Source organism: Sneathiella limimaris (assembly GCF_012932565.1).
GTDB classification, from domain to species: domain Bacteria; phylum Pseudomonadota; class Alphaproteobacteria; order Sneathiellales; family Sneathiellaceae; genus Sneathiella; species Sneathiella limimaris.
The window spans coordinates 1727707-1843049 of the sequence record NZ_JABBYJ010000001.1 but is presented as its reverse complement, the minus strand read 5'-3'; the positions used below and the strand labels follow the sequence as shown (position 1 = coordinate 1843049).

Here is a 115343-nt window from a genome sequence, read left to right as displayed (position 1 = left end):
TAATTTCAGTCATGGTTCTACTCACATTCAATGAAGCATTCTCAGCTGAGCGCACTCTCTCCCCAATTTCCGATATGGTTTGAGCTTGGGTTCCAACAGCGCTCTCAATTGTTTCCGTCGCTGCGTTGATTTTCTCAATGGTGCGAGTGATCTCTGATGCTTTGTCCACTGTGATTGATGTAGCCCCTTGAATGTCAGAAATCTGTTTCGAAATTTCTTCAGTCGCCTTTTCTGTTTGGCTAGCCAGGTTTTTGACTTCACTGGCTACAATTGCAAAGCCTTTACCAGCTTCCCCAGCTCGGGCCGCTTCAATCGTCGCATTCAGCGCCAATAAGTTTGTCTGACTTGCAATATCTTCAATCAAGGCAACAACTTCACCAATTTTATTCGCGGTTTCAGCCAAACCATTAATCGTTTCAGAGGTTGAGGCGGCATGTGTTACCGCTTCCTTACTGATTTCAGCCGAGGTTGAAACCTGTTTCCGAATTTCTTCAACAGATGTGTTTAAAGTAACGGTTGCTTCAGTCACCATCTGAACATTGGAAGCCGTATCCTTGGATATTTGGTCCATTTCTTTGGATTTATGAAGAGTTTGCTCAATCATAGAAGCAACAGTGTTTGCCGTCAGACGCACTTTATCAGACGCTGTATTCACAGCATCCATTGTGTCTGTCATATCCCGATCAAAGGCTTGGATAAGCGCTGCAACCCTCTCGGCTTCCGCTTCATCTGCCATTTTTTGCGCCGCAATCTGATCTGCTCTGGCTTCGGCCTGCTGTTTCTGCTCTGCAACTTCAGCGGCCATATTTTCGCGCTCCGTCACATCTTCCCAAGTGAACATAGTGCGATTGTGCTGCCCGTCCGCATTTAGTACCGCTGCTAGCGAGACTTCATACTTTTGTGGTCCAACAGAAATGACATCTTTAAAGGGCAGTAAATTTGCATCAGAAATCTCACTTACCCGTTCCTGCGAAATGCCGATCACATCCCAAATCTTGGTCTTAGAATCCAATGCATCGCCGGTTCGACCTTTCATATCATTGCGACCAGCTTCATTCACAAAATAAACTGTACCTTGCAAGCCAACCAAGGCAGTTGGGATATGACTGCATTCTATCATGTTCCGAAGCTGGAAACTGTCCTCAACGCTGCTGCGAAGACTGGCAAGAGCCCGAACCATATGAAGGAACTCATCACGGCCGACTTTAGGCAAATCGATGTCTGTATGACCTCTACTGATTTCCGTTAGCCTGTCTGAAAAGCGGCTAATTTTCCGAAACAGTGTGAAGTTCAACAGGATCCAACCCGCGATCCAGGCGATCAGAATTCCCCCAGCTATCCCAAGCAATGCAGAGTTCCTAAGTCCTGTTGTCTCACCGGTAAAAGAGCCCACATCCCGGGTCAGCTCGGCGACCATCCAAGTGTCACCAGTTGTACTGGGGATTTCAATATCGATTGTATTCAGCTGATGAAAGCCAGGCTCTTCTGAACTTGAAATATGGCTACCATCTTCAGAAACCGATTGAGTTCCTTCTGATTGGCCCTCAGCAGGAGCACTCTCCTGTCCGGTAAAATGCCGGAAATCATCTTCAAGCAGAGTATTTCCGTTAACGTCCAGATAGACCAGATCCCCATCCATATATTCGCCCAACCCCAGCAGATGAGGAAGCGGGTTCGTTACAACTTCAATAAACCCAGCGAGCCGAAATCCACCAATTGGTGCGATAACACTATGGACAGGTGCCCCTTTTTCAGTTCTCCAATAGTATGAAGCGGTTACACGGCTTTGCTTCTTATCCCGTGCCAGCAATACCTCTTGAATCTGGGGAATAGACGTAACCGACTCCCCTTCGCCTTTTTCCGAGGTTGCAACTCTCTTCATATCTTTATCAAAAATATTCACGGTAACCAGAAAGAACTCCTGGCGCGTAATGATTGCATCATTGTGAAATGCTGTTGCCTGAATGGTCATATTAGCCGGATTTTCATCCTTTACCGCCTTCACAAGCGGTTCGTGACGCGACCAGTTTTTAACGTGAGGTGTAAATTTGTCCGTATATTGAAGTTTGATACGGTCATTTACCAGAAACCGAAGGGTATCGGAGGCGTTATCTTCAAAGACCTGAAGTGAAAACTGCGTAAACTTTTCCGCGATCTTGACCTGACCCGCCAGGAGAGCAACCGACAATAGGACTGCCAATGCGACAAGCACCCGACGCGGCGTCCAAAACAGTGAGGCAACAATCTCCTGATCCGCAGTTTCTTGCTCTTTTTTAAATAAATTAGATGTAAAAAATTTTTTAAACATAAAAACCAAAACCCGCTCCTGTGAATGGGTTCATGTTTAATCGATAAAAATGTATATATTGTTACCTATGCCAAAATACATAGAAATATGATCTAACTATTTGATTTTTATAATTATATTTCCAAGTGGTTGGGCAACAAAAAACCCCTCCTGTTCCCAGGAGGGGTTTTTGGTGCGGTCGAGAAGACTCGAACTTCCACCCGTGTTACCGGACAGCGACCTCAACGCTGCGCGTCTACCAATTCCGCCACGACCGCTTGAGGTAGAGGGGAAATATCAAATACTTGCCAGCATAGCAAGTGCAGATTTGATTATTTTTTGAAGGAGCGGTTTTTTATCCCGCCATTGTGCCTTTGGAACACAAAAGAGATTAAATATCCTGTTGATTAAGGCCAATTTTGTCGGTGATTGAAACACCAATATTGTCATCAACCACAATAATCTCACCATAAGCGATGGGTTTATTATTCGCGAGTACCATTGCATCGTCATCAACGCCAGTATCCAGCTCAATAACAGCACCACGACCCATTTTCAGCAGCTGATGGATCGGCATAATGGCTTTACCAAGCACTACCGAAATCTCAACATCCACGCCTTTGATTGCTTTATCTTCCATACCGGCACCTAAAAGTTTGTGACCTCAGACAACTATCGCGCATTTATGGTTACATTTTTCTTAACGCTTGAACAATATCTACTTTGCCCCTTTTTAAACGCAAGTGCTATAAGACATCCATGCATGAGATCGAATGGAAAATTTCAGATAACTTAGTTCCCTACGAGGAAGCCCTCGCTTTTATGGAAGAGCGTGCCGTCGCAATCCGGGAAGGTACTGCACGGGAAATGATCTGGCTGCTGGAACATCCGCCTCTTTACACGGCCGGAACCAGTGCCAAATCTGATGATTTGGTTAGCCCGGATAAGTTCCCGGTTTATGACGCTGGACGTGGTGGGCAATATACCTACCACGGACCTGGTCAGCGAATTGCTTATGTCATGCTGGATCTAAAGAAAAGAGGATCTGACATTCGGGCATTTGTGCAGGATCTTGAAGCCTGGATAATTGATGTTCTGGCTCAGTATCAGATTAAGGGTGAAATCCGCGAAGGGCGTGTCGGCGTTTGGATCTCAAATGGATCGCGCGAGGACAAAATCGCAGCAATCGGTGTTCGGGTTAAGCGCTGGGTTAGCTTTCATGGCATCTCCATCAATGTGGAGCCTGATTTGAACCACTATGATGGTATTGTCCCATGCGGAATTTCTGAGTTTGGCGTCACATCTCTTGTGGATCAGGGAATCCCCGTCTCTTTGCCTGAGTTTGACATTGAGTTGCGCAACAGTTTTGAAAAAGTGTTTCTGGAAGATGGACTTAAAGGGTCGATCTTGCCTCAAATCCTCTAAGGCTCTCATCAACGCCCACTGACTTAGTCTGAATGTCTTTCACACGGGCGAGCAACGGCCCATCCCAGCATTTTTCCTGCATCTTCAGGAGACGATCTTCACCGCCCTGAAAAACAGCCTCGACAGAACCGTCAAGACGGTTGCGGACCCAGCCCGTGACACCCAATTTTCGAGCGGTATCGACTGTCCACGCCCGATAACCTACCCCTTGCACGCGGCCGGTTATTCTGGCGTGAACAGCAATCATCACATAATCCTATTCGAACTCTAGGATCACTTCGTCAACGGCAAGCGTATCACCTGCTTTTGCCTTAACAGCTGAAACAACGCCGTCCTGTTCAGCACGAAGAATATTTTCCATTTTCATCGCTTCGACGACGGCAAGTGGATGACCCGCTTTGACCTCATCCCCTTCTTCAACATTGACCGAGACAATCATCCCTGGCATCGGACATAGCAGGAATTTGGATAGGTCAGGCGCTTCTTTAACTGGCATCAGTTGAGCAAGCTCTGCCATCCGAGGTTTACGAACAGCCAAACTAATTACAGAGCCTTTGTAAGTGACTTCAACGGCTCCCTTGCTGCGTTGGATCAAGGCAACAACCTCTTCCCCATTTACATCAGCCGTCACCCGGCGCATGCCCGGTGCCCAATCAGAGCGGACAGCAAGAAGCTTCGAGCCAAATTTGACTTCCAAACCGTTTGCCTGATCTTGGACTTGAACCTCAGTATGTCTTTCAAGACCTTCGCTTACAACCCAGTCGGCTCCAAGCGAGCTAGCGACATTCTCGAAGTTACGGGCCTGGCTTCTTAATTCCACCAATACCGCAATCGCGATGGCTGTTTCGTAATCGTCACTACTCAAATCAACACCGTGAAACCCTTCCGGATATTCCTCAGCGATGAAACCTGTAGTGAGACGACCTTCCTGGAAACGAGGATGATTGCAAACCGCATTCAAGAAATTGATGTTGTGTGCAATACCTTTAACCTCATAGGCATTCAGGGCTTTAATCATCGCGTCAATGGCGGTCTGACGATCCTCACCGTATGTGCAGAGCTTGGCAATCATTGGATCATAGAACATGGTGATTTCAGAACCTTCTGTCACACCCGTATCCACCCGGACAGCATCCCCTTCAGGCGCATTGTACCGGCTTAACCGTCCAATTGATGGCAAGAAACCGCGGTAAGGATCTTCAGCATAAAGGCGGCTTTCAATAGCCCAACCTGTCAGCTTCACATCTTCTTGCTTCAGGGTCAGCTCTTCCCCATTCGCTACCCGGATCATTTGCTCGACAAGGTCAACACCGGTTACCAGTTCGGTAACTGGATGCTCCACCTGCAAACGCGTGTTCATTTCAAGGAAATAGAAATTGCGGTCACTGCCAACGATAAACTCAACGGTACCGGCGGAGTGGTAGTCCACCTCCTTAGCCAATGCGACAGCCTGTTCACCCATGGCTTTGCGCAATTCTTCATCGAGAAACGGACTTGGCGCCTCTTCAATCACTTTCTGATGGCGACGTTGAATGGAACATTCCCGCTCACCCAGATAAATGCAGTTTCCATGTTTATCGGCCAGAACCTGAATTTCGATATGGCGCGGATCCAAAACGAACTTTTCGATAAAGATCCGGTCATCACCAAAACTGGAAATCGCCTCATTCTTGGCTGACTGGAAACCTTCACGGGCTTCTTCATCATTAAAGGCAACCCTCATACCCTTACCACCACCACCAGCGGAGGCCTTAATCATGACAGGATAACCAATTTCTGAGGAAATTTTGACAGCGTGATCGGCATCGTCGATGAGATCCATATGACCAGGCACAGTGTTGACACCGGCTGCATGGGCGAGTTTTTTGGACTCAATCTTGTCACCCATAGAGGCAATCGCTTTTTTGCCGGGGCCAATAAACGCGATATCTGCTTTGGCCAAAGCATCAGCAAACGCCTGATTTTCAGACAAGAATCCATAGCCTGGATGAACGGCTTCAGCACCAGTTTGCTTACAAGCATCAATGATCTTATCAATAACAAGATAGCTTTCAGCTGCTGCTGGCGCACCGATAAAAACGGCCTCATCTGCCATCTGCATGTGCATGGCGCCATCATCAGCTTCTGAATAAACCGCTACGGTTTTAATGCCCATCTTCTGCGCGGAGCGAATGACACGACAAGCAATTTCACCACGATTGGCGATCAGGATTTTCTTAAACATTCTTTTCTCTCCCCTCACCTTAAAGCGGAATATTGCCGTGTTTCTTCCACGGATTTTCCAGTTTTTTGTTTTTCAGCATACGCAAGGAACCTGCCACACGGTGACGTGTATTATTTGGCATAATCACATCATCAATAAAGCCACGATGCCCGGCGATAAATGGGTTCGCAAACCGTTCCTGATAATTATCGGTGCGCTGTTTGATTTTTTCATCATCCCCAATCTCTGAGCGAAAAATGATCTCAACAGCCCCTTTTGCACCCATCACGGCGATTTCAGCAGATGGCCATGCATAGTTCACGTCACCCCGAAGATGCTTGGACGCCATAACGTCGTAGGCCCCACCGTAAGCTTTACGGGTAATCACAGTCACTTTTGGAACCGTTGCTTCGGCATATGCATATAGCAGCTTTGCGCCATGCTTGATGATCCCGCCATATTCCTGAGCGGTACCTGGCAGGAAGCCTGGTACATCCACTAAAGTCACGATCGGAATGTTAAAGCAGTCGCAGAACCGAACGAAACGTGCTGCCTTTCGGGAACTATCGATATCCAGACAGCCAGCCAGCACCATTGGCTGATTTGCAACGATACCTACTGTTTGTCCTTCAATCCGGGCAAATCCAGTCAGAATGTTTTTTGCAAAATTAGGTTGGATCTCGAAGAAATCACCTTCGTCAGCCAATTTCTCGATCAGCTCCATCATGTCATACGGCTTGTTGGCATTTGGCGGAACCAGTGTGTCCAGTGACATTTCTTTACGGTCAGCATTATCAAAGCTTTCCCGAACTGGAGATTGCTCCCGATTGGATGCTGGCAGCATGTCCACAAGGCGGCGAACCTCGGTCAGTGCCTCAACATCATTGTCATATGCGTTATCCGCAACTGAGGATTTGCTGGTATGCGTACCTGCACCACCAAGCTCTTCCGCTGTGACAGTCTCATTAGTTACTGTTTTCACAACGTCAGGACCGGTTACAAACATGTAGGAGCTATCCCGCACCATAAAGATAAAATCTGTCATTGCCGGGGAATACACAGCACCACCAGCGCAAGGTCCCATGATCACTGAGATCTGAGGGATAACACCAGAGGCCATTACGTTCCGCTGAAAGACTTCTGCGTATCCAGCAAGACTATCAATACCTTCCTGAATTCGCGCGCCGCCAGAATCATTAAGGCCAATGATTGGTGCGCCAACTTGCACGGCTTTATCCATGACTTTACAGATTTTTTTCGCGTGATATTCAGAGAGTGAACCGCCAAATACTGTGAAGTCCTGAGAGAAAACGAAAACGAGCTTGCCGTTGATGGTTCCATGTCCAGTGATAACACCTTCACCGGTCACCACTTCATTTTCCATACCAAACTCAGTACAGCGATGCTCGACAAACATGTCCCATTCTTCGAAGGAGCCATCGTCCAGCAGAAATTCAATCCGCTCACGAGCTGTCAGCTTTCCTTTGGAATGCTGCGCGTCTATCCGGCGCTGCCCCCCACCCAATCGAGCTTTCGCCCGTTTCTCTTCCAGTTGTTGGATAATATCTTGCATGTCTTCTCCCCGAAGTTTCCCAATCCCGTTGGGCGACCCTCACCGGTCACATAGCTCCAAAAATCGTATTGCTGCAGTCAAGCTCAACTTATTGTTCTTTCTTCGCTTGGTCTGTTCAGCATCCTCACCCCATTGTTCAATAACATGGGTTTCATCCAGTTCACTTATGTCAAACGCCTGGTCAGCATCCAGCTTTTGATCCAGCGCAGCCAAAGTCAGGACAAGCGAGCCTGTCAGGCTTACCACATCATGCAAAGCTGCTAAATGTAAATCAGTCTGAGACGCCACAATATCCGACATTTTCTTAAGGGCTGAAGGATACTGCTGAACATAACCAACACCTGAGGTAACGTTCAAGCGAACCCCGTGCGTGTTTGCCAACCATTCAAGCCAAGGATCCCAGGCTTTACTCTGACGATCAACTAGCTGTTCCGGGTAGGTTGCCCGATAGCACAAGAGATCCGTCTCCCCAAAACCGGAGATTTCTGAAATCACCTTGTCCCTCTGCGGAGTTACCCGGTCAATTGCTGTTGCCGCATAGCGCATGGAAGGCATCGAAAATGGATCAACCTTTTCCGCTTGCGCATCCCATTCCGAAGCAATTTCATCTGCTAGATCTGAATTGGGCAGGATCAATTTTTCCTTGGCTGGCGTCTTAATCGGACGACCATCCAGAAAAACTGTAAACCCGTCATCGACAGGTCCTGTTTCCACCCTTTTATAAAATCGCTTCATATTTATTTTTCTGCTTGGTTATATACATTCAACTAAAGCAAACAGTCGTTTGGTTTATAAGCCCTAAAATCAAAAAAGCAAGCAAAACTAAGAGACTGAAAGCAACCGGCTACTTGATAACCAAAGGGAGCAACTCTGGATACGTGGACAAAATGTGGCTGGCGCCTGCGGCTTTCAAAATGTCTTCCTCATGATATCCCCAATTGACGCCCACTGGGTGACAGCCTGCGTTTCGTGCCAGCATCATATCAAAACTCGTATCGCCAATCATATATGTATCTGCGGCTTCAGCTCCCACTTTCGCCATCGCCTGCTCCAGCATTTGTGGATGCGGTTTCCCTGGATTGGTATCTGGCGTTTGCAAAGATGTAAAATAACGCTGCAGCCCATGCATTTCGATAACAGCATTCAGTCCGCGTAACGACTTACCCGTTGCAACAGCCATTAGCACTCCTGCCTTTTCAAGAGCCTCCAGAACATCAAGAGTTCCCTCAAAGAGGGGTTCTTCGTGATCATCTTGAAGACGATTGTCATGAAAAGCTGCCTTGTAGTTTCCTACAAGTCTGTCCAACAGTTCGGGATCATTTTTCTCTTCCATCAATTGATGGATAGCTCGATCCAAATTAAGGCCTATAACGCCTCTCACATCCTGATGATCAGGTGGGGTCAAACCGCAAGCGTTAAAAGCCAACTCCATACAACGCGTAATATTGTACTGACTGTCCACCAGTGTTCCATCGCAATCAAAAACAACAAGCTTCAATGGAGAGGAATGCATATATCTACCTACTTAGACTATTGAGCCAATTCTTTTACCAAATTCGGTCAAAGATGTAAGCCCGCAACCTTGGCAACTGTGAGATTAATTTCTCACTTTTCATGTTGAATAGATACGGGTAGTCTTCTTCCTGGACAGGAAATCGAGAACGACTGATAAAAGGCTTTATCTGCATGTATACACTCTATGATTTCTTACCCTCAGGCAATGGCTACAAAGTCCGGCTTCTTCTGACACAACTTGGCATTCCCTTTACCTATGTGGAAAAAGATATCCTTGAGGGGGAAACCCGAACGGATGACTTCCTCAAACTCAATCCGAATGGGCGTATTCCGCTCCTCCAGTTGCCGAATGGCGATACATTGGCGGAATCCAACGCAATCCTGAACTATCTAGCTGAAGGAACAAAATTTCTGCCGACTGACCGGTTGGAAAAAGCCCGCGCTCTCCAATGGATGTTTTTTGAGCAGTATAGTCATGAGCCCAATATTGCTGTTGCCCGCTTTTGGCTCACTCATGGAACCATGACTGCCGAGCAGAAAGCCCTTATGCCTGAAAAGCAGAAAGGTGGGTATGCTGCCCTAGACGTGATGGAACAGCAATTATCTAAAAGCCCCTATTTGGTTGGCGGCGCCTATACTATCGCTGATATTGCCCTTTACGCCTATACCCACGTCGCTGAAGAAGGTGGATTTGATTTGGCAAACTATCCGGAGGTGAGAGCCTGGCTCGCCCGGGTGCGCTCACAACCTGCTCATATCCCGATTACGAAGTCACCTGAATAAGAAAACGGAAAACGGGAAGCTTTTTACCCAAAGTTCCCCTAGCTTCTCAAATCTATAAATCACCTGAAATTGGATTGAAATCCGTTATGACTTTATTCAATTGGCTTCTTCTGGCCTTTCTCTCTTTTCTCTGGGGCGGGTCGTTCTTTTTTAATGAGATTGCCTTGACCGGCTTTCCCATTTTCACTGTCGTTTTTGGCCGAGTGTTTATAGCGGCGATTTTACTAATTCTAATCCTTTACTGGAAAAAAGTTTCAATCCCCTGGAGTTGGCCGCTTGTCCTTTCATTCCTGGCGATGGGTCTAATTAATAATGTTATCCCCTTCTCCCTTATCGTAGCAGGTCAAACCGAAATCACCAGCAGCCTGACCTCTGTGTTAAATGCAACCACACCGTTATTTGCTGCCCTTGTCGCCCATTTTGCTACGACAGAAGCGTCGGAGAGATTAAATCTGAAACGTATTGTTGGCATTGGCCTTGGGATCATTGGTGTCGCCATTTTACTAGGTCCAAAGATCGGTGAAATCGGTTTCTCCGGAAATGAAGTCCTGGGTCAACTTGCCATACTCGGCTCTAGTTTCTCATACGGGATAGCCGTCGTATTTGGGCGGCGGTTTGGACGCATGGGTATTTCCCCACTCGCAACAGCAGCGGGTCAAGTGACTGCCTCCAGCCTTTGGCTTTTTCCAATTATTCTGATCGTGGATAGGCCTTGGACCTACTTAGTATCATCAGGATGGGAAGCAATCTCTGCGATCATCTGCATCGCTGTCTTTAGTACAGCACTCGCATACATTCTTTATTTCAGGCTGATCCAAACTGCTGGTTCGACCAATGCGTCCCTAGTCACGCTGCTTATACCAGTTACTGCAATGCTTCTTGGTTTTCTGTTTCTAGATGAAACAATCACATCCACCATGCTTATTGGGCTATGCGCTATTGCATCAGGGTTGTTGGTTATTGATGGTCGGGTTTTCAAATTTTTAAAAAGAAAAAGCCCGGCGTAAAACCGGGCTTTTCAATTTCAATGCTCTAGAGTTCTATTTGCTGGCACGATTGACCGCGCTTGTGATGGCTTTCAAGGAAGCCGTCACAATGTTGGCATGACGCCCAACACCGAATACGGGGTTACCGTCCGCATCCCGCATTTCAACATAGGCAACGGCAACAGCATCTGCACCAAATCCGGTAGTGTGCTCCCGATAGTCGTTTACAGTAAGGTCAACATCCAAATTGCTCTTCAGAGCGTTCATATAGGCATCAATTGGACCTGTTCCTTTTCCTTCAATCGTCTTTTCAGCGCCATTATACCTAATGGTCGCTGACAGCATCCGACGGTCAGCAGAATCTGTATCTACAGTAGTCTGGTGATTCAGGAACTCAATGGGTCCACCCGTTTCAAGGTATTCCTTTTCAAAGGTTTCATAGATAAACGCAGAAGACAGCTCCTTACCTGTCTCATCAGTAATGCCTTGAATGGTCTTGCTGAATTCAACCTGCAGCATACGGGGAAGTTCGATGCCATAATCTTCCTGCAACAGATAAGCAACACCACCTTTACCAGACTGACTATTGACCCGAATAACCGCGTCATAGTTACGCCCCAGATCCTGAGGATCAATTGGCAAATACGGAATTTCCCAAAGTTCGCTATTGGACTGTTTCAAGGCTGCGAAGCCTTTCTTGATCGCATCCTGGTGAGAGCCGGAAAATGCTGTAAACACCAGCTCGCCGCCATAAGGGTGACGCGGATGAACTGGCAGCTGGTTACAATACTCAACGGTTCGAACACTTTCGTTGATATCGCTGAAGTCCAGCTCTGGATTGACGCCTTGTGTGTACATATTCATGGCAATGTTAATCACATCCACATTACCTGTACGCTCACCATTACCAAACAATGTGCCTTCAACCCGGTCAGCGCCCGCCATAATTCCAAACTCAGCGGCAGCAACTCCCGTGCCGCGGTCATTATGCGGATGCAAGGACAGGATGATCTTCTCTCGATCTGGCAAGTTCCGATGCATCCATTCGATTTGGTCGGCATAAATGTTTGGTGTTGCCACCTCGACCGTTGCTGGCAGATTGAAGATAATCTTGTTGTCGACGGTTGGCTTCCAGATTTCCTTCACAGCAGAACAAACCTCACAGGCATAATCTAGTTCTGTCTGTGTGAAGCTTTCGGGAGAATATTCCATCTGGACTTTGGTTTCAGGCATTTCGTCGGCCAGTTTGCGGACGAGTTTAGCGCCTTCAATCGCAATTTTCTTGATGCCCTCGCGGTCCATATCGAACACAACGCGCCGCTGCAAAGTTGAGGTGGAGTTATAAAGATGGACGATTGCTTCTTTTGCGCCTTTGATGGATTCAAACGTGCGGGTGATTAATTCCTCCCGAGACTGGGTCAAAACCTGAATTTTGACACCATCTGGAATTTCATTGTTATCGATCAGGTAACGCACAAAATCAAAGTCGGTCTGAGACGCGGATGGAAAGCCAACTTCAATTTCCTTGAAACCCAGATGAACCAAATGACGGAACATCCTTAGCTTTCTTTCATGTCCCATCGGCTCAACCAATGCCTGGTTGCCGTCTCGTAAATCTACGCTGCACCAGATCGGTGCTTTATCAATAACTTTGCTTGGCCATTGACGGTCCGGCAAGTTAATTGGCTCAAACGCTTTATACTTTTCACCAGGAATAAAACTCATTTCCGTTTCCTCAAGTCTTTGTGGCAGCTCGTCTCTGCCTGAATGTCTCATTACGTCGGTCTTGTTGTTGTTTTTCCGGTCATCAGCTTTCAGGTGTCACGCTGAAGACCGCCCATAAGTCGAGAGAGCCCCCCGAATGAGCCCTCATGGCCATTCTGGACGCTTAAATCTGCTGAAATTTTAATTTGTGATAAGTCAGACCAATTGGTCTTAATTGTCTGCATTTGAGTTCTCGATTAACTGTCTTTTAGAACAAAGGACAACGTGCCCCGGCACTCCTAAAGTACCGGGCTAGTAAGTCGTAGTAGTAGTCCTGACAGTCGATCAATTTTCATCATGAAAGAAAAATGATGGCTAAGCCCTGATTAGTCAAGTCAAAAGGTAAGCAATTCCAGCTATTTCCTAAAATCCCAGTTCTTCAAAAGGATCTTCATAGTCATTTTCATGGAACCCCATTAACTTCCAGGTAGCTGCCATATGCTGTCCTAAAGGTGCAACGACGGTCAAATCTCCCCCTTTAGGATGCGAGATGGTAATCTCTCTGGCATGAAGGTGCATATTTCGAGAAATTACGCCTTCCAAGAAGGCTTCACTTCCACCGTACTTTCCATCGCCAACGATAGGCGTTTCTATTGCAGCACAATGAACACGGAGCTGATGCGTCCTCCCCGTCAGCGGCTTCAACGCAAGCCAGGCCGCTTTCGTACCAGCGACTTCCACCACCGAATAATCGCTCACTGCGGATTGCCCGTCCCGATCCACTACAACCTTTTCACCAGCGGACGTCACCACCTTTGTCAGGTTATAGGAGATTGTTGCCTGAGCAGGCTTCGGCACACCAGCAACCAAAGCCCAATAAATCTTGCGAGTTGAGCGCTTCTTGAAGGCTTCGGTCAGATGTTTTGCCGCTTGACGAGTACGGCCAATAACCAGCACGCCAGAAGTGTCCTTATCAAGCCGATGAGTTAGTTTTGGTCGCTCATCATAGTCAAAGCGCAATCCATCCAATAATCCGTCAATATGTCGAAGCTGCTTGCTGCCCCCCTGAACGGGGATGCCAGCGGGCTTGTTCAACACAATCACATCATCATCCATGTGCAGGATCATTCCGCGAATTTCGGCAATATCACGATCACTTAAGGTCAATTGTTCTTTTTCTGGCCGTTTCTTAGCCGCATTCGGATTAAACGCGTCATCAGGCAGCGGAGGGATTCGAACGACTTGTCCAGCCTCAAGCCTGTCTTTAGCCTTAGCCCGTTTCTTATCAACGCGGATTTCCCCTTTGCGCAAGAGCTTCTCAAGCTGGCCATGAGACAAGCCCGGATAATGGTTCTTAAACCAGCGGTCCAAGCGTTGGTCCGCTTCGGCTTCTGTCACATCTATGTGCTGCACTCTACTCATGATAAACCCATACGCATCAAATAAAGGCCTGCGAAAAGGCCCCCAATAGAAAAAACGACAGAGGCTGCAATATAGCCGCCTGCTGCTAAATACGCTCCTTTCTGCATTTGAACTGCAACATCCAAAGAGAAAGTTGAAAAAGTTGTGAACGCTCCCAAAAACCCTGTTACCAGAAGGCTTCGAACTTCAGGCGAAGGAGACCAACGAAGCGCCATATATTCAATTAGGGCTCCCATCAAAAAAGAGCCAAGAATATTGACAATGAGTGTCCCGAAGGGATAGCCATGCCCCAAAAGACGACCCACAAGTGACCCCATTCCAAAACGGGCACAGGCACCGACAGCCCCGCCTACAGCTATGGAGAGATACATCATTTATTTCCATCTCCTTCTTGCTGACGTTTTTTTCTTAATCGGGCCCAATAGTCAAGCCGCTTCCCAATGTCCCGCTCAAAACCGCGTTCGACCGGAGCATAATATTGCTGTCGCTTCATTGAATCCGGAAAATAATTCTGACCGGAAAATCCATCTTCAGCATCATGATCGTAAGCATAGCCTGTCCCATATCCGATTTCCTTCATCAAATTGGTTGGGGCATTCAAGATATGCTTTGGTGGCATATGCGACCCATTTTTTCGGGCAGACTGGCGGGATAGCTTAAAGGCTGCATAAGCCGCATTGGATTTAGGTGCTGTCGCCAAATAAATCACAGCTTGCGCAATTGCTAAATCACCTTCTGGACTTCCCAGGAACTGATAAGCTTCCTTCGCCGCGTTTGCTTGAACAAGCGCTTGGGGATCTGCCATCCCAATATCTTCAACGGCAAACCGAACTAATCGCCTTGTAATGTAGAGTGGATCCTCTCCCCCATCCATCATCCGCGAAAACCAATAGAGGGCTGCATCCACATCTGAACCTCTCAATGATTTGTGCAGAGCACTGATCAGGTTGTAATGGCCCTCTCGGTCCTTGTCATAGGCGGGAGCTCTTTTTGACACCACACTGAGCAGACCCTCTGTATTAAGTTGCCGATCACCCGTTGCGAAAAGAGTTTCCACCATATTCAGGAAAAAGCGGCCATCACCATCCGCCAAATCAAAAAGCTTTAAACGAGCTTCATCATTCAATGGGATCTTACGACCTTCCAGTTCTTCAGCTTTTCCCAGCAAAATCTCGAAGGATTTTTCCGTGTGCCGCTCCAATACAAGAATCTGACACCGAGACAACAACGCCCCATTTAATTCAAAGGACGGATTTTCTGTTGTCGCCCCGACAAGAGTGATCGTCCCATCCTCGACATAAGGAAGAAAGCCATCCTGTTGCGAGCGATTAAAGCGGTGAATTTCATCCACAAAAAGAAGCGTCGCTTTCCCATTTTGCCGGCGCAGCTTTGCCGCCTCAAAAACCTTTCGAAGGTCGGCAACTCCTGAAAAAACAGCTGAGACTTGCTCAAAGTAAAGATCCACTTTTTCTGCCAGCAGCCGAGCGATTGTTGTCTTGCCTGTTCCTGGAGGGCCCCAAAAGATTAAAGACGGCAACCAATTTGCTTCCAGCATACGGTGAAGGGTCCCACCTTCCTTTAAAAGATAATCCTGCCCGACAACCTCTTCAAGGGTGGCCGGACGCAAACGATCTGCTAAAGGCCTGCCCTTGCCAAATTCATCAGCCGCTTTTCCAAACAAATCACTCACCGGCTTATTCTCAAACTGGCTAGGCGTCCATTACGCTGGATCGTAATATCCCAACCCTCTTTTGCCTCTACCAATAGGCTTTGAAGCTGCACTCCAGTTGTTGCCTTCACTCCGTTTACACTTACGATGATGTCACCCGGACGCAAACGATGTCTTTCACCAAAACTACCTTGTTCAATATCTGTTATCACAACACCAGATAAGAAGGGGGATAAGCCTATCTCCTGAGCGAAAGCTGGCGACAAGGTCCCAACAGTGATCCCTGCAAGAGGCTGGGAACCCTTCAACTCTGTCAGCTCTCGCGGAGGTATTTCCGGCGCTGGCTTCAACAGTATTTGCAAAGTCATCTCGGAGCCATCTCTTACTATGCCGAGCTCTGCAATTGTATCAATAATTCCTGTAGAGATACGGAATAAAAGAGCTCGCTCGTCAATAACCTCATATCCATCGACAGAAAGGACAATATCATTGGGCAACAAACCACCCCGCTCGGCAGCACTTCCTGGATAGACCTCACTGATCAAAACACCCTGGGGTTTCTCTAGTCCCAGGCTTTTCGCCATTGCACTATTCAGGCTTTGTCCCTGTGCACCAAGCCAGGGCCTAATAACACGTCCGCTCGCAAGACCATTTTCCATGACTGACTGCACAAGATTGGCTGGGATCGCAAAGCCAATACCAAGAGAACCTCCCCCTTTACTAAAAATAGCGGAGTTTATTCCAGCGAGGGTCCCATCCATTGTAAGTAGAGCTCCACCCGAATTTCCTGGGTTAATCGCCGCATCAGTTTGAATGAAACTCTCGATATCTGCGGCGGCCCCTGTAGTTCGGCCTAGAGCAGAAATTATACCACTAGTGACGCTTTGACCCACACCGAAAGGATTGCCAATAGCGATTACAAGATCACCTATTTCAAGGTCATCAGAGTCATGAAACTTCAGAAAGGGAAGCGCTTCATCTTCAACATTTATTTTCAGGATCGCCAAATCAGTCTCTTCATCCTCTAACAGCACACTCGCTTCGAACTCGCGGCGATCATTCAGGGCAACGGTAATTTCGTCAGCGCCTGCTACCACATGATAGTTTGTCACAACAACACCATCACTTTTAACGATCACTCCAGAGCCCAATGAGTTCTGAATTTTTTCCCTCTTTTGAGGTGTCCTAAAGCCTTTTCCAAAGAACTGCTCAAAAAAAGGGTCATTGAAGATACTTGGCCGCGCACGCTGACTAACCCGCTTCTTGGTGAATATATTGACGACAGCTGGCGCGGCTTCTTTGACAAGCGGTGCAAACGAAAGCGTGATCTCATCCCGATTGCTGGGAACCTGTCTATTTTCGGCAACCACAGTAGTCACGGAAATCAATAACAGGCAGAATGCCCCTAATAAATGTCTCGCTTTCATTTTCGATTCACTCAATTTTTCCGCTGTTTTGCTCATAGTGAAAAACAAGCTGCTCACACCATCTACAGTTGCTCACCAATTTGCCTTAATTGGACCGTAGTCTTTTCAAGGTCAATTAACAAGATCTGGAGATACCCTTGAAGTTTCTTATGATATTGGGAGCTGTCGCTGCAGTTCAAGCGACCATAACATTCCAAGTTGTTCCTAGTGTTTCTGCCGCCCAACCGGTCATGATTGCAGATAAGAGCAGTGGAAACCTAGCACAACCCTTTTTCACAGATCAGGAGAAAAGGATAATTCGGGACTTTTATGACATCATTGTCGGGAATGACCGTGATGGTGACCATAAATCTGGATCCAAAGGTGCCAAAGGGTCCAAGAAAATGCCTCCAGGTCTCGCCAAGAAGAAAGAACTACCGCCTGGCTTAGCCATGCAGCTGGAAAAAAACGGTACCCTGCCACCTGGCGTGGCTAAAAGGGACTTACCAAGTGATCTTCAATCCCGCCTTCCTCATCGACTGAGCAAGTATAAGCGAGTCGTAGTTGATGAAGATATTTTACTCATTGAGATTGGAACCGAGATCATTCTTGATATCTTGCGCGGTGCGGCGCGCAAATAAGAGCCAAGCAAATGAACAACAAAAAAGGCAGCTCAGAGGCTGCCTTTTTTCTCGTTTAGTGAAGTCTGTCAGTTATGCAACTGCTTCAGCTTCCAAAACTTCGTCATCTTCACCCATTACTGGGCCACTGTCCTGACCTTTAGCGTCAACGTCGCGGTCAACCAACTCGATGATGCCCATAGGAGCTGCGTCGCCTGTGCGGAAACCAGCTTTAAGGACGCGAGTATAACCACCGTTACGCTCTGCATAGCGTTCTGCCAAAGTTGTCATCAGCTTGTCCACTGTCGCTTTTTCAGAAACAGCTGCCAACAGCTGACGCCGAGCGTGCAGGTCGCCGCGCTTGCCAAGTGTGATCAGTTTTTCAACAATCGGACGAAGATCTTTTGCCTTCGGCAGTGTTGTTTTGATTTGCTCATGCTTGATCAGGGCTGCTGCCATGTTGGCAAACATCGCCTGGCGATGAGATGAACTTCTGCTGAACTTACGTCCAGATTTACGATGCCGCATAATTCTACTCCAAAGCAGTTGGGGGACCCTTCCCCCGTCCGCGTGTTAAAGTCTTAGTCTTCAGAATACTTCCGAGCCAGCTCTTCTACATTTTCAGGTGGCCAGTTCGGGACATCCATTCCGAGGTGCAGGCCCATACCTGCGAGAACGTCTTTAATCTCGTTCAGAGATTTCCGTCCAAAGTTAGGTGTGCGAAGCATGTCTGCTTCTGTCCGCTGAACCAGATCACCAATGTAAGTGATGTTGTCGTTCTTCAAGCAGTTTGTCGAACGTACTGTCAATTCCAACTCATCAACTTTTCTAAACAGATGACGGTTCATTTCTGGTTCTTGCTGCTCTTCTTCCTGAACAGTTTCTTCAGGCTCGTCGAAGTTAATGAACAGCTGGAATTGCTCCTGCAGGATCCGAGCCGCAAACGCAACTGCATCTTCTGGAACAACGGTTCCGTTTGTCCGGACGTTCAATGTCAGCTTGTCATAGTCAAGGATTTGACCTTCACGCGCTGCTTCCACTTTGTAGGAAACATTGGTGACCGGGCTGTAAAGGCTATCAATCGGGATCAAACCGATTGGAGCGTCTTCTGGACGGTTTTGCGGGCCAGGTACATATCCCTTACCGCTATTAATGGTCATTTCCATGTTAATGGTTGCACCATCGTCCAAATGCATGATGACACTCTCAGGATCCATGATTTCGATATCTGGACCTGTTTCGATCATACCAGCGACAACCGCGCAAGGACCTGAAGCTTTCAAGCTCACCCGCTTCGCACCCTCAGCATGGCTACGAATCGCCAATTTCTTCAGGTTCAGAATGATATCGGTGACGTCTTCTCTAACTCCTGGAATGGAGGAGAATTCGTGCAGAACATTGTCGATCCTGATGGACGTAATCGCCGCCCCCCGAAGGCTGGACAGAAGCACACGACGCAGTGCGTTTCCGAGTGTCAGCCCGAAGCCTCTTTCCAGAGGCTCCACAACAATGGTGGCCTCGCGACCACTATGTTCACCCGATTCAACTGTCAGGTTCGCCTGGATTAGGTCTTTCCAGTTTTGTTTTGGTATAGACACGGTGTTGACCTCATGCTTAAGCAGACCCGCTCTGGGTCTGCGACATCTCTAAATAGCCAGTACAGATTGTACTGCCAACTTCCCCTTAAACCCGGCGACGCTTTGGTGGGCGACAACCATTGTGAGGGATCGGAGATACATCCCGAATGGAAGTAATTGTAAAGCCAACTGCCTGCAGGGCACGAAGAGCTGATTCTCTTCCTGAACCTGGACCCTTAACTTCAACTTCCAGAGTTTTCATTCCATGCTCTTGCGCTTTCTTGCCTGCATCTTCTGCAGCAATCTGCGCGGCGAATGGAGTAGATTTCCGAGAACCTTTAAAACCCTGTGAACCAGCTGAAGACCAAGCAATTGCATTGCCCTGTGCATCAGTGATCATGATTTTGGTGTTGTTAAAGGTTGCGCTTACGTGAGCGACACCTGAAGTGATGTTCTTACGTTCACGGCGGCGAATACGAGCTTTATCACGTGCCATGTTACTTCTTCTTTCCAGCAATAGGCTTGGCCGGACCTTTACGGGTACGGGCATTTGTATGTGTCCGTTGGCCGCGCACTGGCAGGCCACGACGATGGCGCAGGCCGCGGTAGCAACCTAGATCCATCAGACGCTTGATGTTCATAGCTGTTTCACGGCGAAGATCACCTTCCACAGTATGTTCAGCATCAATCACCTCGCGGATGCGAACGACTTCAGCATCGCTAAGCGCGTTCACGCGAGTTTCTTCAGCAAGACCTACAGTCTTACAAATTTCTTTGGCTTTGGTTGTACCAATGCCATGAATATAAGTCAGGGCAATATGCACCCGCTTATTCGTCGGGATATTAACACCAGCAATACGAGCCACGCTAGCTTCTCCTATTCACCAAATTCGGGCCGAAGCGACCCGTTCTCTCGAGCGCCTCTGAGAAGCGCGCGATTATATAAAGTTGTTCTAAGTAGTCAACACCTAGATCGAACTAATTACACCTTCGATCTGACGTGTGACTTCGTCTATTTCGGCCATCCCGTCAACCTGCTTAAGGATGCCCTTTTCCCTATAATAGGGTAAAAGTGGTGCGGTTTGTTTGTGATAGGCTTCCAACCGGGACTTTACAGTCTCTGCCTTATCATCACTGCGACGGGAAAATTCTGTCCCACCACACTTGTCGCATACACCTTCTTTAGCTGGTTTCAGGAAAGTATCGTGATAACCAGCCCCACAATTGGCACATGTATAACGGCCTGTAATCCGTTCTACAAGTACTTCATCGTCGGTTTTCATCTCAATCACTACATTCAGTGACAGATTCTTTTCAGCCAGCATCTTGTCAAGGGCTTCCGCCTGGGCTTCCGTTCTTGGAAAGCCATCCAGAATTGCACCTTTTTCACAGTCTGGCTGATCTAAACGATCAGAAATGATTCCGGTCATAATATCATCCGAAACCAGTTCCCCTCGTTCCATTACAGCTTTTGCTTTCAGGCCAATTTCTGTGCCTGCTTTAACAGCAGCGCGCAACATATCACCTGTAGAAAGTTGCACGATGCCATGTTTGTCCTGCAGTCTTTGTGCCTGTGTGCCTTTTCCGGCTCCTGGTGCACCTAGCAGAATGAGAATCATTTACGTCGCCCCCCGAGATTCGATTTCTTGATAAGCCCTTCATACTGGTGTGCCAGTAAGTGGCTTTGTATTTGCGCTACAGTATCCATCGTGACAGATACAACAATCAAGAGAGAAGTTCCGCCGAAATAAAACGGGACTGCCCATTGTGAAATCAAAAGCTCAGGAAGAATACAAACCAGAGATAGATAGGCTGCGCCTACAACAGTCAGTCTGGTCAAAACGAAATCCAGATACTCAGATGTTCTTTTTCCAGGACGAATTCCTGGCACGAAGCCACCATTCTTCTTCAGATTATCAGCAGTGTCATCAGGGTTAAACACAACAGCAGTGTAGAAGAAGCAGAAGAAAACAATCCCGATGATATACAGCAGCATGTATAGCGGCGTACCATGACCAACCAGAGTCGTGACAGAAGATAGCCACTCAGGTCCACTGCCTGCAGAGAAACCTGCAACTGTTGCCGGCATCAACAGGAGAGATGAGGCAAAAATCGGTGGAATCACGCCAGCTGTGTTGAGCTTCAATGGCAAATGTGAATTCTGACCACCATATGTCTTGTTGCCCCGCTGACGCTTCGGATACTGAACAAGGATCCGGCGCTGGGCGCGTTCCATGAAGACGATGAAGCCGATTACCAGAACTGAAAGAACCAGCAAAGTCAGAATTACGATTGTTGAAAGTGCGCCTGTCCGGCCCAGTTCCAAGGTTCCGACAAGTGCGCCTGGCAAGGCTGCAACAATACCGGAGAAAATAATAAGTGAAATTCCGTTACCAACACCGCGCGCGGTAATCTGTTCACCCAACCACATTAGGAATACAGTACCACCTACCAGCGTAATGACTGTAGTGATTCTGAAGAACATTCCAGGATCTGCAACCGCAGACTGCCCAGTTGAAAGTGACATTCCTTCAAGACCAACCGCAATACCATACCCCTGCAAGGCAGCCAGAAGAACTGTACCGTAACGGGTGTATTGGTTAATTTTCTTACGCCCCTGCTCTCCTTCTTTCTTCAACTGTCCCATCTGTGGAGAGATGGAGGTCATCAGCTGCATGATAATAGAAGCAGAGATATAAGGCATGATGTTCAATGCAAAAATGGTCATACGCCCTAGCGCACCACCAGCAAACACATCGAACATGCCGAGAACACCACCGGAGTTTTGCGAAAAAACATCGGCAAGAACAGTCGGGTCTACCCCAGGGATAGGGATATAGGTCCCGATCCGATAGACGATCAACGCAAAAAGCGTGAACCACAAACGCTTCTTCAACTCAGTTGCTTTTGAGAAAGCACCAAAGTTCATATTGGAAGCCATTTGTTCTGCTGCAGATGCCATGAAATGTTACTCCAGATTAAAAGGGCAGCTATTGAGCTGCCCTACACTTGTTCCAGCTTTAGCCTTCAGCTTTTTCTTGATTGAGAAGCGTAACTGAACCGCCAGCTTTCTCAACAGCCTCGATAGCGCCTTTAGAAGCACCACTGACTTCGAAAGTGACTTTAGCTTTCAGTTCGCCTTTGGCCAGCAGACGGACACCGTCTTTAACCTTACCAACAACTCCAGCTTCCTGAAGTTTGGCAATCGTAATAGTGTCCTTGGCATCAAGTTTTCCAGCATCGATTGCGGCCTGAACACGGCCCAGATTTGCGACAGCAAATTCTTTGCGGAAAATATTTTTAAAACCACGTTTTGGCAGACGACGGTGGATTGGCATCTGACCGCCTTCAAATCCCTTAATCGCTACACCTGAACGTGATTTCTGACCCTTTTGACCGGAACCGGAAGTTTTACCTTTACCGGAGCCGATACCACGGCCAACGCGTTTACGGTTTTTGGTCGCACCCGCGTTATCAGACAATTGATTCAATAACATATCTCAAGTTCCTTATCCGACGGGTCGGCTTAAGCTTCTTTGACCTGCACCAGGTGCTGAACTTTCCGGATCATGCCACGAATGGAAGGTGTATCTTCCACTTGAACAGTCCGGTGCATTTTGTTCAGACCCAGGCCAACCAAAGTTGCCCGCTGTGATTTGTGACGGCCAATTGGGCTGCCAGTCTGTGTTACAGTAATTGTGCTTTTAGACTTAGGCATCTTCAGCCTCCTTCGCAACACTCTCAGCGCGACGTCCAACAATTTCTGAAACTTTCTTGCCACGTTTGGCCGCAACCTGACGTGGAGAGTTCATGTTTTCAAGCGCTTCAAAAGTCGCTTTCACCATGTTGTATGGGTTGGAAGTTCCAACAGACTTTGTCACAACATCATGAACGCCAAGAGCTTCAAAGATCGCACGCATCGGGCCACCAGCAATAATACCAGTACCTGGAGGTGCTGCACGCAGCATCACACGACCGGCACCGAAATGTCCCTTCACATCATGGTGAAGAGTGCGGGCTTCGCGAAGTGGAACACGGATCATTTTGCGTTTGGCTTCTTCTGTCGCCTTACGAATGGCTTCAGGGACCTCACGCGCTTTACCGTGACCGTAACCGACACGACCGTTCTGATCACCAGCTACTACCAACGCAGCAAAACCAAACCGGCGACCACCTTTCACAACCTTGGCCACACGATTGATGTGGACAAGCTTTTCGACGAACTCTGAATCGCCTTTTTCTGCTTCTGGTCTCATTTCATATACCCCTTAGAAGGACAACCCGCCTTCACGGGCGGCATCGGCAAGGGCTTTCACCCGGCCGTGATATTTATAAGCTCCGCGGTCGAAGGCAACGGTTGTGACACCGGCTTTGACGGCACGCTCTGCAATCAGTTTACCAACTTCAGCAGCTGCGTCTTTGTTGCTTCCTGACTTCAGCTTGTCGCGCAGATCTTTGTCCAGAGTTGACGCTGCTGCCAGTGTTTTTCCAGCAGTATCATCAATGACCTGAACATAAATCTGTTTGTTTGTCCGGTGAACAGACAACCGAGGACGTCCACCGCCAACTTTGCTGAGACGTGCCCGGTTTCTACGACGTCGACGCTCAAACAATGCATTTGAATTTGCCATGGCTCTATCCTACTTCTTCTTACCTTCTTTGCGGAAGATGTACTCATCCGCATATTTAACACCTTTACCTTTGTAAGGTTCTGGTTTCCGGTATGAACGAATTTCCGCAGCAACCTGACCAACGCGTTGCTTGTTCGCACCGCTGATTTCAATCGCTGTTGGAGAAGGACATTTAATTTCAATGCCTTCTGGAATGTCATAGTTCACATCGTGGCTGAAGCCGAGGTTCAGGTTCAAAGTCTTGCCCTGAACGGCTGCACGATAACCAACACCAACAATCTCAAGCTTTTTAGTAAAGCCGTTGCTGACACCTTCGACAAGGTTGTTCAGAAGCGTCCGCTGCATGCCCCACATCTGACGTGCACGCTTAGAATCGTTAGCAGGTTTTACCCAAACCTGATCGCCATCCTTTTCAACGTTCACATCGTCAACGAAAGTCATGCTCAGGGAACCTTTGCTTCCCTTGGCAGTTACTTCTTTATCGTTAAACTGCAGTTCTACACCAGAAGGAATAGAAACTGGATGCTTACCAATTCTAGACATGTTCCCTCCTAGTAGACTTCACAGAGCACTTCGCCGCCTACATTGGCTTCCCGTGCTTCGTTGTCAGACAGGACACCGCGAGGTGTCGACAAAATGGATACGCCAAGACCGTTCCGAACTGGAGGCAGGCTTTTGACGCCTGAATATACCCGACGGCCAGGCTTAGAAACACGACTTACGTGCTCAATTACGCCCTTGCCCTGGTAATATTTCAGTTCGATGGTTAGTTCGCGTTTGCCAGTTTCAGGCTCGCTAACTTCATAACCACGGATAAAACCTTCACGTTTCAGAGCTTCCAGAACGTTGATACGCAGGTTGGAAGCAGGGCTCTTGATAGAGCTCTTACGCGCATGCTGTCCGTTGCGAATGCGTGTCAGCATATCGCCGAGAGGATCACTAAAAGACATCTTCTATTCTCCTCTTACCAGCTTGACTTCACAACGCCAGGAATCTGTCCGGCGGAAGCCATGTCGCGTAGACCAATACGTGACAGTTTGAACTTGCGATAAACACCCCGTGGACGACCAGTCAGTTCACAACGATTGCGAACACGTGTCTTGGATGAATTCCGCGGCAATTCAGCCAATTTCAGGCGAGCAGCAAAGCGCTCTTCCTGTGGCTGACTTTCGTCATTGATGATCGCTTTCAGCGCTTCACGTTTTGCTGCATATTTTTCAACAAGACGACGACGCTTAAGGTCTCTTTCAACGGCACTTTTTTTAGCCATTCCTTAAATCTCCTTGGATCAATTGATCTTGAACGGAACGTTGAAACCTTTGAGCAGCTCAAGAGCTTCCTCGTCAGTTGTCGCAGTTGTACAGATCACGATATCCATACCCCGTACGTCGGCTACATCATCATAGTCGATTTCTGGGAATACAATTTGCTCTTTCAGGCCCATGGCGTAGTTGCCACGACCGTCGAAGCTTTTTGCAGACACACCGCGGAAGTCACGAACACGTGGCAACGCAATGTTGACCAGGCGATCGAGGAACTCATACATTTTGTCTTTCCGCAATGTAACTTTCGCACCAATCGGCATACCTTCACGAAGTTTGAAAGTTGCGATCGATTTCTTAGCGACAGTAGCAACTGGTTTCTGACCAGAAATCTTTGCCAGCTCATCCAAAACAGATTTAATCTTCTTGGAATCAGCTACTGCTTCACCACAACCGATATTGATGACGATTTTGTCCAATTTTGGAATCATCATATCGTTGGCGTAATTGAATTTTTCTTTGAGCTGACCACGCAGCTCATCAGAATAAAGTGTTTTAAGTCTAGGCGCTGCCATCTTACTATCCTTTACAGATCAATAACTTCGCCAGACCGCTTCGCGAAACGAACTTTACGGCCATCCTCGAGGGTCTTGAAACCAACACGAGTTGCTTTACCGTCTTTCGGATCCTGCAAAGCGATGTTTGACAAATGAATTGGTGATTCTTTTTCGACGATGCCACCCTGTTCGGTCTGGCTTTGCCGTGTATGACGTTTCACCATGTTCACACCAGCAACAAGAGCGCGGCGGTCTTTGCGAAGAACGCTCAGTACTTCACCAGACTTACCTTTGTCTTTACCGGAAAGGACGACGACTTTATCGCCTTTTTTAACTGAGAATTTTTCAGCCATTAGAGCACCTCCGGAGCCAAGGAAACGATTTTCATCATGTTCTTGGCGCGCAGTTCACGTGTGACTGGGCCAAAAATACGAGTTCCAATTGGCTCGCCAGAGTTGTTGATCAGCACAGCCGCATTTGTATCAAAGCGGATAGCTGTTCCATCTGGACGGCGAATTTCTTTTTTAGTGCGTACGATGACTGCACGCTGCACGTCACCTTTTTTGACACGGCCGCGAGGAATGGCTTCCTTGACAGACACAACAATTGTGTCGCCAACAGAGGCTGTTTTCCGCTTGGAACCGCCCAAAACTTTAATGCACTGCACCCGTCTCGCGCCGGAATTGTCGGCGACTTCCAGGTTGGTTTGCATTTGAATCATAGTCTTTACCTTTGTCTGCTTCTGACACGCTTATCTTAAGCGTTGTCGTAAAGAACTTCCCAACGTTTCAGCTTGGAGTAAGGACGACATTCCTGAATACGGACTGTATCGCCTTCTTTAAACTGATTCTTCTCATCATGGGCGTGGTACTTCTTAGACCGGCCAATGTATTTTTTGTAAAGCGGGTGCATCACCTGACGCTGTACATTGACAACAACGGTTTGATCGTTCTTGTCGCTAACTACTGTCCCTTGCAGGATACGTTTTGGCATAACTCTATCTCCTACGACGCCAGTTTAGCTGACATCACAGTTTTGATACGTGCGATATCACGGCGAACCTGACGTTCACGGGCTGTATTTTCCAGTTGGCCACTTGCTTTCTGGAAACGAAGATTGAACTGCTCTTTTTTCAAAGCAATCAGCTCATCTTTCAGTTCATCTGGGGTTTTACCCATCAATTCCTGTGCCTTCATAATCAACCCCCTTCGCCAAGACGGGTGACAAACTTAGTCTTAACTGGAAGTTTGGCAGCACCACGTTCAAATGCTTCACGGGCCAGATCAGCTGGAACACCGTCAAGTTCGAACATGACTTTGCCTGGCTGAATACGAACCATCCAATATTCCGGAGAACCCTTACCTTTACCCATACGGACTTCAGTAGGCTTCTTTGAAACCGGAACATCTGGGAAAATACGGATCCAGACACGACCAGCACGTTTAATGTGACGTGTAATCGCACGACGAGTTGCCTCGATTTGACGTGCAGTAATACGTCCGGGCTCAACGGCTTTGAGACCATAAGCACCGAAGTTCAGGGTTGTACCTGAAGTTGCGACGCCCTTCAAGCGTCCTTTGTGTGCTTTGCGAAATTTTGTACGCTTCGGTTGAAGCATGATATCACCTCTTTACCTTAGCCCCGTCGACCACCAGAACGACCACCAGGACGTCCGCTAGCTTGCAGCTTCTCCTGTGCTTTTTCCTGGCCCATTGGGTCATGTTTCATAATGTCGCCTTTGTAGATCCACACTTTGATACCGATGATACCGTAAGTGGTCAGAGATCTGGCAACGCCATAGTCGATATTTGCGCGCAATGTATGCAGTGGAACGCGACCTTCGCGGTACCATTCAGTCCGAGCAATCTCTGCACCGCCGAGACGGCCTGCGCAGTTGATCCGGATACCCTGAGCACCCAAGCGCAATGCTGAGTCGACAGAGCGTTTCATAGCACGACGGAAAGCCACACGACGCGCTAGCTGCTGACCGATATTCTCAGCGACCAGCTTGGCTTCGATTTCAGGCTTACGGATTTCAACAATGCTGATATTGACTTCCGCTTTCGTCATTTTCTGGACTTCATTCTTCAGGGCGCCAATGTCTGCACCTTTCCGTCCAATGATAATACCAGGACGAGCTGAATGAATTGTCACATGACATTTGTTGGCCGGACGCTCGATCACGATTTTGCTAACAGCAGCCTGGACGAGTTTTTCTTCCAGGAATTTCCGGATGCGTACATCTTCGTGCAGCAGATCCGCAAAATTGCCGTCAGCGTACCAGCGAGAATCCCAAGTACGGTTGATACCAACACGCAGGCCGATTGGATTAACTTTTTGACCCATTATGCTTGCTCCTCGCGTTCACGAACAACGATCGTGATGTTGCTGAAGGGTTTCATGATACCGCTAGCGCGACCGCGACCCCGTGGACGGAACCGCTTCATAACCAGAGATTTGCCGACATATGCTTCAGCAACAAACAACTGATCAACGTCCAGCTGATGGTTATTTTCCGCATTTGCGATCGCAGACTGGAGAACTTTCTTCACATCGCGAGCGATCGCCCGCTTGGAGAAAGTCAGCTCAGCCAAAGCCGATTCCGCAGATTTACCGCGAATAAGGCCTGCCACGAGGTTCAGCTTCTGTGGGCTAACACGCAGGCGATTGCCTTTTGCGAGTGCAGCGTTGTCGCCCAGCTGCCTTTCGAGGGACTGCTTACCCATGTTTATTTCCTCCGCGCCTTCTTATCGGCGTCATGGCCATAATATGTACGAGTAGGAGAAAACTCTCCGAATTTATGGCCGACCATGTCTTCGTCTACAAGAACAGGTACAAACTTCTGGCCGTTATAAACGCCGAAAGTCAGTCCTACAAACTGAGGAAGAATGGTTGACCGACGAGACCAAGTCTTAATGACCTGGTTTTTGCCGCTTTCACGAGCAGTTTCTGCTTTCTTAAGCAGATAACCGTCGACAAAAGGACCTTTCCAAATTGAACGTGCCATCTAGCGCTCCTTACTTTTTCCGCTTCTGCGGACGGCGCCGCATGATCATCTTATCAGTGGATTTGTTAGAGCGAGTCCGCTTGCCTTTAGTTGGCACACCCCAAGGTGTAACTGGATGACGACCACCGGATGTCCGACCTTCACCACCACCATGTGGATGGTCGATCGGGTTCATGGCGACACCACGAACGGATGGACGACGGCCAAGCCAACGGGAACGACCGGCTTTCGCAAGTTTAATGTTCTTCTGATCTGGGTTTGAAACAGCACCAACTGTCGCCATGCAGTCCGCAGGAACAATGCGCTGCTCACCAGAGGCAAGACGAAGCTGTGCGTAACCAGCGTCTTTACCAATCAGCTGAACATAGGTACCAGCGGCACGGGCCATCTGGCCACCTTTGCCTGGTTTCATTTCCACGTTGTGGATAATGGTACCTACTGGCATGTTTTTCAGTGGCATCGCGTTACCTGGCTTGATGTCAGCGGTCTCACCAGAGATTACGCGATCACCAGCTGCCAAACGCTGTGGTGCCAAGATGTAAGACTGTTCACCATCGTCATATTTGATCAGAGCGATGAACGCTGAACGGTTTGGATCATATTCCAGACGTTCAACTGTCGCACCTACATCATATTTACGGCGTTTGAAGTCCACAATACGGTATGTCCGTTTGTGTCCACCACCGCGACGACGTGCAGTAACACGGCCGTTATTGTTACGACCACCTGTACCGGACAGACCTTCAGTAAGGCTCTTAACCGGCTTACCCTTATGCAGGTCAGAGCGGTCAACTAGGACCAACCCACGCTGCGCAGGTGTTGAAGGCTTATAACTTTTAAGCGCCATTGTTAAATCCCCGTGGTAACGTCAATGGTCTGACCTTCAGCCAGAGTTACCATTGCTTTCTTAAAGTCAGACCGTTTACCAAGGCGGCCGCGGAAACGCTTCACTTTACCGTTAGTCCGGTTAGTGTTTACGTTTGTTACCTTCACATTGAAGAGTTTTTCAACTGCTTCTTTGATTTCAGGTTTTGTCGCGTCCAGTGATACACGGAATGTGACCTGATTGAACTCTGATCCCATAGTTGACTTTTCAGTCACGACTGGGCTCAGGAGAATGTCGTAGATGCGTTCCTGGTTCATTTTAAACGAGCCTCCAGGCTTTCAACTGCGCTTTTTGTCAGAACCAATGTGTCACGACGCAGAATATCGTAAACGTTGGCACCTTTTTCCTGCAGAACGTCAACGTTTGGCAGGTTGCGGGTAGACAAAGCAAAATTTGTGTCCGGCTCACTTGCATCAATGATCAGAGCTGAATTCCAGCCAAGAGCATTAAACTTACCAGCCATCGCTTTTGTTTTGGCTTCCTTAGCTGTCAGCTCATCAACAATAACCAGTTTGCCTTCAGCCTGCTTAGCAGACAGCGCTGTTTTCAAAGCAAGTTTACGAACTTTCTTTGGCAAAGCGTGCGCATGAGACCGGAGAACCGGACCATGAGCCACACCACCACCACGTTGATGCGGAGCGCGTTTCTGACCCTGACGAGCACGACCTGTACCCTTCTGGTTAAACGGCTTTGCACCTGTACCGGAAACTTCAGACACGTCTTTTGTCTTATGTGTACCAGCACGTCGAGCGGCGAGTTGGAACTTCACCATACGTTGGAGCAGATCCGCGCGCGGAGCCAATCCAAAAACCTCATCGGCAAGCTCAATATCGCCTGCCTTTTTGTTGTCGAGGTTGACTACTTTAACCTTCATCTCGGCAGATCCTCTTATTCTTCAGTTGGGGCATCTTCAGAAGATGCTTCCTCAACAGCTTCAGGTGCGGCCGCAGCAGCTGTTGCGCGAACCGCAGCAGGATATGGAGCTTCTTCGGGGCGCTGAACTTTCACAGCGTCTGAAATGTAAACCCAGCCACCTTTTGAACCAGGTACTGCACCCTTTACCAGGATCAGACCACGATCAGCATCAGTGGAAACAACCTGCAGGTTCTGTGTCGTAACACGAGCAGCACCCATGTGACCGGCCATTTTCTTACCTTTGAACACGCGTCCTGGATCCTGACACTGGCCAGTTGAACCATGCGCACGGTGAGAAACTGACACACCATGAGAAGCCCGCAGACCACCGAAGTTGTGGCGTTTCATCGCACCGGCAAAACCTTTACCAATGCTTGTTGCAACAACATCAACCTTCTGATTGGCGACAAAGTGATCTACTGTCAGCTCTGAACCAACTTCAACGAAAGCGTCTTCGTCAACGCGGAATTCAGCCAGTTTCCTTTTAGGCTCAACATTTGCTTTCGCAAAGTGACCCCGCATTGCTTTGGAAACGTTTTTCACTTTGGCAGCGCCGACACCAACCTGCATAGCATTGTAGCCATGTGTCTCGTCTTTGCGGTGAGCAACAACCTGACAGTTATCAACTTCCAAGACCGTAACCGGTACATGCTGGCCTTCTTCAGAGAAGACACGGGTCATGCCCAGTTTTTTAGCGATCAAACCACTACGCATCTCAACCACCTTCCAACTTGATAGCTACGTCGACACCGGATGGAAGATCCAGCTTCATGAGCGATTCAACCGTTTGTGGAGTTGGGTCTACGATATCAAGAAGACGAGATACAGTACGAGTTTCGAACTGTTCACGAGACTTCTTGTTCACGTGTGGGCTTCGGTTCACTGTTACCTTCGAAATATTCGTCGGCAACGGAATCGGACCCCGAACCTGCGCGCCTGTCCGGCGAGCAGTATCCACGATACTACTGGCTGAAGCATCTGCCACGCGGTGGTCAAACGCTTTGAGTTTAATTCGAATATTTTGGTTTTCCATTACTCTGGTCACTCCAGAAAACGACCGCCTCTTGTGAGGCGGTCTTTACAAATGCCTTATTCGGTGATGCTGACGACGACGCCGGCGCCGACTGTACGACCGCCTTCACGGATCGCGAAGCGCAGACCTTCGTCCATAGCGATCGGAGCAATCAGCTCGATATCCATGGTGACGTTATCACCAGGCATAACCATCTCTGTTCCAGAAGGAAGGGTTACAACACCAGTTACGTCTGTAGTCCGGAAGTAGAACTGTGGACGGTAGTTGGTGAAGAATGGTGTATGACGACCACCCTCTTCTTTCTTCAGAATGTAGGCTTCTGCCTTGAATTTTGTATGTGGTGTAATTGTACCTGGGTGCGCCAGAACCTGACCACGCTCAACGTCTTCACGCTTCGTACCACGCAGAAGAACACCAACGTTATCACCAGCTTCACCCTGATCCAGAAGCTTCCGGAACATTTCAACACCAGTACATGTTGTCTTGGTTGTGTCTTTGATACCGACAATCTCGATCTCTTCACCAACCTTGATAACACCGCTCTCAATACGGCCAGTCACAACTGTACCACGACCTGAAATAGAGAACACATCCTCAATTGGCATCAGGAATGGCTTGTCAACATCACGCTCTGGAAGCGGAATGTATTCGTCAACAGCTGCCATCAGCTCGAGAATTGCGTTCTTACCAATTTCATCATCACGACCTTCCAAAGCTGCCAAAGCAGAACCTTTGATGATCGGAATATCGTCACCTGGGAAGTCGTATTCACTCAGAAGCTCACGAATTTCCATTTCAACAAGCTCGAGAAGCTCTTCGTCGTCAACCTGGTCAACTTTGTTCATGAAAACAACAAGCGCAGGAACGCCAACCTGGCGAGCCAGCAGAATGTGCTCACGTGTCTGTGGCATTGGACCATCAGCTGCTGACACAACAAGGATACCACCATCCATCTGTGCCGCACCGGTGATCATGTTCTTCACATAGTCAGCGTGACCTGGACAGTCAACGTGCGCATAGTGGCGGTTCTCTGTTTCATACTCAACGTGAGCTGTCGAAATCGTGATACCACGTGCTTTCTCTTCAGGCGCTTTATCAATTTCGTCAAACGCGAAAGCTGCACCACCGCTCTGCTCTGCAAGTACTTTGGTAATCGCTGCTGTCAGGGTCGTCTTACCGTGGTCAACGTGACCAACCGTCCCGATATTCGCATGCGGTTTACTACGCTCAAATTTTTCCTTGGCCATTTTAATTCTCCGTTATATCCGGCTATCTCAGCTCAGGGTTACGCCAATTTGGCCAGCACTTCGTCTGAGACGTGTTGCGGCACAGGTTCATAGTGATCAAATACCATTGTGAATGTTGCACGTCCCTGTGTCTGGGAGCGCAGGTTATTCACATAACCAAACATGTTGGCCAGTGGAACCATTGCATTCACAACTTGCGCGATACCGCGCTGCTCGGTTCCGGTAACCTGACCACGACGGCTGTTCAAGTCGCCCATCACGTCACCGATATACTCATCTGGAGTTACGATCTCGACCTTCATCATTGGCTCGAGAAGACGCAGTCCAGCTTTACGTGCCAGTTCGCGCATTGCAGCCCGACCAGCAATTTCAAAGGCCATGACAGAGGAGTCAACGTCATGGTAGGCGCCATCAATCAGAGTGACATCAACGTCAATCAGAGGGAAGCCTGCCAGAACACCTGTTTCCACGATGTCGCGAACACCTTTTTCAACACCTGGAATGTATTCTTTTGGAACAGCACCACCAGTAATCGTGTCACTGAAGGTCAGGCCAGCACCTGGCTCACCTGGTTTCGCAACAAGTTTGATACGAGCGAACTGACCAGAACCACCAGATTGCTTTTTATGAGTGTAGTCAAGCTCGGCTTCACCAGTAATAGATTCACGGTAAGCAACCTGAGGCTGACCAACATTTGCCTCAACCTTAAATTCACGCTTCATACGGTCAACAATAATGTCCAGGTGGAGCTCGCCCATACCTTTAATGATTGTTTGACCACTTTCGTGATCGGAAGACACGCGGAAAGAAGGATCTTCCTGAGCCAGACGGTTCAGAGCGATACCCATTTTTTCCTGGTCGCCTTTGGTTTTTGGCTCAACGGCAATTTCAATCACTGGCTCTGGGAATTCCATCCGTTCCAGGATCACTGGTTTCAGCGGATCACAGAGAGTATCACCAGTTGTTGTGTTTTTCAGACCGGCAATCGCAACGATGTCGCCTGCACGAGCCTCCTTCACATCTTCACGAGAGTTCGCATGCATTTGCAGCATCCGACCTACCCGCTCACGATCATCCTTAACAGAGTTCAGTGTAGATGTTCCAGTTTCCAGCACGCCGGAGTAAATCCGCACGAAAGTCAGTGAACCCACAAACGGGTCAGTCATAACCTTAAAGGCAAGACCGGCAAATGGCTCATTGTCATCTGGGTTCCGCTTGATTTCAGCTTCTGTCTTCACATCGATACCGTCTGTGCCGCCGATATCAGTTGGAGAAGGCATGTAATCAACGAAAGCATCCAGAAGCGGCTGAACACCTTTGTTCTTAAAGGCTGTACCAGTCAGCACTGGAACAAATGTACCGTCCAAAGTACCTTTACGGATACAGGCACGAAGAGTTTCCTCTGATGGCTCCTCACCTTCAAGGTAAGCTTCCATAGCAGCTTCATCAACTTCGATTGCTGTCTCAACCATCTGCTCACGGTATTCAGCAGCTTTGTCGGCCAGTTCCGGACGAATATCGCGGTACTCGTAGTTCGCACCAAGCTCTTCGCCAGTCCAAACAACTTCCTGCATCTTCACAAGATCAACAACACCTTCGAAGTCTGCTTCTGAACCGATAGGCAGCTGGATTACGAGTGGAGTTGAACCCAGACGATCAACAATCATATCTACACAACGGTAGAAGTCCGCACCTGTACGGTCCATTTTGTTCACGAAACACATCCGTGGAACACGGTATTTGTCTGCCTGACGCCATACAGTCTCAGACTGAGGCTCAACGCCCGCAACACCATCAAAAACAGCAACCGCACCATCAAGAACACGCAAAGACCGCTCAACTTCAATTGTGAAGTCAACGTGGCCTGGAGTGTCAATAATGTTAATCCGGTGATCTTTCCAGAAGCAAGTCGTCGCAGCAGAAGTAATTGTAATACCCCGCTCCTGCTCTTGCTCCATCCAGTCCATAGTGGCCGCACCATCATGAACTTCACCAATTTTGTGAGACACACCTGTATAATACAGAATGCGTTCTGTCGTTGTTGTTTTACCGGCATCAATATGGGCCATGATGCCAATGTTACGATATCTTTCGATGGGCGTTTTACGTGCCATGACTGAAATCCTAAATCCTAAGCTGTCTAGCTAATTACCAACGGTAGTGAGCAAAAGCGCGGTTCGCTTCAGCCATTTTGTGCGTATCTTCGCGCTTCTTAACTGCGCCGCCGCGATCGTTGGATGCATCCATCAACTCACCGGACAAACGCTCCATCATAGTCATTTCAGACCGACCGCGAGCGCTGTTGATCAACCAGCGAATAGCCAGTGCCTGGGCGCGATCCGCACGAACCTCTACAGGAACCTGATAAGTAGCACCACCAACACGGCGAGAGCGAACTTCCAACTCAGGCTTCACTTTGTCGAGAGCTTCATGGAAAACTTCCAGAGGATCGTTACCGCTTTTATCTGCAACCAGATTAAAAGCACCGTAAACGATTTTTTCGGCAGTAGATTTCTTACCATCTACCATCAGTGAGTTCATGAACTTTGCCAGAACTACATCACTGTACTTTGCGTCAGGAAGAACTTCCCGTTTTTCTGCAGCGTGACGACGTGACATGCAATCTGTTCCTTACTTAGGCTTCTTGGCGCCGTATTTAGAACGGCGTTGACGACGCGCAGAAATACCCTGGGTATCCAGCGTGCCGCGAATGATGTGATAACGTACACCCGGCAAGTCTTTTACACGACCACCGCGGATCAACACTACGGAGTGTTCCTGCAGGTTATGGCCTTCACCCGGGATGTAACTTGTAACCTCGAAACCGTTTGTTAGACGAACACGAGCCACTTTACGAAGGGCAGAGTTCGGCTTTTTCGGTGTCGTTGTATAAACTCTTGTACAAACACCACGTTTTTGCGGGCACGCTTCCATGGCTGGAACCTTGTTTCGTGCAACTGGCGCCTTACGTGGCTTTCTAATCAGCTGATTAATAGTAGGCATTCTGATTCCTATTCTATTTTCTCCGCAAATAGCACAGCCGCGGGTAGCTGCGGCCCTACTCGCGGTCGGGTTTTTTGCGTCCACCCGAAGAGACATAACACACACGTCGTTCTTCAAACACCTGACCACGTGTGGGGTTTCGATAAGAATATCGGCTGTCAGGAGCGCGCAATATATGAGTGAGCCTTGGCTGCGTCAAGCCCAAAAGGATTAAAATATTTGAAAAGGCCGTAATTCAACAAAAGTCGCCGGTTTCTCTAACAAAACAGCCCAATTTTGGCAATTTTTGTAAGAATATTGCACAGAATTTCCGCCTTAATCTCCAGACGAGTGCTAGACACAAAAAACGGCGCCCATTATAGGGCACCGTTTTTCGGAATCTTAACTTTTGTCAGGGAATCTCGCTATGCGAAGACAAACCTGATTCCCATTAATACTTATTCCGCAGAAGGAGCCGAACCTTCTTCTGTAGAAATCAGATCAACGGCCAATGAAGACTGCTCCTGCAGTTCCCGATCCCGGCGAGCCGCAATCCGCTTCATCTCGTTCATCTGAGATCCCGTACCAGCTGGGATCAAGCGACCAACGATGACGTTTTCTTTCAGACCAACGAGGGTGTCTTTCTTGCCTGCAACAGAGGCTTCTGTAAGAACCCGAGTTGTTTCCTGGAAGGAAGCAGCTGAGATGAAGGAGTTCGTCTGCAAGCTGGCTTTCGTGATACCAAGCAGGATTGGACTTCCCTGTGCTGGTTCCCGACCTTTGGCCGCAAGTTTCTCATTCTCTGCTTCGAATTCTTCCCGATCAACCTGTTCGCCAACCAAGAAAGTGGATTCGCCAGATTTTTCAATCTCGACCTTCTGAAGCATCTGACGACAAATCACTTCAATATGCTTGTCGTTGATCTTCACACCCTGCAGACGGTAAACATCTTGGATCTCATTGATCAAGAAGTTGGCCAGTGCCTCGACACCCAGAACCTTCAGAATATCATGTGGTGCAGGGTTGCCATCCAATAGGTAATCACCAACACGCACATAGTCGCCTTCATTCACAGCAAGATGTTTACCTTTTGGAATGAGATATTCAACAGGCTCCAGATCTGCATTTTCTGGACGGATTGTCACACGGCGCTTGGACTTATAGTCCTTACCGAATTCAACAAAACCATCAGCTTCAGCAATGATTGCGTGGTCTTTAGGACGACGAGCTTCGAAGAGTTCAGCAACCCGTGGCAGACCACCCGTGATATCCTTCGTCTTAGACCCTTCGCGAGGAATACGGGCCAGAACGTCACCAGCCTGAACTTCCGCACCATCTTCGATCGAGAGGATCGCGTCAACAGGCAGGAAGTAACGTGCTTCATGACCACTCGCAAGAGTAAGCAGATCACCATCTTTGTTACGGAGGGTAATCCGAGGACGCAGATCACTACCTTTTGGCTGCGCTTTCCAGTCCACAACAACTTTCCGTGTGATACCAGTTGCCTCGTCAGCCTGCTCGGCAACAGAAACGCCGCTAACCAAGTCTTTATAGTTGGCCACACCTTCAAGTTCAGTAATCACTGGTGTCGTGAACGGATCCCACTGGGCCAGCTTGTCACCTTTGGAAACCTTCTGGCCATCATCAACCAACAGGGTTGTACCATAAGTCAAGCGATGACGGGCGCGCTCACGGTTGTTGTCGTCAACCAGCACCAATTCTGAATTTCGACCCATAATAACCAACAGGCCTTTACTGTTGGTCACCACGTTACGGTTTTCAATTTTAATGGTTGCATCATGAGACGCTTCGATAGAAGAAACCTCAGCGACACTAGCAGTACCACCAATATGGAATGTCCGCATGGTCAACTGTGTTCCTGGCTCACCAATGGACTGAGCAGCGATCACGCCAACAGCTTCACCAATGTTTACTGGTGTACCGCGAGCGAGGTCGCGACCGTAACACTTGCCGCAGATACCGCCTTTGGTATCACAGGTCAGAACTGAGCGAATGAGGACCTGTTCTACACCACAAGTTTCAGCTTGGAATGAAGTTGCCTCATCAAACATTTCACCTGCAGCAACCAGAACTTCACCAGTTTGAGGATTGATGACGTCAACTGCGGCTGTCCGACCCAAGAGGCGTTCGTTCAACGGTGAAATAACATCACTGCCTTCCACAACTTCACGAACTGTCACACCATTCTGTGTACCACAATCTTCTTCAACAACCACACAGTCCTGGGCAACGTCAACAAGACGACGTGTCAAGTAACCGGAGTTCGCAGTTTTCAGCGCTGTATCCGCCAGACCTTTACGTGCACCATGAGTAGAGTTGAAGTACTCAAGAACGCTCAAACCTTCTTTAAAGTTGGAGATAATTGGAGTTTCAATAATCTCACCAGAAGGTTTCGCCATCAGACCGCGCATACCAGCCAGCTGCTTCATCTGCGCAGCAGAACCACGGGCACCAGAGTGAGCCATCATGTAGATTGAATTAATATCGAGCTCACGACCAGTTTCGTCTTCGCCGATGGTCTCAATCACCTTCATCATTTCATCAGCAACTTTATCAGTACACTGTGACCAGGCATCGATAACCTTGTTGTACTTCTCGCCTTGCGTGATCAGACCATCATAATACTGACGTTGATATTCCTCTGCCAGAAGACGGGTTTCTTCAACCAAGGCGTCTTTCGATTCTGGAATTTTCATATCGTCCTTACCGAAGGAGATACCGGCACGACAGGCATGCGCAAAACCAAGCCCCATCAGACGGTCAGCAAAGATAACTGTCTCTTTCTGTCCGCAATGACGATAAACTTCGTCAATAACAGCGGTGATTTCCTTCTTGGTCAGAAGACGGTTGATCAGATCAAAGTTGACTTTTGAATTCCGCGGAAGGATTTCCTCAATCAGCATCCGACCTGGTGTTGTTTCCACCAGACGATACTCTTCCTGACCATCCTCTTTAATGTGGCGGATTTTTGTTTTGATTTTACTGTGCAAAGTCAAAACGCCATGATCCATTGCATGCTGAGCTTCTGCAACGTCAGAAATCAGCATCCCCTCACCCGGCTCATTCTTCCGGTTCATTGTGAGGTAATAGATACCCAGAACGATATCCTGAGATGGAACGATAATCGGCTTACCACTTGCTGGGCTGAGGATGTTGTTTGTAGACATCATCAGAACACGGGCTTCGAGCTGAGCTTCCAACGACAGCGGTACGTGGACCGCCATTTGGTCACCGTCAAAGTCGGCGTTAAAGGCTGTACAAACCAGTGGGTGCAGCTGAATGGCTTTACCCTCAATCAATACAGGTTCAAACGCCTGAATACCCAAACGGTGAAGAGTTGGAGCACGGTTCAAAAGAACCGGATGTTCACGAATAACTTCGTCCAGAATATCCCAAACTTCTGGGCGTTCTTTCTCAACCAGTTTCTTGGCCATCTTCACTGTGGCCGCCATGCCCTTCAACTCAAGCTTGGCGTAGATAAATGGTTTGAACAGCTCCAGAGCCATTTTCTTCGGCAAACCGCATTGATGCAATTTCAATTCAGGTCCCACAACGATCACAGAACGACCAGAATAGTCGACACGTTTACCGAGAAGGTTCTGACGGAAACGGCCCTGTTTACCTTTCAGCATATCTGAAAGTGATTTCAGAGGACGTTTGTTTGCACCTGTGATGACACGTCCGCGACGACCATTATCGAACAGCGCATCTACAGATTCCTGCAGCATCCGCTTTTCGTTGCGAACAATGATGTCTGGTGCACGAAGTTCAATCAAGCGCTTAAGACGGTTGTTCCGGTTGATCACACGGCGATAAAGGTCGTTCAGATCAGAAGTCGCGAACCGACCACCATCCAATGGAACCAATGGACGAAGTTCTGGTGGGATCACAGGAATAACCTGAAGGATCATCCACTCAGGACGGTTTCCAGATTCAATGAACGCTTCGATCAGCTTCAAACGCTTAGCCAGTTTCTTTGGCTTCGCTTCTGAAGTCGTTGTGCGCATTTCTTCGCGAATTTCTTCGCTTATGGTTTCCAGATCCAGAGACGCCAGAATGTCACGAATAGCTTCAGCACCGATGCCTGCAGTGAAGGCGTCTTCACCATACTCGTCCTGAGCGTCAAGGAACTCTTCTTCACTTAGCAGTTGGAACTGTTTCAGTGGGGAGAGACCTGGCTCAACAACAATGTAGTTTTCAAAATATAGAACCCGTTCCAGATCCTTCAAAGTCATGTCCAGAAGCAGGCCAATCCGGGAAGGAAGTGATTTCAGGAACCAAATGTGCGCAACAGGTGAAGCCAGCTCGATATGAGCCATCCGCTCACGACGCACTTTGGATAAAGTAACCTCAACACCACATTTCTCACATGTGATGCCACGGTATTTCATCCGCTTATATTTACCACAAAGACATTCATAGTCTTTGTTAGGGCCAAAAATACGAGCACAGAATAGGCCATCTTTTTCCGGTTTGAATGTCCGGTAGTTGATGGTTTCTGGCTTCTTGATTTCACCATATGACCAAGAACGAATGCGTTCCGGGGAGGCAATGGAGATCTTGATCTCGTCAAATGCCTGAGTACCTTGTGGCTGACCGAACAGGTTCATCAAGTCGTTCATGGAATAATTCTCCTTATCAACCGGTTTATCCGGCGGCGGCTAAACAGCTGCCCAAAAAATCTATTTCAATTTTAACTGTTGATGGCTCCGGCCGAAACCGGAGCACACCGCCTAGTAACCGATTTGTGACAGTTCCACATTTAGGCACAGGGACCGCATTTCTTTGACCAACACGTTGAAGCTTTCTGGAATACCGGCTTCAAATGTGTCGTCACCACGAACAATGGCTTCATAGACTTTCGTCCGTCCAGCCACGTCGTCAGATTTAACGGTCAGCATTTCTTGTAGCGTATAGGCTGCACCATATGCCTGCAATGCCCAAACCTCCATCTCACCAAAGCGCTGGCCACCGAACTGAGCCTTACCACCCAGCGGCTGCTGAGTAACCAGACTGTATGGACCAATTGACCGAGCGTGGATTTTATCATCCACAAGGTGATGCAGTTTCAGCATATAGATGTAACCGACAGTCACAGGCCGAGCAAATTTCTCACCTGTACGACCATCCACCAGCGTTACCTGACCAGACGTATCCAGTCCAGCAACCTCCAGAAGACGGTTGATGTCAGCTTCTTGGGCACCATCGAATACCGGTGTGGCCATCGGCACACCATTTCTCAGGTTTTCACCAAGTTCTGTGAACTGCTCATCAGACATATCTGACATCTTGGCGTCATACTCTTCGTCGCCATAGACTTCTTTCAGTTTCGCCTTCAGAGGCTCCAGATCTTTGGCACCGCGATTAATACGGCCCATCATCTCATTGATTTGAACACCGATACCATGGCTCGCCCATCCGAGGTGAGTTTCCAGAATCTGTCCAACGTTCATTCGAGATGGCACACCCAGCGGGTTCAGCACGATATCAACCGGCTTACCATCTTCCAGATAAGGCATGTCTTCTTCCGGAAGGATCCGAGAGATCACACCTTTGTTTCCGTGACGGCCAGCCATTTTATCACCAGGCTGCAGTTTCCGCTTCACAGCGACAAAGACTTTGACCTTCTTCATGACCCCTGGAGGAAGCTCATCACCGCGCTGCAGTTTGTCCACCTTGTTTTCAAATCGAGCCCGCAGACGACCAATTGCTTCATCATACTGCTTTTTGAGAGCTTCGATGTTCACCATGACAGCATCGTCTTCAACACTGATCTGCCACCAGACACCTGGGTGCAATTCGAGCAATGCTTCAGAAGAGATTTTGTCGCCGGCTTTGAACTCTTTTGGACCACCAGCAACAACCTGATCGATCAGCAAGCCTTTCAATCGGTCATAGATTGTCCGCTCCAGAATTGCTTTTTCGTCATCACGGTCTTTTGCCAGATGTTCAATCTCATCACGTTCGATCGCCAGTGCACGTTCGTCTTTTTCAACACCATGACGGTTAAAGACACGAACCTCAACAACTGTACCTGCAACACCTGGTGGCAGGCGAAGTGATGTATCACGAACGTCGGAAGCTTTTTCACCAAAAATAGCCCGAAGAAGTTTTTCCTCAGGTGTCATTGGGCTTTCGCCTTTTGGTGTGATCTTACCGACCAGAATATCGCCTGGCTGAATTTCAGCACCAACATAAACGATACCTGCCTCGTCGAGATTTTTCAGACCTTCTTCACCAACGTTTGGAATATCGCGTGTGATTTCTTCTGGGCCAAGCTTAGTATCCCGGGCGTCAACTTCGAATTCCTCGATATGGATAGATGTAAAGACGTCGTCTTTCACGATCCGTTCGGAAATAAGGATTGAATCCTCAAAGTTGTAACCGTTCCATGGCATAAACGCGACGAGCACGTTCCGGCCGAGAGCCAATTCACCAAGATCCGTGGATGGACCATCGCAAATGATATCACCAGCTTCAACTCGATCACCCACCTTCACCAGTGGACGCTGGTTGATACAAGTGTTCTGGTTGGAGCGTTGGAATTTCAGTAGATTGTAGATATCAACACCTGATTTAGTCAGGTCTGCTTCATCAGCCCGGATCACAATACGTGTCGCATCCACCTGATCAACAATACCACCTCGTTTTGCAACAGTTGCAACACCAGAGTCACGCGCAACACGCTCTTCCATTCCTGTACCCACGAACGGGGCTTCGGCTTTCAGAAGAGGGACAGCCTGACGCTGCATGTTTGAACCCATCAATGCACGGTTCGCATCATCGTTTTCCAAGAACGGAATAAGTGACGCACCAACAGATACAAGCTGTTTTGGCGACACGTCGATGTAAGTAACATCTTCAGGTTTCGCCACAACATATTCACCCTGCGCCCGACAACGGACGAAGTCTTCTGTGAACTGGCCACTTTCATCCAAAGCCGCGTTGGCCTGGGAAATCGTATGCTTGCTCTCTTCCATCGCGGAAAGGTACTTAACTTCGCCTGTCAGCTTTCCGCTTTCGACACGCTGATAAGGGCTTTCAATAAAGCCATACTTATTTACACGTGCGAATGTTGCCAGAGAGTTGATCAAACCAATGTTTGGACCCTCAGGAGTTTCAATTGGGCAAATACGACCATAGTGAGTTGGATGAACGTCACGGACTTCAAAGCCGGCACGCTCACGTGTCAAACCACCTGGACCAAGCGCTGATAGACGCCGTTTGTGGGTAATTTCAGACAACGGATTTGTCTGGTCCATAAACTGGCTGAGCTGACTGGAGCCGAAGAATTCACGAACGGCAGCCGCAGCAGGTTTTGCGTTGATCAGATCGTGAGGCATAACTGTGTCAATTTCGACAGAGCTCATCCGTTCCCGAATTGCGCGCTCCATCCGCAGCAGACCAATGCGATACTGATTTTCCATCAATTCACCAACGGAACGCACCCGCCGGTTACCAAGGTTATCAATATCGTCAGTTTCACCATGACCGTCTTTCAGACGAACCAGTGTTTTAACTACCTCTAGGATGTCTTCTTTACGCAGGACGCGAACAGTGTCTTCAACCTCAAGGTCAAGACGCATGTTCATTTTAACGCGCCCAACTGCGGACAGATCATACCGCTCTTCATCGAAGAACAAGCCATTAAACAGGGCTTCAGCAGTTTCCTCGGTTGGCGGTTCACCCGGACGCATCACGCGATAAATGTCAATCAGCGCTTCTTCACGTGTTGAACTCTTGTCGAGTTTCAACGTGTTGCGAATGTAAGGACCTACGTTGACGTTATCGATATCCAGTGTAGTGATTTCATCGAAACCAGCAGCTTCCAGCTGATCGATCAACTGTTCAGTAAGCTCATCGCCTGCTTCGACAAAGACTTCACCAGTTTCTGGATTAATGATGTCTTCAGCAACAAAACGACCAATCAAGTCAAGATGGCTCACTAGAATTTCTTCCAAGCCTTCATCAACAAGTTTTTTAGCTTGACGAGCTGTAATCTTGGTGCCGGCTTCTGCGACCACTTTTTCGGTCTTCGCATCAACCAGGTTACGTAGAAGACGGCTGCCCCGTACACGTTCTACATTGAACGGTGTCCGCCAGCCCTTCTTGTCCAGCTTGAAATCCACCCGGTCGTAGAAATAGTTCAGGATATCCTCATGGGTCATATCCAGTGCCTGCAACAATGTAGTTACTGGCAATTTCCGACGGCGGTCAATTCGAACGTGCACGATGTCTTTTGCATCAAACTCGAAGTCCAGCCAAGAACCACGGTAGGGAATGACGCGAGCTGCAAACAGAAGTTTACCACTAGCATGTGTTTTCCCTTTGTCATGATCGAAGAACACGCCAGGACTACGGTGCATCTGGGAAACGATAACCCGCTCAGTACCGTTAATAATGAAGGTACCTTTGTCTGTCATCAAGGGCATATCGCCCATGTAGACGCTCTGTTCCTTAATATCGAGAACAGACTTTGCTTCGGTATCTGGATCCACCTCAAATACGATCAGACGCAAGGTCGCCTTCAGAGGCGCCGCGAATGTCATGCTTCTTTGCTGACATTCCTCTTCGTCATATTTCGGAGGTTCAAATTCATATGAAACAAATTCTAGACTTGCTGTATCCGCGAAGTCTTTAATCGGGAAAACAGATTTAAAAACGCCTTGAAGACCTTCATCACCGCGCTCATCAGGAGCGGTATCCTGCATCAAGAAAGCGTCGTAGGAAGTTTTCTGAACCTCAATCAGGTTCGGCATTGTCGTTGCGGCTTCAATACGACCAAAGTCCTTGCGAACGCGTTTACGACCGGTGAACGACTGCAAAATGCCCATGCGAAATCCCCGTAATTCTATTGCCAATAAATATCAGGCCTGCAGACCCGAAATAGGCTTTGTATTTTTCCCAACCAAAGCATAATGGAGGAAATAAACCCAAAACCCAATAAAAACGTGCTGATATATAAACAATCAGCGAATTTACGTATTTAAAATCCCGTCAGATTACCCGCCCTTTTCCGAAAGCGGCTGCGGGGAAGGCAGCAAATGCCACCTTCCCCGACAAAAATCGCGACCAGCTGGTCACGGCGCATATTAAACTTATTTAAGTTCAACAGTTGCGCCAGCACCTTCGAGCTGCTCTTTAAGTTTTTCAGCTTCGTCTTTAGGAGCACCTTCTTTAATTGCTTTAGGAGCACCTTCAACAAGCTCTTTCGCTTCTTTCAGGCCAAGACCTGTAATTGCGCGAACTTCTTTAATGACGTTGATTTTCTTGTCACCAGCAGAAGCCAGGATAACATCAAATTCGTCTTTTTCAGCTGCAGCAGCTTCGCCACCAGCAGCACCTGGAGCTGCAGCTACAGCAACTGGTGCAGCAGCAGAAACGCCCCATTTTTCTTCCAGAACTTTAGCAAGTTCTGCGGCTTCCATAACTGTCAAGGAAGACAGTTCTTCGGCAATCTTTTCGAGATCAGCCATTTTCTTTTCTCCTCAGGTAAACCTTACGGTTTCTAAATAACTAAAATTGTAGCTTCTACATCTAACCCTGTTCGGCTTTCGCCGACAGGACACGGGCCAACTGGCCTGCTGGAGCTTGAACAACGCCGGCAACTTTCGTTGCAGGTGCCTGAAGAAGTCCAACCAGTTTTCCACGGAGTTCGTCCAGAGATGGAAGGCTCGCCAGAGACTTGACACCAGCTTCGTCAAGTTCTGTTTCACCCATCGCACCGCCGATAACGACAAACTTGTCATTCTCTTTTGCATAATCCATGACAACTTTAGGAGCAGCAACTGGATCGCTTGAGTAAGCGATACCAACTGGACCCTTCAGTTTGTCTGAAAGAGAACCGTAGTCCGTGCCATCTAGAGCAAGACGTGTCAGCCGATTTTTGGTAACTTTAAAGGTGGCTCCCGCTTCACGCATTTTGGTCCGCAAGCCAGTCATCTCCGCAACAGTCAAACCACTGTATTCTGCGACGACAACAACAGCTGCTTCGTCAAAAATGCCTTTCATTTCGGCAACCAGAGCTTCCTTTTGTGATCGGTCCACTCGTCAACTCCAAGTTTTAGGCTATCTACAAATGCAAATAACCCGGTTGAAAATGAATTCAGTCAGACTGAATTCGTTTACTGTCCCAGGTCCACCTGAATGCCATTCGGCAAAATCTTTAGTTTCCCTGTCTATGCAGGCAACTGATGTTCTTAAATTCTGATCCTGAAGGATCCGAACACCTGCAGTCTTGGACAGCTGAAATCTGGATAAATCCAAATTTCAGACACTTGCCGCCCTAAGGCGGCAAATCTCTTTAGAACTTACATAAGTTCCGCAATTTCAAGCTTAACGCCTGGGCCCATTGTTGAGCTCAGCGCAACTTTACGCACATACTGGCCTTTCGCGCCTGAAGGTTTTGCCTTCATAACAGCGTCAATAAACGCCTGTACGTTTTCTTTCAATGCTTCAGCGGTAAAGGAAGATTTTCCAAGACCCGCATGAACAATACCTGTTTTCTCAGCGCGGAATTCGACCTGGCCACCCTTAGCAGCTTTAACAGCGTCACCAACATTTGGTGTCACTGTGCCAAGTTTTGGGTTTGGCATCATACCACGTGGGCCCAGAACCTTACCAAGACGACCGACGATAGCCATCATGTCTGGTGTTGCGATACAGCGATCGAAGTCCATCTGTCCGCCCTGGACGATTTCCATCAGATCTTCCGCACCAACCAGATCAGCACCAGCAGCCTTAGCTTCTTCAGCTTTATCACCACGCGCGAACACAGCAACACGAACTGTTTTACCTGTTCCGTTAGGAAGCTGAATAACGCCGCGAACCATCTGATCAGCATGACGTGGATCAACACCCAAGTTCATGGAAATTTCAACTGTTTCGTCGAATTTAGCTGTTGCATGGGCTTTTACGAGCTCAAGAGCTTCTTCAAGACCATAGAGCTTATCGCGATCAATAGCTGCTTCAGCTACTTTCTGTTTCTTTGTCAGTTTCGCCATCGACTTAGCCCTCTACCGCATAGCCCATGGACCGGGCTGAACCTTTGATAATCTCAATTGCTGCATCGATATCGTTGGCGTTAAGGTCAACCATCTTTGCTTCTGCAATTTCACGAACCTGCGCCAGAGTAACAGTTGCAGCAGTCTCACGACCTGGAGTGCTACCACCTTTTTTCTGGCCTGCTGCTTTCTTAAGGAAATAAGATGCAGGAGGAGTTTTCGTAATGAAGGTAAAGGAACGATCAGCGTAAACTGTGATCAGGGTTGGGATTGGCATTCCGCCTTCCATGCCACCTGTCGCAGCGTTAAACGCTTTACAGAATTCCATAATGTTCACGCCCTGCTGACCCAATGCTGGACCAATAGGAGGTGAAGGGTTTGCCTGTCCCGCAGGGACCTGCAACTTAATATAACCTTGAATCTTCTTTGCCATAACTATCCCTATTCAATTAAAGGGGTCGTGGTGCGGCATTGGCAATGCCTCCCACAACGAAACCCGTCACAAGGACGGAAATTCTTAACTCTTCTCTACCTGAGAATAATCAAGCTCAACCGGTGTTGACCTTCCGAAGATGGAAACAGAAACCTTGAGCTTCGCTTTGTCTTCATCAACTTCTTCAACAACACCCATAAATGTTGCGAAGGGACCATCTGAAACGCGAACCTCTTCACCGATATCAAAGGTGATAGATGGTTTCGGACGATCAATTCCTTCTTGAACTTGGTTCAGGACAGACATCGCCTCTTTCTCTGAAATCGGCTGTGGCTTGTTACCATTCCCAAGGAAACCTGTCACCTTTGGCAAATTCTTCACCAAGTGATAGGTCTCATCATTCATTTCCATGTGAGCAAGGACGTAGCCCGGGAAAAACTTTCTTTCCGCATTGACTTTCTGCCCGCGGCGCACCTCAACAACCTCTTCGGTTGGTACCAGCACCTGCTCAAATTTATCAGCCATTCCTTTGGCCAATGCCTGATCCATGACGGATTGGGCAACTTTCTTTTCGGCCCCTGAATGGGCGTGAATAATGTACCACCGCTTTTTCGGAGAACCCTGAACTTCAGTCATATCAAGCCCCCAAAGACAAAATGAATTTTACGGCAGCCTGAATACCTGTATCGACAAGGAAAAAGAACATGGAAGCCAGAAAAACCATGACAAAAACCATCCCCGTCGTGACTAAAGTCTCCTTACGGGATGGCCATGTTACCTTAGCGGATTCTTGCCTGACTTGGCGGATAAATGCGCCTGGTGTTACCTTTGCCATTCGTGCCTCAAAAACATTCTCAATTTCCGGTCGAACCGGGCATATACAGGAATTCACTCCAGAGATCAAGACAACATGGCAGGAGAGGAGGGGCTCGAACCCCCAACCCCCGGTTTTGGAGACCGGTGCTCTACCAATTGAGCTACACTCCTACATGTTATCCTCGGAACTTAAAGCCGCAAGGTTTGACCCCAGCGGCTTTAAGCCAATCTCAGAAATCTAAGGAAAGCTTCCTATCTAGGCTTACCTTATTCGGTGATGCTGACGACGACGCCGGCGCCGACTGTACGACCGCCTTCACGGATCGCGAAGCGCAGACCTTCGTCCATAGCGATCGGAGCAATCAGCTCGATATCCATGGTGACGTTATCACCAGGCATAACCATCTCTGTTCCAGAAGGAAGGGTTACAACACCAGTTACGTCTGTAGTCCGGAAGTAGAACTGTGGACGGTAGTTGGTGAAGAATGGTGTATGACGACCACCCTCTTCTTTCTTCAGAATGTAGGCTTCTGCCTTGAATTTTGTATGTGGTGTAATTGTACCTGGGTGCGCCAGAACCTGACCACGCTCAACGTCTTCACGCTTCGTACCACGCAGAAGAACACCAACGTTATCACCAGCTTCACCCTGATCCAGAAGCTTCCGGAACATTTCAACACCAGTACATGTTGTCTTGGTTGTGTCTTTGATACCGACAATCTCGATCTCTTCACCAACCTTGATAACACCGCTCTCAATACGGCCAGTCACAACTGTACCACGACCTGAAATAGAGAACACATCCTCAATTGGCATCAGGAATGGCTTGTCAACATCACGCTCTGGAAGCGGAATGTATTCGTCAACAGCTGCCATCAGCTCGAGAATTGCGTTCTTACCAATTTCATCATCACGACCTTCCAAAGCTGCCAAAGCAGAACCTTTGATGATCGGAATATCGTCACCTGGGAAGTCGTATTCACTCAGAAGCTCACGAATTTCCATTTCAACAAGCTCGAGAAGCTCTTCGTCGTCAACCTGGTCAACTTTGTTCATGAAAACAACAAGCGCAGGAACGCCAACCTGGCGAGCCAGCAGAATGTGCTCACGTGTCTGTGGCATTGGACCATCAGCTGCTGACACAACAAGGATACCACCATCCATCTGTGCCGCACCGGTGATCATGTTCTTCACATAGTCAGCGTGACCTGGACAGTCAACGTGCGCATAGTGGCGGTTCTCTGTTTCATACTCAACGTGAGCTGTCGAAATCGTGATACCACGTGCTTTCTCTTCAGGCGCTTTATCAATTTCGTCAAACGCGAAAGCTGCACCACCGCTCTGCTCTGCAAGTACTTTGGTAATCGCTGCTGTCAGGGTCGTCTTACCGTGGTCAACGTGACCAACCGTCCCGATATTCGCATGCGGTTTACTACGCTCAAATTTTTCCTTGGCCATTTTCCTGTCGTCCTGAACTTATCAATTCACACAGCCCAAAGACACTGAAAGCAGCCCTTCAGCGTCTATTAATCTCGTGGTCCCTTTTAGAGTACTGACCAGTACTTTTGGAGCGGGTGAAGGGAATCGAACCCTCGTCGTAAGCTTGGAAGGCTTCTGCTCTACCATTGAGCTACACCCGCATAACCGTTTGCGTCATCTCATCCCGAAAGATGGTGGAGGGAGTTGGATTCGAACCAACGTAGGCATAGCCAGCGGATTTACAGTCCGCCCCTTTTAACCGCTCAGGCATCCCTCCGACGCCATATTTACCTTCCGATGTTCACCGCAAGGTGTTGCGGCACTATCGAAATTTCGCCAACAAAGTCAACCGAAAAAAATCAAAAAAAATCAACTTTTTTCATAAGTCGCCTGAAAAGGCCCCTTGTTGCCGGAAGCGTTGCGCAATATAAGCGAGGCTATGTCAACACGCAAGACGCCTAAGGGCCAAAAATCAAAATTTTCTCCGGGCAGATCCAAATCCGGTAAAGCACCCCGTAACCCGGAGCAGAAAACTGCCGGGCATAGCCCGAAAGACGCATGGCTTTACGGGGAGCATGCTGTCCTTGCAGCGCTTGAAAATCCAGTTCGGAAAATCAAACGGCTTGTGATTACCAAGGCGTCCCTGGAAGCATTTTCGCAAAAATCGGCAACCCTGGCAGATCTCAACAACATCGAGATGATGCAGGGACATGAAATCGCTGAGCTCTTGCCTGAAAATGCGATTCATCAAGGTATTGCTTTGCAGGCCTCGGCCCTCCCACAGTTGGATATCGAAGATATTCCAGAACTACTCTGCAAGCACCAGACACAGGCGGTCGCAGTACTTGACCAGGTTACAGACCCGCATAACGTCGGCGCCCTACTCCGCTCGGCAGCAGCTTTTGATATCGCGGCACTTATTGTCCCCGACAGGCATTCCCCCCCGATTACAGGTGTGCTTGCCCGCTCCTCCTCTGGCGCCGTGGAGACGGTTCCGCTAATTCGGGTGAACAATCTGGCGAGGGCAATGGACAAACTCGCCGAATACGGTTTTTGGCGAATCGGAATGGATGGGAAGTCTGATCAGGAACTGGACATCGCCATCAAGGGCACAGACAAAATTGCAATCGTTCTCGGCTCAGAAGGAAAAGGCCTGCGCCGGCTCACAGAGGAAAAATGTGATCTTCTGGCGAAATTACCGATCAGTCCGAAGATTGAAAGTTTGAATGTCTCTAATGCCGGTGCTATCGCCTTTTACGAGATCCACAAGAGCAGCCGAAAAAGCGCTTAAATTAAGAGCTTCAAAGATTTTTTTATTTTCTCAAATTTTTTGCTTGCTCTTTTGAAAAGTCGTGCCTATTTTGCGCCCCACATCGCCGCTATAGCTCAGTTGGTAGAGCAGTTGATTTGTAATCATCAGGTCCCGGGTTCGACTCCTGGTGGCGGCACCAGAATTCTAGAAAGCCTCGCCTTGTAATCAAGCGCGGGGCTTTTTGTTTTCATGACAGCAGACCAGAAATTCTTACCTGACGAGATTAAATCGGGGTTTAAATTATTTGCTGCAGAGAGTACTAATGTTACTCGTGGTAAAGAATATGGGGAGTGACATGGGCCGTTTTCATTTTAGCAGGCTTCTATTGTGCCTACCTTTTCTTCTGTTATCCCAGATGACAAAAGCAGAGGATTTAAAATCACCCACCGAAAGTATTCTTCTGACTGTTTCAGGAAATATCTCTGTTCACAACAACAACCAGAAGGAAGCTGTCTTAGACCTTCCTCTGATCCGCACATTTCCAGAATACACAATCGAAACAGAGACCCCCTGGACAGATGGGATTACCAGTTTTACCGGTATTAGGATCAAGGACCTTATGGCATTTCTGAAATCCGATGGAAAACTTCTAGAAGCAACCGCGCTTAACGATTACAGCGTCGAAATCCCGATGGAAGATATTCAAAATCACGACGTCATCATTGCCTACACGAAAAATGGCAAACCAATGACTGTTCGGGACAAAGGACCTTTGTGGATTATCTATCCCTGGACCGATAAACCTGAATTGAAGACAGAGCTCTATCATTCACGATCAATTTGGCAGCTCATTAAGTTGAATATCCAATAGATTGGAGAGCCAAACGCCATGCTCGATAAACTAAAGTATCTCTATTTAGTTCTGGGAATAGCAATCTTGGTCCTATCAGGTTCTGCGATGTGGCTGGTCACAGGCGTAATGAGAGATTCTGCGAAACTGGAGTCTATTCCCAGGGATACCCTAATCGGGGTTGCATCTCGGGCGAATTATGAGTTGATCCAGTTGATTTATGGCCTGGAAGAATTTGGCGATCCCAACTCAACAATCGAAAAACAGGAAATCCAAAACCGATACGATATCGTTTGGAGCCGCGAAGCGACAATCTCATCTGGTAAGGTTGGAGAGGCTTTCGCTAACCTTAAGGAAGTTCCAGAAATCATTATGGAACTCTCTAAGACTCTGAAGGAGACTGAGGAAGAAATCCTTACCCTCAAGAGAGGTGAAACTGAAAAAGCCGAGCAAATTGCCCAAAAATTCCGCATCCTGATTCCCAAAATCTATAGATTCTCTGTAATCTCTACAAATTATGCGACCGAAATTACGGCCACACTCTACAGTCGTTATGAGAAAGTCAGCTATTGGACCTTGCTCCTCATTGTTATGATTTGCTTTACCGGCTTATTGGTCGCGATCATTATTTGGAACGAACGGCGTGCATTGAACAATTTGACCCGTCATTTGGAAGAACGGGTGGAAGAAAGAACAAAAGACCTTAGCATTGCGAACGAGAGTCTAAAGCTTGAAGCTGAGGAGCGCCGTTCCCTGGAAGAAAAACTCTACCAATCCCAAAAGATGGAAGTTGTTGGACAGCTCACTGGTGGCATCGCCCATGATTTTAACAATCTATTGGCCATTATCCAGGGGAACGCTGAATTACTCGAAGATTATGCGAATGAAAAAGACAAGAAGCTTGTGCGCCCCATATTGCGCTCGGCTCGGCGTGGAGAAGAACTAACTAGTCGATTACTCGCCTTTTCGCGGAAACAGACCCTGAAGCCAAAAACCATTGATTTGGGAGAGTTGGTTTGCAGCATGTCTGAACTTTTAGACCGATCTTTGGGTGAGACGGTCGAAGTATCTATGGATCTTTCAGAGGACCCATGGCTGACAAATGTGGATACAGGGCAACTCGAAAACGCACTCCTCAATCTGGCCGTAAATGCAAGACAAGCCATGCCTTCAGGAGGCGAGCTTCTTATCAAGATTGAAAATATACATCTTGAAAAGGGTCTACTAATCCAATCTGGAGAGCTTGAGCCAGGTGACTACATTCAAATGACCGTTTCCGATAATGGTGTCGGAATGACCGATGAAGTTAAGTCACACGCGTTTGAGCCGTTTTTTACGACCAAGGAAGTTGGCAAAGGCTCAGGTCTGGGACTTTCGATGGTCTACGGCTTCGTCAAGCAAACTGGCGGAGGTATTGATATCGAAAGCAAAAAAGGTATCGGTACATCTGTAAGTATGTATTTTCCAAAAAGTTCAGAGAGTCAAAAGCATGACACCTCGTCAACTGATGCGGGAGATCTCCCAAAAGGGAATGACGAGACGATCCTGATCTTGGAAGATGATCTTGACGTTCTAAAACTAACCTACAATCTCCTTAGGTCATTAAATTACAACGTCTTGCTCGCCAGGAGCACAGAGGATGCGTTAAACTACTTATCCACGCGCGAAGATATTGCGCTCATCTTGTCAGACGTGGTTTTACCAGGTGGCATGACTGGCCCAGACTTTATTGCTGCCAATAAAACGGTGATTAATGGGGCCAAAGTTCTTTACATGTCTGGATATCCTGCAGAAGCAACGATTTCGAGTAAAGAAACGTCAGAATGGGATTCAGATAATATCCTCTTGAGCAAGCCTTTCCAGCGCAGTGAACTCGCGACCCAAGTTCATCGGATGCTACATCCCAACACCTAATTCTTGAATTACCCTTGACCTTCCAGTAACTGGAAGGAATATGTAGTAGGCTAGATCCCCAGCCGGAAGGAATATTCTTGAGATGGAAAAGCAGCCAAACCAACCCGAAACAGCCGAGTCTCAGAAGAACGAAGGATTTGCTATTGATCCTGTCTGTGGAATGACCGTTGATCTGACGAAGGATAAGCCGCGCTTCGAATATATGGGAGAAACTCATCATTTCTGCGGGAAAGGCTGCAAGGAGAAATTTTCTGCAGATCCAGAATTTTATCTCACTGGTTCTAATAAACGACGGGCCAAAGCCGCGCCCAAAGGAACCCTATATACCTGTCCAATGCACCCAGAAATTGTTGAAGACCATCCAGCTGATTGTCCCTTGTGCGGTATGGCGCTTGAACCGATGGGTGTTCCTGATGATGCCCCAAACCCAGAGTTAATTGATTTTACACGTCGTTTCTGGGTATCCACTATTCTTGCCATCCCGCTTGTCATCATTGCGATGGCACCTATGGTAGGACTTTCTCTCGATGGAGTTTTACCCCCGTATTTAAGTGCCTATGTTGAGCTCATTCTTGCGACACCTATTGTTGTCTGGGCTGCATGGCCGTTTTTCAAACGGGGATGGAGTTCAATTCTGAACAAAAGCCCAAATATGTGGACCTTGATCGCCATTGGGGTTGGAGCGGCCTATCTATACAGCGTTATAGCCACATTATTTCCGTCAATTTTACCAGCAAGCTTTCAACTGCCCAGTGGAAAAGTACCGGTATATTTTGAATCCGCAGCGGTAATCATTGCTTTGGTATTCCTGGGACAAATTCTGGAACTGAAAGCAAGGGAAAAAACAGGAGCCGCAATCCGCGCGCTCATTGATCTTGCACCAAAAACCGCTCGCCGAATTAATGCGAACGGTACCGAGCGTGATGTCCCTGTCGAAAACATCCTGGCAGGAGATAAAGTTCGTATTAGACCCGGGGAAAGCATTCCGGTTGACGGCGTAATTCTCGAGGGAAACTCAAGTCTGGATGAAAGCCTGCTAACCGGTGAAGCCATCCCAGTAGACAAGGCCTCAGGAGATAAAGTCATCGCAGGAACTGTCAACAAAGACGGATCCTTCATTATGGAAGCCATTGAAGTAGGTGCGGATACCTTACTTTCAAAGATCGTTGATATGGTCGCATCAGCTCAACGTTCACGAGCCCCGATACAGGGCCTCGCTGATAAAGTTGCGGGCTACTTCGTTCCTGCGGTTGTTCTAAGCGCAATCCTATCCTTTGCAATCTGGGCAATCTGGGGCCCGGACCCAAAACTCGTTCATGCTCTGCTATCAGCCGTAGCGGTCCTCATCATCGCGTGTCCTTGCGCCCTCGGCCTTGCAACTCCAATGTCCATCATGACTGCGACAGGACGCGGAGCACAAGTCGGGGTTCTCGTTAAGGAAGCCGCCGCCCTTGAACAGTTGGAAACAGTTGACACGATCATTCTCGACAAGACCGGAACTTTGACCGTTGGTAGACCCGCCTTGGATGAAACTAAATCTATTGATGGGATTTCAGAAGCAGATCTTTTGGCAATTGCAGCCGGGCTCGAAAAAGGCTCAGAACACCCGATAGCAATCGCATTGTTGGACGCAGCTGAAGAGGGAAAAATTAGCCCGGCCCCTGTAACAGATTTCCAGAACGTCTCAGGGATGGGTGTCCAAGCAAAACTGGAGGGCGACAACCTATTATTCGGCAACAAGCGCCTTATGGAGCAGAAAAAAGTATCGCTGGACGCGACAAACCAATCTGCCGAAGCCGCAGAAGGATCGGGGAAAACAGTACTCTTCTTGGCTAGAAACGAAGCCATTATTGGTTTGTTCTTCATTTCAGACCAGATTAAGCCTTCTGCACCGGCAATGCTCAAAAGCTTGCGAGCACGAAACATCAACATCGTGATGGCAACAGGCGACAACGAGGGGACAGCTAAATACGTTGCTTCCCAACTCGGAATAACTGAAGTCAGAGCCAACGTCTTACCTGGGGACAAGAAAAGCCTGGTGGAAGAATACCAAACTCTTGGTCATAAAGTCGCAATGGCAGGTGACGGTGTGAACGATGCCCCTGCCCTCGCAAAAGCAGATGTTGGAATAGCCATGGGCACAGGTTCAGATGTTAGTCTTGAAAGTGCAGGAATTACTCTGCTGAAAGGGGATATAGCGGGTATTGAAAAGGCGTTCAAACTTTCGCAAATAACGATGTCCAACATTCGCCAAAACCTGGTCTTCGCATTTGGCTACAATGCAATCTGTATTCCTATTGCAGCAGGGGTGCTTTACCCAATATCTGGGACGTTGCTTTCACCGATGATTGCGGCGGCTGCGATGTCCTTATCGTCAGTCAGTGTCATCACTAACGCACTTCGTCTTAGATTTAAGCAACTATAGTTTTCTAGAAGGGATAGCCCGTGAATATCGGAAAAGCTTCTAAGTTATCTAAACTGCCAGCCAAAACGATCCGCTATTACGAAGACATAAACCTGGTCGTCCCAGCTCGATCTGAAAATGGTTACAGAGATTACTCAGACGAGGATGTTCACTGCCTGACATTTTTATCCAGCGCAAGAAAACTTGGTTTTTCGATAGAAGAGTGCAGATCCTTGCTTTCGCTCTATCTTGACAAAAACAGGACAAGCCGGGAGGTGAAATCGTTAGCCTCCCGCAAGATAGAGGAAATAGATAAGCGGATTGCGGAATTAACTGCGATGAAATCAATGCTCAATACACTTGTTTTGTCCTGCCATGGAGACAACCGGCCAGATTGTCCTATCCTTGAGACGCTAGCAGCTGTAGATACCAACCAGGATCAGCAACTTTGATGGAAAATAATTTTCTTTAAAAGCTTCTATTGCCCAAACTTCGAAACTTGTTTAAGGCCATTACTCAAACATCCTTAACCGAGTTCCTCATGCAAAGCCTCCCCACCCATCTTAAGGGTACACTCCTCACCGCACTTGGCGTTCTTGTTTTAACGCCTGATGGACTTCTAGTCCGTCTCATAAACGCTGATACATGGACCCTCCTCTTTTGGCGGGGGATCTTCTTCTCTATCGGAATCTTTGGGTTTTACATCCTAAGATATGGCAAAGGGGCCATTGAGCGAACTCTTACGACAGGCACAAGGGGATTGCAGGCAGCTTTTTGTTTTGCTCTCAGTACAATCTGCTTTGTATCTGCACTTCATAATACCACCGTTGCCAACACTCTGGTGATTATTGCGACCGCACCCTTGGTTTCAGCGCTTATTTCACTCATTTTCCTCAAGGAAAAAATAAGTCCTTCTACCTGGATTGCCATTCTCATAAGCACAGGTGGGATTGCGTACATTTTTAAAGGTAGTCTTTCAGGGGAACAGATTATTGGTGATCTTTATGCCTTAGGGGCTGCAATCGCTATCGCAAGTCATATCACGACTGTTCGAGTTGCTAGATCAATGGATATGGTTCCCACTCTGGGGGTTAGCGGCATAATGATTGCTCTGTTTTCCCTAATGCTGACTACCTCTGTAACTGTCAGCACCGCAGATTTAGCATATCTAATCCTGCTAGGCGTTTTTGTGCTACCGATTGCATTTGGCTTGATAACGATAGGCCCCCGCTATATCCCGGCAGCAGAAGTCAGCTTGTTAATGTTATTGGAATCTTTCTTGGGGCCCATCTGGGTTTGGTTGATAATCGGGGAGGAACCAGCTGCTGAAACCCTTATCGGCGGAGCGCTTGTCATTTCTACGTTAGCAGCGCACACGCTCTACACAACCAACTCACGCCGGCTGCAACGTGCGAAAGGCTCCTAACTGGAGCCTTTCAAAACCTTAGATCAAACCAGATCTGTAAAATATATGGCGCCCAACCTCACCAACCTTGTCGAGATGCTTACGCCATCTTGGAGCTACATATGAAGCATGGTAGTGAGTTGCCTGACGAGCCACACCGCTTCTCTCTCCTGACAAGACCAGAGATACAACTTTCAAAGCCTGCTCCCAGGATTTGATATCCCGTGGGCGATCAGTCTTGCCATCGCAAGCAAAAGAGAACTGACACCGATTTTTCATATGCTGATTTTGAAACACAACTTTACAAGCAGTGTTTGGATAGCGCTTGCTTGCGATACGGTTGAGAACCACTTCAGCAATCGCGACTTGCCCCAGAAGAGGCTCTCCACGCGCTTCGAAATAGACGGCTTGAGCGAGGCAAAGCTCTTGGCGGGTAAAAACCCGATCAAACAAGTCGATAGAGTCAAAAGAAACCTTCGTCTTATTGAAATCCGGCATATCCAAGTCTTTTAAGACCGCACGGTTACTCGTAGAAATTCCTCCGAGCCCGGCCAGTTTTGACTCTAACTCAGATGGTGTTGAAACATTATAACGAGATGTAAGATAAGCCTGCTGCAGGCTAGCATCCCTTCCTCCGACAGTAAATATCAGAAAGAGGGTTACGGACATGGCTAACATTATAGCGAAGCCACCTATCAGGACACCTGCTTTATGTCCGGTCATTGCTGTAACCAAGTTTTTCAACATTTGAATTCCGTAATCCGGTAAAATTACGCCTCTACCGTTTCCTCACTCAAGTCGCCCTGAGCACTTCCGTTCGAGATGTTCTAACTATACCAAATTTCATGCAACTGGTTCATCACCCAGATATGGGATAAAGAAGCACTAATTTAAGTGATTTGTTAACCATTTATATCGGGAAAATGTGAAGTGCCTTGCGATTTCGTGTGACATATAAGTCCCAAAATCGCACCCCAAAATACGAATAATTCTTTTAATTTCTGAGGCTTAATACACATGGAGGAGGCCAAATCAGTAAACCCAATAAACCACTTTAACCGGTTACATAGATCATTAATAATAAGCTTAAAAGTTAACAAAATGAGACATGCATCACAGTTTTATGGAGAATCGTTGACAGTCTATTCTCAATGATGTTTAAAGGAAAGCCGTTGGCGAATTTGATAATTAGTTGCATATTATCAACAACTTAACTTCTATTTGCGATTAAGCCGGTTTGATTTGAGTTCAATCAACTTTTTAGCGCATGCTGAATTAAACCTAAAGAAGTGTTGCGTCATGCAACTATTTCCAGTTACCTAAGACTAAAGTGCTAGCCGTAAATTCCGAAGCGGTCAATTTTACGCGTTTATTTGTCCTAATTTGTTAGAATTGATTTTGCCTAAATTTTCCGCAAACGTGTGATTTATATAGCATAAATCACTTTTTTTAGGTTTTCGGCTTTGTTTTGCTTGCATCAATGTAGAAATTTGTTATATCAGCTATGTTGAATTTGTTTCACATTTAAGTAATTGGTAAAGTTTATGGATATTACTGCTCTTCAAAGCAAAGCTCTCGAAGCAAGTCGCTTCCTGAAAGCTATGTCAAACAAGCATCGGTTGCTGATCCTCTGCAATCTTGTAGATGCAGAACGCTCAGTTGGTGAACTTGAGAAAATTGTTGGCCTTAGCCAGTCGGCTTTGTCTCAGCATCTTGCACGTCTCCGCAAGGAGGAGATTGTCAAAACTCGCCGGGAAGCCCAGACAATTTATTACTCTCTGGACGACGAGAGTGTCATCGACGTTCTGGAAGTTCTTTATGATATTTTTCTAGGTGAAGACGAATCTTTGGCTGACGTTGCTTAAGTAACTCTGCTAGCAGTCAAGCTTTTCAAGGAGGAGGTAGTGCTATACTACCTCTTCCTGCTAACAGGACGATATTGTAACAACCTGTTTTCCGACTACCTTCCGTGCCTCCATATCTCTCAGGGCACGTGGCGTGTCTTTAAACGCCCATACCTTTCCCACATATGGCTGCAATTCATGCTTTTCAGTGAGCTTCAGTAGCTCCTCCATGGCTTTTTGCCCTGCAAACGGGTTTCGACGGCCATACTCTCCTGCCCGGACTCCAATAAGTGCCAGCCCCTTATTTTGAATTGTAGCCAAATCGGGCTTTCCAAAAGAGCCGCCAGCGAACCCAACGATCAATAATCGTCCCTGCCACGATAAACAATGAACGGCTTCCTCCAGCAGTTGCCCTCCCACAGGATCAAGTACGATATCCACTCCATCGCCACCTGTAAGCTCCAGTATTTTTTGAACAAGGTTTTCCGTTTTATAATTTATAAGAAAATCCGCTCCCGAGTTTTTGGCAATTTCAAGTTTATCTTCATCACTTGCGCATGCGATGACGGTTGCACCGAGGGCTTTTCCGACAGCAACACTTGCTTGCCCTACGCCACCACCTGCGCCGAACACAACAAGTGTCTCTCCGGCACGAAGGCCTCCTCTTTTAGCTAACGCAACATAGGCTGTCTGAAAGGTGACACCGAAGGCGGCACCAGTTTCAAAGGATAAAGTTCTGGGCAAGCAGGAAATATCTGAGGTTGAGCACAATTTAAACTGCGAAACGGCTCCTGTTTTTCCTCGAAATAGAACAGCGTCACCAACCCGATAACCCCCAACGCCAGCACCAACTCCAATAACCTCTCCTGCACCCTCCATCCCAATAACAAAAGGAAGTTCTGGTTTGAATTGATATTTTCCGTAAGTCATTAGCAAGTCTGGAAAATTCAACGAGGCAGCTTTCACCTCTACCAAGACATCTTCTGGGCCAGGCTCCGGTACGCAAAACTGATCAAGCCGTAATGCAGTTGGGCCCGATAGCTCTTCACATACAATTCCTTTACTCTGTAAACCGGTCACAAGCCCCTCCACTCCACAAACTTTTCAACCAGCCTACAATCATGTGACTGGAAAGTAGACCTCGAAAGGTATATGTCTGAAGAAATCCTCTATTCTAATGGTACTTTTACCCCCAATGGACGCATCTGAACTTACATATCTCGTAGCAGCAGGTGGTGGACTTGCAAGCTTTCTAAGCCCTTGTGTACTTCCACTGGTTCCCGCCTATCTCTGCCTCATTGCTGGCACCAGTTTTGAACAATTGGAACAGTCGTCATCAACCGAAGGCGGATCTGCCATCAACATGCGGGTTCTAGGGATGAGTATTCTTTTTGTCCTTGGATTTTCTACAATTTTTATCTTGCTGGGAGCGAGTGCTTCCGCAGTTAATAGACTTCTCCTCCAGCATATGGATATCCTTTCCAAGATCGCTGGGATCGTAATCATCATTTTTGGTATTCATATGACGGGATTGGTAAGAATACCGATCCTGTATAGAGAAGCCCGCTTCAACTCGATTGAAAAACCCCAAGGGTGGTTCGGAGCCTATATTATTGGATTGGCATTTGGATTTGGCTGGACGCCTTGTATTGGACCAATTCTTGGGACAATTCTGGCAATAGCAGCTTCAGAAAGCTCCTTAACTTACGGCGTATCCATGCTAAGCGTTTATGCGGCAGGCCTGGGTATCCCGTTTCTGCTGGCAGCACTCGCGATCAATCCCTTCATGCGCTTCATGAATAAATTCAAAAAGTACTTCAGAGCTTTGGAAGTCGGCACTGGTCTTGTTATTATTTTGACGGGTACGCTAATTCTAACCGGGCAGTTCCAGATACTGGCTTACTGGTTCCTGGAACTATTCCCCGGCCTTGCGAATATTGGATAGATCGAGATCTAGTTAGTCTCGACGAACTCGCCCTTTTGACCAACTGATGAGAGATCTTTATTCAAGAGATCTGCATCTAGTCCCTGCTCAACACCAACAGACTGAGAGACAGCCTGTGGCTGATTTACAGGAATAAAAGACAAGACAAACATAATTCCGATCAGAAAGATCGCGATAACCCAAGTCGATGTGAACCTGTCTAACATGGTCCTTACCTGCTGTGTTTTAGTAAAAAAAAGAAACTTAAGCTCATGGCTTTGAAGCGGGATTTAAGCAAAAGAATGCAGCTTTCAACCTGGAAACACGTATATGTGAGCAAAGTACGTATCTTTAAATCCGGATTGTAATAAGGGTCACAAAGTTTTTGGAAATAAGCGCTTTTTCTGCCAAGCTGGCCCTTAGATTTGAACTTCTACTTAGACATATCATGTGCGCCAGATTTAGCCTAACAAGCCCGATTGAGGCTATTCGAAAACTCTTTGGTTTTCCCCAAAGTTTTAATCTTTCTGCCGCCTATAACATTGCTCCAAGTGATCAGATTCTTGCTGTACGTAAATCAAAGAATAGCGATCAGGTGATAAATGAGGCCTTTCGAGCTCAATGGGGTCTCATTCCTCCCTGGGCAGAGGGATCTAATTTTGGCACAAAGCTCATTAACGCTCGCATAGAAACCGTTGAAGAAAAACCCTCGTTCAAAGATGCGTTTAAATCCAAAAGATGCCTAATTCCGGCCAACGGCTATTTTGAATGGAAAACAGATGACAATGGACAAAAGCAACCATATTTTATCCATCTTAAACATCAGCAACTTTTTGCTTTTGCGGGCCTCTGGGAAGAATGGATTTCTCCGGAAGGACTGCTTAAGGAAAGCTGCACAATAATTACCTGCCCTGCGAATAAGACTATAGAACCAATTCATCATCGGATGCCACTTACAGTGACACGTAATTTTTATGATGACTGGTTAAATGGGAAGGATGCCAATTCTGTTCCTGACCAAAAACATCAGGAAAGTTTCGAGTTTTATCCTGTGAGTAAGGCCGTCGGCAATGTACGTGCCGACGGCCCTAACCTTATCGCAGAAATTCAGCTGGAAAAAACTTGGAAACAAGGAAACCTGTTTTAGGATTAATGACCCTTTGCACCTCGTTGAAATAGATGATGCTCAGGTAATACAGGCTCCTTACTTATTCTTACAACTGACATTTTGAGCTTTTCAAAGGCTTTATGTTCGATCTGCCGAACTCTTTCCTTTGTAATTCCGAGGCGCTCACCTAACGCTTCAAGAGTGACTTTTTCTTCATTCAGACGGCGCTCTTTGATAATCAGCTGCTCTCTATCTGAAAGCTCTTTCAGCGCACTTCTGAGCCAACGTCCTCTGATTTCCCCATCGCAGACCCGAATGGTCACTTCCTCGGGATTTGGGGTGTTATCAGGAAGGAAATCTTCCAGACTATCCTCTCCGTCTTCACTAATCGGCGCACTTAAACTTTGATCCCGGCTCGCCAAACGATTGGACATGCTCTCAACATCTTTTAAGCCGACCTTCAATTTTTCAGCAATTGCAGAGAGAGTCTCCGAGGAAACGGCCCCCTCTTCAGTGCTTTGTATTTTGGCGCGCAACCATCTTAAATTAAAGAAGAGCGACTTTTGAGTTGCACTGGTCCCTGATCTCACAATTGACCAGTTTCGCAAGATGTAATCCTGCATGGCAGATTTGATCCACCAGCTTGCATAAGTCGAAAAGCGGATTTCACGCTCTGGCTCAAAGCGAAACGCTGCCTGCATCAAGCCAATGTTACCCTCCTGAACTAAATCCCCTGGAGGTAAGCCATAGTTACTAAATTTAGACGCCATCGAAACGACCAACCGAACATAAGCAGTGACCAATTCATGTAAAGCTTCTTCATCCCCATCTTCGCGCCAGCGTCTAGCGATCTCAAACTCACGTTCCCTGCTCAACATCGGCGCAGTCATTGCGGAAGAAATAAAAGCTCTATTTCTTTTGAGGGTATTTATTGCATCACGTGTGGGCATGGCATAGGATCCCTTTCATTATATGAATTAGGCATATTCCCTGTGCACTGACATACTTTATTGTTTTCTAAACTATGACCTGTCCAGCAACAGAATTCAAGCTTATTATAATCTTTCTAATATTATTTTTCAAAAAATTGAACATTAGGAAAACTTTATTACAGCTTATTCCACTATGCCTTTATGGTTTCATCAAATCGAAGGTAAAGGAGCATAGACATCACCAACATCACCGCGATCCCGATGTAAGAAATCTGATAACCGGCTTCAGCTGAGAAATGTAATCCCCAACCAAATAGCGACTGCATAAAACCAACTCCAAGTATACTCGTCAGATTTAGCGTTGAATTTGCCCTGCCAACCATGTGGTCCGGAAAAGAGGCACGGCATTGGGCAGCCAAAACGACATAGTGTTGCTGCAGGAATGCGATCGCAATGAACAGAGTACACACTACCCATAGAGCAAGATTATCGAATAAACCAAGAACCAGAAAAGCGGCTATCTCTGCAGCCACGGCACATAGAATAATTTTCTTACGGCTTTTGAACCGTCTGTCCAGGGGGCCGAAAAACAGAGCTCCAAAAGGAACAGCAATCACCATCAAGAACAGGATCTGGCCTCGCTCCACCCCATTCAGCCCATACACACTCTCTAGGTACGGGCCACCCCACATCCCCAAGATTGTTGTGGCAGGACCAAAAGCGACTGCCCCCATGGCCAACAAATAAAAGAAGCGCGGATACTTTAAGACTCCCACATATCCCCTGATACTATCCCGGATACTTAGGGGTTGGTCTTTATGAACTTTATAGTCAGGAGGTGTATCCTTAATCACCATAACACCGACAATCACGGCCAGCATGGTAAAAGCCCCAACAATTAAATAAGCCAGGCGCCACCCGTATAGATCAATGAATAAGGACAAAGGGTAAGAGGCAAGAATACTACCAATCCCGGAAGCTGCCATCAGCCAAGAGGCAACAGTCGCAAAGCGGTCTGCCGGAAACCATTTCGCGAACAAAACATAGGAGGACATCATGGTCACTGAAAACCCTGCTCCGAGGAGCACACGCCCCAGCACCACTTCCTCGTATGTCGTTGCATATGCCAGAACCAAACAGCCAAGAATTGCCCCGCCCACATAAACAGGGATCAGACGTCTCGGCCCAAATCGGTCAAGCAGCATTCCATTCGGAACCTGCAATAAAGCAGATGTAAAAAAAAGTGCGGCCGCCAAAAAACCCAGGCTATCAACTGCGAACACTAAATCTTCAGCGATGGCCGTAATTGTTACAGCACCGGACAGCCGATGAAACTGCCCCAAACCAAATAGCAGTGAACTGATGATGAAAATATAATAGGCCCGTTTATGGATTATCTTGGGCGCAGGCGTGGAAGACATCTGGGGAGCTTTCTTTTTTCTTTTACGATCTTCCTATTTTGACTTTTTGTCAAACTGCTTGATCATTTTCAGCTCAGCGCATATTTTCTAGAGAAACGTGAAATAAAGTGGCGACACCTTCGCCTTAAGAAATAAAAACCGCAGAAATTGAGATTGAGTGATGAAATTCCAAGGTACAGATCAGTATGTAGCAACCGAAGACCTGATGATCGCGGTGAATGCTGCCGTTACGTTGCAACGTCCCCTCTTGATCAAGGGTGAGCCAGGCACCGGTAAAACAGTTCTAGCGCAAGAAGTTGCCAAAGCGCTGGGTAAGAAGTTTATCGAATGGAACATCAAATCAACGACCAAAGCCCAACAAGGTCTATATGAGTATGATGCAGTTTCTCGATTGCGCGACTCTCAGTTGGGCGACGACAAAGTCCATGACATTAAAAACTACATCCGCCCAGGAAAACTTTGGGAAGCATTTACCCAGGATGAAAGCCCGGTCCTGCTGATCGACGAGATCGACAAGGCAGACATTGAGTTTCCAAACGACCTGCTGCAAGAACTAGATCGCATGGAATTCTTTGTCTATGAGACACAGGAAACAATCAAGGCCAAACAGCGGCCCCTTGTGATTATCACCTCCAACAATGAAAAAGAGCTGCCAGATGCATTCCTGCGTCGTTGCTTCTTCCACTACATTACATTCCCTGATCAGGAGACCATGGAAAAAATCGTTGAGGTTCATCATCCAGATGCCAAGAAAGAGTTGGTGCGGGATGCTCTCAATGTCTTCTTTGGTGTCAGGGAAACCCCTGGTCTCAAGAAGAAACCTTCAACCAGTGAGTTACTCGACTGGCTCAAGCTGTTGATGAGTGAAGATCTTCCAGAAGATGTCTTGAAATCCAAGGACCCGTCCAAACTCATTCCACCGCTGCATGGGGCGCTTCTTAAGAATGAACAAGATGTTCATCTGTTCGAGCGTCTGGCATTCCTGTCTCGCCGCGAACAGCGCTAGGGTTTGAAGTCCTATGTTCATCAAATTCTTTTTCACCCTACGAGAAGCCAAGCTTCCAGTAACACTCAGGGAATATCTCACCCTGATTGAGGCATTGAAAGCTGGAGTGGCCGGATTTTCAGTTAATGATTTCTATTACCTGTCCCGTACGACATTGGTGAAAGACGAAAAAAATCTGGACAAGTTTGACCAGGTTTTCGGGCACTGCTTTAACGGCATTGAATTTATAGCTGAAGACCAAACCGTCGAAATCCCAGAAGAATGGCTAAAAAAACTGGCCGAGCTGACGCTAACCGAAGAGGAGAAGGCTGAGGTCGAAGCCTTGGGTGGCTGGGAAAAATTGATGGAAACCCTTCAGGAACGCTTGAAGGAGCAGGAGAAACGGCATCAAGGCGGAAACAAATGGATTGGCACAGCTGGTAGATCACCATTTGGCGCTTATGGCTACAATCCTGAAGGTGTTCGAATTGGCCAGAAAGAAAGTCGCCATCGGAGAGCTGTCAAAGTCTGGGATAAGCGTGAATATAAGAACCTTGACGATAATGTTGAACTCGGCACCCGGAATATTAAGGTCGCCTTGAAACGCCTCAGGCAGTTTGCCCGTGTCGGCGCCCATGAGGAGTTGGACCTTGATGATACAATCAGGTCAACAGCCCGAAACGCTGGTTATCTAGACCTAAAAATGCGCCCGGAACGGCATAACGCAGTGAAGGTTCTAATCCTATTTGATATTGGTGGTTCGATGGACGACCATATCAAAACCTGTGAAGAACTGTTTTCAGCAGCTCGGACAGAATTCAAACATCTTGAATTCTACTATTTTCACAATTGCCTTTATGAAAAATTATGGAAGGACAACCGACGCAGACATGCAGACTTTATCTCCACATGGGATGTGCTTCATACCTATGGCTCAGATTACAAGCTAATCTTTGTCGGCGACGCAACTATGTCCCCATATGAAATAGCATATGCAGGCGGCAGTGTTGAACACTGGAATGAAGAACCAGGACAAGTGTGGATGCAAAGACTTCTGGATATCTACAGCAAATCTGTTTGGCTAAACCCAGTTCCAGAGAAATACTGGGACTACACGCCATCAGTTCAAATGCTCAAGCAAATCATGTCGGATCGCATGTATCCTTTGACGATCGGGGGACTGGAAGACGCCATGCGAGAGTTAAGCCGCTAACGCGCCTGCTTCAAAGACATCAAACTAGTTTTCATCCAGCTCTTTATCTACAAAAGTGACCAGAGCGGTAAGGCGCGTCAATCTGGTCAAAATGAACTTCTGTAGCAAAGAACTCATCAACAGATAGTAGATCGCCGGGTAAATGACTCCATCTGATGCTGTATTGAGCTTGTAGATTAAGGCGCCAATGCTGAGGACGCCAAGATACCAAAGCCGACCACACAAGTTGGCTCGGCGATTAAATTTTTCAAACTTTTCACCATCAAGAGGGTGTTTATACCAGAGGTCGAAAGCTGTTGAGATATTGAGAATGGGCAAGAGAATGAAAAGCAGCCCTACCATCAGGGCCACACTCCCCTGCCCTGACTTCATCAGGATTACAATATCGGAAACCAAGACAATCTTTCCTGAAATCCCATAAAACCCTGTTGCATACCCAACTGGCGAGGCCAACCCAAGGCCAAGTAATGCTGCCGCCAATATCGTGATGGCACCAAGATACCGATCAACACCCTTGGCAAATTTAGCAATGGTTCGGCGATATGGTGAGCCGATTAGAAATCTTTCTAAGAGGGGATGCATCTTCAAGTATATTGCTTGATCGCCTGAGCTAACATGGCTTTCAGTTCCTGACCGACCTGGCCACCATCACCATGAATTCTGCCATTTATTGTCGCTTTCATTGCATCCGTATGGGCTTTAATGATCTGTACATGGCTATCGGACAAACCCGCATTTGGCCCTGTGAAATCATAAAGGCTATCTCCGAATGTGGACACCAGCGGATATCCGAAAGTCCCGCCCTGCCCTTTCATTTCGTGAGCAATCTCTTGGATCTGCTTATAAGTGACAATTCGCTTGTCCTCGAAGTTAATACACACCTCGACAAGGGCTGTAAGCTTATTAAGTGTTTCCTGAACCCAGTCTGGGTAGTCCGAAATCATCTCCTGAAAGAGCTCTTCTGTCTCTTGCAGAACATGCCTTGGGAAAACACTAGTTTCCATATTTGCACCAATACCGCCTGCCTTTTCCATCAAGCGGTTGCGAATGCGGTAAAATCGAACAGTAATTTTTGGCTTGTTCATTCCCCGCTCCTATTCGTAAATAATTTTAACTTGAGGGTCTTTGTCTGTCAGGATCCGGCGATTATCTCCCGCAAACGGCAAATTTTGTCTGCGACGATCAGGTCCAAAATAAGTCGCAGTTTGAACAAACTGACGCTTGGTTCCAATAATCTGTAGAACTTTATCCGCGACACTATTCACTGAAAAAGGTTTTGCGAGAACTTCACTAACCCCAAGGTCTCTTGCCTCTTCAACCTTTTCCTTGTCCCCAAATCCCGTCACCATCAAAAACGGGATGAAACGGTTTGGACTATCTTTGTGGGTTCTGATCCAGCGCAAGAACATCAATCCATCGATAGGCGCCATTTGCCAGTTAGATACGATAAAATCGATTTGCATTGCACCGGCTTTAACCGGGTTTTCCCCAACAAGCTTAACAAACTCGATAGCATCCTTTGCATCATTAAATGTTTTGATATTGCCGACACCAAGTCCAGCAAGAGTTTGTCTGAGCAGGGAGACCATATAATTATTGTCATCCACTACCAATATCGTAAACCCGGATAAATCTAACTCTGCCATCTATCTACCACTCATCAAGAAAGCTTCTTCAACAGGCTCAAAAAAGTCTCACGCTCTTCTTCACTAAGAGGAGACATCGTTTTCTTCGTTACGATACGACCTTTTTCAATCAATGTATCGATCAAGTCAGAGCCAGCCTGCGTAAGCCTCAATTGCATTCGGCGTTTATCAATCTCGTCTGCCCGTGTCTCAACCAGACCACGCTCAATCAGGCGCCGCGTAACTCCCTGGATTGTCGCAGGATCCATGGCTGTTAATCGTCCAAGATGATTTTGAGATAGCTCGCCTTCATCTTTCAACTTACACATCGCTGAATATTGTGTAGGTGTGATTTGGTAGTCGGAGAATTGGGACTGAAAAATTGAACTCGCTTTTTGGTGAGCTTTGCGAAGAAGAAAACCAATCTGTTCCTCTACTCGATAGCTCTCATCTGAGTGATGTTTTTCACTATCTGTATGATTCATGGACAAATTGTCTCCACATTCTACGCTTGCTTTGGTGTTCTTATAAAGAACAAACCAATCACCTTACGATTGTTTGAGCTTCACGCCCTTTATCAATCAGGTCCAGCTCCCCGTCGGCCAGACTTACTTTTGTAATAGCACAATTGTCTGGCTTGAAAGAGACTATTTTCTCAGAACCGGTTAAAAACCCAACGATTACATTTAATACCATGAAATGTGAAAAGAAAACCACGTCTTCTGTTTGGCTCTTTAAGGTAGACAAAATCCCTTCACGCCAAACCTGCAAGTTTTCAGGTTGGGTTTCCCAAGTCTCCTTCATCAACTTATTTAGCCAGGCTCTGCGCTCAGCAAACGGAATGTCACCTGAAGGAATTTCTGCAATGTTGGAATTAATTTCTCTGCGAGCGTCAAGCTTTTCAAAGAGAGGAGCCGCTGTTTCAAGAGCTCTTTTTAGAGGACTACTGACAATTTTTGCCGGCTTGAATGTTTTCAGGATTTCCTGTGTGACGGCTTCTGCCTGCTCTTGCCCCAGGATACTTAGACCGGGATCTGCTTCCTGATCCCAGGAACTGCTTGCTTCCCCATGACGGACAATCCAAATTTCAACCACGATACTTTTGCCTCATTGTTTTTATTGAGACGAAACCTATCACTTGTGGTCAGAATTAAAAGCTTTATTAGTTATCGAAAGAGAACAAGGTTGCTTTTCAACCAAATGCGGTTTTGAGCTTTACAGCACCATCTTCTATGTTGCTGTTTTCAATTTCAACGATTTGTCCCTCGCGAGCGACAAACGCACCTTCCCATTCTTTTGCCGCATCTGCCGCGACCTGATCCATGAACGTATCGTCATGGGAAGGGTCATGATGAAAGATTGCAAGCCGTTTGGCACCAGCCGCCTTACACAGACGAACACCTTCCTGCCAAGTTGAGTGCCCCCATCCAACAAATTTTGGATACTCTTCATCTGTATAGGTACTGTCGTAGATTACTAGATCAGCCCCTTCGATCAGCTCGAGGATGTTCTTGTCCATCTCACCAGGCGTATGCTCGGTGTCAGTGACATAACAAACGACAACACCATCATGTTCAATTCGATATCCCGTACCACCATCAGGATGCACAAGAGGGGTCGTTTTCACCTTGGTTTTTTCCAGAATGGTAAATTCATCGCCACACCGAAAATCTTTAAATTCAATGTTTGCGGCTAACTCTTCAAATGGAACTGGAAAAGTCGGCTGGCACATTTGGGAGGAAAGAACCTTTTTAATTCCGCCACAATCGCACAAATGACCTGCCATAATTTGGATATTTACGTCTTCACAATACACAGGGGCAAAAAACGGAAAGCCGTTAATATGGTCCCAATGTGTATGAGATTGTAAAAAGAGGTAGTTCTTCAGGTTGCGATTCAGAAGACAATTTCCAAGCATTCGAACGCCGGTACCGGCATCCAGAATGACGATCTGATCGTCAAGCACAAGTTCCACACAGGATGTATTGCCACCATACTTCATATGGTCTGCTGATGGAGTTGCGATCGAACCCCTTACGCCCCAGAATTTTACTTGTACGCTCATAAACACCTACCACGAAAATACTGAAATGAATTCAATACACGATTTGGGCATGGATTTCGACTATTACAAAACCCTAAATCACAAAATTGTGTCCTTGGTCACGCCCAAACCGTGCGGAGCTTTTCAAATATTATCAGGCTGCGTCTTTTGACAGGATGCGTTCGGTCAATCTGGCCCAGTAAGTTGCCCCCAGAGGCAAAATCTGATCGTTAAAATCGTAGTTAGGGTTGTGAATGTGGCAACTACCTTCACCTGCACCGTTCGCAATCATCACGTAACAGCCAGGACGTTCCAACAACATCCAAGAGAAGTCTTCAGCCCCCATCACAGGCGTCACGTTAGTATCCACTTTATCTTCACCGACCAGCTCCTGCATGGTTGCAATGGCAATCTCCGTTTCCTCAGGAGCGTTGATTGTTGGTGCATATCGCCGATCATAGGTGAACTCATATGAAGCCCCATGAGCTTCACAGATACCTTTTACAATTCGTTCCATATTCTGTTCGATCATATCCTGAACATGTGGATCAAAAGCACGAGTAGTTCCGCGCATAATCACCTCTTCGGGGATAACATTAGTTGTATGTCCCCCATGGATTTCACCAACTGTTACAACCGCCGCCTTAAGAGGATCGACATTCCGAGATGTAATATGCTGCCAAGCTCCAACAATTTCCGAGGCAATAACAATAGGATCGACAGTTTGATGTGGAAAAGCACCATGCCCGCCATTACCAATGATTTTCGCTTCGAAGAAATCAGCTGACGCCATCATTGGACCTTTGCGAACAGCAAACTCCCCAACATTGAAACCTGGCATGTTATGCATTCCATAAACGCTATCAACCGGGAACTTTTCAAACAAGCCATCGCTGATCATGACCCGACCACCTGCGACATTCTCTTCGGCAGGCTGGAAAATGAACTGAACAGTCCCATCAAAATTTTTACTTTGGGATAAATACTTAGCGGCACCTAGCAACATAACAGTATGACCATCATGTCCGCAGCCATGCATTTTGCCGTCCACTTGAGAGCGATGAGCGAAAGTATTCATTTCCTGCAAGTCAAGGGCATCCATATCCGCCCGCAAACCAATAGCACGATTACCTGTGCCCGCCTTCAGCGTACCGACAACCCCTGTTTTTGCTAGACCACGATGGACCTCAAGCCCAAAACTCTCCAGTTTTTCCGCAACAAAATCAGAGGTTTGATATTCCTCAAACGCTGTTTCCGGATGCATATGGATCTTATGCCGCCATTCGGTCATTTCTTCGTGGATGGCTTCTATTTCCGGCAGAATTTTCATGACTAGCTCCTTGCAAGACTTCTGTAAACTTATTCATTTGCACCCAAACTATTATGGAACTATCAAAACAGCAAACTAGTCAAGGCCGCAACACCAAAAAATCCAATTAGAACAGCTGATCCGATATTCACCAGGTATTCGAACCGGCTTCCAAATCTCTTTTTCAGCTCGTGGGAGATGAAAGCCAAGAAAACCCACCAGGCAGCAGAGCCAAAAAAAACACCTGAAACAAGGACAATGGCTGAATCAAACGCTTCGACATCACCAATAAAACCGATTCCGGCAAAAATTGCTGCGAAACTCAAAATTGTCGCAGGATTTGTCAAAGTTATAAAAAACGTAGAGACAAAAGCTGGTCCCAGAGCAAAAGCGTTTCCGGCTTCCGCGGCTACTGTGCCCCGCCGAAGAGACGACATAATCCTATAGCTCAAATAAAGCAGGAAAAAACCGCCTAAAAACGTTGCATGCATTTGATAATCAAGTAGAAAATCAGAAATTGCCGTCAGGCCAAAAGCCGCCACTCCACCATAAAAAGCGTCAGCGGTAGCAGCTCCGAGGCCTGTTCCAATAGCGGCGGTTCGGCCAATCGAAATCGCTCGGCGAATGCATAACGCTCCTACAGGGCCTACTGGGGCTGCGACAAGAACGCCAACGCCCAATCCTTTGGAAAGTAATAGCCAGTCAATCATCGCGTGAACCATTTCTCGCACATTTAACAAAACTACTGTTCTTTGAGCTGGAAAACACGATTGTCGTCTCTGAGCGGCTGACGATATGCGGTATTTTGATTCGCGACAACAGGAGTTGCTCAAGATGAGTCATATCATTTGCCATTACTTTGACAAGGTAGTTAAAGCCGCCTGTGACATGATGACATTCCTGCACTTCTGGCACCTCAAGGATCTGGTTTTCAAACTCCTCGCAATATTCAGGTCGATCTATCGCTATGAAAACAAAGGCTAATACCGAATAACCAACTAAAGCCGCATCAACCTCTATGGAAAAATTTTTTAAAACGCCTGACCGCTGAAGTTTATCAATACGTTCCTTTACTGCCGTTACAGAAAGCCCGATTTCTTTGCCAAGACTAGCGTACGACATTCGCCCATCGACTTGCAGCATATCGAGCAGTTTTCCATCAAGGTGATCCATAACCCTTAATCCGTACAAATTATTTTCTATAAGTATGTCCATTAGCCGAATATTTTTCTACAAAATATAATATATTACAAATTTTATTCTTATAGATAAAAATTATATTTCTATGATTGCCTTTCTCTTGCAATCTTTCTAAGACTCTCGCGAAGCTTTTGTTACGCTTTAAAGACAGTTTAGTGACCAGCTCCAGAACGACAGGATTGCTGCGTGGTAAAAAAAACTCTCGATAAAGATCTGGACAGAATTGTTCAGGTTGAATCACAGACGCTCAAGGCAGCGCAGACCATTAAGTCTCTCGCCCTTGCCCTTCTTTTCCTTTTAGCTGTATGGGTGTTCGCTGCGACAGCGATTGGCGCGAACGAACATTCGACCATTGTGATTGTCGCCGCAATTATCGGCGGCTATATGGCTCTTAACATTGGCGCAAATGATGTCGCGAATAATGTTGGACCTGCAGTTGGGTCAAAAGCATTAACCCTTGTTGGCGCTCTAATCATTGCAGCGATTTTTGAAGCTGCTGGCGCTATCATCGCTGGTGGCGATGTTGTTACGACAATCAAAAAAGGGATTATCGATCCAGCTGGTGTTCAGGATAGCCAGGTTTTTATCTGGGCAATGATGAGCGCACTCTTTGCGGCAGCGGTTTGGGTTAATATTGCCACCTGGATTGGAGCTCCCGTCAGTACGACACATGCCGTTGTGGGCGGTGTAATGGGAGCCGGTATTGCTGCTGCAGGTTTCGGGATTGTTAACTGGACAACCATGTCTGCTATCGCAGCAAGTTGGGTCATATCTCCGGTTATGGGTGGACTGATTGCTGCAGCATTCCTTGCATTCATTAAGTTCAACATTGTCTATCAGGAAGACAAGCTTGCGGCCTCTCGGAAATGGGTACCTTTACTGGTTGCGATAATGGCTGGCGTCTTTTCCTGTTATCTTGTGATGAAGGGCTTGAAAAAGGTCTGGAAACCCGACTTTGTCACCCTTTTGATCCTTTCGCTCTCAATTGCGGGACTGACTTTTGCGATCGTACGGCCGATCATTGCGAGAGCCTCGGCCAAGATGGAAAACCGAAACAAGTCCATCCGCACTCTATTCACGATACCCCTTATTTTTTCTGCAGCATTGCTCAGCTTTGCCCATGGTGCCAATGACGTTGCTAATGCTGTCGGTCCATTAGCCGCTATTGTCAGCATCTCCTCTTCCGGATCTGTAGAAGGAACCGTAGGCATTCCATTCTGGGTCATGCTTATTGGGGCGGTCGGCTTGAGTGCAGGCCTCTTTCTTTTTGGCCCAAAGCTCATCAAAACCGTCGGAGACGAAATCACCAAAATGAACCCAATGCGCGCTTTCTGTGTCGCATTATCTGCAGGGATCACTGTTCTAATTGCTTCAGCACTAGGACTGCCCGTTAGCTCCACGCATATTGCGGTTGGTGCTGTGTTTGGTGTTGGCTTCTTTCGGGAATGGATTACGGAAAAACGCGCCAGGGAATTCCGTAAAGAGCAGCAACGCCAAAAGATTAATCCAGAAAGCAACCTTCCTGAAGGTGAATTGCCGCCGGAGTCCAATCGGCAGAAAAAGAAGCTTGTTCGGCGGTCTCATGTCTTCACGATTGCCGCCGCTTGGATCATCACTGTGCCATGTGCAGCACTACTAGCGGCTGGCATCTTTATGGTCTTAACAACTTTTACAAGCTAACGCCTGACTAGCCTCAACGGCTAGAGATGCTCGTAAACCTATTAGGTTCATTTTTTGAACTTAATAGGTTTTCTTTTGCATGAATTTCTGTATTCTTGACTACCAAAACAATTTAGGGACTTCCCCCAATGAACAAAAAAGCAGAAGCAGAAATCAAATCCGCCACTAACCTCAGCGAAATGACGGGACTAGATCAACTCAAGCATGCCTTCATTGGCGAAGGGAAAACGGCTCCTATTGGGAAAACACTCGATTTTGATTTGGTCGAGCTGGAAGAAGGCACTGTTACTTTTAAGGGAACCCCCTCAGAAAAGCATCTAAACCCAATTGGAACCGTTCACGGTGGATATGCTGCGACCCTATTGGATTCAGCCCTTGGCTGTAGCATTCACTCTGTTTTGGAAGCAGGTGAAGGCTATACAACCATCGACCTTAACGTCAAATATATACGGGCCATGAAACCGGGAATGGGAGCTGTCTTCTGCACAGGTAAACTGATCCATAAAGGCCGCCGCATGGCCACAGCGGAAGCCCGACTTGTGGATGAAAACGGCAAGTTAATAGCTCATGGCAGCACGACCTGTATGATCCTCTAACCCGTTAGGCAAATGCGTTCGCTTAGAGAGGATAAGGAGGAACGCCAATGATCATGGCGTGCATATGGAACAGCCCCATAAATAAAACTAATCCGGCTAAAACCCGCCACCATAGCTGACCTATGGATAGTTTCGCACGCCCTGTTAAAATTGCCGCAAAAGGAATGTTGGACGTATCCTGGCGGAATGAAACCCAATCTGCCCCCAAAGCCTTAGATCGTTTTTGATCAATCATAAACGTTCCAATTAGCGCCAGAAGTCCAAACCCACCAAAAAAGATAACAGATTTCAGATCACCATTGTTCAATAGATGAGCAATAGCCCACAGCACAAATGACCACATCATTGGATGACGGGTCACTGACATAATACCACTTCGTGCCTTTTCTGAAGTAACAGCGCCTTCAGCACCAATAGAAGTCGGGTTTTTCACCGTGAAAGAACTAAAAAACAAAATCGATGCAACAACCATCAAGACGATTGCTGTATACCGCGCGCCATTTTCAAACTGCCATAATAACGGCCCCTCTGGGGAAGCGATATAAGCCTGAACCATCCAGAATAGAATAAGCGCTGATGCAAGACTAAAAAGCCCCAAATAGGCTTTCTCACCAACTTTATTGACTAGTGCTGACCTCAGAAAACTGGACGGTAGGATATGGATAGCTAAAAAAGCCAATGTGGCTAACGTTAATGCCTGAAGTGTTCCTGTCATTTTGCCCTCCCTCACTCAGTGGTCAAAATCTGCACAAGTCTAATTGTTTTCTCAAGGTTTTTGATTACTGAATGAGATGACCATCACGAAAGAGGCTATGTTCTTTGAAGGTTGGCGCATGCTCCTCTAGCAATGCAAAACCAGCTTCCGTCAGTTTACAGACAAGCCAATCTTTCTTTATTGGATTTTCAAACCAGGGTTCCGCCCAGCCATTTTTGATGCAACTTCGGATCGTCGCAGCCTTTATTTGCTGTCCATCCCGATCAAACAGCGGCAGCTTACCACCTGGTTGATCAAAACCCAGGAAGAGATAGCTTAGCTGAACATAGGAAGGGATCGCTTTCTTCATTTCAAAAGCCTAATCAACTTTTTACCAAAATGCCATCCCCCTATTGAAACTCAACGCTTAGGGCTTTTCAAATCCTTGACTTCAGTCTAAACACAGCAAAACTATTTCCAGATCTATGTTGAAGGGATGAACACCATGGGTGATGCTGCTGGATATACAAAATATTTTCCTGTCTCTTGGGAAGAACTCCATCGGAACGGACGAGCATTGGCCTGGCGCCTGATGGATCTTGCGCCGTTTGAGGGAATTGTCGCTGTTACCCGCGGCGGTCTCGTTCCCGCAGCAATTATTGCGCGCGAATTAGATGTCCGCAACATTGATACAGTTTGCATAGCCGCCTACCGGGATGACAAGTCAGTGGGCGAAGTCAACATCATCAAGGGACTGGATATTCCAAACAATGGCAAAGGCTGGCTAATTGTCGATGACTTGGTTGATAGTGGCATTACAGCAAAATATGTGCGGGATATGATTCCAGAAGCTCATTTCGCGACTATTTATGCAAAACCAAAAGGCCGCCCGCGGGTTGATACTTTTATCACAGAAGTCAGCCAGGATACCTGGATCCTGTTCCCTTGGGATCAAGCCCCCTCTTTTGCGAAACCGATTGTCGATGAACATAAAGGACAACTATAGACCCTCATGTTCAAGTTAGCGGCTAACCTCAGTTTTATGTTTCAGGAAGTTGCCTTCCTGGAAAGATTTAGGGCTGCGGCTACAGTTGGGTTTCAAGGGGTCGAATACTTATTTCCCTATGAATATACTGCCAAACAACTCCATACGCTCCTTGAAGATTTCAACCTTCAACAGGCTCTGTTCAACTTATACCCTGGTGAATGGAGTCAAGGAGAGCGGGGCCTGGCCGCCCTACCGAACCGAGAAGATGAGTTCAAATCATCCGTCGAGCAAGCCCTGGAGTATGCTTCCCATCTGAAGTGCTCCAAACTTCATGTTATGTCTGGGCTAAAATTAGATCAGGTTTCGACAGAGCTTCAGCTGGAAACCTACATGAAAAATCTTCTATGGGCAGCAGATCAGGCAAAAAACCATAATGTTACGCTCCTCATCGAGCCGATAAATCCCTTTGATATGCCGGGTTATTTCTTGAGCGACTTTGCACAAGCGAAATCAATACTTGAAGATATCAACCACCCGAACTTAGCAATGCAATTTGATATTTACCATTGCCAACGCCTTCAAGGGAATATCGTTTCAACGCTCATAGATTATTTGCCCTTAATCGGTCACATACAGATTGCAAATCCACCGGGCCGCCATGAACCGGGAAAGGGTGAACTCAACTTCGATTTTATCCTTAACTGGCTTTCAACTCAGTATGACGGTTGGGTTGGATGTGAATATACACCCAGCGCCGTGACGACGGATTGCTTAAGCTGGGCAGAACCTTATTTAGAGAATTATCCTGCAAACCATTGAAAGCAGCCGGGAAAAGGTTTACAGCTCAACTAATCACCAATAATAAAGAAAAGGCTGAATGTTCTGAAACAAGGCCAATGAAACCTGTGCAAGTAAGTCTGTCTCCGTCCAAATTCATCGCGTCGCTAAAAGCTATCCGCAACAACATGTCGATCAAGCTTATGCTTTGCTCGCTCATCGTTGGTCTTTTAGCTGGCTATGGGGCACTTGGATTTCGGTTACTTGTTGGGGAGATCCAAAATCTTTTTTATGGTTTTGATAGTGAGCTCGTTGTCTCAGAAACAGCAAACCTGCCTTGGTGGCAAATCCTGATAATCCCTATCATCGGCGGCCTAATTATCGGCGTATTCCTGAAACTGTTTATGCCTGGAAAGCGGATACATGGGGTTGCTGATGTCATTGAAGCAGCCCTCATACATCGAGGAAAAATGACCCTTCGAAATGGGATTGGATCTTTTCTCGTAAGCGCAACTTCTCTTGGCACGGGTGCTTCCGGCGGCAGGGAGGGCCCTGTTGTTCACTTTGCTGCAATGCTCGGAAGTCAATTAGGACAACGTCTTCGCATACCTTCGCGTTACTACACTACCCTAATTGGGTGCGGCGTCGCATCTGGTGTCGCGGCATCGTTCAATGCTCCAATCGCTGGGATGTTCTTTGCGCTTGAAGTTGTAATCGGATCCTTTGCCACGCAGGCAGTTGCACCCATCGTGATGGCGTCAGTTATCGGTACTGTTGTCAGTCGCATTCACATTGGCGATTTCCCCGCCTTTATAATTCCCAACTATCAGATTGTCAGCTGGTTGGAAATTCCGGCCTTTGCCCTTTTAGGGATCACTTCAGCTGTTGTCGCGCTCCTGTTCATCTGGAGCATTGGGTTTGCCGAAAGAACCATTAACCGCTTTAATATCCCGGACATATTACGGCCTGCATCCGGCGGCCTTGTACTGGGACTGATCGCACTCGCTTTCCCACAAATTATTGGCGTTGGATATGAAGCCACCGATAGTGCCTTGAAAGAAGAGTATGATCTAATTCTCCTGTTATCTTTGATTGTTGTCAAAACCATCGCAACAGCTGTTACAACCGGCAGCCGGATTGGCGGCGGATTTTTCTCCCCTTCCCTCTTTGTTGGTGCCATGACAGGTGGTGCGTTTGGGATTATTGCGGCTTCGGCTTTCCCAGAAATGGCCGCAAGTAATGGCCTCTACGCTATCCTTGGGATGACGGCGGTTTCAGCTTCTGTGCTCGGCGCGCCAATTTCCACCATTCTCATCGTCTTCGAACTAACAGGTGACTACAAGATCTCTATCGCGGTCATGGTCACCGTCGGTATTACAACACTGATAACCAAGCAGCTCATTGACCGAAGCATCTTCCAGGTGCAATTGGCCATGCGCAATGTAGATTTAAGCGAAAACAAGGCACTAAGGATCCTGAAGTTCAGACAAGTTCGCGGGATAATGGATCGGGAATTCATTGAAGTTCCCAAAGAAAGCTCCATGCTGGAACTCCGAGAGATCATCAGTAATGCGAGCCACAACAAGGTTGTCGTTTTCGATCCCAAAGATCATTCTTTCCATGGCAGGATCGAATTTTCAGATTTGAAACCTCATGTCTTTGGCGATGTTTCTCATGACCCGGCTACAGCAGGGGAAATCGCGATTACCAATACGCCGGTGATCTTCCCGGATTCCAGTCTAAAATCAGCGCTATCAATCATGAGCAAATCTGGAATCGAATGCCTTCCTGTCATTGATTCTGCGACCAAGACCAGGCTGGTTGGTCTACTTTACTACAGTGATCTTCTGCGGGAATATAACGAAGCCCTTCTACACATGCAGAACGAAGAGGATGGCAAAAAAACCTCTGATACCGGGCTCTAAAAAACCAAAGTCAAGACTAGAACAAAACGCGATCATGGGATATATCCAATCTCATGGAAGATTCTTTTGACATTGCCAGTTTCAACCCAGAAACCCCTACCCCCGCACCTGATTTCAGCTATCTGGACAGCCTGAACGAGGGGCAGCGCGCGGCCGTTGAGGCTATTGATGGTCCGGTCCTTGTGTTAGCAGGCGCCGGTACAGGTAAAACAAGGGTGCTAATAACCCGCCTTGCCCACATCCTCAACACGCGAAAAGTAAGCCCTTGGCAGATCCTTGCTGTTACTTTCACTAACAAAGCCGCGCAGGAGATGAAGGAGAGAACCGCAGCATTAGTTGGGCCACAAGCTATTGATATCAAGCTTGGTACATTTCACTCTTTTGGCGTTTGGCTTCTCCGGCGACATGCTGAACTTGTAGGGCTGCAAACCAACTACACAATTCTGGATACAGATGATCAATTGAGGCTGCTCAAACAGATCCTGACTGAAGAAGGGATCGATGTTAAAAAATGGCCACCCCGCGGCTTAGCTTCCATTATCGATCGTTGGAAAGACAAGGGTCTTCGCCCGGACCAGGTTTCAACTTCGGATGGCGATAGTTTCGCACATGGACGAGCCGCTGCCCTTTACAAACTCTATCAAGAGCGGCTTTTAGCGCTAAATGCTTGTGACTTCGGAGATCTTTTGCTCCACCCGATCACCATGTTCCAGAAAAATCCTGACATTTTGGAAAAATATCAAACCCAGTTCCATTATATCATGGTGGATGAGTATCAGGATACCAACGTTGCACAGTATCTATTGCTCAGAATGCTTGCCCAAAAACACCGAAATATCTGCTGTGTTGGAGATGACGATCAGTCTATCTACGGCTGGCGAGGCGCTGAGGTTGGCAATATCTTGAAATTTGAAGATGACTTCAAAGGAGCTGAGGTTGTCCGACTTGAACGGAATTACAGATCCACTGAGCATATTCTAGGTGCAGCGTCTGGGTTAATTGCACAAAATGAAGGGCGGTTAGGCAAAACACTCTGGACCGAGGACAATTTAGGAGAAAAAGTTGTTCTGAGGGGATGCTGGGATGGACAGGCGGAAGCACGATGGGTCGGAGATGAAATCGAGGCCCTTGAACGCAAGGGCACCAGCTTAAAGGATATGGCAATCCTTGTAAGGGCCAGTTTCCAAACCCGCGATTTCGAGGAATACTTTATTTCTGCTGGAATCCGCTATCGAGTAATCGGAGGTCTGCGATTTTATGAACGCAGGGAAATCCGGGATGTGCTGGCTTACCTTCGGGTCATAAACCAACAGGATGACGACCTTGCTTTTGAGCGCATCTATAACTTGCCAAAAAGAGGCTTGGGTCCTAAAGCTCTCGAAACCTTGCGGATTATAGGCCGTGACTTGAACCTTTCCCTTGCCCGGAGCGCTGAATATGCCGTGGAACACAGCCTCTTTAAAGGAAAAGCTCTCGCTGCATTGAAAGAGTTGATGGAGCATTTCGCCAACTGGCGAGACCAAAAAGATTTCATTCCACCTGATGAGTTAGTTGATCAAGTTCTGGATGATAGTGGTTACCTGCAGATGTGGAAGGATGATAAATCCACAGAGGCAGCAGGCAAAGTTGAAAACCTAAAAGAACTCAGTCAGGCCATGTCTGAATATGAAGATCTTGGCCAATTTCTAGAGCATGTTGCCCTTGTCATGGAAAACACAGAAGAAAATGGGCAAGACATGGTCAGTCTCATGACCCTTCATGCCGCAAAAGGCCTCGAATATGATGTCGTCTTTCTCCCCGGGTGGGAGGAAGGGTTATTTCCGCATCAGCGGGCACTTGATGAAAATGGTTTCAAAGCCCTTGAAGAAGAGCGACGTCTGGCGTATGTCGGCATCACGCGCGCGAGAAAGAAATGCTTCATCAGTCATGCCAGCAATCGACGTATCCATGGACAGTGGCAATCGTCACTTCCTAGCCGATTTGTAAGCGAACTGCCGGCTGATAACATTGCGGAACAAGGTGATATGGGTGTCTATTCCCGCACATCTCAACGGGATAGCTCAACTGAAACATCATCATGGCGAACTGCCACTGACACTCATCTTTCTCAAATTCTTGAACGTCGGGCGGCACAAAACCGCCAAATGAAGGACAACAGCTCTAAACCGGTTAATTCAAGAAATACCGGAATTGAGGTTGGAGAAAGAGTTTTCCATCAGAAATTCGGATATGGGCGGGTCCTCAGGAAAGATAACAACAAGCTCGAAGTAGCCTTTGATAAAGCGGGCACAAAGAAAGTGATGGAAAATTTTGTCGAACGAACCTAATGCGTCAAACCTTTGGCAAATCTCCATTGTCAAACCGCTCGTCGACCTTCAGCAAATCGAACCTGTGTTCGAAGATTTTTGCCTGACTTCTTCGCTAATTGAACATGTTCCTGATGGAAGCCTTTGGCGCCTGGAGCTCCTTTTTAACGGAGAACCTGAGGATTTTGTCCTCTCCTTGATACCTAAGGACTTCGAGTTTCAATTAATAAAGTTAGAAAATAAAGATTGGGTCAGCGAAAGCCAAAAGCAACTTCCACCGGTTAGTGCTGGCCGCTTTTACATTCATGGGTCACACGATCCATGCCACGCCTCACCTTCTGTTTATGATCTGACTATTGATGCTGGCCGGGCATTCGGCACCGGGTTACATGAAACAACATATGGGTGTTTGCGCGCAATTGACGATGTCAGCAAATATAAGCACCCAAAAAACGTTCTAGATCTAGGGTGTGGATCTGGTGTTCTTGCCCTCGCTGCAGCCAAATGCTGGCATCAAAGGATCCTTGCGAGCGATATTGATCTGGATGCAGTAATTGTGACGAACGAAAATGCCAAAAGAAATAGGCTCTCACCCTACATCAGGTCGGTACATGCAACTGGCTTGAATGATCGCTTATTGAAACGCGCCGCGCCTTATGATCTGCTGATTGCCAACATTCTAGCATGGCCTTTGGTCAAGCTGGCACCTGATATCGCCGAGTCCATGTCAAATGACGGGATCGTTATTCTATCTGGGCTTTTGAGCAAACAGGAAATTATGGTCCGAAATGCCTATCGTCAACAAGGATTGCATCTCAAAAAGCGTTATACTTATGGTGTCTGGCAAACTCTCGTCTTGAGCTTCCAATAAAAAACCCAGCCAATTAAGGCTGGGCTTTTTGAAACTAACCTAAACTAACCAGTTATTTGGCCAGTTTCTTATCCTGATTGCTGTTGGCAGCTGTCAGGTTATCGTTTGCAAGTGCGCCGCGTTCATTAAGAACGTTGTAGAGATCACCTTTGGTGATGCCAATGTCGCTAAGCTCGCGAGTATCCATGGCGACCAGTTCTGCATAACTTGCCCGCTGCAAGCGCCAGTTTTCGTATTTTTCGACAAAACCGAGAACAGCAGTTTTCAGTTTATTTGCAAAAGAAACATGCGCAGCTTTTTCACCCTGAACCGCGAAAGCAATCCCACAGCGGGTAACACCGAGGTCTGCAAGCTCACGGGTGGACATGGAATTCAACTGAGCCATTGCCCGGTTAGCTGCCCGGTATTTTTGAATACGTGTTTTCAATTTTGCAATTCCTGCATCAATCATGTCGTGCATGTGTTTGCTCCGCTCAACACGGGCTTGCGCAACAATGTTTTCCACAACTGCTACGTTGTTGTTGGCGACTGCTGGTGCTACAAGCGCCAGGGCGTCCAGGTCTTTTTCGCTAAAGCTAATCATCGTCTATCTCCTAATCACAGCTACCCGGTTTCAATCCCTCACCTTACGCACTCTCTTCGTGCCGATATGGCAGATTGTTCTCATTGGCCGCTGAGTTTGTATTTCTCAGTTCTGATTGAACTGCCTGTTCAATAAAATCCTTGTCGAAAGCAAATTCCATCTGGGCATCTTTTGTGCCGCTTGTGACATTTGCCGATTTAGTCACGAACAAATCAGCCAGTTTTGAAAAGAACCCTTTGTTGGATTTAGGTGCTGTTGCTGCTTGCATAGCATCGAAGCCATACTGTAAATGCAATGCTTGACCGTATTTTTCATTTCTACTGAACATCGTGAACTCCATCTTTGTGTCCTTGATGATTGTTATATTGCACTGCACACAATAAAAAACAATAACTTAATGGACATTTTTGCCCGCTGATCAGGAAATGGTGCATTGCAAAAAATGCATAGCTACAATTGAAATGGCTTAACGGTTAGTTCATATTCAGTGATAAATGACTGCAAACACGAGGAAAACCTGTGCCCGAAACTTTAAGCGTTCTTCAGAACCAGTTCTTTCAACAATTAGGTACTGAGCATCCTGATCTTGACGGGAAAGAAGTAGCATCACTCCTAAAAGCCGCAGCCGCGGCTCCAGAAAGAACAGATAGTGATAAGATTTTTGATCATATTCTGCCAAAGCGTTCAGAAAAATTAGATCAGATGATCAAAAACCTGAAGCAGGCTTATGCAAACGACATCAAAGAGACTGTTCTCCGCCCTACAGCTTCTGGTGAACGTCTAGAGGCGCTGCGAAAAGAGCTCCAAAATCAAAATGTGGATGGTTTTATTATCCCACTGAATGACGAATTTCATGGAGAAGCGGCTCCTGCAGCCTCAGAACGCTTGAAATGGCTAACTGGATTTACAGGCTCTGCCGGCGTCGCCGCAGTCAGCCTGGAGAGTGCCGCAATTTTTGTAGATGGGCGTTATACACTTCAGGTCAGGAATGAGGTGGATACAGAGCTATTCACGCCTCGTCATGTCTCTGAAGAGCCCCTTGCCGACTGGATTATCGAGACTTTCAAGGAAGGCTATCGCCTTGCCTACGATCCGTGGCTTCACACAGAAACAGCGATAACCAACCTGCTCGCAAAAATAAGTAAGCACGGGATAAAGTTAGCTCCTCTTGCCTATAACCCTGTAGACACAGTTTGGAAAGATCGGCCACCCCAACCACTTGCCCTGATCGTCCCACATGGTGAAGAGTTCGCGGGGAAAAGCAGTCGCGAGAAGCGAGCGGATATTGCCAAGTCTTTGACCAAAGACGGGATTGATACTGTTATTCATACCTTGCCAGATGTGACTGCCTGGCTTCTTAATATTCGCGGAGCAGATTTACCGAGTACTCCTTTTGCTTTGGGCTTTGCGACTTTGCATCAGGATGAGACGGTTGACTTATTTGTTCCCAAACAAAAAATCAGCCCAGATTTGGTTAAACATCTCGGAAACGGTGTCCGCCTCCATGAGCCAGAAGAATTTGCCGACCACCTCAAAAACCTAAAAGGTCAAAAGGTCCAGATTGATCCAACGACAACAAGTCAGTGGATTGTCGATCGTTTGACAGAAGCTGGCGCTGACATTACTCGGGCACCTGATCCTTGCCTGCTCCCCAAAGCCACAAAGAACTCGGTAGAGGCTGAGGGAACCCGCAACGCGCATATCCGCGATGGCGTGGCCGTCACCAAGTTCCTGCATTGGCTCAGCATCGAAGGACCTAAAGGAACTGTTGATGAGCTTAGCGCCGAGCAAAAGCTTTATGAATTTCGGTCTCTTGGCGACAACTTCAAAGATACAAGTTTCTCAACGATCTCTGGGGCTGGCCCAAATGGCGCCATCGTTCACTACCGGTCAACAACCGCGACAAACCGTCCACTAGATCTTAACAGCCTTTATCTAGTGGATAGTGGGGCGCAGTATCTGGATGGAACAACTGATATTACCCGAACCATAGCTATCGGTGAACCAACCGATGAAATGAAAACCCGCTTTACTCATGTGCTGAAAGGTCATATTGCCCTTGCGCGTGCGCACTTCCCTGTAGGTACTTCAGGCTCTCAACTTGACACCCTCGCCCGTCTACCTTTGTGGCAACTCGGTCTTGATTACGATCATGGGACTGGGCATGGCGTCGGCAGTTATTTGTCAGTCCATGAGGGTCCGCAACGCATCTCGAAAATGCCGAGCAATATTGCCCTCCAACCGGGCATGATCCTGTCTAATGAACCGGGATATTACAAGACTGGGGAGTACGGCATTCGAATAGAAAACTTAGTCATGGTCGAAACCGTGAATGCTCCAGTTGGCGCGGAAAGAGATCTACTTGGGTTTGAAACCCTGACTTTCGCGCCGATTGACCTGAATGCCATCGACGCCTCTGCCCTTGATGTTACCGAGAAAGAGTGGCTCAATCAGTATCATCAGCATGTTTGGGAGAAAATCTCTCCCGCATTGGAAGGTGAAGTAAAAGACTGGCTAAAGCAAGCAACTAGACCAATTTAAGCATTTCATTGATCAGCGGGAGGCTATTTCAGCCCCCGCTAATTAGATCAAGCCACTCCTGCTCTGAGAGTACCTGAACTCCTAAACTTTCAGCCTTGGCCAATTTGGAACCTGCCTTCGCGCCAGCAACAACATAATCTGTTTTCGCGGAAACAGATCCACTGACCTTCGCTCCCAGATTTTCAGCCTTAGCTTTCGCCTCAGAACGTGTCATCAATTCAAGACTTCCTGTAAATACGACAGTTTTACCCGAAACAGGACTATCGTCATCAGGCGCTTCAAATGCCATTACGTCCACTTCGGAGGTTAAGTCTTTCAACAGATCACGGTTGTGCTGCTCGGAAAAGAACTCCTTCACCGCATCTGCAACAGCAGCACCAATGCCGTCAATTTCCAAAAGCTCAACATATGCCTTACCAATATCTGGATTATCGGGACCAAATGTCTCCAACAAGGCGTCTATCGAAAGATAATTTTTTGCCAACAATCGCGCATTGCCTTGCCCCACATGTCGAATGCCTAGCGCATAAACAAATCTATCCAACTCAATCTGACGTCGGTCATTGATCGCGTTAAACAGGTTTGTGACTGCTTTTTCTCCAAATCCTTCGAAATTTCGGATCCGTGTCAGCGAATTCTTATCCTTCTCCTCAAGCCGAAAGATATCAACAGGCGTTTTCACAAGGTCTTTGTTGTAAAAGAGCTCAATTTGCTTGGCCCCTAGTCCATCAATGTCAAAGGCATTTCGGGACACAAAGTGCTTCAATCGCTCAACCGCCTGAGCGGAGCAGACTAAGCCCCCAGTGCATCTGCGAACCGCGTCATCTTTCCCAGAAGTCGGGTTCTTCTCTCTGACCGCATGGCTGCCACACACAGGGCAACTTGTTGGAAATTCATAGGGCTTACTCTCTTCTGGTCGTTTGTCGAGGACCACCTCGACAATCTGCGGAATGACGTCACCTGCCCGTTGAATAACAACAGTGTCTCCTTCACGGATGTCTTTTCGTTGAATTTCATCTTCGTTGTGCAATGTCGCATTGGAAACAACCACACCCCCAACAGTTACCGGCTCCAGCCGTGCTACCGGGGTCAGCGCCCCGGTTCGGCCCACCTGAATTTCAATTTCCCGAAGTATAGTTGTCGCCTGTTCTGCCGGAAACTTATGTGCAATTGCCCATCTTGGGCTTCGGCTGACAAAACCAAGCCTTTCCTGCCAATCCAACCGGTTTACCTTAAACACGACCCCGTCAATGTCATAGTCAAGAGAGGCGCGTAACTCCTCAATCTTGCGATAGGCGTCAATCGCCTCCTCCATATTGGAACAAACATTGGACAGTGAATTTACGCTAAAGCCCCAATCCCGAAATCGAGCTAATACTTCTGACTGGGTCAGTCCCGGAATTTCTGAAGCATCTCCCCAGGCATATGCAAAAAAACGTAAATTTCGAGATGCAGTGATTTTTACATCTAGCTGACGAAGTGAGCCCGCCGCAGCATTTCGGGGATTAGCAAAAACCTTGGCCCCTTTTTCAGCTTGTGTCTCATTCAGGGTTTGAAAGTCAGAGATAGGCATATAAACCTCTCCTCTAACTTCAAAGACATCTGGGACCAGCTCGCTTTCAGAACTCAACTCATCCGGAATATCAGCAATTGTTTTCAGGTTATCGGTGATGTCCTCACCCTCGCGGCCATCACCACGTGTGGCACCTTGCACGAAGCGCCCGTTTTCATAACGCAGCGACGCAGAGAGACCATCAATCTTTGGCTCAGCAAAGAAAGAAACATCCTCATCAGGTTTTAGCCCTAAAAACCTCCGAACGCGCCTCTCAAATTCCCGAAGATCATCGCTTGAAAAGGCATTGTCCAGTGACAGCATCGGCATTTTATGCTGGACCTTGCCGAACCCGCGACTGGGGGCAGCGCCCACTTTTTGTGTTGGGCTTTCCTGAGTAATCAAATCTGGATGGGCTTCTTCCAGTTTTTTCAACCGGATCATCAGCGCGTCATATTCAGCATCTGATATTTCCGGATCATCTTTCTGATAATAGGCAGCGTTATGCTGCTCGATCTCTTTACTGAGGGCCTTGTGAAGCTTTTCGGCTTCTTCCAGGGAAAGGGACGTTAAGTCCTCCATCTTCAACTTATCCTTCCATCAGGCTTTGGGCTGCGGCCCTGGCCTCTTCTGTAATACTGGCACCGGAGAGCATGCGGGCAATCTCCTCCTGTCTCTCCTCTTTGGACAGCCTCACCACATTTGTCCGGGTCGCCTCTCCATCAAACTTCTTATAGATATTCAAATGAGAAGTTCCTGCGGCAGCAACCTGTGGTGAGTGAGTGATGACCAAAACCTGAAGACTTGTCGCCAAACGGGACAAACGTTCACCCACAGCATCAGCCGTTGCACCGCCTACGCCACGATCAACCTCATCAAAGATAAGGGTTGGCGCCGAACCTGATTGGGCCAATACGACTTTCAGCGCCAACATGAACCGGGACAATTCTCCTCCAGAGGCAATTTTAATCAATGGACCCGGGTTACTTCCCGGATTTGTGGCAATGCGAAACTCAACTTTGTCTATGCCCGAAGCAGACCAGCTCTCCTCCTGCAGTTCCTGGACAGATGTTTGAAATCTAGCACTGCCGAGTTTTAGCGGCCCCAGTTCTGTCATCACCGCATCATCCATTTTTTCAGCTGCTGTTGAGCGCTTCTCATGCAATTCCCGAGCAGCAGCTTCATATTTATTTCTGGCGTTGGATACTTCCTCTGTTAAGCGAATAACTTCAGCATCCCCAAACTCGACCTTTGCAAGCCTCTCCCGAAACTCACCTAGAACCTTATTCAGGCCAGAGACTTCACACTTATGCTTACGGGCCGCGGCTCTTAAAGAAAAGAGCCGTTCTTCAATATGCTCAACACCCGCTGGATCCAGATCAAGATCACTGGATACGGCGTCGATAAGCATGGTTGCTTCATTCATTTCAATTGCAGCTCTCTCTAAACTGTCAAGAACGGGTGAAAGCTTTCCTTCAGCCTTATCTACCACTCTTTCTACCGCTCGGGTTGCAGCACGAATTTTACCTTCAACACCACCATTATCTGTGAGAGCTTTGACCGCATCCTGCAGGGCTTCAGCAATCTTTTCAGAATGCATAAACGCCGCCCTTGCTTGAGCTAGTTCCTCCTCTTCGCCTTCTATAGGATTAATATCTTCAAGTTCCTGGACCACATGGCGAAGATATTCTTCATCAACTCGTGCTGCCTCCAGAGAGGATTTAGCTTCCTCAAGTTGGTCTTTCAGCTTGGTCCAGGTTGCAAACAAACGACTAACATTTTTTACTTCAGATCCAAGACGACCATAAAGGTCTAAGACGGCTCTGTGCCCTTTTGCATCCAAAAGACCACGTTCCGCATTTTGGCCGTGAATTTCGACAAGTTCTTCACCAACTGCACGCAAGAGCGACGCACTTATGGACTGATCATTGAGTGTCGCCTTGTTCCGTCCATCTTGACTAATAATCCGGCGCAGGATCAAAGGCTCACCGGGCTCTATGTCAACATCTTCCAATAATTTGTAAACAGGGTGGCTTACAGGCAAGTCGAACTCTGCCGTAACGGTTCCCTTTTCTTCCCCAGCCCGAATAAGACCAACATCCGCCCTTGATCCCAACGCGAGCGCCAAACTATCCAACAAGATAGATTTACCCGCACCAGTTTCACCGGTTAGTACAGAAAGCCCACCTTCGAAATTCAGATCAAGTTTATCGATCAGGACAATATTACGAATGGACAGAGATGACAGCATCAGGCCCCCGGTTTAAAAAATCGATTTCCAGACCTTTGTCATCCAGCTGTCTTCCTTAATCTCAGGACGCAGGTAGTTCTCATCCAACAAGGCATAGCTATCCTGATACCATTCGCTGCCCGGAAAGTTATACCCTAAAACTGCAGCCGCGTTCTTTGCCTCATCCTCAATCCCGAGCGCAAGATAGGACTCTGTCAATCGGTGGAGAGCTTCCGGAACATGAGTAGTCGTCTGATAGCGCTCAATCACCTGACGGAAGCGATTGATTGCAGCCACATATTGATCTGATTTCTGATAGTATCGACCAATTTCCATTTCCTTACCGGCCAAATGGTCACGAGTAAGATCAATCTTCAGTTTTGCGTCCCGTGCATATTCTGTATTCGGAAAACGACGCACAACACGCTGGAGCGCTTCAAGAGCTTGACGTGTTACCTTTTGATCCCGTCCCACACCTGAAATCTGTTCATAATAGCTAATGGCAATCAGGTAGTGTGCATAAGGGACATCTTTGTTGCCCGGATGGAGTTCAATGAATCTATCTGCCGCCAAGATCGCCTGGTCATATTTATTGCTCTGATAATATGCAAACGCGGACATTAACTGGGCTTTGGTCGACCAGACTGAATAAGGATGTTGACGTTCGACTTCATCAAAACCGCGAGCTGCTTCCAGATAATTTTCTGAATTCAGATCGGCAAGAGCTTTATTATACAGAACCTGAACAGGTTGCTCCACATACTCAGGGGCCGCATCATCGCTGCTACAACCTGCCATCAGTAGACTAGCTCCTAAAAGAGCCGTTAGCAGAACCCGTTTTCCAATTATATCCACTGGCACCATTTGCACTTTCCAGACAGGCATTAATATTTGCACGCATCTTATCCAATCCCATACAGTTTGCAAAGGCAAGTAATTGAAATTAAGTGTCATTATCGATCTGAAACTATTTCATAAATGGGTTTGAAGAAGTGATACAATTTAAGGCTGCAAAACGGTCTTACATGAGTAATTTCAACAATTTATCAGTGGTTGTATTTATCATAATTTCTTTTTTGCGATCAGTGTGCTAAGCTACAGCCCATGGTGGCTGAAAGCAAATGATCTTCTTCTTATGGAAGAGTCCGACAGATCAAAAGGGAGATATCCACCTGGCGTTAATATTGTTTAACGGCAAAATGTGTATGGGCACCCCAAGCCCGAGTTATGAGAGGTACCAGCTTATGAGCAAACTCGCGAAACGAGTTGATGACCACGTCGGCGAGCGCATCCGGGAACGGCGCACTATGATGGGTCTTACCCAGGAACATCTAGCACAAGCGTTAGAAATTTCTTACCAGCAAGTCCAAAAATACGAAACCGGCGCAAACCGTGTCAGTGCTGGTCGGTTATATGAAATTGCACAACGTCTTGAAGTTGATATTTCCTACTTCTTCGACCAACTAGAGCCCCTAACCTCCAGCTCCCCGCTGGAACATGGTGGCAAAAACCGGTCAACAATTGAACTGGTTCGGAATTATGGTGAAATCGAAGAACCCGCAATCCGTTCAGCTGTAAGCGGTTTGATTAAAAGCCTTGCAGGCAAAGAGCGGAAAAGAAAATCTGCCTAACAAAACAAAAGGCACGAACTCTGGTTCGTGCCTTAATTCATTCCGAGCGATACTCGATTATGCTGTAATTGGCGCAGCTGCTTTCTGTTCAGGCCAATAAGCACCCCCTACCTGAGAAGTCCGATAAGGCGCCTCTGTCGTCAGGCACCAAGCATCCTCATCCGCAAGTAAAGCATGAAGCAGCTTATTATTTAGAGCGTGACCAGAACGAACTCCCTGGAACTGACCAATAATGGGAGCACCCGCTAGATATAAATCACCAATTGCATCCAAAGCTTTGTGCCGCACAAACTCGTCCTGATAGCGAAGCCCCTCTTCATTCAGGACATCCTCACCACTAAGAACAATAGCATTGTCCAAAGATCCGCCTTTGGCCAACCCCATGGACTTCAGTTGCTCTAGTTCGCTAAGGAAACCAAATGTCCGAGCCCGTGAAATTTCGTTCTTAAAAGTTCCGTTCCGCAAGTTGAATTGACAACTTTGGCGGCCGATGCGTTTATTCTCAAAATCGATTTCAAAAGAAACTGTCATGTGATCGCCAGGAGACAATGTCGCTGTTGCCTGGCCTTCAGACACAGATACTTCCTTCAGAATTTTTATGTATTGGCGCGGAGCAGCTTGCTCAACAAGATCAGCACACTCGATAAGGAACACAAAAGGCGCCGAAGACCCATCCATTACAGGCACTTCCGGGCCATCGAGTTCGATAAGAACATTGTCCACTCCACTCCCGGAGAGGGCAGCCAACAAATGTTCAATTGTCGCAACTTTTACACCATGTTCATTTTCGATGGTTGTACACATAACAAGATCGCTGACAGTATCATAACGTGCTGGGATATTAGCAGCGTCACCTTCTACATCAGTCCTGCGAAATAATACGCCGCTATTGGGCTCAGCAGGTTTCAAGGACATGTTGACAACTTTTCCGCTGTGAACACCAACACCCGTGCAGCTGATGCTGTTTCGTAAGGTCTTCTGATATGTAATCATGTCGACTTGTATTTCCATAAATCTACTTTCCTAGAATATTTCTACTCAGGGCCTGCTGGAAATACAAATCACTCTTTGTTACCAAATATTTCTGCATTGCAACAATCAGACAAATCTGATTGAGCTCAAACGAAAAAAGGGCCCACTTTCGCGACCCTTTTTTCATATTCAATCTTCAGTTAGCTGAGCTTATTAGTCAGCACTGCTCAATCAGTTTGCCTGACGCCTCAAGAAGGCCGGAATATCCAGCAAGTCTTCGTCTTCTGTCTTTGGCTCAACCTTAACCGTTGATGGTTTAGCAGTTGCCTCAGGCTGTGCTGTGTCTGCGGCTGGCGCACTTGGCTTTGGAGGCTCTTGAACCGGCTGACGCGCGATCGGTTCTTTACGTTCCTGAACCTGCTGGCGTTCAGCTTCCCTTTTTTCCGCTTCAACTTTCCGGCTCATACGCCCCACGCCCGTCATTCGCTCAAAAAGGCTAGGACCTTTCCGCTTCTTCCGAGGCCCAGAGGCAGCCTCCGCACTTTCTTTAGCTGCAGGGTTAATAAGATCTTCAGGCTGCTTATCAACTTTAATGACGGGAGGAGCCTTGAAAGGAGCTTCCCGACCTTCAGTTTGACTTGGAACCTCTTCACTTGCTTCCATGACATCTTCAATATCTGAAAGAAGATCCGGCTCCATTTCTCGGGCCAAGTTATCCTTAGTACTCCGCGCTTCTGTATACCCGACAGTCTGCTCGTAATTTTCCGTGTCCCCGGTGTTGCCGCTCATCATCGGGTGTTGGCCTGTGTTCCCAGGAACAGTCGCCCCAAATCCGCTAGCAATTACGCCGCTCATATCAGCTGGCGTGCCACTGAGCGAAGCCCCACCAGCACTTGCTCCACCAGTTTCTCCGACAGTTCCACCAGTAACTTTCAGCAATGAAGTTACATTTGGCGCAATTGGCTGCATGGCTTCGCCTGCATCGATACCAGTCGCGACGACAGAAACCCGCATGGTTCCTTCCATTTCTTCATTGAAGGTGGACCCAACAATGATATTGGCTTCTGGGTCAACTTCACTCCGAATACGGTTAGCGGCTTCATCCAACTCGTACAGGGTCAGATCCATGCCACCGGTGATATTGATCAAAACGCCACGAGCGCCCTTCATGGACACATCATCGAGAAGTGGGTTGGAAATCGCAGCTTCCGCAGCTTCGATAGCCCGGTTCTCGCCTCCAGCTTCACCAGTTCCCATCATGGCTTTGCCCATTTCGCTCATGACAGTGTTGACGTCAGCAAAATCGAGATTGATCAAACCTGGCATCACCATCAGATCCGTTACACCCCGAACCCCGGAATGTAGAACGTCATCCGCCATATTAAAGGCATCTGCAAAAGTCGTTTTCTCATTAGCAATACGGAACAGGTTCTGATTGGGGATAATAATCAGTGTATCAACGTATTTCTGAAGCTCTTCAATTCCAGCTTCTGCAATCCGCATGCGATGGTTGCCTTCAAACTGAAACGGTTTTGTCACAACGCCAACGGTCAGGATACCCAAATCCTTTGCAGCTTTGGCAACGACAGGTGCGGCGCCTGTACCGGTTCCACCGCCCATACCGGCGGTAATAAAGCACATGTGAACACCCTGAAGATGGGATTCAATTTCCTCAATAGCTTCAGAAGCAGCATCTGCTCCAATATGAGGTTTCGACCCGGCTCCGAGGCCTTCTGTAAGCTCAGCCCCCAGTTGAATACGAGTCTCAGCCAGGTTTTGCTTCAAAGCCTGTGCATCGGTGTTGGCTACGACAAACTCAACTCCCTGAAGCTGGGATCGGATCATGTTGTTGACGGCATTTCCACCGGCACCACCAACTCCGAGTACAAGAATTCTGGGCTTAAGTTCGTTTTGGTCTGGCACTGATAAATTAATCCCCACAGTACTTCCCTCCTTTATGACGCACGCTACCCTATTTAATACCAAATATTGTAGCTAATGGAACCCTACTTCTTACATATTGATCGAAAAAACGCATTTTTTTCGATTAAAAGTTCTGTTTGAACCAGTTACCGATCCGCAAAAGCCGGTTTTGCGGGGTTTTATCTTCGGCACTCATTCCCAACTGATCACTAAAATTTTTCCGAACAGCAAACGACAACAACCCAGCAGCTGTCGCAAAGGCTGGACCCTCCGTCGCATCCGCAAGCGACTTGACACGTATAGGTTTACCCATGCGAACTTGCTTGTCTAGAATCCGACTACTGAGTTCCTGTATCCCAGCCAATTGCGACGCCCCTCCTACCAGGACCGCACGACGGCCCGCAACCTTGGCAAAACCGGAGGCCGCCAGACGATCACGAACAATCTCCAAAATCTCTTCAATCCGGGGCTTAATGATCCCAACCAGCATGGACCGAGGAACGTGATTGGCGACGTCAGCATCGGTCTCTCCGATCAAAGGAACATCGATGATTTCCTTTTCATCAGATGGGCTGGCCAAAGCACTACCATAGAGAGTCTTCATCCGCTCTGCGTTTGCAAGTGAAGTGGAAAGACCACGAGCGATATCATTACTGACATGCCCACCGCCAACCGGTAAAACTTCGTTGTAAACCATCTCACCGTCATAGAAGACCGCGAAAGATGTGGACCCACCGCCCATGTCGATTACGGTAACACCTAAGTCCATTTCATCTTCAACAAGAGAGGCAAGTCCTGACGCATATGGAGCAGAAACCAATTTGGATATCCCCAGATGGCACCGTTCAACACAATTAGTCATATTCCGGATGTGATTATTTTGAATGGAGACCATGTGCATACTGATACCAAGGTTATCTCCAAACATCCCTCGCGGATCACGAATTCCGCGGTTACCATCCACGTTATACCCAACCGGTAAAGCGTGAATGACCGTCCTGTTTTCTGGATTATAACTGGTTTGAGCTTCTTTTAAGGTTCTTAAGAGGTCCCGTTCTCCAATTTCCTGACCACCGATGGACATTTCGACTTCCACTGTTTGCGATGCAGGTTGACCGGCAGTCACACTCAAATAGACGTCCCGAATGGTTTCACCGGCCATTCTTTCCGCAGCATCCACAGCGGATCGGATACTCTCCTCGGCCATCTCCATATTGGTAATTGCACCAGCACGCATTCCACGGGCAACCTGGTGTCCAATCCCTTTTATCCTGAGGCTTCCGGCTTCTTCCACCGCAACAAAACAGCAGACTTTCGTCGTGCCGATATCCAATGCTGCTATGGGTCCACTTCTTCCCGCTGCCATTCTCTGTTTGTTTCCCTAATTCTTACTCGGTGTTCTAATCTTCACGTCCGGTTTTCTGATACTTTGCTGATTTCACGTCTGAACTCGGCGTCTCCTTTGCGCAGCCGGACAAACATCCGATCACTATTTCGCAAATCGATAGCAAGAACGCCTTTGTTAAGTATTTGCTGCTTTTCTTGTAGAGCCTCCAACTTCAACCAAGCTTGAGCACTTCCCTCTTCTGGCAACATCACCTTGACACCATTACTAAACTGGAGCGTCCAGCGCCGATCTCGAATGCGAACCGCATTCTGTAATCGGGTAAACAATGTCGGTGATTTTGCAAGCAAATCAAATAGGTCCGCTGCTTTTTCATTTGCCCCTGAACCGACCACTTTTGGAAGATGGCGGAACTCAGCTGCATCCTGCTGGGAGACAACCATTCCTTTGCGATCAATAACGACAGTTTTTCCGCTTTGCTGCCATCTCGCGAACGGACGCCTTTCCTGAATGCGAACAAAAATTTCATCCGGGAACCGACGCATAACGGAAGCGGACTCTACCCAGCCGATTTTTTCAACTCGTTCTCGCGCCAGATCAGGATCAAAATCCACAATACTGGTTCCACGCGTCACATTCAGCGCGGCAAGGATTTGCTCGGGTGATGTTCTCTCCCTGCCAACGACACTCACTTCCTGAACAACAAGTCCCGCCCCATTGAAGGCCTGTAACCGTTTTTCAGAAAGCCAATTTCCAGATTTCTCAATAAGATCATTCGTAACGATCAGGTAACCACCGTAACCCAACAAGAGTGCGACTAACGCCACACTACCCGCAAAAATTGACATCCGCCCGATGGGCCGCTGCCCTCTGCGCCGTTTCACAGGCTTTGACTTGCGAGGTGATTTTTCCTTTCGAAACAAACTGGTAAAGCTTGAAAAGCCTGTCTCAACTTTTCCCGAAGCTGCCGAGACCACACCACGTACAGATGAAACAAAGGAAGTATTGCTTCTAGCTTTCTGTTTTGAACGCGCCATTTTCTTTGTTTTCGAACGATGTTTTGGCTGCGGTCCCAAGGGACGATCAGAAGCATCTATTTTTATCTGTCGCATGTTGCATCCTCCACCATCCAACGGACAAGGTCTTCAAAGGAAATTCCTGCATAACCTGCTATCTCTGGGACCAAACTAAATTCTGTCATCCCTGGTTGGGTGTTCGTTTCCAGGATATAGAAGTTCCCATCTCCTTCTGGCGTATCATTTAAGCGAAAATCAGCTCGGCTAACACCTTTGCAGCCAAGAACCCTGTGTGCCGTTAATGCCATTTCTAAAACTTCGTCATACTGGTTTTTGTCCAGCGGGGCGGGCATCAAATGTTCAGCTTTTCCTGATGTATATTTCGCCTCATAATCGTAGAAGCGCCCCAGGGGCCTTATTTCAACAGCTCCCAAAGCCTCATCCCCCATAACAGCGACTTGGATTTCGCGCCCCGGAATGTAGGTTTCGACCAGCACTTCATTGCCAAATGTCCAAGGAACGTCCTGAAGCGTTCTATTTTCATTTTCAAGCAAGATAGTTACGCCAACACTTGATCCTTCGTTTAAGGGCTTGATGACCAGTGGTGCAGGGTAATCAGCTCCTTCCAGGATTTCTTTTCGGGTCATGACCCGACCTTCAGCGCAGCGAAGTCCTGCATCTTCAAAAAGGGTTTTGGCTGCTGGCTTATCCATTGCAAGCGCAGACGCCAAAACACCAGAATGCGTATACGGAATACCAAGAATTTCCAGCATTCCCTGGATTGTACCATCCTCTCCGTAGCGGCCATGCAAGGCATTAAAACAGACATCTGGGCGCAGTTTAGAAAGGGTCTCCGCAATATCACGAGAAACGTCAATAGGCGTCACCTGATAGCCAACGCGAGCCAGTGCGTCAGCACAGGCTTCCCCACTTAACAGAGAAACTTCCCGTTCAGCCGACCAACCACCCATTAGCACTGCGACATGCTTCATACCTGACCTGCTTCCTCTTTTGCTTTTAGATCTACTTCGCCGAGACGGACGATTTCCCATCTCAGTAAAGTGTCAAATTTTTCAAAAACCCGCCGGCGAGCCTCTTCAGCGACAGCCTCCAAGTCAGCCGCTGTGGCGCCGCCAGTGTTGATCAGGAAATTGCAATGTTTTTCAGAAATCTGGGCATTTCCGATTTTCAGCCCGCGTGCACCAACCGCATCAACCAACTCCCACGCACGGGCTCCATCTGGGTTCGCAAAAGTGGAGCCGCCCGTCCGACTTTTGATCGGCTGACTATCTTCTCGCCTCTTTGCAATTTCGTTCATTCGGTTCGTGATCTTTGCTGGATCATCGGGTTGCAGCTGGAAAACAGCTTCTGTAAAAATCCAATCCTTCGGAATTTCGCAATGCCTGTAGGAAAACCCCATATCCGCAGCCGTAAGCTCATGACAATTACCGTCACGATCATAGGCCGTTGCCGATAGCAGAATATCTTTCACCTCAGACCCATAAGCACCTGCATTCATCCGAAGCGCGCCCCCAATGCTGCCGGGGACACCACTTAAAAATTCCGCACCTGCTAGACCATTTTCTGCGGCAAAACGGGCAACGTTCAAATCGAGTGCTCCAGCTCCAACACGAAGCCGGTTCCCCGTTTCAACAGACATCTCAACAAACTTCCGACCAAGTCTGATGACCACCCCTCTAAATCCACTATCTCTAACAAGAAGGTTCGATCCAACACCAAGTGTAAAGAGTGGAATGTCTACAGGTGTGTTCTTCAGGAAATGCGCAAGATCCTCAGCGTCATCAGGTTTATAGAGCACATCCGCAGGTCCCCCGACCTGAAACCAAGTTACCTTGTCCATCGCCGCCTGTTCGCGAAGACGCCCCTTAACCTTGGGCAAACGCTCAATCAATGTCATTTTGGCAGCGGCGGCTGTCATTTCGCCTCCCCTGCAGTGTCTTCAAGTGCAGCCAATTCTGAGGGAAGCCGGTTTGCCCACTGGGAAATTGTTCCGGCCCCAAGACAGATAACCACGTCACCATCACTGGTTTCTGCGGCGACTTGCTCTGCCAGGTACTCTGGACCTTTCAACGTGACCACATGACGATGGCCACGGGTTTTCAATCCTTCGACAAATGACTCTTGAGAAACACCCTCAATTGGTTGTTCACCAGCGGCGTAAACATCTGCAACTATTACCGTATCTGCCATATTGAAACAGGTACAAAATTCTTCAAACAGATCGCGAAGACGGGTGTATCTATGGGGCTGAACTACAGCCACGATTTTTCCCTCATACGCTTGGCGTGCCGCAGATAACACGGAAGAGATTTCAACTGGATGATGACCGTAATCATCAATAACAGTCACTCCACCGGCAGTACCGACATGCGTAAAGCGACGCTTAACGCCCCCAAACTCACGAAGTCCTTTTTTCAATGTGACCTCATCAAAGCCCATCTCACTACCGACAGCGACAGCCGCCATAGCATTTTGAACGTTGTGGGCACCTGGCATCGGCAACTCAAAGCCCTTCATCGTCCGGACTGCGCCACCAACCCGGTCGCTGATCGCCACATTGAACCGAGCACCGCCCGCCTCAAACCGAACATCTACAGCACGATAATCCGCCTGTGGGGACAATCCATATGTGATTAGTCGTCTGTCAGTAATCCGGCCAATAAGGGCTTGGACTTCTGGATGATCGATACAGAGGGCTGCAAAGCCATAGAACGGGATATTCTCCACAAATGTCAGGAATGCGTCCCGAACACCATCAAAGCTGCCATAAAAGTCCAGATGTTCTGGATCTATGTTGGTCACAACTGCCACAGTTGCCGGAAGTTTGGTGAAAGAGCCATCGGACTCGTCCGCCTCCACAACCATCCAGTCGCCATCACCCAGCCGGGCGTTGGTTCCGTAAGCATTGATAATACCACCATTAATAACAGTTGGTCCTGCTTGCGCCGCATCAAGCATGCTGGCCAGCATTGATGTGGTGGTTGTTTTGCCGTGAGTTCCCCCAATTGCAATTGCCCACTTCAAACGCATCAGCTCAGCAAGCATTTCTGCCCGGCGAACAACAGGGATCAGATTTTCGCGCGCCGCCCGTACTTCCGGATTGTCAGGCTTAACCGCGGAGGAAATAACAACCACATGTGCATCGCCGAGGTTTTCAGCAGCATGCCCAATGTGAACCTTGATCCCAAGACCTTCCAAACGATCCACATTGGCATTTTTCGAAATATCAGACCCTTGCACCTGATAGCCGAGCGTGTGCATTACTTCCGCAATTCCGCTCATTCCAATGCCGCCAATGCCGACAAAATGCACCAGGCCAATATCTAGGGGGAGCGCTCTCATGCGATCACCTTTCCATCTACGTGGGATGCTTTCTTCCCATTCTTCGCTTTTTCCTCGACCAGATCGGCCAGATTTCCAGCTGCGTTAATCTCTGCGCAGCTGGTAACAGCCATGGCCATTGATTTCAACTTCTCGGGATGAGAAAGCAGATCTATGAGGATTTCTGATAATTTTTCGACAGTGAACTCATCTTGGGAAATCAAGACAGCTGCGCCCCGTTCAACAGCGGTTTGTGCATTCCGTTCCTGATGATTATCCATCGCATATTTGTAGGGCACCAGAATAGCTGGGCGACCCGCAACAGCAAGCTCTGCCATTGTGGAAGCGCCAGAGCGCATAATCGCTAAATGACAGCCGGACAACAACTCAGGCATATTTTCAAAGAAAGCAGAGAGATTGGTTTCGACCTCTGTATTTTCGTACACCCGACTGACCCGATCCAGATCTTCTGGACGGCATTGCTGCGTAATTTCGAGCTTCTTTTGTAGGTCTGTTGGCAATGCTGCGATAGCCTCTGGAACCACATCAGACAAGACTGTCGCGCCTTGACTTCCACCGGTGATCAATAGGCGAAATTTTTCAGCAACCTGAATATTGGGATAGGCGCTACCAAAGAGTTCCCTGATTTCCTTCCGAACCGGATTTCCCGTGTGATACATTTTCCGCACAAGATTTCTCTCGGTCGCCTCTGTATTAACGAAGGAAGTAGCGATTGCTGTCGCCCGTCCCGCAAGCAGCCGATTGACGCGTCCCAATATCGCATTCTGTTCGTGCAAAATAACCGGAACACCAAGCAAAGATGCAGCAAACGCTGGTGGCATCGATGGATATCCGCCAAAACCGATGACTGCAGCAGGTTTGATTTTACGCAGTGCAATCAAAGACTGCAGTACGCCAATTCCTAGCTTAAATGCAGCCTTAAATTTCCCCAAAAGCCCCCCAACAGAAGGGGAAGCCGAATTGACTTGCAATATACTAACACCAGGGAAAAGCTTTTCATAAACCTCGCCCCGGCTATCCGTCATCAACGTTACTTTATATCCACGATCAAGTAATTCAGCAGCAAGTGCGCGCGCAGGAAAAACGTGGCCACCAGTCCCGCCACTTGCCAAAACCATATGACCAAGCATCTGGTTTTCCATCAAATATCCCCCGCGCCAGCTCGGCGGCGACTGAGCGCCAACAGCATTCCCATCAACACTGCCAAGGCCAGCATTGAGGAGCCACCGTAAGAGATGAAAGGAAGGGTCATGCCTTTAGTTGGCATCAATCGAAGGTTCACGCCAATATTAATAATTGCCTGCAGACCAAACTGGGTCAAAAGCCCTGCTGCGGCCAATACAACAAAGAAATTTTTCTCTTCGAGAAGCCGACCAAACCCACGCAATACAATAAATGCAAATAGCCCAAGAAGCAGCAAGCAAAAGAGAACACCAAACTCTTCGCCAACGACCGCAAAGATAAAATCCGTATGCGCATCTGGAAGAACTCGCTTAACGGAGCCATCGCCAGGGCCTACACCAAAGAAGCCACCCGTTTGGAACGCTTCCATAGCACGTTCAATCTGATAGTTCTCGCCGCCTTCAGGCTTTAAGAAACGATCAACTCGACTGGAAACATGAGGAAAGAAAATATAGGCGGAAGCAGCGCCGACGATACCAACACCCAAGAACAGGACCACCCACATAATCCCAAGACCCGCCAGGAAAAACTGGGCGAACCAGACTGCAGAAACCACAAGGGTCATCCCCACATCCGGCTGTAAAAGAAGTAGCCCGACGACAATCAAAAACAGAATTCCGGCAATCAAGTTTCCTGGTATTTCGTCATTCTTGCGTTGCTGCGCAAACATCCATGCGGATACAACTGCAAAAGTCGGTTTCAAGAACTCTGTAGGTTGCAGTGTAAAGCTGCCGAACCAGAGCCAGCGCTTAGCCCCTTTAACCTCAGGACCTATCAACAGCGTTGCTAGAGTAAGTATAAGGCTAACTCCAAAAACAATGACCGCTGTTCGCCGCACCCAAATTGGTGACATCAGAGAAATACTGAAAATGATTGCGAACGCTAAAGGTAGATAGAAGAACTGTCGCTTCACGAAATGAAAACTATCAACACCGATGCGACTGGCAACAGCTGGGCTCGCTGCCAACACCATGATGCCTCCCATGATGATGAGCAAAAGAACCGCCAGTAATGTCCAGCGATCTACTGTCCACCACCACCGACCTACAACTGACCGATCAAGGCGCGTAAATGTTGTCATTCGCCGCCTCCTTCAGTCACAAATTGCCGAAACGCATTTCCACGTTCTTCAAAACTGCCGAACTGATCAAAACTGGCTGCTGCCGGTGCCAACAAGACTGTCGCGGAATTAGTTGAATTTTCTACCAGCTCCCTCGCATCCTTAACGGCCTGTTCGAGAGTTACAGAGAGAGTGTATGGAACTTTCCCTTCAAGGGTTTTTGCAAATTGAGCTGCGCATTCCCCAATGAGAAAAGCGTGCCGAACTTGGTTGAAATATGGCTCTAAACTGTCAATGCCACCAGCTTTGGCAACTCCACCACAAATCCAATAAATATTTTCAAATGCACCTAATGACTTGGCCGCTGCCTCAGCATTCGTGGCTTTAGAGTCATTGATATATCGAACTACACCCTCTTCCAGAACTTGTTCCATGCGATGGGCAAGTCCTCCGAAAGTTTCCAAACCTGTACGAATTTCCTCTGCAGAAAGACCGAGCGCCCAACAGACAGCAGAAGCGGCAGCAGCATTTTGCCAATTATGTGCACCTCGTAAGGATGAAATGCCGTTGAGATCGATCTCCCAGACAACCACCCCATTTTCATGAAGCTGCAGCAGACCCTCACAAGCGGATAAACCGGATTTCAATCGATTTTCTGTTGAAAACGGAATAAGTCGCTGTCCTGTCACACATTCAGCTGCGATTGCCTTGCAGATTGGATCGTCCAAGTTGATGACAGCAGTATCTGGAGCAGTCTGTTTCTGGAAGATCTTTTTCTTAACGTCAATATACCCCTGCATTCCGCCATGACGATCCAGGTGATCAGGGGTGATGTTCAACAACACAGAGACATCGCCATGCCAGCTTGGTGTCAGGTCCAACTGATAAGAAGACAGTTCGAGTACATACACACCATCCTTGGACAACTGCGGTAAATCCATAACAGGTGTCCCGATATTTCCTCCAAGAGCAGTTTCTCTATAAGCCGATTCCAAAATATGATGGATCAGTGCAGACGTTGTTGATTTGCCGTTGGTACCTGTTATTCCAACAAGTTTCCCAGCTGTCTTTTCTTTTAAAAAGACCTCAACATCACCGATGACTTCCATGCCATGGGCACTTGCATACTCAACAACAGGATGTGGCTTTGGATGCGTCAACGGAATACCAGGGCTTAGAACGATCGTCCGCGTGTCCGGCCATCCGTTTGGATCGAAGTTTTGAACGGCAAGGCCTTCAGACTTGGCCGCCACCCGTCCTTTTTCATTATCATCCCAAACAAAAACCCGAGCGTGACCTTCAGCTAGTCGGCGCGCTGTCGCCAAGCCGCTTTTACCTAAGCCAACTACTGCTACACCCTGATTTTCATATGAGTGACTTTTCATCATTCTGTCTATCTCAGCTTCAATGATGCAAGGCCAACAAGTGCCAAAATGACAGCTATGATCCAGAAACGGATCACAATTGTCGGCTCCTGCCAGCCTTTTTGTTCATAATGGTGATGCAGTGGCGCCATGCGGAAAACGCGTTTCCCTGTCATTTTGAACGACGCCACCTGCACAATCACCGAAACGGTTTCCAGCACAAACAGCCCGCCAATGATAGCAAGGACTATTTCATGCCTGGTCACAACGCTAATTGCCCCGAGAGCGCCACCCATCGCAAGAGAGCCGGTATCACCCATAAAAACCATGGCCGGCGGCGCATTAAACCAGAGAAACCCAAGTCCAGCACCAAACAGAGCAGCACAAAAAACCAGAAGTTCACCAGATCCAGGAACCGACTGAATTTGCAGATATTCGGCAAAAACAGAGTTACCCACAAGATAGGCAATCAATCCAAATGAAGTTGCCGCTATCATCACTGGTACAATCGCAAGACCATCCAGACCATCCGTTAGGTTCACCGCGTTAGAAGCCCCGACCATCACAAAAATACCGAAAGGTATGTAAAACCATCCAAGATCAATCAGAACATCCTTCAAAAATGGAATGGTCAGGGCTGTCGCTAGATCGTCATTTGTGACGTCAACAATCCAATATGTTGCTGCCAAAGCAATTACGATTTGACTCAACAGTTTCAGTTTTCCAGGTACACCACGCGTGTTATGCCGACTGACTTTCAAATAGTCATCGACAAAGCCTATGCCTCCAAAGCCTAGAGTGACCAACAAAACCGACCAGACATATCTGTTCGTCAAATCAGCCCACAATAAGGTGCCAAATCCCAACGCGATCAGGATCAGAAAACCTCCCATCGTGGGGGTACCCTGCTTACTGATAATATGGGTTTGCGGCCCATCATCCCGAATGGGTTGACCTTTCTGCTGCTTGCTCTTCAACCAGTTGATAATTCTGGGACCAAAAATGAAACTGATCAGCATAGCTGTCATCAACGCCCCGCCACTTCGGAACGTTAGGTATCTAAAAAGATTGAAGAGCTGAAAGTCATCTGCAAGAGGGAATAATAGATTGTAAAGCATGCTTATGCACCTCCCCCGACCAGAGTGCTTTGATCATCAGAAAGAGCAATCAATGCATCGAGAATTAACTTCATTTTTGTACCAAGAGATCCTTTGACCAGAACGATATCTCCCGCCCTGACTTCAGAACGAACTGTCTCCGCAAGCTCAGAAGAACTAGCGGCGTAGCCACCTTGAACAGTTTGGGGAAGCCCCTCATACAAATTCTGCATATAAGGGCCGCATGCGTATACCATATCTGGTGCACAATCCAAGAGATCATTTACTAGATCTGCATGAATTTCCGCAGATTTTTCGCCAAGCTCTCTCATATCACCAATGACAGCTATCCTACGTCCCCCCTCAATAGGCTGGATCCCTTTTAAAACCTTGAAAGCTGCACGCATGGCAATTGGACTGGCGTTGTAACTCTCGTCAATAATCGTGAAACTTCCAGAACCAAGCTGGATGTTCAGCTGCTCTCCCCGTCCTCCGGGTGCCTGAAATGAGGCAAGCGAAGAAGCGGCTTTTTGAACATCAGCGCCAACAGCCTTAATTGCTCCAAGCACAGCCAGTGAATTTTTCACCCAATGCTCACCCGGAACAGATAATTGATAAGCCACGCGCTCACCCGCAATTGAGGCTTCAACTTCACTGCCATGAGCGACAAGCTTCATATTCAACAGTTTACAATCAGAGCCCTCATTCGACCCAAAAGTCAGAATATTTCTGACTCCCTCCTCTAAGGCACGATCATGCAGCAACTGAAACTCTTCTATATCCGCATTTATTACGGCAGTTCCGTCTGACAAAACACCTTCAAATATCTCGGATTTTGCCCTGGCAATTTCGGCTTTATCCTTGAAAAATTCCAAGTGGGCGATTGCAATTGTTGTAATAATCGCTGCATGTGGTTTCACAAAACAAGATAGAGGGCCAAGCTCACCTGGGTGGTTCATTCCAACCTCGAAAACACCGAACTCTGTCTCTTGCGGCATTCTCGCGAGAGATAAAGGAACGCCCCAATGATTATTAAAACTACTGACACTCCAATGGGTTTTCCCTTGAGCAGAAAGACAATGTGCTAGCGCCTCTTTGGTTCCGGTTTTTCCAACGCTTCCGGTTACGGCAATGATTTTCGCATCTGTGCGAGCGCGCGCGGCTTCACCCAACTGTTCCATCGCTGTCTGGGTATCTTCGACCAAGACTAAACACTCAAGATCCTCACAATCCTCAGGAATACGGCTAACAAGAGCGGCGACCGCCCCATTTTCAAAAGCGCTTTTTACATATGTATGGCCATCATTATTGGGACCAACAATAGCAATGAACAGGTCACCCGGGTTAATCGCACGATTATCTATTGAGACTCCCGTAACCTGCCAATCTTGCGAGCTGCAACTTCCTGATGTTGCCTGCAATATTTCTGCTCCAGTCCACAGAGGCGCTTCAGACATTTGCCCCTCCCATGGAAATTGCTAACTCCTGAGCAACGATACGGTCATTAAAAGGGATCACCTGATCGCCAATTGTCTGCCCTGTTTCATGCCCTTTTCCAGCGATGACGACCACATCACCCTCACTCGCCATTTCCATGGCTTGTCGAATTGCAGCGCGACGATCACCGATATTCAGTGCTTCTGGGCAAGCAACAAGTATTTCTGAGCGAATAGTATCTGGGTTTTCGCTCCGAGGATTATCATCAGCAAGAATGGAGACATCGGCCAAATCAGCAGCTATTTTACCCATTTGCGGACGCTTACCCCGATCTCGATCGCCACCGCACCCAAATATTACAATAAGACGACCATCCACGTGCGCCCGAATTGCTCTCAGAACTGTTTCCAACGCATCTGGCGTATGGGCAAAGTCAACATAAACACCAGCGCCGCTCTTGAGCTTGGCAACCAATTCCATACGCCCTGGAACGTTGGAAAGATCTGGCAATACTTTAACCGCCTCAGTCAGGCTCACGCCACTCGCCAAAACAACACCAAGCGCACAAAGGACGTTCATTGCTTGAAATTCGCCGGCTAGCGGTAAATCCAGGCTCACTTCTTGCCCTAAAATTTTAACGTGAAGCAACTGCCCCTGGCTGTGGGATTTGGCTTCGACCAGTTTCAGCTCCTGCCCTGCATAACCGTAAGAAATCTCTTTCAAATTTCGAGACTTCGCGGCCTCACTAAATTCCGAATAAACATCAGAATCCGCATTTAATACAACCGTTCCACCATCACAGACCACCCTTGACACCAGACCTAGCTTCGCGTTCAGGTAATCCTGCGCGTTTGCATGATAATCCATATGGTCTCGGGTAAAGTTTGTAAAAGCTCCGATTGAGACACCCGCGCCATCCACACGCCTTTGGTCCAATCCGTGGCTGGAAGCTTCCATCACAACATGATTAACCTCCGCTTGCTTTAACTCTTTCAGAACCCGGTGCAAAACCTCCGGATCTGGGGTTGTATATTTGAGGTCCTCAGTGCCAGACGCGGTCATGAGACCAAGGGTTCCAATGCTGGCAGCCGGAATACCCACTTTCTCCCATATCTCGCGAACAAAAAATGCTACTGATGTTTTTCCATTCGTCCCCGTGACTGCCGCAGCAACATCTGGTTTAAGCCCGACAAACTTGTCTATCAGAAACGCAAGCTCACGCCGCGGATCCTCAACCAAGTGTCGCACTACCGGCAAATTCTCATTGTCATGCTCAAGGCCAGCCAGAACAGCGATTGCGCCCTGATTTATTGCCCGATCCACATATTTCCAGCCATCAACTTTTGTTCCTGAAAGGGCTGCAAAAAGATAGCCAGGCTTGACCTGCCGACTATCGGCAGTAATCCCTGTCACTTCGGCATCCTTGGCTGGATCAAATTCAGCCCTATTCAGCAACTCAGAAAGTCGCAAGCTTTTTCTCCCTTGAATAAACTGGAATGTGCATCGCCTTTCGAATGGCGTCGCTCTCTTCATCTACTGGCTTTACGCCTAAAATGGGGCCAATCCGTGAAATTAACCGGGCAACAATCGGCGCCGTTGTCCACCCTGCACTCCTAAAGCCATGGGTGGATGCATTACCTTTTGGCTCATCCAACATTGCCAGAACAACATACCTCGGGTTGTTCATAGGAAACGCGCTCACGAACGACGTGACAAGTGCATCCCGTTTGTAGCGACCATTGACTGCTTTTTCCGCTGTCCCAGTTTTCCCGCCAACCAGATATCCTTCAGCATTCGCATTACGACCAGTTCCTTTTTCCACAACCAGACGCATCAAACGACGAAGCACATTTGAGGTTTTTTTGCTTACAACCCGCTTTCCACTTACCTCTTCCCCAACATCTCTGCGCAGGACCGTAGGGTTATGGAATACCCCACCATTAACGATAGAACTGATCGCAGAGCTTAACTGCAGAGGGCTGACAGAGAGGCCATGACCGTATGAAATTGTCATGGTCTCCAGCGTATTCCAGCGAGGCGGCAATATGGGCGCACCCACTTCTGGCAACTCAACAACGGGGCGGCGGAGAAGCCCCAACTTATCAAGGAATGCACGATGCCGTTTTGGCCCTACATCCTCGGCCATTTTTGCGGTCCCGATATTTGAAGAATACATGAAGATTTCCGGAACGGAGAGCCACCGTTTTTTGGGGTGGTCATCTCGAATACGAAAGCCTGCAATTCGGATCGGGTCTGTTGCATCGTACCCGTCTCGGAGAGAAACCGTCCGGTTTTCCAGTGCCATAGCCGTCGTGAACGCCTTAAAGGTCGAACCCATCTCATAGACACCGAGAGTTGCCTTATTGAACTTACTATCTTTAGGAAAATCCTGTGGCCTATTGGGATCGAAATCGGGAAGCGACACCATTCCCAAAATTTCCGCACTATTTACATCCATCACGATGCCAGAGGCACCGATTGCCTGGAACACTGTCATAAATCGGCTCAGCTCTTCGCGTAAAGCGTATTGAACTCGCAAGTCCACAGACAAATAAAGCGGCTCTCCCACCTTGTCATCAGTTGTCTCCAACTGATCATCAAAGTACTTTTCAATTCCAGCGATACCCTTGTTATCAATATCCGTGTATCCAACCAAATGTGAGACCAGTGGCCCCATTGGATAAACTCGCTTTTCCTCCTCGCGAAAGAAAAGACCAGGTATACCGAGATCATTTACCGCTTTCTGCTCAGTCGGCGTTATATGGCGCTTCACCCAAGTAAAATTTCGATTTGCGGCTAACTTGCGCTCCAATTGCTCTGGATCCAAATCCTCGATAACAGAGACAATCTTCTCCGCAGCCTCCCTCGCATCCAAAACCTTGGACGGATCCGCAAAAAGAGAAACTGTATCCAGGGTTACAGCCAAAAGCTTCCCGCTCCGGTCATAAATGGGAGCCCGAACCCCTGAAACAACTTGAGTGGGTTTGGGTCTAACCTCTGCCACGTGCTCATCCGTTTCTTGCCCAATCCCGGTCAACGCCAATCCGACCAGCCGACCCGCCAAAACGAAGAAACAAAAAGCAAACAGAACACCCGCAACTACCAATCGGTTCCGACCCAGTTCAAGCGCCTCCTTTGCGCTCCCCTCTAACCTTATGGTTTGCTGCTCCACCATCAATCCAAATCCCGATCTTGCACCTGATAGGTCGCCAAATGCAGCCCCTGAGGCGGCAAAGGGACTTCCTCAATTATTTCCAAGCGTGGTTTCCGACGCGGAATTGGAACACCGAGAATACTTGTAATTTCAGGAGAAAGCTCTCTTTCCGGCAAATCTTCAAGACTGGCCACCTGATAGGGAGCCACCAAAAGCAGGGGCAAGTATTTTGCCGTCAAAGCCTGCAGGTTATCCGGACGGTTCCGATAGGCCCACTCAGCCTTCAGGACCTGAATAGCTTGACGGTTATCTTTTATCTGAGCGCGAATATTCCGAAGGTCCCCGTTTAACTGCTGAACCTCATAGGAAAGTTTGTACAGGCCGGAGGAAACAGTCACAAAAGCCAGAGCAATAAGAGCATAGACCTTCCATTTCATTAGGCGGCCCTCCATAGAGGAGCATCCGTTCGAATAGCTCCGCGCAGACGGGCTGAACGGGACCGAGGGTTCAGATCCGCTTCTTCTTTACGGGCCTTCAAAGCTCCTCGCTTAACAAGCTGAAAGGATGGCTCATACTGCTTTTCCATCATCGGCACATGCCGCGATGGATTACCCTTGGCATCAGCTCTCTCAGCCAAAAAGTTTTTCACCATTCTATCTTCGAGACTATGGAAACTAACAACGGCAAGCCGCCCGCCTGGCATCAACAGCCTCTCCGACGCTTCCAGCGCGGCTCGCAATTGACCAAGCTCATCGTTCACGTAGATCCGCAAAGCCTGGAATGTTCTCGTCGCAGGATGAATACCCTTCCCACTTTGCCGCACCACTGTAGAGATCAAGTCTGCCAGCTCCAGAGTGCGAGCAAATGGCTTCGTCTTCCGACGCTCAACAATTGCCTTGGCAACTGACCTTGCCTTCCGCTCTTCACCGTAGCGAAAAATAATGCGAGAAAGCTCTTCTTCGCTTTCTTGGTTCACCACGTCTGCAGCTGTTTGCCCGTCCCTTGACATCCTCATATCTAGCGGACCGTCCTGCATGAAGGAAAAGCCGCGTTCGGCTTCGTCAAGCTGCATGGAAGAAACGCCAATATCTAGGGCAATACCATGAACCTTATCAATTCCCTGGCGAGCAAGAAGCTCCTCCATTTCCCCAAAGGTACCTTCAAGGATTGCAAAACGCCCCTCAAACTCGACTTCCATTTTTTTGCCGATTTCGATTGCCCGTGGATCGCGATCAATTCCATAAACCTGACAGGGCGCAAAATTCAAAAAAGCACGACTGTAACCACCCGCGCCAAAAGTCCCATCCAGAATAATTTCCCCTTCTTGAGGAGATAGGATCTCCAGCACCTCACCCAGCATCACAGAAATATGGGGAGATTTCTCACTCATGTGTCGCCCCGTCCGATTGAACCGCCACGCTCCCGCTTCTCACGAGCTTTTGCCTTAGCCTTTTGCATTCGGGCCTTGAATGCCTCTGGGTGCCAGATCTGAAAACTGTCCCCACGTCCGACAAACACACACTCGCCTTCAAATCCGGCTTCCTCAACCATGTGCAACGGGATCATGATTCGTCCATCGCCATCAATAGGCAATTCGATAGCCTCTGCCATCAGGACATCAGCTTCATCATCCCGCTCTGCGGACATCGGATCGAAGCCTCCAATTTTCTGCAGCAATCCCTCCATAACGCCCATATCACAAGCGTTTAGACAATCGCCATCAATACTCGGAAACAGGATCACGGTTTCAAACCCACGCAACGCAAGATTGGATCGAAAGCGTGCAGGCACTGACACCCGACCTTTCTTGTCAATCTTGTTCGTAACAGTGGACAGAAATAGGGACATAAGCCCTGAACCTCGCAGAATTCCTGATTACACACCTCTCCCCCAGCGCGCCCGGGAGGTGATGATTACCAAAATTGGGATATTTTGGGTTATCATGGAATTCTATGGGAGTCAATGGAAATAGACTGATTTTACTGGGTTTTAAGCAAGTTCTGATGGACAAAAATGGCGTTAACTTGTTCACCTCAAGAAATGGCTATTGTTAATATTTATTGGTGACTTAAATGGTTAATGTTTATGTTTTGTTCTCATTCGGTTGAACTTGTTTTTACTTTGTTCTGACTTGCTAAAACAAATCTAGGCTGCCTGCCATAAGGACCATGACGATCTCGCAAAAAATTTGTGAATAAAAAAAGCCGCTTTTTAATTGCGCACAAAAACAACCGTCCCTCGTCCTCAATGCAGGAGAGGTCCGTTCGGACCGTAATTTAGTCAGTTGATTACAAAGAGGCGGAATATGATTTACACCGAAGAAGGTATGAACCTTGTCGAGATTCAAGGGGCTGCGAATAAGCGTGAAGAATTCTTAACTGCGGTATCCCAAAAGGTTAAACTCGCGAATGCGGACCTTTCCGGCATTAAGCTCGATAAAATCAATTTATCCGACGCAGAACTATACAGCATCGATTTTTCTGAAACAGACCTATCTTACAGCCTTTTTAAGAATACTGATTTCAGTGCTAGTAACTTCAAAGAAGCTATTATCCGCAAGTCGATGTTTATTGGCTGCGACTTTTCAAATGCCAATTTACAGAAGGCAGATCTACATGGATGCTACTTCACCAATTGCATTTTTAAAAACTCGAACCTGTCTCACGCGGATTTGGAGGATGTCACTATTCAGATGGCAGACTTTTCTAATGCAATACTCTACGGCACCAAATTTACCCGAAGCGGCAATGCTATCTCCTATCACCCGCTAATTGATAGCCAAGAAGAAGAAGGAGGATGGATCGCGGCAGTATTACAGCAGGTCCCTGACATGCCAAAAATATCAGAAGTACGCTTTGATGGAGCCAAACTATCTGCCTGCTCATTTAAACAGCAAACACTCAATAAGTGCTCTTTTGACGACGCGGTTTTGCAGGGCAGTAATTTCTGCGCCACTAAAATTAATGGTGGGCGATTTAAAGAAACCGATATTGATGGCGCTGATCTTGAAAATGTCTCCATCCATAGAACCGAATTCCATGAAATTCAGAGTGAATACACTAATTTTAGAAACGCAAAATTTATAAAGTCAGACTTTATTAATTGCAGCTTCAAACATAGTGAATTCACATCCAGCACCATTCAAGAATGCCTCTTTAGCGAAGAAGGAAACAACTCAACTGAGTTTGTGTCTTGCAATTTCACAGCAACTAATTTCAGCAATGGGCGCCTACCCCATACTAGTTTCTTGAGCTGTAAGCTTCAAAACACCCACTTCACTGAAATCACGTTCCGCCATAGTGAATTCAAGAATTGCAATGGCTTGAACGCGAAATTTGAAGATTGCAACCTTTCACACACCAACAGCTTCCAGATATACACATTTCTCTTCGCTGAATTTAATAACTACAACTTAAACAACACCATATTTACTGAGTGCGAATTTACAGAGCAGCAGATACCCGTATCCACTCAAGGAGCAGTTGACTTTCAAAAATGTACATCACGAGATGACATACCACAGCCGCATGCACTTGCGCCCCAAGACGATGAGCAGGAGGAGAGTTTTGATCTGGTTATAGATATGGGAGACGATGAGTTCTAAGACGGGGAATCCGCCGACAGATTAAGATGGAGACCTCAATATGATCGGGGAGCCTGAAGAATAAAGTTGGAAATCATATCTGTTCTAATGGAGGATTTCCCAGCGCTCATGGGATTTACCATGAGTTTTTTCCTGCTCGTCCCGGAAATCCTCCAGCGAACCATCCAATGTTCGTTCGATCACCTGATCAAGGGCTCTCGCTGTATTGACCCTGCTCATATAAACATAGTCAGCACCGGCTAAATAAAGATCACGAGCTGCCATTGGCGCCTCAGCGTTTGAGATAATGACCGCGTCCTCATTGATGCTGCGCAGCGTATGAACAAGTGATTTATTGTTAGTTCCCTTCAAAATTTCATCTGGAATGGTCGAGATAATAACGCTCGCTTTTTCAAGTCCAGCATGGCGTAAAGTCAGCTCACTTCCCAAATCACCGTATTTGACTGAGGCACCCATTTTCCGAATGGCGGGATGAAGTTGGACATTAAAATCAATCACAAGTATCCGCTTCATCAACTCCGGGCGATTAGCGGATATCTCGTGAAGCAGAGATGAGGCAACCCGATGAAAGCCGAGCAGTATTATATCTGGCTCCTCTTCGTCCTCTTCATATTCCTCACCTGGCTCCTTCAAACCAAGTTTATCCAGGACAGGGCCCCACCATCCATAAATTCGATAGGCATGTTCAAAGAAAGACGGGGTCAGCAACGCAGTAATAATAAAAGCAATGATAACAGAGCTAGAAAAATTCTCAGAGATATGACCGTATTGCCCCCCAAGATACGCAATCACAAGGGCGAACTCAGAAACTTGCGCCAAACGCACCGCAGAGATCTGTGCCAACCGCCGATCCCCACCCGTCATATGAAAGAGAGGCATAAAGATAACTTGACGGCTCAGGATAGAACAACCAGCAAGGACCACTGCAATCAGGATGATTGTCCAATCCTTGATTTCAGGGATTCCCATCCCCAAGCCGACAAAGAACAGGACAATAAAGAAGTCTCGTACAACACCGACTTTTGCGATGATATCCCGGCTATAGGGCAACGTCGCAATGGTCATACCCGCAATCAGAGAACTCATCCCCGAGCCAACCGACATGGATGTTGAAAAACCAAACAAGGCTTCCACCCCATAATCAAGACCAGCCCCAATAAAAACGATCGTAAAACACCACCCAATAGCTCCAACGAAGACCATCTGCGGATCTTTAGCGAACCACTGAAATGCGCGAGAGACGACAAATCGAGCCAGGATGTAGGTGATCGCTGCAAGCAAAAACATTCCCAGGAAAGAAATGAGTGCGGATAATAATTCTGGAGAATGGAAGGTAGGTTGCAGAACGAGAACGACAATGGCCCAAATATCCTGGAAAACGAGAATTCCAAGCGCAAGCCGCCCAGACTCTGTTCCCAGCTCATACCGCTCTTGAAACAGTTTAATCACCAGAAGGGTTGAGGAACCTGCCAGGAAAATACCAAAATAAAGTGCATCGTAATTGCCTGGAAACAGGAAATCGAGACCGACCCATACGGCCAGTTTTACCAGGCCAATCCCCATTAAAACTGTCAATGGATACTGAAGGATACCGGAAAGAACGATCATCTTGCCGCTGCTGGCGATTTTCCGGATATCAATCTCCAAACCAATCATGAACAGCAGTAAAATGAACCCAAGCTCAGCAATGGTTTCAATGTTCGCAGGATCCGTGATCAATTTGAACCCTATTGGCCCCACGACGATACCAGCCAACAAAAAGGCAGCAATACTTGGCAGGCCCAGTCGCACTGCGACAACACCAGTTAATGTTGCTGCAAACAGACAAACCCCGATATCGTAAACAAGCACCGGCAGTGCACCGCTAGCCGCCCAAGCCGCCTCCGTCACAGCCAGAAGCAGCAAAAACGACAAAGCGCCTGCTTTTAAGGCCGATACAGCTAGAAAACTCAATGATTTAACATTTATCATCAGGATCCGGGATTACATGTGATCTTAACAGATATTATGGGTTTACCATGACCACGAGGACAATCAAACTCTAATTCAGTTATGAAGGTTTCTGACGGAGAAAAGAATACCAGATGGCCTATAAGCCGGGTTCTGTCCACGATTTCTCGCTGGATGATCATTCATCTAGGGTGCCTGTTGCCAGACACCTCATGCAACCAACCCGAACGGTAGCCCGGAAAACCTGCTTATGCAGCGGCAAAGCCCTGCATCGACCGTTCCTATTTGGTTTTGCTCCCGGTGGGGTTTACCATGCCGCTTCTGTTGCCAGACGCGCGGTGCGCTCTTACCGCACCCTTTCACCCTTACCTGAAACCAGGCGGTTTGCTTTCTGTGGCACTTTCCCTAGGGTCGCCCCCGCCGGCCATTAACCGGCACCGTATTTCCGTGGAGCCCGGACTTTCCTCTTCCGCGAGGGAAGCGATCATCCAGCCATCTGGTCGAAACTGCTTACTCTTAAGCGTTTTGTGGGTCAAGTATTCCGTTGTGCAGCGACCAACTGCGCGAGCTTTAAAGTCTCAGGATCCTCCTCACCTGAAATAACGCTCGGTCGCCAATGTCGCTGAAAAG

The 115343-nt window shown here is 47.6% G+C and carries 117 protein-coding genes, 5 tRNA genes, 1 other RNA gene and 1 pseudogene (2 of these 124 only partly in view); 26 read left to right on the top strand and 98 right to left on the bottom strand.

Annotation, left to right across the window (positions count from 1 at the left end):
- The 3 genes from HH301_RS17480 to HH301_RS08920 form a co-directional block, all read right to left on the bottom strand.
- Nucleotides 1-2308 carry the 5' portion of a methyl-accepting chemotaxis protein gene (locus HH301_RS17480; protein WP_206378241.1) on the bottom strand. 134 nt of this gene lie to the left of the window's left edge, so only the first 2308 of its 2442 coding nucleotides appear in the window; the start codon lies at nucleotides 2306-2308; the stop codon falls past the left edge of the window.
- A gap of 170 nt (nucleotides 2309-2478) precedes the next feature.
- Nucleotides 2479-2565, bottom strand: a tRNA-Leu gene (locus HH301_RS08925).
- A gap of 113 nt (nucleotides 2566-2678) precedes the next feature.
- Nucleotides 2679-2927 (bottom strand): FliM/FliN family flagellar motor switch protein, encoded by a 249-nt coding sequence (locus HH301_RS08920; RefSeq protein ID WP_169568552.1) that lies wholly within the window; start codon nucleotides 2925-2927, stop codon nucleotides 2679-2681.
- Nucleotides 2928-3046: 119 nt separating this feature from the next.
- Here HH301_RS08920 and lipB point away from each other — a divergent pair, with 119 nt between their 5' ends.
- The gene (gene lipB / locus HH301_RS08915; RefSeq protein WP_169568551.1) at nucleotides 3047-3712 is read left to right on the top strand and encodes a lipoyl(octanoyl) transferase LipB; all 666 of its coding nucleotides are present in this window, start codon (nucleotides 3047-3049) and stop codon (nucleotides 3710-3712) included.
- Here lipB and HH301_RS08910 read toward each other — a convergent pair.
- From HH301_RS08910 to HH301_RS08890, 6 genes and pseudogenes are all read right to left on the bottom strand, one after another.
- Nucleotides 3681-3959: an acylphosphatase gene (locus HH301_RS08910; RefSeq protein ID WP_169568550.1), complete on the bottom strand. Its 279-nt coding sequence runs from the start codon at nucleotides 3957-3959 to the stop codon at nucleotides 3681-3683. The genes lipB and HH301_RS08910 overlap by 32 nt on opposite strands.
- A 9-nt stretch (nucleotides 3960-3968) precedes the next feature.
- Nucleotides 3969-4577, bottom strand: a complete 609-nt coding sequence (locus HH301_RS18005) for a DUF2118 domain-containing protein (RefSeq protein WP_476712900.1) — start codon at nucleotides 4575-4577, stop codon at nucleotides 3969-3971.
- 87 nt (nucleotides 4578-4664) lie between these two features.
- Nucleotides 4665-5936, bottom strand: a pseudogene (locus HH301_RS08905) (acetyl-CoA carboxylase biotin carboxylase subunit); the annotation flags it as partial.
- 19 nt (nucleotides 5937-5955) lie between these two features.
- Complete coding sequence (locus HH301_RS08900; protein ID WP_169568548.1) at nucleotides 5956-7488, bottom strand: acyl-CoA carboxylase subunit beta; 1533 nt, start codon at nucleotides 7486-7488, stop codon at nucleotides 5956-5958.
- A 39-nt stretch (nucleotides 7489-7527) separates the two neighbouring features.
- Nucleotides 7528-8223, bottom strand: a complete 696-nt coding sequence (locus HH301_RS08895; protein WP_169568547.1) for an ATP12 family chaperone protein — start codon at nucleotides 8221-8223, stop codon at nucleotides 7528-7530.
- Nucleotides 8224-8332: 109 nt separating this feature from the next.
- Nucleotides 8333-9001, bottom strand: a complete 669-nt coding sequence (locus HH301_RS08890) for an HAD-IA family hydrolase (RefSeq protein ID WP_169568546.1) — start codon at nucleotides 8999-9001, stop codon at nucleotides 8333-8335.
- A gap of 173 nt (nucleotides 9002-9174) precedes the next feature.
- Here HH301_RS08890 and HH301_RS08885 point away from each other — a divergent pair, with 173 nt between their 5' ends.
- Together HH301_RS08885 and HH301_RS08880 are read left to right on the top strand one after the other, a co-directional pair.
- Nucleotides 9175-9786, top strand: a complete 612-nt coding sequence (locus HH301_RS08885; RefSeq protein WP_169568545.1) for a glutathione S-transferase family protein — start codon at nucleotides 9175-9177, stop codon at nucleotides 9784-9786.
- An 86-nt stretch (nucleotides 9787-9872) separates the two neighbouring features.
- The gene (locus tag HH301_RS08880) at nucleotides 9873-10793 is read left to right on the top strand and encodes a DMT family transporter (protein ID WP_169568544.1); all 921 of its coding nucleotides are present in this window, start codon (nucleotides 9873-9875) and stop codon (nucleotides 10791-10793) included.
- A gap of 33 nt (nucleotides 10794-10826) precedes the next feature.
- On the opposite strand, the gene leuA is transcribed toward HH301_RS08880, so the two are convergent.
- From leuA to HH301_RS08855, 5 genes are all read right to left on the bottom strand, one after another.
- Complete coding sequence (gene leuA, locus HH301_RS08875; RefSeq protein ID WP_169568543.1) at nucleotides 10827-12497, bottom strand: 2-isopropylmalate synthase; 1671 nt, start codon at nucleotides 12495-12497, stop codon at nucleotides 10827-10829.
- 402 nt (nucleotides 12498-12899) lie between these two features.
- Nucleotides 12900-13898: an RluA family pseudouridine synthase gene (locus tag HH301_RS08870; RefSeq protein WP_169568542.1), complete on the bottom strand. Its 999-nt coding sequence runs from the start codon at nucleotides 13896-13898 to the stop codon at nucleotides 12900-12902.
- The gene (gene crcB / locus HH301_RS08865; protein ID WP_169568541.1) at nucleotides 13895-14272 is read right to left on the bottom strand and encodes a fluoride efflux transporter CrcB; all 378 of its coding nucleotides are present in this window, start codon (nucleotides 14270-14272) and stop codon (nucleotides 13895-13897) included. The genes HH301_RS08870 and crcB overlap by 4 nt, the downstream gene beginning before the upstream one ends.
- Nucleotides 14269-15588 (bottom strand): AAA family ATPase, encoded by a 1320-nt coding sequence (locus HH301_RS08860; RefSeq protein WP_169568540.1) that lies wholly within the window; start codon nucleotides 15586-15588, stop codon nucleotides 14269-14271. Before HH301_RS08860 ends, crcB begins: the two co-directional genes overlap by 4 nt.
- Nucleotides 15585-16994, bottom strand: a complete 1410-nt coding sequence (locus HH301_RS08855) for a Do family serine endopeptidase (protein WP_169568539.1) — start codon at nucleotides 16992-16994, stop codon at nucleotides 15585-15587. Before HH301_RS08855 ends, HH301_RS08860 begins: the two co-directional genes overlap by 4 nt.
- A 137-nt stretch (nucleotides 16995-17131) precedes the next feature.
- Between HH301_RS08855 and HH301_RS08850 the strand changes: the two genes are divergently transcribed.
- A complete protein-coding gene (locus HH301_RS08850) occupies nucleotides 17132-17614 on the top strand; it encodes a hypothetical protein (protein ID WP_169568538.1) in 483 nt (160 codons plus the stop codon).
- Between the two features lie 72 nt (nucleotides 17615-17686).
- On the opposite strand, the gene rplQ is transcribed toward HH301_RS08850, so the two are convergent.
- The 43 genes from rplQ to HH301_RS08635 form a co-directional block, all read right to left on the bottom strand.
- Nucleotides 17687-18121: a 50S ribosomal protein L17 gene (rplQ, locus tag HH301_RS08845; RefSeq protein ID WP_169568537.1), complete on the bottom strand. Its 435-nt coding sequence runs from the start codon at nucleotides 18119-18121 to the stop codon at nucleotides 17687-17689.
- Nucleotides 18122-18174: 53 nt separating this feature from the next.
- Nucleotides 18175-19185 carry a DNA-directed RNA polymerase subunit alpha gene (locus HH301_RS08840; protein ID WP_169569545.1) on the bottom strand — a complete coding sequence of 337 codons (1011 nt, stop codon included), beginning with the start codon at nucleotides 19183-19185 and terminating at the stop codon, nucleotides 18175-18177.
- A 91-nt stretch (nucleotides 19186-19276) separates the two neighbouring features.
- A complete protein-coding gene (gene rpsK, locus HH301_RS08835; RefSeq protein ID WP_169568536.1) occupies nucleotides 19277-19666 on the bottom strand; it encodes a 30S ribosomal protein S11 in 390 nt (129 codons plus the stop codon).
- A gap of 1 nt (nucleotide 19667) precedes the next feature.
- A complete protein-coding gene (gene rpsM, locus HH301_RS08830; protein ID WP_169568535.1) occupies nucleotides 19668-20036 on the bottom strand; it encodes a 30S ribosomal protein S13 in 369 nt (122 codons plus the stop codon).
- A gap of 102 nt (nucleotides 20037-20138) precedes the next feature.
- On the bottom strand, nucleotides 20139-20789 hold the full coding sequence (locus HH301_RS08825) for an adenylate kinase (RefSeq protein ID WP_169568534.1): 651 nt from the start codon (nucleotides 20787-20789) through the stop codon (nucleotides 20139-20141).
- Nucleotides 20786-22132: a preprotein translocase subunit SecY gene (gene secY, locus HH301_RS08820; protein WP_169568533.1), complete on the bottom strand. Its 1347-nt coding sequence runs from the start codon at nucleotides 22130-22132 to the stop codon at nucleotides 20786-20788. Before secY ends, HH301_RS08825 begins: the two co-directional genes overlap by 4 nt.
- A gap of 58 nt (nucleotides 22133-22190) precedes the next feature.
- Nucleotides 22191-22667 carry a 50S ribosomal protein L15 gene (gene rplO / locus HH301_RS08815; RefSeq protein ID WP_169568532.1) on the bottom strand — a complete coding sequence of 159 codons (477 nt, stop codon included), beginning with the start codon at nucleotides 22665-22667 and terminating at the stop codon, nucleotides 22191-22193.
- 29 nt (nucleotides 22668-22696) lie between these two features.
- Nucleotides 22697-22888, bottom strand: coding sequence for a 50S ribosomal protein L30 (rpmD, locus tag HH301_RS08810; protein ID WP_169568531.1), 192 nt, complete (start codon nucleotides 22886-22888; stop codon nucleotides 22697-22699).
- On the bottom strand, nucleotides 22881-23426 hold the full coding sequence (rpsE, locus tag HH301_RS08805) for a 30S ribosomal protein S5 (RefSeq protein WP_169568530.1): 546 nt from the start codon (nucleotides 23424-23426) through the stop codon (nucleotides 22881-22883). The genes rpmD and rpsE overlap by 8 nt, the downstream gene beginning before the upstream one ends.
- Before the next feature lie 12 nt (nucleotides 23427-23438).
- Nucleotides 23439-23801 carry a 50S ribosomal protein L18 gene (gene rplR / locus HH301_RS08800; RefSeq protein ID WP_169568529.1) on the bottom strand — a complete coding sequence of 121 codons (363 nt, stop codon included), beginning with the start codon at nucleotides 23799-23801 and terminating at the stop codon, nucleotides 23439-23441.
- Nucleotides 23802-23810: 9 nt separating this feature from the next.
- On the bottom strand, nucleotides 23811-24344 hold the full coding sequence (gene rplF / locus HH301_RS08795; RefSeq protein ID WP_169568528.1) for a 50S ribosomal protein L6: 534 nt from the start codon (nucleotides 24342-24344) through the stop codon (nucleotides 23811-23813).
- A gap of 8 nt (nucleotides 24345-24352) precedes the next feature.
- Nucleotides 24353-24751, bottom strand: a complete 399-nt coding sequence (gene rpsH, locus HH301_RS08790; RefSeq protein ID WP_169568527.1) for a 30S ribosomal protein S8 — start codon at nucleotides 24749-24751, stop codon at nucleotides 24353-24355.
- 14 nt (nucleotides 24752-24765) lie between these two features.
- A complete protein-coding gene (gene rpsN, locus HH301_RS08785; protein WP_169568526.1) occupies nucleotides 24766-25071 on the bottom strand; it encodes a 30S ribosomal protein S14 in 306 nt (101 codons plus the stop codon).
- Between the two features lie 18 nt (nucleotides 25072-25089).
- Entirely contained in the window at nucleotides 25090-25638 is a 549-nt protein-coding gene (rplE, locus tag HH301_RS08780; protein ID WP_169568525.1) for a 50S ribosomal protein L5, read from the bottom strand.
- Between the two features lie 11 nt (nucleotides 25639-25649).
- The gene (gene rplX / locus HH301_RS08775) at nucleotides 25650-25973 is read right to left on the bottom strand and encodes a 50S ribosomal protein L24 (protein WP_169568524.1); all 324 of its coding nucleotides are present in this window, start codon (nucleotides 25971-25973) and stop codon (nucleotides 25650-25652) included.
- Nucleotides 25973-26341 (bottom strand): 50S ribosomal protein L14, encoded by a 369-nt coding sequence (rplN, locus tag HH301_RS08770; RefSeq protein ID WP_169568523.1) that lies wholly within the window; start codon nucleotides 26339-26341, stop codon nucleotides 25973-25975. Before rplN ends, rplX begins: the two co-directional genes overlap by 1 nt.
- Before the next feature lie 35 nt (nucleotides 26342-26376).
- Entirely contained in the window at nucleotides 26377-26613 is a 237-nt protein-coding gene (rpsQ, locus tag HH301_RS08765) for a 30S ribosomal protein S17 (protein WP_169568522.1), read from the bottom strand.
- Between the two features lie 11 nt (nucleotides 26614-26624).
- Complete coding sequence (gene rpmC, locus HH301_RS08760; protein WP_169568521.1) at nucleotides 26625-26816, bottom strand: 50S ribosomal protein L29; 192 nt, start codon at nucleotides 26814-26816, stop codon at nucleotides 26625-26627.
- A gap of 2 nt (nucleotides 26817-26818) precedes the next feature.
- Nucleotides 26819-27238: a 50S ribosomal protein L16 gene (gene rplP / locus HH301_RS08755; RefSeq protein WP_169568520.1), complete on the bottom strand. Its 420-nt coding sequence runs from the start codon at nucleotides 27236-27238 to the stop codon at nucleotides 26819-26821.
- A 17-nt stretch (nucleotides 27239-27255) separates the two neighbouring features.
- Nucleotides 27256-27966 (bottom strand): 30S ribosomal protein S3, encoded by a 711-nt coding sequence (gene rpsC / locus HH301_RS08750; RefSeq protein WP_169568519.1) that lies wholly within the window; start codon nucleotides 27964-27966, stop codon nucleotides 27256-27258.
- Nucleotides 27966-28346, bottom strand: coding sequence for a 50S ribosomal protein L22 (gene rplV / locus HH301_RS08745; RefSeq protein ID WP_169568518.1), 381 nt, complete (start codon nucleotides 28344-28346; stop codon nucleotides 27966-27968). The genes rpsC and rplV overlap by 1 nt, the downstream gene beginning before the upstream one ends.
- 2 nt (nucleotides 28347-28348) lie before the next feature.
- A complete protein-coding gene (gene rpsS / locus HH301_RS08740) occupies nucleotides 28349-28627 on the bottom strand; it encodes a 30S ribosomal protein S19 (RefSeq protein WP_169568517.1) in 279 nt (92 codons plus the stop codon).
- Between the two features lie 10 nt (nucleotides 28628-28637).
- Nucleotides 28638-29474, bottom strand: coding sequence for a 50S ribosomal protein L2 (rplB, locus tag HH301_RS08735; RefSeq protein ID WP_169568516.1), 837 nt, complete (start codon nucleotides 29472-29474; stop codon nucleotides 28638-28640).
- Between the two features lie 2 nt (nucleotides 29475-29476).
- Nucleotides 29477-29770: a 50S ribosomal protein L23 gene (locus HH301_RS08730; RefSeq protein ID WP_169568515.1), complete on the bottom strand. Its 294-nt coding sequence runs from the start codon at nucleotides 29768-29770 to the stop codon at nucleotides 29477-29479.
- Entirely contained in the window at nucleotides 29767-30387 is a 621-nt protein-coding gene (rplD, locus tag HH301_RS08725) for a 50S ribosomal protein L4 (RefSeq protein WP_169568514.1), read from the bottom strand. Before rplD ends, HH301_RS08730 begins: the two co-directional genes overlap by 4 nt.
- Nucleotides 30388-30401: 14 nt before the next feature.
- Entirely contained in the window at nucleotides 30402-31142 is a 741-nt protein-coding gene (gene rplC / locus HH301_RS08720; protein ID WP_169568513.1) for a 50S ribosomal protein L3, read from the bottom strand.
- 1 nt (nucleotide 31143) lies between these two features.
- Nucleotides 31144-31461 carry a 30S ribosomal protein S10 gene (gene rpsJ / locus HH301_RS08715; RefSeq protein ID WP_169568512.1) on the bottom strand — a complete coding sequence of 106 codons (318 nt, stop codon included), beginning with the start codon at nucleotides 31459-31461 and terminating at the stop codon, nucleotides 31144-31146.
- Nucleotides 31462-31517: 56 nt separating this feature from the next.
- A complete protein-coding gene (gene tuf / locus HH301_RS08710; protein WP_169568501.1) occupies nucleotides 31518-32708 on the bottom strand; it encodes an elongation factor Tu in 1191 nt (396 codons plus the stop codon).
- 38 nt (nucleotides 32709-32746) lie between these two features.
- Complete coding sequence (fusA, locus tag HH301_RS08705) at nucleotides 32747-34822, bottom strand: elongation factor G (RefSeq protein ID WP_169568511.1); 2076 nt, start codon at nucleotides 34820-34822, stop codon at nucleotides 32747-32749.
- A 34-nt stretch (nucleotides 34823-34856) separates the two neighbouring features.
- Complete coding sequence (rpsG, locus tag HH301_RS08700; protein ID WP_169568510.1) at nucleotides 34857-35327, bottom strand: 30S ribosomal protein S7; 471 nt, start codon at nucleotides 35325-35327, stop codon at nucleotides 34857-34859.
- A 12-nt stretch (nucleotides 35328-35339) separates the two neighbouring features.
- Nucleotides 35340-35711 (bottom strand): 30S ribosomal protein S12, encoded by a 372-nt coding sequence (gene rpsL, locus HH301_RS08695; protein ID WP_169568509.1) that lies wholly within the window; start codon nucleotides 35709-35711, stop codon nucleotides 35340-35342.
- A gap of 437 nt (nucleotides 35712-36148) precedes the next feature.
- Complete coding sequence (rpoC, locus tag HH301_RS08690) at nucleotides 36149-40333, bottom strand: DNA-directed RNA polymerase subunit beta' (protein ID WP_169568508.1); 4185 nt, start codon at nucleotides 40331-40333, stop codon at nucleotides 36149-36151.
- Between the two features lie 111 nt (nucleotides 40334-40444).
- A complete protein-coding gene (gene rpoB / locus HH301_RS08685) occupies nucleotides 40445-44539 on the bottom strand; it encodes a DNA-directed RNA polymerase subunit beta (RefSeq protein WP_169569544.1) in 4095 nt (1364 codons plus the stop codon).
- A gap of 270 nt (nucleotides 44540-44809) precedes the next feature.
- Nucleotides 44810-45187, bottom strand: a complete 378-nt coding sequence (rplL, locus tag HH301_RS08680; RefSeq protein ID WP_169568507.1) for a 50S ribosomal protein L7/L12 — start codon at nucleotides 45185-45187, stop codon at nucleotides 44810-44812.
- A gap of 61 nt (nucleotides 45188-45248) precedes the next feature.
- The gene (rplJ, locus tag HH301_RS08675; protein ID WP_169568506.1) at nucleotides 45249-45758 is read right to left on the bottom strand and encodes a 50S ribosomal protein L10; all 510 of its coding nucleotides are present in this window, start codon (nucleotides 45756-45758) and stop codon (nucleotides 45249-45251) included.
- Between the two features lie 263 nt (nucleotides 45759-46021).
- Entirely contained in the window at nucleotides 46022-46714 is a 693-nt protein-coding gene (gene rplA / locus HH301_RS08670; protein WP_169568505.1) for a 50S ribosomal protein L1, read from the bottom strand.
- Nucleotides 46715-46718: 4 nt separating this feature from the next.
- Nucleotides 46719-47147: a 50S ribosomal protein L11 gene (rplK, locus tag HH301_RS08665; RefSeq protein ID WP_169568504.1), complete on the bottom strand. Its 429-nt coding sequence runs from the start codon at nucleotides 47145-47147 to the stop codon at nucleotides 46719-46721.
- Nucleotides 47148-47231: 84 nt separating this feature from the next.
- Entirely contained in the window at nucleotides 47232-47783 is a 552-nt protein-coding gene (gene nusG / locus HH301_RS08660) for a transcription termination/antitermination protein NusG (RefSeq protein WP_169568503.1), read from the bottom strand.
- A gap of 1 nt (nucleotide 47784) precedes the next feature.
- Nucleotides 47785-47982, bottom strand: coding sequence for a preprotein translocase subunit SecE (gene secE, locus HH301_RS08655; RefSeq protein WP_169568502.1), 198 nt, complete (start codon nucleotides 47980-47982; stop codon nucleotides 47785-47787).
- Nucleotides 47983-48058: 76 nt separating this feature from the next.
- A tRNA-Trp gene (locus tag HH301_RS08650) sits at nucleotides 48059-48134 on the bottom strand.
- Between the two features lie 96 nt (nucleotides 48135-48230).
- Nucleotides 48231-49421 (bottom strand): elongation factor Tu, encoded by a 1191-nt coding sequence (gene tuf / locus HH301_RS08645; protein WP_169568501.1) that lies wholly within the window; start codon nucleotides 49419-49421, stop codon nucleotides 48231-48233.
- A gap of 108 nt (nucleotides 49422-49529) precedes the next feature.
- Nucleotides 49530-49603, bottom strand: a tRNA-Gly gene (locus HH301_RS08640).
- A gap of 31 nt (nucleotides 49604-49634) precedes the next feature.
- Nucleotides 49635-49719 (bottom strand) — tRNA-Tyr (locus HH301_RS08635).
- 162 nt (nucleotides 49720-49881) lie between these two features.
- Here HH301_RS08635 and rlmB point away from each other — a divergent pair.
- The 7 genes from rlmB to HH301_RS08600 all read left to right on the top strand — a co-directional run bounded on the left by rlmB (nucleotide 49882) and on the right by HH301_RS08600 (nucleotide 57288).
- Entirely contained in the window at nucleotides 49882-50733 is an 852-nt protein-coding gene (rlmB, locus tag HH301_RS08630; protein ID WP_169568500.1) for a 23S rRNA (guanosine(2251)-2'-O)-methyltransferase RlmB, read from the top strand.
- Between the two features lie 84 nt (nucleotides 50734-50817).
- Nucleotides 50818-50893: transfer RNA gene (locus tag HH301_RS08625), tRNA-Thr, on the top strand.
- Between the two features lie 123 nt (nucleotides 50894-51016).
- Complete coding sequence (locus tag HH301_RS08620; RefSeq protein ID WP_169568499.1) at nucleotides 51017-51565, top strand: putative pterin-binding protein; 549 nt, start codon at nucleotides 51017-51019, stop codon at nucleotides 51563-51565.
- A gap of 18 nt (nucleotides 51566-51583) precedes the next feature.
- Nucleotides 51584-53458: an ATP-binding protein gene (locus HH301_RS08615; RefSeq protein WP_169568498.1), complete on the top strand. Its 1875-nt coding sequence runs from the start codon at nucleotides 51584-51586 to the stop codon at nucleotides 53456-53458.
- An 82-nt stretch (nucleotides 53459-53540) separates the two neighbouring features.
- The gene (locus HH301_RS08610) at nucleotides 53541-55883 is read left to right on the top strand and encodes a heavy metal translocating P-type ATPase (RefSeq protein WP_169568497.1); all 2343 of its coding nucleotides are present in this window, start codon (nucleotides 53541-53543) and stop codon (nucleotides 55881-55883) included.
- 20 nt (nucleotides 55884-55903) lie between these two features.
- Nucleotides 55904-56314 carry a Cu(I)-responsive transcriptional regulator gene (cueR, locus tag HH301_RS08605; protein WP_169568496.1) on the top strand — a complete coding sequence of 137 codons (411 nt, stop codon included), beginning with the start codon at nucleotides 55904-55906 and terminating at the stop codon, nucleotides 56312-56314.
- A gap of 89 nt (nucleotides 56315-56403) precedes the next feature.
- Complete coding sequence (locus tag HH301_RS08600) at nucleotides 56404-57288, top strand: DMT family transporter (RefSeq protein WP_169568495.1); 885 nt, start codon at nucleotides 56404-56406, stop codon at nucleotides 57286-57288.
- An 18-nt stretch (nucleotides 57289-57306) separates the two neighbouring features.
- Here the strand turns inward: HH301_RS08600 and HH301_RS08595 are convergent, their stop codons facing one another.
- Nucleotides 57307-58014, bottom strand: coding sequence for a cell wall hydrolase (locus HH301_RS08595; protein WP_169568494.1), 708 nt, complete (start codon nucleotides 58012-58014; stop codon nucleotides 57307-57309).
- A gap of 797 nt (nucleotides 58015-58811) precedes the next feature.
- On the opposite strand from HH301_RS08595, the gene HH301_RS08590 reads away from it, so the two are divergent.
- Nucleotides 58812-59132 (top strand): ArsR/SmtB family transcription factor, encoded by a 321-nt coding sequence (locus HH301_RS08590; protein WP_169568493.1) that lies wholly within the window; start codon nucleotides 58812-58814, stop codon nucleotides 59130-59132.
- 60 nt (nucleotides 59133-59192) lie between these two features.
- Here HH301_RS08590 and HH301_RS08585 read toward each other — a convergent pair whose 3' ends face one another.
- Nucleotides 59193-60191, bottom strand: coding sequence for a zinc-binding dehydrogenase (locus tag HH301_RS08585; protein ID WP_169568492.1), 999 nt, complete (start codon nucleotides 60189-60191; stop codon nucleotides 59193-59195).
- A gap of 97 nt (nucleotides 60192-60288) precedes the next feature.
- Here HH301_RS08585 and HH301_RS08580 point away from each other — a divergent pair, with 97 nt between their 5' ends.
- Entirely contained in the window at nucleotides 60289-61056 is a 768-nt protein-coding gene (locus tag HH301_RS08580; RefSeq protein ID WP_240969443.1) for a cytochrome c biogenesis CcdA family protein, read from the top strand.
- Nucleotides 61057-61064: 8 nt separating this feature from the next.
- Here the strand turns inward: HH301_RS08580 and HH301_RS08575 are convergent, their stop codons facing one another.
- Nucleotides 61065-61262, bottom strand: a complete 198-nt coding sequence (locus HH301_RS08575) for a hypothetical protein (protein ID WP_169568491.1) — start codon at nucleotides 61260-61262, stop codon at nucleotides 61065-61067.
- Between the two features lie 158 nt (nucleotides 61263-61420).
- Between HH301_RS08575 and HH301_RS08570 the strand changes: the two genes are divergently transcribed.
- Entirely contained in the window at nucleotides 61421-62182 is a 762-nt protein-coding gene (locus tag HH301_RS08570) for an SOS response-associated peptidase (protein WP_169568490.1), read from the top strand.
- A 2-nt stretch (nucleotides 62183-62184) separates the two neighbouring features.
- Here HH301_RS08570 and HH301_RS08565 read toward each other — a convergent pair whose 3' ends face one another.
- Both HH301_RS08565 and HH301_RS08560 read right to left on the bottom strand, forming a co-directional pair.
- On the bottom strand, nucleotides 62185-63093 hold the full coding sequence (locus HH301_RS08565; protein WP_169568489.1) for an RNA polymerase factor sigma-32: 909 nt from the start codon (nucleotides 63091-63093) through the stop codon (nucleotides 62185-62187).
- 173 nt (nucleotides 63094-63266) lie between these two features.
- Nucleotides 63267-64496 (bottom strand): MFS transporter, encoded by a 1230-nt coding sequence (locus tag HH301_RS08560; protein ID WP_169568488.1) that lies wholly within the window; start codon nucleotides 64494-64496, stop codon nucleotides 63267-63269.
- Between the two features lie 160 nt (nucleotides 64497-64656).
- On the opposite strand from HH301_RS08560, the gene HH301_RS08555 reads away from it, so the two are divergent.
- Nucleotides 64657-65502 carry an AAA family ATPase gene (locus tag HH301_RS08555; protein ID WP_169568487.1) on the top strand — a complete coding sequence of 282 codons (846 nt, stop codon included), beginning with the start codon at nucleotides 64657-64659 and terminating at the stop codon, nucleotides 65500-65502.
- A gap of 13 nt (nucleotides 65503-65515) precedes the next feature.
- The gene (locus HH301_RS08550; RefSeq protein WP_169568486.1) at nucleotides 65516-66694 is read left to right on the top strand and encodes a vWA domain-containing protein; all 1179 of its coding nucleotides are present in this window, start codon (nucleotides 65516-65518) and stop codon (nucleotides 66692-66694) included.
- 24 nt (nucleotides 66695-66718) lie between these two features.
- Here HH301_RS08550 and HH301_RS08545 read toward each other — a convergent pair whose 3' ends face one another.
- The 9 genes from HH301_RS08545 to HH301_RS08505 form a co-directional block, all read right to left on the bottom strand.
- Nucleotides 66719-67276 (bottom strand): hypothetical protein, encoded by a 558-nt coding sequence (locus tag HH301_RS08545; RefSeq protein ID WP_169568485.1) that lies wholly within the window; start codon nucleotides 67274-67276, stop codon nucleotides 66719-66721.
- Between the two features lie 2 nt (nucleotides 67277-67278).
- Nucleotides 67279-67779 carry an Hpt domain-containing protein gene (locus HH301_RS08540; protein WP_169568484.1) on the bottom strand — a complete coding sequence of 167 codons (501 nt, stop codon included), beginning with the start codon at nucleotides 67777-67779 and terminating at the stop codon, nucleotides 67279-67281.
- Nucleotides 67780-67788: 9 nt separating this feature from the next.
- Nucleotides 67789-68340, bottom strand: a complete 552-nt coding sequence (locus HH301_RS08535; RefSeq protein WP_169568483.1) for a response regulator — start codon at nucleotides 68338-68340, stop codon at nucleotides 67789-67791.
- 14 nt (nucleotides 68341-68354) lie between these two features.
- A complete protein-coding gene (locus HH301_RS08530) occupies nucleotides 68355-68804 on the bottom strand; it encodes a MarR family winged helix-turn-helix transcriptional regulator (protein WP_169568482.1) in 450 nt (149 codons plus the stop codon).
- Nucleotides 68805-68862: 58 nt separating this feature from the next.
- Entirely contained in the window at nucleotides 68863-69414 is a 552-nt protein-coding gene (locus HH301_RS08525; RefSeq protein WP_169568481.1) for a histidine phosphatase family protein, read from the bottom strand.
- 97 nt (nucleotides 69415-69511) lie between these two features.
- On the bottom strand, nucleotides 69512-70384 hold the full coding sequence (locus HH301_RS08520; protein WP_169568480.1) for an MBL fold metallo-hydrolase: 873 nt from the start codon (nucleotides 70382-70384) through the stop codon (nucleotides 69512-69514).
- Between the two features lie 133 nt (nucleotides 70385-70517).
- Nucleotides 70518-71693 (bottom strand): M20 aminoacylase family protein, encoded by a 1176-nt coding sequence (locus HH301_RS08515; RefSeq protein ID WP_169568479.1) that lies wholly within the window; start codon nucleotides 71691-71693, stop codon nucleotides 70518-70520.
- Between the two features lie 62 nt (nucleotides 71694-71755).
- Nucleotides 71756-72382, bottom strand: a complete 627-nt coding sequence (locus HH301_RS08510) for a LysE family translocator (protein ID WP_169568478.1) — start codon at nucleotides 72380-72382, stop codon at nucleotides 71756-71758.
- On the bottom strand, nucleotides 72375-72845 hold the full coding sequence (locus tag HH301_RS08505; protein ID WP_169568477.1) for an Lrp/AsnC family transcriptional regulator: 471 nt from the start codon (nucleotides 72843-72845) through the stop codon (nucleotides 72375-72377). The genes HH301_RS08510 and HH301_RS08505 overlap by 8 nt, the downstream gene beginning before the upstream one ends.
- Before the next feature lie 213 nt (nucleotides 72846-73058).
- On the opposite strand from HH301_RS08505, the gene HH301_RS08500 reads away from it, so the two are divergent.
- Both HH301_RS08500 and HH301_RS08495 read left to right on the top strand, forming a co-directional pair.
- Nucleotides 73059-74552, top strand: coding sequence for an inorganic phosphate transporter (locus HH301_RS08500; protein WP_169568476.1), 1494 nt, complete (start codon nucleotides 73059-73061; stop codon nucleotides 74550-74552).
- Nucleotides 74553-74680: 128 nt separating this feature from the next.
- Nucleotides 74681-75148 (top strand): PaaI family thioesterase, encoded by a 468-nt coding sequence (locus HH301_RS08495; protein ID WP_169568475.1) that lies wholly within the window; start codon nucleotides 74681-74683, stop codon nucleotides 75146-75148.
- A 22-nt stretch (nucleotides 75149-75170) separates the two neighbouring features.
- Here HH301_RS08495 and HH301_RS08490 read toward each other — a convergent pair whose 3' ends face one another.
- Both HH301_RS08490 and HH301_RS08485 read right to left on the bottom strand, forming a co-directional pair.
- Entirely contained in the window at nucleotides 75171-75863 is a 693-nt protein-coding gene (locus HH301_RS08490; protein ID WP_169568474.1) for an NnrU family protein, read from the bottom strand.
- A 64-nt stretch (nucleotides 75864-75927) separates the two neighbouring features.
- Nucleotides 75928-76212, bottom strand: coding sequence for a hypothetical protein (locus HH301_RS08485; protein ID WP_169568473.1), 285 nt, complete (start codon nucleotides 76210-76212; stop codon nucleotides 75928-75930).
- Nucleotides 76213-76347: 135 nt separating this feature from the next.
- Here HH301_RS08485 and gpt point away from each other — a divergent pair, with 135 nt between their 5' ends.
- The 5 genes from gpt to HH301_RS08460 all read left to right on the top strand — a co-directional run bounded on the left by gpt (nucleotide 76348) and on the right by HH301_RS08460 (nucleotide 82709).
- Nucleotides 76348-76848, top strand: coding sequence for a xanthine phosphoribosyltransferase (gpt, locus tag HH301_RS08480; protein ID WP_169568472.1), 501 nt, complete (start codon nucleotides 76348-76350; stop codon nucleotides 76846-76848).
- A 6-nt stretch (nucleotides 76849-76854) separates the two neighbouring features.
- A complete protein-coding gene (otnI, locus tag HH301_RS08475) occupies nucleotides 76855-77649 on the top strand; it encodes a 2-oxo-tetronate isomerase (RefSeq protein WP_169568470.1) in 795 nt (264 codons plus the stop codon).
- Nucleotides 77650-77726: 77 nt separating this feature from the next.
- A complete protein-coding gene (locus tag HH301_RS08470) occupies nucleotides 77727-79532 on the top strand; it encodes a chloride channel protein (RefSeq protein ID WP_169568468.1) in 1806 nt (601 codons plus the stop codon).
- Nucleotides 79533-79585: 53 nt separating this feature from the next.
- Entirely contained in the window at nucleotides 79586-81859 is a 2274-nt protein-coding gene (locus tag HH301_RS08465; RefSeq protein WP_169568466.1) for an ATP-dependent helicase, read from the top strand.
- On the top strand, nucleotides 81843-82709 hold the full coding sequence (locus HH301_RS08460) for a 50S ribosomal protein L11 methyltransferase (RefSeq protein WP_169568464.1): 867 nt from the start codon (nucleotides 81843-81845) through the stop codon (nucleotides 82707-82709). The genes HH301_RS08465 and HH301_RS08460 overlap by 17 nt, the downstream gene beginning before the upstream one ends.
- A 52-nt stretch (nucleotides 82710-82761) precedes the next feature.
- Here HH301_RS08460 and HH301_RS17475 read toward each other — a convergent pair whose 3' ends face one another.
- Nucleotides 82762-83292, bottom strand: coding sequence for a YjiS-like domain-containing protein (locus HH301_RS17475; protein WP_206378238.1), 531 nt, complete (start codon nucleotides 83290-83292; stop codon nucleotides 82762-82764).
- A 43-nt stretch (nucleotides 83293-83335) separates the two neighbouring features.
- Nucleotides 83336-83620: a hypothetical protein gene (locus HH301_RS08450; RefSeq protein WP_169568462.1), complete on the bottom strand. Its 285-nt coding sequence runs from the start codon at nucleotides 83618-83620 to the stop codon at nucleotides 83336-83338.
- A gap of 191 nt (nucleotides 83621-83811) precedes the next feature.
- Here HH301_RS08450 and HH301_RS08445 point away from each other — a divergent pair, with 191 nt between their 5' ends.
- Nucleotides 83812-85833 (top strand): M24 family metallopeptidase, encoded by a 2022-nt coding sequence (locus tag HH301_RS08445; protein ID WP_206378237.1) that lies wholly within the window; start codon nucleotides 83812-83814, stop codon nucleotides 85831-85833.
- A 28-nt stretch (nucleotides 85834-85861) separates the two neighbouring features.
- Here the strand turns inward: HH301_RS08445 and ligA are convergent, their stop codons facing one another.
- The 3 genes from ligA to HH301_RS08430 are packed head-to-tail and all read right to left on the bottom strand — an operon-like array spanning nucleotide 85862 to nucleotide 90500.
- Entirely contained in the window at nucleotides 85862-87967 is a 2106-nt protein-coding gene (gene ligA / locus HH301_RS08440; protein WP_169568460.1) for an NAD-dependent DNA ligase LigA, read from the bottom strand.
- A 7-nt stretch (nucleotides 87968-87974) separates the two neighbouring features.
- Entirely contained in the window at nucleotides 87975-89636 is a 1662-nt protein-coding gene (gene recN, locus HH301_RS08435; RefSeq protein WP_169568458.1) for a DNA repair protein RecN, read from the bottom strand.
- 12 nt (nucleotides 89637-89648) lie between these two features.
- A complete protein-coding gene (locus tag HH301_RS08430) occupies nucleotides 89649-90500 on the bottom strand; it encodes an outer membrane protein assembly factor BamD (protein WP_206378236.1) in 852 nt (283 codons plus the stop codon).
- 359 nt (nucleotides 90501-90859) lie between these two features.
- On the opposite strand from HH301_RS08430, the gene HH301_RS08425 reads away from it, so the two are divergent.
- On the top strand, nucleotides 90860-91246 hold the full coding sequence (locus HH301_RS08425; RefSeq protein WP_169568456.1) for a helix-turn-helix domain-containing protein: 387 nt from the start codon (nucleotides 90860-90862) through the stop codon (nucleotides 91244-91246).
- Nucleotides 91247-91303: 57 nt separating this feature from the next.
- Here the strand turns inward: HH301_RS08425 and lpxC are convergent, their stop codons facing one another.
- The 17 genes from lpxC to HH301_RS08340 form a co-directional block, all read right to left on the bottom strand.
- Nucleotides 91304-92257 (bottom strand): UDP-3-O-acyl-N-acetylglucosamine deacetylase, encoded by a 954-nt coding sequence (gene lpxC, locus HH301_RS08420; protein ID WP_169568454.1) that lies wholly within the window; start codon nucleotides 92255-92257, stop codon nucleotides 91304-91306.
- 192 nt (nucleotides 92258-92449) lie between these two features.
- A complete protein-coding gene (gene ftsZ, locus HH301_RS08415) occupies nucleotides 92450-94159 on the bottom strand; it encodes a cell division protein FtsZ (RefSeq protein ID WP_169568452.1) in 1710 nt (569 codons plus the stop codon).
- 106 nt (nucleotides 94160-94265) lie between these two features.
- Nucleotides 94266-95507, bottom strand: a complete 1242-nt coding sequence (ftsA, locus tag HH301_RS08410; RefSeq protein WP_169568450.1) for a cell division protein FtsA — start codon at nucleotides 95505-95507, stop codon at nucleotides 94266-94268.
- A 41-nt stretch (nucleotides 95508-95548) separates the two neighbouring features.
- Entirely contained in the window at nucleotides 95549-96598 is a 1050-nt protein-coding gene (locus HH301_RS08405) for a cell division protein FtsQ/DivIB (RefSeq protein ID WP_169568448.1), read from the bottom strand.
- Nucleotides 96586-97494 carry a D-alanine--D-alanine ligase gene (locus HH301_RS08400; RefSeq protein WP_169568446.1) on the bottom strand — a complete coding sequence of 303 codons (909 nt, stop codon included), beginning with the start codon at nucleotides 97492-97494 and terminating at the stop codon, nucleotides 96586-96588. Before HH301_RS08400 ends, HH301_RS08405 begins: the two co-directional genes overlap by 13 nt.
- Entirely contained in the window at nucleotides 97491-98441 is a 951-nt protein-coding gene (gene murB / locus HH301_RS08395; RefSeq protein ID WP_169568444.1) for a UDP-N-acetylmuramate dehydrogenase, read from the bottom strand. The genes HH301_RS08400 and murB overlap by 4 nt, the downstream gene beginning before the upstream one ends.
- Entirely contained in the window at nucleotides 98438-99865 is a 1428-nt protein-coding gene (gene murC / locus HH301_RS08390; protein ID WP_169568442.1) for a UDP-N-acetylmuramate--L-alanine ligase, read from the bottom strand. The genes murB and murC overlap by 4 nt, the downstream gene beginning before the upstream one ends.
- The gene (gene murG, locus HH301_RS08385; RefSeq protein WP_169568439.1) at nucleotides 99862-101007 is read right to left on the bottom strand and encodes an undecaprenyldiphospho-muramoylpentapeptide beta-N-acetylglucosaminyltransferase; all 1146 of its coding nucleotides are present in this window, start codon (nucleotides 101005-101007) and stop codon (nucleotides 99862-99864) included. Before murG ends, murC begins: the two co-directional genes overlap by 4 nt.
- Nucleotides 101007-102128 (bottom strand): putative lipid II flippase FtsW, encoded by a 1122-nt coding sequence (gene ftsW, locus HH301_RS08380; protein WP_169568438.1) that lies wholly within the window; start codon nucleotides 102126-102128, stop codon nucleotides 101007-101009. Before ftsW ends, murG begins: the two co-directional genes overlap by 1 nt.
- A complete protein-coding gene (gene murD, locus HH301_RS08375; protein WP_169568436.1) occupies nucleotides 102125-103495 on the bottom strand; it encodes a UDP-N-acetylmuramoyl-L-alanine--D-glutamate ligase in 1371 nt (456 codons plus the stop codon). Before murD ends, ftsW begins: the two co-directional genes overlap by 4 nt.
- A gap of 5 nt (nucleotides 103496-103500) precedes the next feature.
- The gene (gene mraY / locus HH301_RS08370; RefSeq protein ID WP_169568434.1) at nucleotides 103501-104589 is read right to left on the bottom strand and encodes a phospho-N-acetylmuramoyl-pentapeptide-transferase; all 1089 of its coding nucleotides are present in this window, start codon (nucleotides 104587-104589) and stop codon (nucleotides 103501-103503) included.
- Nucleotides 104590-104591: 2 nt separating this feature from the next.
- A complete protein-coding gene (locus HH301_RS08365; protein ID WP_169568432.1) occupies nucleotides 104592-106025 on the bottom strand; it encodes a UDP-N-acetylmuramoylalanyl-D-glutamyl-2,6-diaminopimelate--D-alanyl-D-alanine ligase in 1434 nt (477 codons plus the stop codon).
- Nucleotides 106018-107475, bottom strand: coding sequence for a UDP-N-acetylmuramoyl-L-alanyl-D-glutamate--2,6-diaminopimelate ligase (locus HH301_RS08360; protein WP_206378234.1), 1458 nt, complete (start codon nucleotides 107473-107475; stop codon nucleotides 106018-106020). Before HH301_RS08360 ends, HH301_RS08365 begins: the two co-directional genes overlap by 8 nt.
- The gene (locus HH301_RS08355) at nucleotides 107462-109180 is read right to left on the bottom strand and encodes a peptidoglycan D,D-transpeptidase FtsI family protein (protein WP_169568428.1); all 1719 of its coding nucleotides are present in this window, start codon (nucleotides 109178-109180) and stop codon (nucleotides 107462-107464) included. Before HH301_RS08355 ends, HH301_RS08360 begins: the two co-directional genes overlap by 14 nt.
- Nucleotides 109180-109596 (bottom strand): cell division protein FtsL, encoded by a 417-nt coding sequence (ftsL, locus tag HH301_RS08350; RefSeq protein ID WP_169568426.1) that lies wholly within the window; start codon nucleotides 109594-109596, stop codon nucleotides 109180-109182. The genes HH301_RS08355 and ftsL overlap by 1 nt, the downstream gene beginning before the upstream one ends.
- Nucleotides 109596-110549, bottom strand: coding sequence for a 16S rRNA (cytosine(1402)-N(4))-methyltransferase RsmH (gene rsmH / locus HH301_RS08345; RefSeq protein WP_169568424.1), 954 nt, complete (start codon nucleotides 110547-110549; stop codon nucleotides 109596-109598). The genes ftsL and rsmH overlap by 1 nt, the downstream gene beginning before the upstream one ends.
- The gene (locus HH301_RS08340) at nucleotides 110546-111007 is read right to left on the bottom strand and encodes a division/cell wall cluster transcriptional repressor MraZ (protein WP_169568422.1); all 462 of its coding nucleotides are present in this window, start codon (nucleotides 111005-111007) and stop codon (nucleotides 110546-110548) included. The genes rsmH and HH301_RS08340 overlap by 4 nt, the downstream gene beginning before the upstream one ends.
- Before the next feature lie 457 nt (nucleotides 111008-111464).
- Here HH301_RS08340 and HH301_RS08335 point away from each other — a divergent pair, with 457 nt between their 5' ends.
- Entirely contained in the window at nucleotides 111465-112763 is a 1299-nt protein-coding gene (locus HH301_RS08335; protein WP_169568420.1) for a pentapeptide repeat-containing protein, read from the top strand.
- A gap of 84 nt (nucleotides 112764-112847) precedes the next feature.
- Here HH301_RS08335 and HH301_RS08330 read toward each other — a convergent pair whose 3' ends face one another.
- The 3 genes from HH301_RS08330 to HH301_RS08320 form a co-directional block, all read right to left on the bottom strand.
- On the bottom strand, nucleotides 112848-114734 hold the full coding sequence (locus HH301_RS08330) for a cation:proton antiporter (protein ID WP_206378233.1): 1887 nt from the start codon (nucleotides 114732-114734) through the stop codon (nucleotides 112848-112850).
- Nucleotides 114735-114839: 105 nt separating this feature from the next.
- An RNA gene (gene rnpB, locus HH301_RS08325) (RNase P RNA component class A) lies at nucleotides 114840-115213 on the bottom strand.
- 32 nt (nucleotides 115214-115245) lie between these two features.
- Nucleotides 115246-115343, bottom strand: partial view of an N-acetylmuramoyl-L-alanine amidase gene (locus HH301_RS08320; RefSeq protein ID WP_169568416.1) — the 3' portion only. 595 nt of this gene lie beyond the right edge of the window; the window shows 98 of its 693 coding nt (coding positions 596-693); its start codon lies off the right edge, out of view; its stop codon occupies nucleotides 115246-115248.

Coding starts and splice junctions, on each gene's coding strand:
- murD (WP_169568436.1), bottom strand. CDS start 103,495: ATGATGAAAAGTCACTCATATGAAAATCAGGGTGTAGCAGTAGTTGGC.
- gpt (WP_169568472.1), top strand. CDS start 76,348: ATGGGTGATGCTGCTGGATATACAAAATATTTTCCTGTCTCTTGGGAA.
- HH301_RS08365 (WP_169568432.1), bottom strand. CDS start 106,025: ATGTCTGAAGCGCCTCTGTGGACTGGAGCAGAAATATTGCAGGCAACA.
- HH301_RS08560 (WP_169568488.1), bottom strand. CDS start 64,496: ATGTCTTCCACGCCTGCGCCCAAGATAATCCATAAACGGGCCTATTAT.
- HH301_RS08430 (WP_206378236.1), bottom strand. CDS start 90,500: ATGCCTGTCTGGAAAGTGCAAATGGTGCCAGTGGATATAATTGGAAAA.
- rplD (WP_169568514.1), bottom strand. CDS start 30,387: ATGAAGGTTAAAGTAGTCAACCTCGACAACAAAAAGGCAGGCGATATT.
- HH301_RS08470 (WP_169568468.1), top strand. CDS start 77,727: ATGAAACCTGTGCAAGTAAGTCTGTCTCCGTCCAAATTCATCGCGTCG.
- murG (WP_169568439.1), bottom strand. CDS start 101,007: ATGGAAAACCAGATGCTTGGTCATATGGTTTTGGCAAGTGGCGGGACT.
- HH301_RS08920 (WP_169568552.1), bottom strand. CDS start 2,927: ATGGAAGATAAAGCAATCAAAGGCGTGGATGTTGAGATTTCGGTAGTG.
- secY (WP_169568533.1), bottom strand. CDS start 22,132: ATGGCATCTGCAGCAGAACAAATGGCTTCCAATATGAACTTTGGTGCT.
- HH301_RS17475 (WP_206378238.1), bottom strand. CDS start 83,292: ATGATTAGCTTTAGCGAAAAAGACCTGGACGCCCTGGCGCTTGTAGCA.
- HH301_RS08580 (WP_240969443.1), top strand. CDS start 60,289: ATGGTACTTTTACCCCCAATGGACGCATCTGAACTTACATATCTCGTA.
- recN (WP_169568458.1), bottom strand. CDS start 89,636: ATGCTGTCATCTCTGTCCATTCGTAATATTGTCCTGATCGATAAACTT.
- HH301_RS08600 (WP_169568495.1), top strand. CDS start 56,404: ATGCAAAGCCTCCCCACCCATCTTAAGGGTACACTCCTCACCGCACTT.
- rlmB (WP_169568500.1), top strand. CDS start 49,882: ATGTCAACACGCAAGACGCCTAAGGGCCAAAAATCAAAATTTTCTCCG.
- rplQ (WP_169568537.1), bottom strand. CDS start 18,121: ATGCGGCATCGTAAATCTGGACGTAAGTTCAGCAGAAGTTCATCTCAT.
- HH301_RS08730 (WP_169568515.1), bottom strand. CDS start 29,770: ATGAACCAGGAACGCATCTACGACATTCTCCTGAGCCCAGTCGTGACT.
- leuA (WP_169568543.1), bottom strand. CDS start 12,497: ATGAGTTTTATTCCTGGTGAAAAGTATAAAGCGTTTGAGCCAATTAAC.
- rplO (WP_169568532.1), bottom strand. CDS start 22,667: ATGTTATTGAATCAATTGTCTGATAACGCGGGTGCGACCAAAAACCGT.
- HH301_RS08855 (WP_169568539.1), bottom strand. CDS start 16,994: ATGAAAGCGAGACATTTATTAGGGGCATTCTGCCTGTTATTGATTTCC.
- rpoC (WP_169568508.1), bottom strand. CDS start 40,333: ATGAACGACTTGATGAACCTGTTCGGTCAGCCACAAGGTACTCAGGCA.
- HH301_RS08520 (WP_169568480.1), bottom strand. CDS start 70,384: ATGAGCGTACAAGTAAAATTCTGGGGCGTAAGGGGTTCGATCGCAACT.
- rpmC (WP_169568521.1), bottom strand. CDS start 26,816: ATGAAGGCACAGGAATTGATGGGTAAAACCCCAGATGAACTGAAAGAT.
- HH301_RS08490 (WP_169568474.1), bottom strand. CDS start 75,863: ATGACAGGAACACTTCAGGCATTAACGTTAGCCACATTGGCTTTTTTA.
- rplC (WP_169568513.1), bottom strand. CDS start 31,142: ATGCGTAGTGGTTTGATCGCTAAAAAACTGGGCATGACCCGTGTCTTC.
- rplL (WP_169568507.1), bottom strand. CDS start 45,187: ATGGCTGATCTCGAAAAGATTGCCGAAGAACTGTCTTCCTTGACAGTT.
- HH301_RS08330 (WP_206378233.1), bottom strand. CDS start 114,734: ATGATAAATGTTAAATCATTGAGTTTTCTAGCTGTATCGGCCTTAAAA.
- tuf (WP_169568501.1), bottom strand. CDS start 32,708: ATGGCCAAGGAAAAATTTGAGCGTAGTAAACCGCATGCGAATATCGGG.
- HH301_RS08550 (WP_169568486.1), top strand. CDS start 65,516: ATGTTCATCAAATTCTTTTTCACCCTACGAGAAGCCAAGCTTCCAGTA.
- HH301_RS08900 (WP_169568548.1), bottom strand. CDS start 7,488: ATGCAAGATATTATCCAACAACTGGAAGAGAAACGGGCGAAAGCTCGA.
- HH301_RS08450 (WP_169568462.1), bottom strand. CDS start 83,620: ATGTTCAGTAGAAATGAAAAATACGGTCAAGCATTGCATTTACAGTAT.
- rplK (WP_169568504.1), bottom strand. CDS start 47,147: ATGGCAAAGAAGATTCAAGGTTATATTAAGTTGCAGGTCCCTGCGGGA.
- HH301_RS08515 (WP_169568479.1), bottom strand. CDS start 71,693: ATGAAAATTCTGCCGGAAATAGAAGCCATCCACGAAGAAATGACCGAA.
- HH301_RS08425 (WP_169568456.1), top strand. CDS start 90,860: ATGAGCAAACTCGCGAAACGAGTTGATGACCACGTCGGCGAGCGCATC.
- rpsG (WP_169568510.1), bottom strand. CDS start 35,327: ATGTCACGTCGTCACGCTGCAGAAAAACGGGAAGTTCTTCCTGACGCA.
- HH301_RS08610 (WP_169568497.1), top strand. CDS start 53,541: ATGGAAAAGCAGCCAAACCAACCCGAAACAGCCGAGTCTCAGAAGAAC.
- HH301_RS08870 (WP_169568542.1), bottom strand. CDS start 13,898: ATGAGTAGAGTGCAGCACATAGATGTGACAGAAGCCGAAGCGGACCAA.
- rpsN (WP_169568526.1), bottom strand. CDS start 25,071: ATGGCTAAAAAAAGTGCCGTTGAAAGAGACCTTAAGCGTCGTCGTCTT.
- HH301_RS08400 (WP_169568446.1), bottom strand. CDS start 97,494: ATGAAGCATGTCGCAGTGCTAATGGGTGGTTGGTCGGCTGAACGGGAA.
- ftsL (WP_169568426.1), bottom strand. CDS start 109,596: ATGAAATGGAAGGTCTATGCTCTTATTGCTCTGGCTTTTGTGACTGTT.
- lpxC (WP_169568454.1), bottom strand. CDS start 92,257: ATGGAAATACAAGTCGACATGATTACATATCAGAAGACCTTACGAAAC.
- HH301_RS08620 (WP_169568499.1), top strand. CDS start 51,017: ATGTTACTCGTGGTAAAGAATATGGGGAGTGACATGGGCCGTTTTCAT.
- HH301_RS08530 (WP_169568482.1), bottom strand. CDS start 68,804: ATGAATCATACAGATAGTGAAAAACATCACTCAGATGAGAGCTATCGA.
- rpmD (WP_169568531.1), bottom strand. CDS start 22,888: ATGCCTAAGTCTAAAAGCACAATTACTGTAACACAGACTGGCAGCCCA.
- HH301_RS08575 (WP_169568491.1), bottom strand. CDS start 61,262: ATGTTAGACAGGTTCACATCGACTTGGGTTATCGCGATCTTTCTGATC.
- HH301_RS08535 (WP_169568483.1), bottom strand. CDS start 68,340: ATGGCAGAGTTAGATTTATCCGGGTTTACGATATTGGTAGTGGATGAC.
- lipB (WP_169568551.1), top strand. CDS start 3,047: ATGCATGAGATCGAATGGAAAATTTCAGATAACTTAGTTCCCTACGAG.
- rpsH (WP_169568527.1), bottom strand. CDS start 24,751: ATGTCTTTTAGTGATCCTCTCGGCGATATGCTGACACGCATTCGCAAC.
- nusG (WP_169568503.1), bottom strand. CDS start 47,783: ATGACTGAAGTTCAGGGTTCTCCGAAAAAGCGGTGGTACATTATTCAC.
- HH301_RS08565 (WP_169568489.1), bottom strand. CDS start 63,093: ATGCCCACACGTGATGCAATAAATACCCTCAAAAGAAATAGAGCTTTT.
- rpsL (WP_169568509.1), bottom strand. CDS start 35,711: ATGCCTACTATTAATCAGCTGATTAGAAAGCCACGTAAGGCGCCAGTT.
- HH301_RS08890 (WP_169568546.1), bottom strand. CDS start 9,001: ATGCATTCCTCTCCATTGAAGCTTGTTGTTTTTGATTGCGATGGAACA.
- HH301_RS08510 (WP_169568478.1), bottom strand. CDS start 72,382: ATGATTGACTGGCTATTACTTTCCAAAGGATTGGGCGTTGGCGTTCTT.
- HH301_RS08545 (WP_169568485.1), bottom strand. CDS start 67,276: ATGCATCCCCTCTTAGAAAGATTTCTAATCGGCTCACCATATCGCCGA.
- HH301_RS08555 (WP_169568487.1), top strand. CDS start 64,657: ATGAAATTCCAAGGTACAGATCAGTATGTAGCAACCGAAGACCTGATG.
- murB (WP_169568444.1), bottom strand. CDS start 98,441: ATGACAGCCGCCGCTGCCAAAATGACATTGATTGAGCGTTTGCCCAAG.
- rplB (WP_169568516.1), bottom strand. CDS start 29,474: ATGGCGCTTAAAAGTTATAAGCCTTCAACACCTGCGCAGCGTGGGTTG.
- crcB (WP_169568541.1), bottom strand. CDS start 14,272: ATGATGTATCTCTCCATAGCTGTAGGCGGGGCTGTCGGTGCCTGTGCC.
- rplV (WP_169568518.1), bottom strand. CDS start 28,346: ATGGGTAAGCAGTCCCTCGAAAGGCAGCTGGGCGACAACGCTGCACTC.
- rpsE (WP_169568530.1), bottom strand. CDS start 23,426: ATGAGACCAGAAGCAGAAAAAGGCGATTCAGAGTTCGTCGAAAAGCTT.
- otnI (WP_169568470.1), top strand. CDS start 76,855: ATGTTCAAGTTAGCGGCTAACCTCAGTTTTATGTTTCAGGAAGTTGCC.
- HH301_RS08885 (WP_169568545.1), top strand. CDS start 9,175: ATGTATACACTCTATGATTTCTTACCCTCAGGCAATGGCTACAAAGTC.
- rplF (WP_169568528.1), bottom strand. CDS start 24,344: ATGTCTAGAATTGGTAAGCATCCAGTTTCTATTCCTTCTGGTGTAGAA.
- rplP (WP_169568520.1), bottom strand. CDS start 27,238: ATGCTTCAACCGAAGCGTACAAAATTTCGCAAAGCACACAAAGGACGC.
- rplR (WP_169568529.1), bottom strand. CDS start 23,801: ATGGCAAATTCAAATGCATTGTTTGAGCGTCGACGTCGTAGAAACCGG.
- rpsK (WP_169568536.1), bottom strand. CDS start 19,666: ATGGCACGTGATAAAGCTCGTATTCGCCGCCGTGAACGTAAGAACATC.
- HH301_RS08340 (WP_169568422.1), bottom strand. CDS start 111,007: ATGTCCCTATTTCTGTCCACTGTTACGAACAAGATTGACAAGAAAGGT.
- HH301_RS08335 (WP_169568420.1), top strand. CDS start 111,465: ATGATTTACACCGAAGAAGGTATGAACCTTGTCGAGATTCAAGGGGCT.
- HH301_RS08495 (WP_169568475.1), top strand. CDS start 74,681: ATGAACAAAAAAGCAGAAGCAGAAATCAAATCCGCCACTAACCTCAGC.
- HH301_RS08485 (WP_169568473.1), bottom strand. CDS start 76,212: ATGAAGAAAGCGATCCCTTCCTATGTTCAGCTAAGCTATCTCTTCCTG.
- fusA (WP_169568511.1), bottom strand. CDS start 34,822: ATGGCACGTAAAACGCCCATCGAAAGATATCGTAACATTGGCATCATG.
- HH301_RS08895 (WP_169568547.1), bottom strand. CDS start 8,223: ATGAAGCGATTTTATAAAAGGGTGGAAACAGGACCTGTCGATGACGGG.
- mraY (WP_169568434.1), bottom strand. CDS start 104,589: ATGCTTTACAATCTATTATTCCCTCTTGCAGATGACTTTCAGCTCTTC.
- murC (WP_169568442.1), bottom strand. CDS start 99,865: ATGAGAGCGCTCCCCCTAGATATTGGCCTGGTGCATTTTGTCGGCATT.
- HH301_RS08355 (WP_169568428.1), bottom strand. CDS start 109,180: ATGGTGGAGCAGCAAACCATAAGGTTAGAGGGGAGCGCAAAGGAGGCG.
- tuf (WP_169568501.1), bottom strand. CDS start 49,421: ATGGCCAAGGAAAAATTTGAGCGTAGTAAACCGCATGCGAATATCGGG.
- HH301_RS08615 (WP_169568498.1), top strand. CDS start 51,584: ATGCTCGATAAACTAAAGTATCTCTATTTAGTTCTGGGAATAGCAATC.
- HH301_RS08590 (WP_169568493.1), top strand. CDS start 58,812: ATGGATATTACTGCTCTTCAAAGCAAAGCTCTCGAAGCAAGTCGCTTC.
- ligA (WP_169568460.1), bottom strand. CDS start 87,967: ATGGAGGACTTAACGTCCCTTTCCCTGGAAGAAGCCGAAAAGCTTCAC.
- HH301_RS08505 (WP_169568477.1), bottom strand. CDS start 72,845: ATGGATCACCTTGATGGAAAACTGCTCGATATGCTGCAAGTCGATGGG.
- rplE (WP_169568525.1), bottom strand. CDS start 25,638: ATGGCAGCGCCTAGACTTAAAACACTTTATTCTGATGAGCTGCGTGGT.
- rpsS (WP_169568517.1), bottom strand. CDS start 28,627: ATGGCACGTTCAATTTGGAAAGGTCCTTTTGTCGACGGTTATCTGCTT.
- ftsW (WP_169568438.1), bottom strand. CDS start 102,128: ATGACAACATTTACGCGCCTTGATCGGTCAGTTGTAGGTCGGTGGTGG.
- HH301_RS08465 (WP_169568466.1), top strand. CDS start 79,586: ATGGAAGATTCTTTTGACATTGCCAGTTTCAACCCAGAAACCCCTACC.
- ftsA (WP_169568450.1), bottom strand. CDS start 95,507: ATGGCAGCGGGAAGAAGTGGACCCATAGCAGCATTGGATATCGGCACG.
- rpsQ (WP_169568522.1), bottom strand. CDS start 26,613: ATGCCAAAACGTATCCTGCAAGGGACAGTAGTTAGCGACAAGAACGAT.
- rplA (WP_169568505.1), bottom strand. CDS start 46,714: ATGGCGAAACTGACAAAGAAACAGAAAGTAGCTGAAGCAGCTATTGAT.
- HH301_RS08825 (WP_169568534.1), bottom strand. CDS start 20,789: ATGATTCTCATTCTGCTAGGTGCACCAGGAGCCGGAAAAGGCACACAG.
- HH301_RS08405 (WP_169568448.1), bottom strand. CDS start 96,598: ATGCGACAGATAAAAATAGATGCTTCTGATCGTCCCTTGGGACCGCAG.
- rsmH (WP_169568424.1), bottom strand. CDS start 110,549: ATGAGTGAGAAATCTCCCCATATTTCTGTGATGCTGGGTGAGGTGCTG.
- HH301_RS08540 (WP_169568484.1), bottom strand. CDS start 67,779: ATGAACAAGCCAAAAATTACTGTTCGATTTTACCGCATTCGCAACCGC.
- secE (WP_169568502.1), bottom strand. CDS start 47,982: ATGGCAAAGGTAACACCAGGCGCATTTATCCGCCAAGTCAGGCAAGAA.
- rpsJ (WP_169568512.1), bottom strand. CDS start 31,461: ATGGAAAACCAAAATATTCGAATTAAACTCAAAGCGTTTGACCACCGC.
- HH301_RS08595 (WP_169568494.1), bottom strand. CDS start 58,014: ATGTTGAAAAACTTGGTTACAGCAATGACCGGACATAAAGCAGGTGTC.
- HH301_RS08910 (WP_169568550.1), bottom strand. CDS start 3,959: ATGATTGCTGTTCACGCCAGAATAACCGGCCGCGTGCAAGGGGTAGGT.
- HH301_RS08880 (WP_169568544.1), top strand. CDS start 9,873: ATGACTTTATTCAATTGGCTTCTTCTGGCCTTTCTCTCTTTTCTCTGG.
- rplX (WP_169568524.1), bottom strand. CDS start 25,973: ATGGCTGAAAAATTCTCAGTTAAAAAAGGCGATAAAGTCGTCGTCCTT.
- rplN (WP_169568523.1), bottom strand. CDS start 26,341: ATGATTCAAATGCAAACCAACCTGGAAGTCGCCGACAATTCCGGCGCG.
- rpsC (WP_169568519.1), bottom strand. CDS start 27,966: ATGGGTCAAAAAGTTAATCCAATCGGCCTGCGTGTTGGTATCAACCGT.